The organism is Streptomyces sp. NPDC001292, assembly GCF_042896465.1.
GTDB lineage: Bacteria > Actinomycetota > Actinomycetes > Streptomycetales > Streptomycetaceae > Streptomyces.
This window is the reverse complement of the sequence record NZ_JBIAXG010000015.1, coordinates 1-115,343: the sequence shown is the minus strand read 5'-3', so window position 1 is coordinate 115,343 and position 115,343 is coordinate 1. Positions and strand designations below refer to the sequence as shown.

Genomic DNA, 115,343 nt, shown 5'->3' with positions numbered 1-115,343 from the left:
AGGTCCACGTCGTCCTGCGTGAGGGTCCGGCGGGTCGTCTCGGTGAGCCGGTCGGCCGCGATCGACGCGTAGTGCTCGGTCTTCTCCACGCCGATGAAGTCCCGGCCTTCCAGCAGAGCGGCCACGCCCGTGGAGCCGGAGCCGGCGCAGAAGTCGAGGACCGTGCCGCCCTCGGGGCTGATCTTGACCAGCTCGCGCATCACCTCGACCGGCTTCTGCGTGATGTGCCGGCGCTGCGCGCCCGAGGGCTGCGACGCCGAGTACATGCCGGGCAGATAGACCGGGTTCCGGGAGCCGTCGATCGCCCCCTTCGACGCCCAGACGATGAATTCGCAGTTCTGGGTGAACCGGCCCTTCTGCGGCCGGGCCTGCGGCTTGTGCCAGGCCAGCACACCGCGCCATAGCCACCCGGCGGCCTGGATCGCGTCCGTCGTCGTCGGGAGCTGACGCCAGTCGGTGAACAGCAGCGCGGTCCCGCCGGTCTTCGTCAGACGGTGCGCTTCGGTCATGATCTGCGTCAGCCAGAACGCGTAGGACCTCTGGTCCATGTTCTCGCCGGTGAAGTCGGCGAGGTCGTTCTTGGCATCGGCGGAGGTGTACTTCTGCTTCGCGGAGCGGCTGGTGCGCTCCTTCGCGGTCCGGCCACCGCTGTTGTACGGCGGGTCGGTGATGACGGAGTCGACGCAGCCGTCCGGAAGGCCGGAGAGAACGGCAAGGGCGTCGCCCTGGTGAAGGGAAAAAGGCAAAGAGGGGCCCCTATTCGGGTACGGATTCACGGGAGGAACTAGCCGCCTCGCACAGGAGTCCTCGCAGGCCGGAAGTGGGCGTGCAGAAGCCCAGAGCCGCAGACCGAGGAGGCGAGGGGAGTCCAAAAACTGTAGAGGCGAATCCGCCGACGACCAAGAAGTGCCGTGCGAGGGTGCCGGATTCCGGCACCTCGCGCCAGCTTTTTGGTCAACCGCCAATCCGCATCTACTGTTTTTGAACCGCCCGGCGCACACCGCCGCTGGCTACTCCCCCGCCACACCTCACGGAGGTACCCCCTTGCCCCGGCACACCTAGCTCACGGCCCGGCCAGCTGGGAGCGAGCGGCAACTCGCCCCACATCGGTCCGCCTTGATCGCCCACCCCGGCCGCCGCGCCCTTCCACCACGCCTCGCGCACGCGGCACGCCGGACACCGCACCCCCGAAGGACACGCTCATGACGTCTCGCTACCCACCCCTGCCCGACCTCGCTGACCCACGAGCGGTCCGCTCCGGTTGAAGGCGCTCGCCGCCGGCATCGGCGTCGTCTTCCTCTCCCCGCTTCTGCTCGCCGGCACCGGCATGATGATGGCGTCCTCCGCGGACGCCGTTCAAAGCAGCAGCAGCTCCCTCATCTGCCTGAACGACATCAACACCGGCAAGGTCGCCGAGCAGGTCACCAAGATCCTCGACGGGGCGTCCGGCAAGAACGTCCACGTCGAGGGCCTGGACCTGCCCGCCGAGCAGGTGCCCAATGCCCAGACGATCGTGGCCACCGGTATCAGCCTCGACGTCCCCAAGAAGGGCCAGGTCATCGCGCTCGCCACGGCGATGCAGGAGTCGAGGCTGCGCAACCTCAACTACGGCGACAGGGACAGCCTTGGGTTGTTCCAGCAGCGTCCCTCCCAGGGCTGGGGCACCGCCGAGCAGATCCGTGACCCGACGTACGCGAGCGAGCAGTTCTACAAGCACCTGCTCAAGGTGCACGGGTGGCAGCAGATGACCGTCACCCAGGCCGCCCAAGCCGTCCAGCAGTCCGGCTTGCCGGACGCCTACGCGCAGTGGGAGCACCTGGCCACCGCGCTGCAGGAAGCCATCGCCAAGACCTTCCCCGGCGCCGGCAACAACAAGGACGCCAAGGAGCCGAACCCAGGCAAGGACCTGGGAGCCGGCAGTCCCGGCTGCTCTCCGGGCCAGGACGGCTCCGGCTTCGGCCCGATCCCCGAGGGCAGCGTCCCGAAGGGATACAAGATCCCCAAGGACGCCGACCCGAAGGCACGCAACGCCATCGAGTGGGCGATGCACCAGCTCGGCACCCTCTACCAGTGGGGCGGTTCCTGCACCAACGCCCACGGCCCCGACCCGATGGGCCGCTGCGACTGCAGCTCGCTGATGCAGCAGGCGTACGCACACGCCGGCGTCACCCTCAGCCGCACCACGTACACGCAGGTCAACGAGGGCAAGGCAGTCTCGCCCGCCCAGCTCAAGCCCGGTGACCTCATCTTCAGCCGCGGTACCGCGAGCCGTCCCGAGCACGTCGGCATGTACATCGGCGAGGGCCTCGTGATCGAGGCACCGCGCACCACCAAGCCGGTCCGGATCACCCCGATCAAGGACTGGACGATTCTCGCCGCCCGCCGCGTCATCTGACGCCACCGCCCGGGCCACCGCTCCAGGCCGGCCGCCGCGGCGATCTCCCGCTCCCCGAGCGCATCTCCCCACCCCCTCTGCTTCCCCTCCCCCCGCCGGCCCCTCGTCTGGCCCGCGTATGCAAGGAGCCCGCCACACCTATGTCCCTCCCTCTCGCAGACCGCGTCATCCAGCTCGCCTACGACCCAGGGATCTCGCCCAAGGGCGGCGGCCTGCCCGGGCTCAGCGTGCTGAAGAACGTCGTCAACTCGATCAACATGTTCGGGATCATCGCCGTCGTCGGCGCCCTCGCCGTCTCGCTCGGCGTGTGGGCATGGGGCCACCACACCGGCGGCCACCAGGCCGAGGCCAACGGGAAGAAGGGCGCCGTCGTCGCCGCGGGCGCCGCCCTCGGCCTCGGCGCCGCGAACGGAATCGTCGCGTTCTTCTCCACCCTCGGCTCGCAGGTCCACTGATGCGGAACCGATTCCCCACCCTCTCGCTGTCCTCTTACGGCGTCGGCTGGTCGGCCAACCGACGCATCGCCATCGTCGCTCTGGTCGTCACCGTCCTGCTCACCATCGCCGCAGCCGTCGCCTGGCTGTCCGGCAGCGGCAACGCCCACCGGGATCCGACCGCTGCCGGGCCGGCCGCGACGCACAGCCCGTCCTCCTCCGAGGCCCCCGCCCCGAAACCCGAGGCCGACTCCGGTTCCGTGCCCAAGCCTCCGCAGATCTCCGAGCCGGTCGCGTACGCCAAGGCAGCAGCCCAGATGCTGTGGTCCTACGACACCCGCGACACCAGCCGCGACCAGCAGCTCGCCGGCATGCGCGAGTGGATGACCAAGGAGCCCACCTACGCCGACTGGGCGTCCGTGTCCGGCCAGGTCCCTGATCCGTTGCTGTGGTCGCGGATGGCCGACCAGGACCAGCACGCCACCGCCCGCGTCACCGAAGGCCACTACCCGGGCGCGTTCAAGCAGGCCCTCGCCGAGGACCCCTCGGCGATCACCGAGGCGTACATCTACGTCGTCACCGTCAACGGCAAGCAGCAGATCGCCTGGAAGAAGGGCGGCGGCGGAGCCGAGGACCGCGCCGTGACCCTCGCGGTGCAGTGCCGCCCCGGCCACGACTGTGCCCTGGCCGCCATCGCTCCGAGCGTCACGCAGTGACCCGCGCCTGACACGAGACAAGGAGGAGTAATTCCCCGTGGGTTTCTGTGATTACCCCCTGGCGGACAAGCTCTGTGCCGTCGGCGACGCGGTCGATTTCGCCTCGGACCCTGGCAAGGCCATCGGTGACTGGATGGCGAAGTCCGCAGGTGAGCTGGCTGCGGCAGCGGCGGACTTGGCCGCCAAGGCGGTTAACACCACCACGAGGGTCGACCTGAACGCCGGATGGTTCCGCGACAACTACGAGATGCTGCTGCCGCTGGGCCTGGTCCTGCTGGTCGCCACCTTCTGCGCGCAGCTCGTCCGGGCCGCTGTCAGACGCGACGGACAAGCCCTCACCCAGGCGTTCACCGGCACCATGTCAGGGGTCCTGTTCGCGTTCTGCGCCATCGCCCTGACCACGGTCGCCGTCGAAGTCGTCGACGCCGTCAGCGACGGCCTGTTCAAGACCGCGCACCTGAGCATCGAGTCGGCGGTGCGCCGCATCGTGAGGGTCAGCCAGATCGGGTCCCTGGCCGGACTCGGCTGGCTCGTCCCGGTCGTCGTCGGTCTGGGCGCCGCCATCGGCGCCTTCCTCTACTGGTGCGTGATGATGGTCCGCAAGGTCGGCATCCTCGTCATGGTCACCCTGGCCGTCTTCGCGTCGGCCGGCGGAGGCTGGGAGGTCGCACGCCGCTGGCGCAAGGGCTGGATCGAAGCCACCGCAACCCTGGTCGTCAGCAAGCTGCTGATGACTGTGATCTTCGTGCTCGGCATCGCCGCCATGGGCAAGACCGACGCCACCGAGGGCATCGCCGCCCTCGCCGACGTCATGTCCGGCATCGTGATCATGATCCTGGTGCTGCTGTGCCCGTATGCCGTGTTCAAGTTCGTGCACTGGGCGGCCGACGGCACCGACGGCGAGTCCATCCACCGCGCCGGCGGCGCAGGAGCGCAGATCGCCAAGGCCCACGCCGAGAACGCCGCCCGCAAGGCCGCGGCAGCAGCAGCCACCGCCGGAACCGGCGGCGCGGCAGCCGGAGCGGGTGTCGCCGCCGCGCAAGGCCCCGACGTCGCAGGCGGAGGCGGATTCCCCGGCGACATCGCCGCCAACCCCACCGGCGACAGCGGCGGCAGCAAGGACGCTTCGCAGGGGGGCGGAACGGGCGGCTCGCCCGGTGGCGGTGCCATGAAGTCCGGCCTGGAGAAGGCCGTCCAGCCCGCGCCGACGAGCGTCTCCGACGACACCAGCGGCCAGGTGGGCGGCAGCCCGGGGCCGGGCGGATCCGGCGCGAGCGCCGCGTCCGGCCAGCAAGGCGGCTGGCAGTCAGTGCCGCCGACCGCGACCCCGCCGCCGCAGGGCGCACCACCGTCCCCCGGGGCACAGAACGCCACGCCCAGCGGAACAGCCTCACCGCCGCCGCCTGCGACCGGCCTCTGATCCCCTGCCGTCTACCGGGGGCGGGACGTGCACGCCACCTCCCGCCCCCGGGTTCCACCCGCGCCTTTCAGGACCCGCCCCTTGACTGATCTCTCCGTCGCCCCGGTCACGGTGAAGTTTCCGCACCGGTCCCGCCGCGGCATCCTCCTCGGCCTCTCCCTGCCCCAACTCATCCTTGTTTCCTGCACGCTGGCGCTGCTGCTGATGACGGTGGTCTCCACCGGGCTGGTCGGCGCCGTCGCCCTGGCACCGCTGTGGGCGGCATTCGGTGCGCTCGTTGTGATCCGACGGCACGGACGCTCCCTGATCGACTGGGCGCCGATCGTCGCCCGCTACGCACAGCGCCGACGCACCGGCCAGACGCTCTGGCTCGCCCGGCCCGTCACCCGGCCCCGGCAGGACGGCGTCCTCCACCTGCCCGGCACGGCCGCCTCCCTCAAGGTGGTCACCCCCGGCGACTCCGCCAACGGCGCCGCGGCCGTGCACGACCCGCACCGGCAGACCCTGACCGCCATCGCCCGGGTCAGCAGCCGCGCCTTCGCCCTCCTCGACCCCGCCACCCAGAACCACAACGTGGGCAGCTGGGGACGCGCGCTCGCGGGCATCGCCCGTACCGGGCACATCGCCACCGTGCAGGTGCTGGAACGCACCGTCCCCGACAGCGGCGACACCCTCACCCGCCACTGGGCCCAGAACGGGCAGCCCCAGACACCGGTCGCCGGACAGATCTACTCCGAACTGGTCGCCTCGGCCGGTCCCGCCGCCGCACCCCACGAGACCTACCTCGCCATCTCCCTCGATCTGAAGGCCGCCCGGCGGCTGATCTCGCAGGCCGGCGGCGGGCTGCCCGGGGCGTTCACCGTCATGGAGCAGACCACCGCGTCCATCGCCCAGGCGGCCCGCAACGCCGGACTGATGGTCACCGGGTGGCTGACCGCGCGGGAGATCGCCGCCGTCATCCGCACCGCCTACGACCCGGGGGCCCTCGCCGCACTCCAGCAGTGGTCCGACACCGGCCGCGCCGAGGCCGATCCCGCAGCCGCAGGTCCCGTCGTCCAGGTCGAGGAGTACGACCGCCTCGCCACCGACAGCGCACGGCACGCCACATATTGGGTGGAGAACTGGCCCCGCACCGAGACGAACGCCGGCTTCATGCACGGCCTCATGTTCACGGCCGGCGTGCGACGCAGCCTGTCCCTCATCTACGTACCGCAGGGGCTCGAGTCCGCGCTGCGGGACGTCCAGCGCAAGAAGGCCGCGATCATTGCCGACGCCAACGAGCGCGCCCGCCGCGGGCAGGTCGACAGCGAGGAAGACTCCGTCGAGTACGCCGACGTCAAACAGCGTGAGCGCCAGCTCATCGCCGGACACGCGGACGTCGCCCTGACCGGCCTCGTCACCGTCACCGCCGAGACCGACGCCCTCCTGGACGCCGCCTGCGCCCAGATCGAGACCCACGCCGTCAGCTCGGGCGTCGACCTGCGACGGCTGAACTACCAGCAGCCCGACGCGTTCGCCGTTGCCGCACTCCCCCTGGCCCGCACCACCCTGTAGCTGCCAGTTCGCCCCCACACCCCGCTCCCGCCTCTTTGGCGGCAAGGACCTCCCATTGATCCATCCCCGTCCCAGCGCGCCCGACGCGCACCCCTACCTTCGGGCCGCCACCGCAGGCGTCCGCCACCACGCTCGTGCACTCAACCGTGCCGCGCCCCCGGATCGCGGGCACCTCGACACCCTCCACGCCCACCTCACCGAACTACACCGGTTCATCGACCAGTTGGTCGAGGTAGCAGGGCCCCCGCATCCTGCAGCAGGCCGCCACCTCGCCACCGCGCACACCCGCCTGTGGCAGGCCGCCACCGAGATCCATGCCGCCTTCCACCTGCTGCCCGGCAATACAGCGCAGGCAGACACCGAGACGAGCGCGTGCCATCCGGAACGGCTGCCCGAAGGGCCGCCCGTGCTGACCATCTGCCAACGCCACCTCGCCACCGGGCACAGCATCCGGCGCAAGACCACCCCCACCGACCTCCGCCCGCACACCGCGGCCTGCGTGCGATGAGCACCACCCGCAGAATCGAGGGCCTCCGATGAGCCACCGGCCCGCTCGCCGCGCCCGCCGCGCCTCCGCCAGCCCGCTGTTCACCCCCCACGGCACCGACCGGGCCAGCCGCAAGGCAGCCCGCCGCCAGCTCGCCGAAGCCACCGCCAAGGCCCGCGCCGAAGCCACCGCCCACCAGGCCGAGAGCACACCCGCCGAGCACGAGATGCCCGCTCCGCTCTACCCCCCGAGCGGACGGCCCGGGCCCGCCTCCGCGCGCAACAACCGGCTGAAGCTGCCCGCCCACCGCATGACCACCGCCGTGGCCGCCGGCGCCTACCCCTTCCTCGCCGAAGGCGGGCTCGGCGCCGAGGGCATCTACATCGGCCGCGACGTCCACGCGGAAGCGTCGTTCGTCTTCGACCCGTTCGCGCTGTACGGCAAGGTCGAGGGATTCACCAACCCCAACCTCCTGCTCGCCGGGGTGATCGGCCAGGGCAAGAGCGCGCTCGCCAAGTCCTTCGCGCTGCGCTCGGTGGCCTTCGGCTACCGCGTCTACGTCCCCTGTGATCCCAAAGGCGAGTGGACGCCGGTGGCGCAAGCCCTCGGCGGCCGGTCCGTCGCTCTCGGCCCCGGACTGCCCGGACGCCTGAACCCCCTGGACGCGGCCCCGCGACCGGACAGCGTCACGGAGGCCGACTGGGTCGGCGAGATCCGCAAACGGCGCCTGCTCCTGCTCGGCTCCCTCGCCCGGACCGTCCTGGGCCGGGACCTGATGCCCATGGAGCACACCGCCCTCGACGTCGCCCTCGACGCCGTCGTCACCCGCGCCACCGCCACCGGCCGCACCCCACTCCTCGGCGACGTCGCCGCCACCCTCAACAACCCCAGTGCGCTCGACGAAGCCGCCGGCATGATGTCCGGCCAGCTCGGCGACGCCGCACGCGACCTGGCCCACGCGATGCGCCGCCTCGTCCACGGTGACCTGGCCGGCATGTTCGACGCCCCCTCCACCGTCGCCTTCGACCCGCACGCGCCGATGCTCACCATCGACCTGTCCCGCCTCGGCGGATCCGGCGACGACACCGCCCTCGTCCTGGCCATGACCTGCGCAAGTGCCTGGATGGAGTCCGCCCTCTCCGATCCGAACGGCGGCAGGCGCTGGATCGTGTACGACGAGGCGTGGCGACTGATGCGGCACGTCGGCCTGCTGCAGCGGATGCAGGCCCAGTGGAAGCTCAGCCGCGGCCTCGGTATCGCCAACCTCATGGTGATCCACCGGCTGTCCGACCTGCTCACCGCCGGCGACGCCGGATCACAAGGCCGCGCCCTCGCCGAGGGCCTCCTCGCCGACTGCAGCACCCGGATCATCTACCGCCAGGAGACCGACCAACTCCACGCCGCCGCCGCCCTGCTCGGCCTGACCTCTGTGGAAATGGACGCCATCGCGCACCTCAACCGGGGCCGTGGTCTGTGGAAAGTCGCTGGCAGATCCTTCATCGTCCAGCACCTGCTGCATCCCAACGAGCTGGCGCTCTTCGACACCGACGCCCGAATGCATTGAAAAAGCGTCTAGTTCACGAATCCTGACAACACCCCATCGAAGGACTCTCGTATCTCCCCGCGTGACCCGGACTTCGACCTGTACGACAACGTCGGCCGCGACGCCGACCAGATCCACGCCGCCCGGTACAACCTCGCCACCCTCGGCGACCTGAAGCGGTGGGCGCGACGCGACGCGCAGCCCTTCCGCGACGCGCATCCGCTGCCGGACCAGCCCTGGCCCGCACCCGACCTCACCCCCTACCTGGACGCCCTCGCCGCGGCTCAGACTCCGGCAGAGATCGAAGCAGTCACCGACCACTTCCTGGACGCCGCCGAACCTGCACTGCGCGCCGTGAGCGACTACCTCGTCGCCGCCGCCCGGTGGCGGCGGGAAAACCGCGGTGCGGCCAAGGGATCTCCCTCAAACCTGCTGATGACGGCGGCCAGCCGGGCGCTGTCGGTCCTGGCCCTCGCCGACGAGGCCAGCCTGAGCAGGCTGCGCGCCGCCTACGACCCGGCCCCCACCCCCGCGACACCGACCGGCGGCCAGCCTGGGGCCAGCGCAGGTGTCCCACCCGCTCCTCCGTCCCCCGGCACCGCGCCCCGCCGATAGCTCTCTCTGCGATTCCAGTCCCGCCCGACTCTCGCAAACGCGATTGCGAGGGACCACCACTGTTGATCGACACGGCACCGCCACCGCCTGCACACGGAGTCAGCTTGAAACGTCCCCCTCACCTGAACCCCACCGAATGGGCCGAATACCAACAACGCCGAGCCGAACTCGACGACCTCATGGCACAGGTCGCCGACCAGGAAGCCCAGATGGAACACGACCTGATCGCCACCCACGACGAGTACGAACTCGGCTTCAGTCAGCAGTCGCAGCCGGGAGTCACCCCCGCTGGACGGACGCCTCCACCGCACCGATCGCCCGCCTCCTCCCGCGGGAGGAACCGTGGCCGCTGACGAAGCGAGCACCCCAGACTCCCGCCGCGTCGCCTCGCTCGCACCGCTTCCCGACCACCGCAACGTGGACACCCCGTGGTGGCAGGAGCTGTGGCGTCGCCACGCGCACATCACCACGCCGCTGCGGGCGCGCGGCCTGCAGTGCGACATCGAGTTCGGCCTCAGCGCCTACATCGTGCGCGTCTCGCTCCCCGACGACAGTTACCTGATCATCGGTCCGCCGCAGGAGCCGTCCTCCGAGCGCCCGCCCGGAGACCCCGAGGGCTGGATCGCGACGCGTGAGCACCCCGACGACCCGTCACTGTTCGAGGTCCTCTACGACTCGGCCCCCTCCGACGACCCCGGTGCCCCCCAGCGGCCCGAAGCCCGCCACGGCGGCAGCGCCCAGCCCCTGATCGAGACGATCAACCACCGCCTGACCCAGCTCGGACTGCTGCCGCACCCCGTCTTGCCCGGCGAAAGCCCACACGTGCACTCAGCCCAGCCGACGCCCCCGCCCCAGGCCCGTGACGTCCCCGGCACACCCGACGACGCTCCCATCTACATCTACGGCGACGCGCTGCGCGCTCTGACCGACCGGCTCAATGGAGCCGAGTCGCATGCGGATGCCGCTGCCCTGCTGCACCAGATCCTGGAGCCCACCGACGGCCTGCTGGCGCAACTCGGCGAGTTCTTCGAAGCAGTCGGGGAGAAGGCCAAGGAAGCGGAGGAGGACGACGGCTTCGACCTGTCCTACGACCTCGCCGACGCCGCCGCCGAGATCCGCAACCTCGCAGAGGTCCTGCACGTGGCCGAGGACCGGATGCGGACCCTCACCCCGCTCGCGTCGGCGCCGCGACTGCCCTCCAGCCCGGCCCGTACACCGTCCCTTCCCCCGCGAGTGCTCCCGCCGGCGCAGCCGCGGAACGCGCGCTGACCCGGACCATCGCTTCCCTCCAGGAACACATGACCTCACCCCGCACCGACCTGGCCGCCTTCGCCGCCGGCCTTGCCGCGCGCCTGCCCGGCACCTGGACCAGCGAGTACCAGTGCCACGCGCAGTACGCGGACCAGTTCCCCCGTACCGAGCAGCTCTGGGACACCGGTCACGTCGACTATGTCGTCAGCCAGTACGTCCTCACCCACGACGCCGTGCTCCACGGGCCGGCCGACCAGAGGCTGTACGTGGCCGACCGCCCCCGCTATCTGCACCAGTTCGTCGTCGCCCCGCTCACACCCGACAGCACGCACATCAAGCCCCACCACTTCGCCGGAGTCGAGGAACCCAACGGCATCGCCGTTCCCAAGGACCCCGCACGCGCGGCAGCACGAGTCGCCCGGCGGCTGCTGCCCCGCTACGGAGAAGCCCTGCAGGCCGTCCTCAACAACGCGGCGCACCAGCCCCGGCCACCGCACCGGCCCCAACCGCCACAGGTCGACCAGATCCTCACGCTGACCCTCTACAGCGACGGCGCCCTCGGCGCACCGTACGAGAGCGTGCCGGTGGATGCCCGCATGACCCTGTACACCCACGGCTTCCAGTACCACCCGCACCAAGCAGCGTTCCTCCTGCCCACCGCCTACGGGGACACCGGTCGCGCCCTTCGCGTCCACGCCGTGGTCCAGCAACTCACGGCCAAGGGCATCGGCGTGAACCTGCGCCACTCGGCGCCCACCACCAGCGCCGCCCTTCCGCCGGCCTCAGCGAAGGCCGCGTCCCCGATCCGCCGTACGCGCTGACCCGCCCGCCGCCCTCAAATCCTTGGAGTCTCCATCCGCATCACCCGCCGCACCCTGCCGCTGTTCGCCGGCGCCGCCTGCCTCGCCCTGGCGCTCACCGGTTGTGCCACCGACAACGATGCTGCCGTCGCCAAGCAGACGCCCAGCGCCAGCAGCGCGCCGCAGCCGGCGCCTGCCCTCAGCGCCGCCCAGGCCCGCGCCGTCATCACCCACTACTCGCAGATCAACAACGAGGCCAACGCTGATCGCAACCGCGCCCTGCTCGACACCATCGAGGACGGCCCGCTGTACGCCATGTCCGTCTCGGACTACACCGAGACCGAGGGACTTCCCGCGGCCGACCGCACGCCCTACAAGCCCTGGTCCTACGACACCGCCAGCACCAAGCTGTACATCCCGCGCCTGGCCGCCGGACAGGACCGCTGGTTCGCCGCCGCGCTCTCGGACGACAAGGGCAAGGCCCCCTCGCGTCTGGCGGTGTTCGCCGAACGACCCCAGCACAAGCGCTGGGAGATGGTCTCCGTCGTCGACCTCGACAGCCCGAAACTGCCGGACATCGCACTCGACCACGACGGGTACGCGACGGCCGTCGCCGCCGACGGCAACAAGCACCTCGCCGCCGACGCCGGCGTTCTGCGTGCCGCGGTGCTCGACAACTTCGCCACCGGCGGCACGCACACCGGGACGAAGGTCTTCACGCCGACCACGGCGAGCAAGCGGCAGATCGAAGTCCACGACAAGACCGGCACCCGCTACGGGGACCAGGGCACCACCGTCTTCGCCGGCGCCGACAACCGCTACAAGGACGCCTACGCCCTCAAGACCACCGACGGCGGCGCGCTGATCCTCTTCTCCCACATGCACACGCAGACCGACGCCGTCGCGCACTCCGGCCTGCAGATCAACCCCGGCAAGGAGGACCGGGCCTGGCTCCACGCCGTGCCCCGCACCTCCATCAGGTACACGTTCGTGTGCAACGACGCCACCACCGTCCCCGCGAAGGCCGCCCCGTCCCGCCTGATCGGCTACACCTGCGCCCGCACCGACGCCTCCGGCCCGCCGGTCCCGTCCTGGTCGGACCGCGCGTAGACGCACCCGCGCGCCACCTGATGGCCGCCGACCGTTTCCCGCCCCCTGCTTGCTGCGGAGAATTCCCTGTCCACTCGCTCCTTCATCGCCCGCCCCACCGTCGGCACGGGGTACACCGGCATCCACGTCCAGCTCGACGGCGTGCCCAGCCACCACCTCCCCCTGCTGCTGGCCGCCTACCAGTACAAGTTCGGACGCAACGTCGAGGCCATGTGGCGGCACCTCATCGACGACGTCGCCGTCGGCTGGGAGGAACTCGGCACCGATCTCCTCGTCGATGCCCCGCCCGCACTCGTGGCCGCGCTGACCGGCGGCGAGCACTGGCCCAGCCGAACCCTCGACCAGCTGGTCACCCCGGACGGCTCTCCGCCGGTACGCATGTCGGTCACCGACGAGACCGCCGATGCGCAGGACATTGAGTGGGGGTACGTCCTACACAAGGAGGGCGTCGAGGTGATCAGCCTCCTGCACGAGGACATCGGCCCCATCGTGAGCTGGTCCATCGACCCGCGCACCGCCTTCAACGACCACCCGACGGCCTGGTCCTCCCGCGACTCCCCGCCCGCTATCCGGGCATCGCGCAGCACGCCGACTCCGAGCGCTCCTGCCGCAGCCCCGGCGAAGGCCGGCCCCTCGCGCCCCACCGCCCGCCGCTAGCTTTCCCTCGTCTTCCCGGAGCCTTCCCTGCCCCCGCACACCACGCCCCTGATCACCGTCGTCATCGCCAGCCGCCTGCGCGAAGACCGGCTCGACTACCTGACCGCCATGCACGCGAGCCTGACCCGGCAGTCCGTGCCGTGGGAGGCCGTGATCGCACTCGACGGTGCCTCGCCCGACCGCCTGCCGGCCCCGCTCGCACAGGATGCCCGCGTTCGCACCCTGTCGCTGCCCCGGCCGGTCGGCGCCGCCTGCGCCCGCAACCTGGCCCTGAACCACGTACGCACCCTGTACACCAACTGGGCGGATGACGATGACGAGTTCACCGACGATGCGATGGCCGTACGGCTGAACACCCTGGAGTCGACCGGGGTCGGCTGGTGTGCGGGCTGGAGCGAGGACCACTACCCCGACGGCTCGACCACCCTGTGGCGCTGCCCCACGCCGCCCGGCCGGCACGAGGCCGGCGACGTGTGGAAGTACTGGAAGTCGCCGGCGGACACCATCCCCATCGGGCCGACCACGATCCTCGCCCGCACCGACCTCGTGCGCGCCGCGCCGATGGGCGGCCTCGTCCAGGGCGAGGACTACTGCGCAGCCCTCGGCGTCACCGCGCTCGCGCGCGGGATCCTGCTGCCAGTGCCCGTGTACAGGTACCGCAAGTGGAACGGGCAGATGACAGCCCAGGTCGGATACGACCAGCTGGAGGTGGCGGCCCGCGAGCACGCCTGGGCGTACGGCCGCAGCCTGCGCTCCGTCCTGCACGGCGAGGACCTTCTAGGATCCGCGAATTCGTGAGCATTTCCGCGTGATCATGAGCACTGTCCGAGCAAATCCAGGTGATCATGAGCATTGGAGTTGTTCAGTAGTTGTCACTTTCCTCAAGCCCGGGTGTTAGCGCGGGCGCGGCCGACCTCCTCCTGGATGCGGTCGCGCAACCAGGGCGGCATGTCCACCGGGGCACCCTCTGCGTCAGCGAGATAGATGCAGAGTTGCCCACGCATCTCGTCCTGGCGCGGATGACCGAAAGCCTCGACGACCCGACGACCCACCTCATTGAGATCTTGGTGTGGAGCATCCACGTCCGACTGGTCATAGAACATGTGTAGGCCGGGAACACCGGGCAGGGGTCGAGTCACCTTCGGCCCCGCGTCCCCGACAATCCGGCTCTCGGCGTCCCAGTACCGGATGAAGCGCAGGTTGTACGCGCTAACGACGGCCACCATCGCCAGGTCGCTCATAGCCAATCTCCTGCCTCGCAAGGGAGTTTGGACTCTAGCCGCCGCGCCGACCTGCTGGGCCGAGAGCGACCTGGTCCACCAGCGTCAAGGCCGACCCTGGTTACCGGAACCAACGTTCACCGCGGCCATTAGTACCTCACTCGCCGTTACCTATCCGAGCTAGGAGAACCACCGATTGCTCAATCTCCACCTACAGCGCCACGGCTCACTGCGTGCGGATTTCGATGTTTCCGCGGGAGCCCGTGCTCACGAAGTCGCGCTCCCTACAGACCTGGTCCATGGCTGAGGCGCAGATCATCCTGGCGCACAGCCGGGAGTCCGGGATCGTCGCCATCGCCTCGGGCGAGCAGTACCCCTGGGCGCACACCGCCCTCGCGGAGAACGGCTTCCAGCGGGACGACGACGGCGTCTGGCACCTGCCCGCGGACGGCACCAAGACCACCGTGGTCGACCTGATCAGGTGCGCGAAGCGGCACCGCACCAGCGTGCACACGAGCAGCCGCCGGTTCATCGGCGACGCCGCCCGCGACCTCACGCGCCTCCTGCCCGGCCAGTGGCGCGCCTCGGTCGAGATCTACTCGCACCCCGCCTGGCAGGAAGACCTCGTCCCCTGGATCTGGGACAGCGGCGAACTCGGCCGCGCCGTCCAGAGCGAGCGAATCCCCTACGCCGCGCTCCTCACCGACGCGGTGCAGGGCACCACGCTGCTGTTCATCGAACGTCCCGGCCGTCAACTCGACTACCTGGTCGGAGCCTTCTCGCCCGAGGGACTGGAAGGGGGCTACGGCGATCCCCACGCCCCGCGCAGCATCGTCCTGCCGCCGGTTGCCGGGCGGGCTGCCCAGGCCCTCACCGGCCGGTACCTCCCCGCCTACGAGCAGGCCGTCCACGCCCGCCAGACGGCGGCCATCGCCGCCGTGCTCGGGGACATCCGCTGCGAGCACGACACCTGGCAGGCCATGAACGCCTCCGGCCGCTACAGCGACGCCACCCCGCTGAGCGCCGCCGCTCTCGGCGCCGCGACGGAGTTGTTCCTCGACCACGCCTGGCGCCGTTTCCTGACCGTCGTCGACCACGCCCCGGCGCTGCTCGACCGGTGCCGACCCGCGAGCAGCCCGTGGCCCGACGACGCCGCGGCCCTCTCCCGTCTGGCCGACGCCGTGATCGATGCCGAGACCCTGGTCGACGAGATCGTCCACGGCGGTTTCGTGCCGGAGCAGGAGCGCCGAGCACGCGCGTGGCCGGCCATCGAGACCTGGCTCACTGACGGCGAAACGTTCTTGCGGCAGGCCCGCATCAGCGCACCCCACCGCCGCCCGGCCCTGCCCGTCGCCGCGCCGGCCCGCCCCTTCACCACGGCCCGGCCCGCGCACCGCGGCCCCTGACCCCTTCCGCCCCACGCCCCGAGGAGAACACTGCCCCCTTGCACCCCGGCACCCACTTCGCCTTCGGCGACCACGAGGAACACGGCTTCGTCGCCTCCTTCACCGCGTCTATGCCCGCGCACCTCGCCCACTGGTACCTGGAGCGCGAGCAGTTCGAGCCCGTTCCCGGAGAACCCGGCCTGTACCGGCTCAGCGAGCCCGAGCGCGACGGAGTCCGCCGCACCCGCCAAGCCGTCCACGACCTGCGCCGCCAGGGCTACACCGTGCAGGCCGACATCCGGCTTGACCCGTCCCTCTCGGCCGGACCGGCACACCCCGCCCGGCCCCACGGACTCGAGGAGCGCCGCAGCCGTCTCGCCCAGGCCGCCGCCGGCCGGACGACGCCGCGCTCTACACCGCCCACCACCTCCCCGCCAGCGGCCCGGCCGATCCCGCCGAAGCCCACCTACGCTCCGACCGTCCACCTGACAGCCGCGACCGGCGGGCGGTCCCGATGACTCCCGCGAGCAGTCCGGCCCCCGACGGCCCCTTGCCGACCGCTCCCGAACTGGCCAACGCGGCACGCGACTTCCGTTTGCGGCTGGCGGTCATCGACCGCGAGACCGAGGCCGCGCTCGATAGGACACGCGACCGCTACGGTCGTACCGTTAACGCGGGCGCCGCGGCTGCCGCACGAGCCCACCGCGACAAGGCCGCGGTGGAGGCGTACGCCGCCCACCTCGCCCCGCACGCCGAGGCTCTCCTCGATGCCGCCCGCCTGGTGCTCGATGAGCTGCCACCCGCTCGGCACCTGGCCGGGTGGCGGGCCGTCCTGGATGGCCTGGCCGTTTCGGCCGCCGAGATCCGCCGGGCGCTCGACCGGCCAGCCGCCCCCGGTTCCCCGGCCGCGCGCGCTCAGCACGCGGCCCTGTGGCCGCACCTGGCCGCCTGGGCGGACCACGGCTCCATCGCCAGCAACCTCGCCGACCAGCAGGGCGGCCAGCACCACAAAGCTCCGCTGACCGATGAGGAACAGCAAATGTGGACCAAGAAGGCCCAGGCCGCGCAAAGGCGCGGCGAGCTGGAGCTGACCGAGTCGTGGTACGCCGCCGACGGGCAGCCGATCACCCTCGCCTATTTGGTCGAGGATGACGACTCGACGGTGGTCGCGCTGCGCGGCGACCCGGACGCACCGGGCTGGCAGGTTGTCGGGCACTACGCCCACGAGTACGAGGCGGGCAAGGTGCTGCCCGCTCCGGTTCCGCCCGGCGTGCTGCGCGCGGACGTCTCCCGGTTCAACCGCCCGGCACCGGTTCCGGAGGTGTCCCTGCAGGACCTCATCCGCGATGTCGTCGAAGGCCACAGTGCCGGTGACACCTCCAATGCGCTTCTCAGCGCTGTCCAGCGCGGCTATGACGCCGGCCCGATGGTCCGCCTGCAGGAACTCCTGGAGACCAGCGGCCAGTTCGCCAGCGCCCTGGAGACCGTGCAGTGCCGCCAGATCGCCGCCCGCCTGGCAGCGCTGAGCCGGCAGATCGAGTTCCTCACCCGCGAAGTCGAAGAGGCGGCCGAGGACCTCGGCGCGACCGTCGCCGTCCTGCCCCCGCACCGCACCCCCGTGCTGCGCACCCGTCCGCGCCCCGCCGTGGACACCACACCGCCCACGCCGCCACCCCGCGCCAGCACCACCGCCCGACACCGCTAAGCCCATGTCCCACCTGGTCTTGACGAACACGAGCCCATGGAGCAGTACGCGATCAACCTTGCCCTCGCAAAATACGAGCACGATCGTGAGCTGTCTTGAGCGCCCACGGCCTAGGGGCGGCCATGCCAGCCGCCCCGGAGCAGCGGCTACTACTGACGCTTACTCACATGTGACACGGCGGTCATGCCGGCGCCGTAGGTGAAGGCAAGGACGGCCCCGCCAGAAGCGACGGCGGTGAGGGCAGGCTGCCCCAGAACAGCAGAGCCGATCCCCGCAACCAGCCCAGCGATGACGGATACCAGCGCAACGACGACAACGTGATACACGCGGTGGTCACAGGTAGAAGTGGTGGCAGACAAGTAGGGCCCTCCCATACTCCGTCGGAGCGCCGTCACCTGAATCAGGGCAGGGTGCATCCTGCGCTGGATTCACGTCACAGCGTCGCCGCCCAGCGGGCGTCGCGATAGGGAAGCGCCGGCCAGGCGCGCCTATCGCTCCTCGGATGGAGCGCCGTAGCGGTTGGCCATCATCACCGATGCACCATGCCTTTCAAGGATCTCGTCGACCACGTCCATAGTAGCCAACCCCACTGACACACAGACAAGTTGGTGACCTCGGGGGAGCCCAAGCGCCGATCTGCAGCGACTCCCACTTACCTGGTCTTCACGCGCGAAGCCTCGTTGCAGGCAAACCTCTCCTGGTGGCCGTGCTCCTGGCCAAGCGTCCCGCCCGCCGCACCGCCCTCGCCGGACACCTCGCCAAGCAGGCGCTCGCCGACCCGGCGCTCCCTGGCACCGGCGCGGCCTTCGCTCTCACCGTCCTTCTCGCCGCGCGCCGACGTCTGGGCCCCGCGGGCAGTCGCGGTGCGGCTGGCGCCGGTGCCTGCTTCGAGGCCGGCATAAGACGCCCTGATCTGGGCGCAACCCCCACCTTGCAACCCCTTTGAGGAGATCGAATTATGGCTGTTCGTACGCACTGGACCGTGGAGCACGCCTGCTCCCACCGCGTGGATCATGACCTGTCCAATCGCCCTGCCGACAAGCGGGCAGGCTTCGCCCGCTGGCTCGCGTCGAAGGACTGCACCGACTGCTGGAAGGCGGCGCGCGACGCCGACACCGGGTCCAAGGAGGAGTGGCTCGCGGCCAAGCGGGCCGAGGAGCAGGAGGCAGCCCTCGCGTGGGCGAAGCAGTTCGACATGCCGCAGTTGGAGGGCCCGGCCAAGGCCCTGGACTGGGGCGAACGCTCCCGCCACCAGCTGATGACATCCGCGCACACCGCGCTCGTCATCGAGGGCACGTGGGACGAGGCGGACTGGGCGGAGCTGGAGGAGAAGGCCCGCGCCATCACCCGTGCCGGATGGTGGATCGACCAGCGCGACGCCGAAGGCACCGACCTGCTCGAACTCCTCGACGCAGCCAGTGAGGCGGACCGCGGGACGGAGAACCCGTTCCACTGACGGCTGGGCAACATAGCCGGATAACGCCGGTTAGCCAAAACGGCGTTCCTCCGGACTATTGATGCTCCCACCCCGCCAGCATCTGCGTGGAAGGAACTCATGTCCCAGCTTCCGCCCACCTCGGCGTTCGCACCGACGCCCGACCCGCTCACCCCCGATCGAGACATCACCCACGCCCACTTCCAGGCCGGTGACACTGTCGTCGTCCTTAAGGGGATGGCCGGCGGAGAACTGTGGGGCGATGCGATGCGCGTCGTGGCCCCGTCCTGGCACACCCCGACCGACGAGGACGGCTGGCGGCTGCGTGATGCGACCGGCGACGCCCAGTCCTACGTCACCGCCCACCCCCGCTACCTCGTGCACCTCTCGCGCCGCTGCCCGGACTGCCTGATCTACCTGCGCGCCATGGAGGATGCCCTCTTTACGCGGTTCGCCGACCGCGACGAGCTGATCGACTGCGGCTGGTACACCACCACCGCCCTGGGCCAGCTCGTGCACGTCGCGGAAATCCGGAGTGGCCGATGACTTCCCCCACGCACCGTCCCGGCCGTTCCGCCGCGCTCGACAGAGCCAGGGCCCGAGCCACCGCATCTCCGGTCGATTCTTCCTGGCCGCTTCACCTGGCCGAAGACCTCCGCGACATCGAGGCCGACTGGAGAACTTCGGCCGAGGTGTGCGCGGATGCTGCCTGGGCGGCACGGTCGGCCGGCCACAGCGTCCTGGCCCTGCTGTCCCCGCAGGACGTCACCGCAATGGGCCTTGACCCGATCACCGCCCGCACCTTGGCTCATCTGTACCTGAGCGCCCTGCGGTTCGACTTCCGCTGCCCCACCCTCCAACGCCTCGTCGAACAACTCGCGGAAGCCGCGCGTCAGCCGCTGGACTGCTACACCCGGGCCTTGTACGCCTTCGCGCTGCTGGGCCAGTCCCGCCCGGAGGGCCTGGCGGTCATGGACGAGGTCCTCGCGGAGGCCGGGCAGCACACCAAGACCCTGCACGTCCTGCTGCACGGGCTCTGGCTCGGCCAGGACCTGGACCAGGGCGCGGAGCGTCTCCTGGCCCTCAGCTCCCGACCGGCCCTCGCCACCGGCAGCGACCCGATCGTCCTCTTCCGCGTGGCGGGTGCCCTGCGCCGGCTGGGCCGGTACGACGAAGGGCTGGGCGCCATCGACAGGGCGATCGACTGTCTCCCTCCGGGGGACACCTCGGTGCACGCCGACCTGGTCCGCGAGCGCTCCCTGCTCTGCACAGCCCGCGACCTTCATCAGCACCGGCCGCCCACCCGCACGTCGAGCGGGGTGCCGTCATGATCCCCCGCCTGCACGCGCGGACCCACTCGCCGCGCGACCCGCTCGCCGAGGCACTCGGGCGGCCCCTTTCCCCGAACGAGGGTCTGACGAAGTACACCATCGTCGCCCACTGGCCGGACCTGGACTACTACACCCCCAACTACGAGCAGAGAACCTGGACATCCGCTCAGTGGGCCGAGCACCTCGAAGGTCCCTACCTGGAGCATCCGTTCACTGCCAGTGCGGACGACGGCCGACGGGCGATCCTCCATCTCGACATCCGCCTCCACCCGGACGACCGGGAGCTGACCGGTCCCGAGTGGGTCGAAACCGCTCACCGGTTCGCGCGAGCAGCCGGTATCGAGATACCCGGCGCCGCGGAGCACGGCTGGCGGTGGATCGCCGTCCAGGCACAGCCCGGGCGCCTGGACCTGATCGCCAACCTGATCCACCTCGACGGCACCTGGCGCACCCCGCCCTCAGACATACTGCGGCGCCTTGCGGACGAGGCACGCCGCATCGAACAGGACCTCAACTTGATCCCCACCCGCACCGGACCCGCGACACGCCCCGCTGTCCGTACGGCGCCCACCGCATCCGCGCAGTTCGCGAGCGTCCTTACGCAGCTCGCCGACGAGCAGGCCGGCCCGCTGGCCACGGTCCGCGGACTGATCGAGCACACCGCTCACCGCATCGCCCGCCAGCCCGGAGCCGCCAGCACCGAAGCAGCACACGGTCTGGAGCTGATCGCCCGCCGGCTCCACGCGATCCAGCAGGACCTGGACACCACCGCGGCCCACCTGGTCCGCCGGTCCCGGATCGCCGCCGCACCGCCCGTAGCCCGGCACACCGCCCACAGATCTCCGTAGGAGCAACGCCTTCTTGCCCCATACCGGCCGCTTCATGGACATCCGCCGCGACTCGAGCTCCAGCGAACTCCTCGCGCGCGGCGGCGACTTGGAGGCACACAGCATTCTCCAGCGCGCGGGATTCATCGCGGTCGTCCGCCTCCACGAGACCTACCACCGCGCCCCCGCCGGCCTCACCGAGGACGACGAGTCCCGTCTCGCCACCGATGCCGTAGCGCGCCTGCGGGCTGCCGGGTACCACGTCGACTGCGACGAACCTTTCGACACCGACGCGCGCCCCGCGCGCTATCCCACGCTCGGTACCTCGGTCTCCCACCTCGCCGAACGCCTGCGCGAAGCCACCGACACCGCCGAGGCAGCCGACATCCTCACCGAACTCACCGCGCCCCACGACGGCATCCTCGTCGGGTTGGAGGAAACCCTCGGCGCTCTGGCGGAGTTCTTCGACGGACTCGGCAACGCGACCGATCCGCACACCGCCCGGCGCCTGCGCTACCTCGCCGACGAATACGTCCGCGTCATCCACTCCGACCTCGCGTACACCCGCGAACGGCTGGCCGACCGGCACGCCCCTCACCCCGGCCGCCGCCCCTGCGCCGAGCAGGTGCCCGACCACGAGCCCGAACGCTCCGCCGTGTGCGCCTGCCCACCCCCGCCGCGTGCACTGCCGGCCCCGGCACCGCCGCCCGTCGGTGCCACCCGCCTGCGCCGCTGAGCCCCTGCAACTGCCCAAGGACACCATGCACGACCACGACACCTCCGAGCACCTCGCCTCGTACGCCGACGTCCTCGCCGGTGAACTCCCCGATACCTGGACCAGCACGCACCTGACAGCCGACGCCAAAGACGACCTCGCCGAACTCGCCGACCGGATCTGGGACCTGGACCTGGTCGCCGCCTCCCTCGCCGAGCACCCGCTGACGCAGGCAGCCGTCCTCAGCCGCCCCGACGGCGCCCAGCTCGTCCTCCTGGACCGGCACGACGGACGCGACGGCTTTCTTCTCGCCGCCGTCGCCCCGCGCGCCCTGCCCGACGAGGCGTACCGGGCTGTCGCTGAGCCCAACGGCGTCGCCCTGGCAGACGACCCGTTCCTGAGTGCCGAGCAGGTCGCTGGCGATCTGCTCGCCCGCTACGACCGTGCGCTCGCACAGGTCCGGCACAACGCCCTGGGTGGCATCCAGCCCTCCCAGCCGGACCGGATCGTCCTGACCTGGCAGCCGGACGGCAGCGTCGCCACCGCCCCCGCCGACGACCGGGCCGGCACGATCCTCGTCGCCCACGGCTTTATCCAGGACCCGCAGAGCGGCATCTACCGCCTGGGTGGTGACGACACCCAGGTCCAGGCCCGCGCCCTGCGCGAGATCGGCCCGCGCCTCGACGCGCTCGGCATCGGTACCGCCCTCCAGCACCCCGCCGGACGGACCGCGCCTACCTCAGCCCCGGCATCCATGCCGCCGACCCCGTCCGGCACCCGTACGCCAACCGCCAGGACTCGATGAACCAGGCGGAGGCCGACCTGGGCATCCCCTCCCTGCTCCTGACCGGTCATGACGTCAAGTGCACGCCCGGCGTCTTCGACGAAGCCACCTACCGGCGGGCCATGCACGGCCTCCGCACCAGAGCGGCCCGTCCCGCAGCGCAGCAACCGGCACCGGACGGCTCCCCGTCGCACTCCGCACCGGCCCGCCGTACCCCGTAAGACGCCTGAGCGGCCCCCGCACCACGCCGGGGCCGCCCAGCACACCGCCCGACTCCCGGAGAAACCCGTAGCACCCCGCACACCCCCACCGATCAGCAACCGGCTCAAGCCCCGACTCGCGACCGCCCTGTTCCGCCGCTATCTGCGCGCCTGCATTCCGACCGGCCCCGACCACGCCAACCCGCTGGCCGGCGCCCGCCCGGAGGCTGCCCTCGCCGAGGCACAGCGCGTCGGGCAGCGCCACCACCACTGACCGTCCACCGACCCGGAGGAGCATGTCCCACCCCGCCCCCTATCCGGTGAGACTGGCCGACGAGATCACCCGCCAGCTCGGCCAGCTCGCCGACCACCTCTCGCAGCTTCCCCCGCCCCAGGCCGCGCAGGTCATCGCCCGCGTTCTCGACCCGGACGTCGGAGTCCTCGGCGGCGTCACCCACCTCGTCGCCACCGGAAGCGTGTTCGCCAAGGACCAGGCAGAGCGCGGCGCGCTCCCCGCGGAGGTGTGGCTCGCTCTGGGCCGTGCCTCGAACGAACTGCACGACATCACCCTCGACCTTGACGAACACAAGGACGCCCTGCAGCACGTCAGCACCCAGCCCGCCACCACCGCGGCGAAGCGCCCAGTGCCCGCACCGCTCGTGGTTCGGCGGCGCCGGTGAAGAAGAAGCAGTGGCAGGGCTGGGGGCCCGGCGAGCAGGCCGAGCAGCACTACCTCGTCCAGCCCCGTGCCCTGGCAGGCGGCGGCGACGTCCGGCACGTCTCGGAGTTCCTGCGTGCCTCGGGCTGGCGGGACAAGTCCAAGACTGGCGGCCCCTTGTGCATGGAGAGCCCGGACCGGACCGTCCGCGTCGCCTACGACCCTTACGTCCTTCCCGGCGGCTGGACCATCCACGGCCGGGCAGACGGTGCCAGTGGCGAGTGGTCGGCGCACCTGGGCCGGCAGGCCCCGGTGGAGATCGTCGCCGGCCTGACCGACGCCCTCACCCGACCCCGCTCCGCACACGCCCCCAACGTCTGGTCCCCCCTGCAGGAACAGAACTGGCACACGCGTTTCGAGGGCGAAAACTACGTGGCGACCAGCCCCGACAGCACCGCGTGGATGCAGTACCGCCAGAACCCCGACGGCACGGCGATGTGGTGGAGCGGAGCGCAGGACAAGCAGGGCAACGGCTGGACGGCCCACTTCACGCCGAACACCCCGATGCACCTCGTGCAAGCCTTCTCCACCGAACTCGCTAGCCCCGACCCCGTGATGCGCCCGCGCGGACGCGTCCCGCACAGCGCGCAGATCCGCACCTGGTCGGTATCCGTCAAGCCCTCCCAACTCAGCGCCTGGCAGCAGGCCCGCATCACGGCCGCCCGGGCCGCCACCTGGGCCCGCAACAGCGCCCGAAGCACCAGACCGCGCACCACCGCCCGCGCCCACGCCGCCGCCAGCGGCGCACGAACCCGCCGCTGACCACGACACCCACCACCCCGAGGAGCCCGATGCCCGCACTCACCCCGGACACCATCCGCGCCGCGACCGACACCCTGTGCCGCCTCACCGAATACCTGCGCGAGAACCCCGACCCCAAGGAGGCGCTCGCTCTCGTCGAGCCCCTCCTCGACGAATACACCGGCCTGCCCATCCAGCTCGGCGACACCCTGCGCGCCCTCGCCCGCGCCGTACAGAGCCGCCCGAACACACCGCGCAGCGAGAAGATCAGCGAACTGGTCACCGAGCTGCGTGCCGCCGCGTGGGCGCAGACCGACCAGTACATGCTCCACTACGTCCTGGACGAGCTTCACAAGCTGATCGTCAGCGCCGCCTCGAGTGAGCCGGGGTGCGGTCGGTGCCGCTGAGCGAACGGCAGCTCGCCGGGTTCGCCGACAAGCACGCCTGGCGGATCCCCTTCGACACCAGCCCCCGCCATCTCGCCGGCCCCGGGGATGCCCGCCACGTCACCCACGGCTTGGCCGCCGCCGGATGGAGCGCCGTCTCCGACCCTTTGAGTGCCGAGATCGTCCTGCGCAGTCCCGACCTTCGCCACAGCCTCCAGTTCGACCCGCAGTCCGCCACCTCTGCATGGTGGCGGCTGCGGGCCGAGCCCACCGACACCGAGCCCGGCTGGTACGCCGAGTTCGGTGAACTCGTGCCCGCCGAGGTCCTCGCCGGCTTCACCGATGCCCTCATCGCCCCGCCGCCACAACAGCCAGACCCGTGGCAGCCGGTGACCTCGGCGGGCTGGCACCGCGACTCGGACGGTACGGCGCGCTCGCCGGACTCCATGTGCCACATCGAACTGCGCCCGTTGAGCGAATTCAGTGGCCGGTCGTCCTGGCACGTTGAGACCTGCGAGCCCGGCGACGGGCAGTTCCCCGGCCCGCGCATCTGGCACGCCTACTTCGACAAGGACGTCCCCGCCCACCATGTCGGATCGTTCCTCACCGCGCTGGCCGACCGCAGCCCGCTCCAGCGCGGCATGTACGACCGCACCGGCCACTACAGCGCCGTGCAGGAGCCCAGCCCGCTGCGCCCGCATCAGGTGGTCGACGCCCACACCGCCCGTATCGAGTCGCTCCGTGCCCGGGCACGCTCCGCCCGCAGGCAGCAGACGAAACCCGCACCGACGCCGGCAAAGGCCCACACCGCCCAGCCGGCCGCCCGCCGCTGAACCGACAGGACCCCTTTCCCATTTCCGCCGATCACCGCGCCCACCGCGCCCTCCTCCGTCACCTCGACCATTACGTGAGCGACAGCAAGAAGATCCTCGACGCCTGGGACGCCTACTCCGACGAACACACCGACCTCGACGGCTGGCCCTACGACGACCACGCCTACGGAAGGCGCGCGAGCCAGCGCGACGCCGACACCGCCGAGGCATTCGAGCCGCTCCGGTACGGCGCCCGTCACCTGCTGGCCACGGCCGAAACGCAACTGGCCCACCTGCCGGAGACCAACGTGCAGAGCCGCTGGGTCTACCAGCTGGGCGTCCTGCGCGACGCACTCGACCGACTCGACGAACTGCACGAGCAATGGCTGGTCACCCGCGACGCCCTCCCCGCCACCGCCAAGCCCGGCACCCCGGACTTCGACGACGCACTCGCCGCACATCACGCCGAATCGTGGAGCTACCTCGACGACTGGGCCACCCACGGCAAGGCGCTCCGCGAGATCAACACGGCCGCCCGTAAAGCCCCTTCACCCCTGGCTCCCACACCGACACCGGCCCCGGCCACCGCGCCCGACCGGCGAGCTACGGCACGGAAGTGAGCACGCCCCCGACTCCCGAGACCGTCGAGGTCGACTTCATCACGCCGCGCCACCTGGTCGGCGGCGGTGCCCCCGCCTGGATCACCGTCTCCCTGCACCGCGCCTGCGGCTGGAGCCACGGCAACGACCCCCTGATACCCCGCGTCCTGCTCTCCAGCCCGGACCAGGAGACCCTCCTGCGCCTGGAACCCGATCCCGACGGACAGTGGTGGACCCTCAACCATGCAGCGGAGCCGGACCGGCCCGCCTGGTACGCGAGTTTCGGCGCCCGCACCCCGGTCGAACTCATCGCCGCCTTCAGCGACGTCCCGCCGGCAACTCCAGGCCCGCCGCGCCCGCCGCCGGCCAGGAACAGCCGCAGCCGCTGAATGCCCCGCCCCCGCCCGGAAGGCACGTAACTCTTTGCCCCCCACCTCCTCCAACAGTTCCACCGACGGGTACGACATCGTCCTGCGCCTCCTGATCGGAGTCGCAGCCGTCGTCGTCCCCCTGTCCCACCTCGCCTGGCTGTCCGGCAACATCACCGCCTACCTCACCGGAGGCGGCTGGGCGCCGTACCAGCCGACCACCGCCCTGCTCCACCCCCAGCGCCTCTGGCCCCACGCTGGAGAAACACCCCTGCTGATCGGGGCACGCATCGTTCCCGTTCTCTTCCTCCTGGCCCTCGGGACAACAGCGGCCATCCTGTTGGCCCGGCACAAGAACCGCAGCGGCGGCCGGAAGAAGAAGATCACCGGCATGGCCAAGGCCCGGGACATCGAACCGATGATGGCCAAGGCGATCACCGAGAAGGCCCGCTCCCTGCGCCCGAGCCTGAAGGACGCCAAGCACATCGAGGCCCGCGACACCGGCATCCTCCTCGGCAACCTGCAGGGCACCAAGCAGGAGATCCGCATGGGCTACGAGGACGTGGCCGTCGCCATCATGGCGCCCCGCTCGGGCAAGACCACCTCGCTCGCGATCCCCTCCATCCTCGCCGCGCCCGGCCCGGTCCTGCTGACCTCGAACAAGGCCGCCGGCGATGCGTTCACCGCCACCTACGACGCCCGCGCCGCCGTGGGACGGGTGTGGTCAATGGACCCGCAGCAGATCGCGCACGCCGCACGCGAGATGTGGTGGAATCCCTTGGCGGACGCCAAAACCCTCGACGGCGCCGGGCGGCTGGCCGGCCACTTCCTCGCCGCCTCCGTGGACGCCTCCCAACAGGGCGACTTCTGGTCCAAGGCCGGATCCAACATCCTCGCGCAGCTCTTCCTCGCCGCGGCCCTGGACGAGCGGCCGATCACCGACGTCATGCAGTGGCTGGCCTTCCCCGCCGACCGCACCCCGCTCGACATCCTCCGCGACCACGGATTCACCGCCATCGCCGCCCAACTCAAGGGCACCGTGGAAGGACCGCCGGAAACCAGGGACGGCATCTACGAGACCGCCCGCCAGTACGCCGCCGCGCTGCTCAACAGCGAGATCGCCGCCTGGGTCACCCCGCAGAAGAACGTCCCCGAGTTCAGGCCGTCCGAGTTCGTCACCTCCACCGACACCCTCTTCCTGCTCAGCAAGGACGGCGGAGGCGGAGCCTCGGCGCTGATCGCGGCGTGCGCCGACTCGGTGATGCGGGCCGCGACCGCCCAGGCCGAACGCGCCGGAGGACGCCTCGACCCGCCCATGCTCGCGATCCTCGACGAGGCCGCCAACGTGTGCAAGATCTCGGACCTTCCGGACCTGTACTCGCACCTCGGGTCGCGCGGCATCATCCCGATCACGATCCTGCAGTCCTACCGCCAGGGCCAGAAGGTCTGGGGGGACGCCGGCATGGACGCCATGTGGTCCGCCTCTACCGTCAAGGTCATCGGCTCCGGTATCGACGACCCCGACTTCGCGGACAAGCTGTCCCGCCTGATCGGCGACCACGACGTCGAGACCACCTCGACCTCGCACTCCGAGTCCGGCAAGTCGACCTCGGTGTCGATGCGACAGCAGCGGATCCTTCCCGCCGACGAGATCCGCGCCCTGCCCAAGGGCACGGCCCTCTGCTTCGCCACCGGTCTGCGCGCCGCCATGCTCGACCTGCGCCCGTGGTACCAAGAGCCCGGCGCGGCAGAACTGTCCGCGGCGTCCGACCGCGCATCCAAGGCGATCACCGCCCGGGCCATCGCCAAGCACGCACCGGTCCAGTCCGACTTCGGGCCCGCCGCGTGAGCGAATCGCGCCTGCACCTGGTGCCCGTCCGCTCCCGCGATGCCAAGGAACTCGTCCGCCTCTGGCACCGGCACCACCCGCCGCCCGCCGGACAGATCTTCTTCCTCAGTGCCGCCGACGAGGCCAACATCCTGCGCGCCGTGGCCGTGGTCGGCCGCCCTGTCGCCCGCCACTTGGACGACGGCACCACCCTCGATGTCACCCGCACCGCCAGTGACGGCACACGCAACGCCAACACTATGCATCCTACGAACGCGACGACATGACGTCCGTCAGCAGCGCTGGACGCGGTCATCGCCGGCGGCCGTCCCGCTCAGCAAGCGGGGTACCACTACGTGCAGGCTCGCCGGGCCCGCTGAAACAGCCGCCAGATCCCGTTTCCCCGATCCCCTGGACCACCGTGTCTCTTTTGGACTTCCCCGATGTGTTCATCGGGTCCACCGACGACGGGCACACCTTCATCGTCATCAACCGCCGCATCCGCGATGCCGACCGGCTGCTGACCGAGGCCGGGTTCCTCACCCGGGAGCACCTCGGCCGCACGCTCTACCTGCTGCCGCCGGGCACTGCCCAGGACGCGCACGAGCGTGCCGGGATCGCGATGTACGGGCTCCTGGCCCACACCCACGACCTGGTCGATCTCTGCTGGACGACCCGCTGGAGCCCCGACAGTCCCGTCGCCGATCCGGAGATGCGCTTCCACTTCAGTGCCGGCACCGTGGCGGTGACGGCCAGGACCGCCGCCGCCCGTTCCCTCCTGGAGCAGCACGGCTTCACCCCGGTGGCGAACGGCTCTTCCTATCGCCCGCCGGACGGGCTGGACGAGCGCGGCCTGCTCGGCGCCGTGACAGCTGCCGAAACCCACGCCTACACCCACGGTCTCGGTGTCCGCGTCGACCTCGGCATCCCCACGCCGGCCGACATCCCTCCCGCCCCCCGCCGCCCGTCAGCTGCCCGCCCCCGCACGCCGACCACGCCTTCGACCTGTCGTCGCACCCGCTGACCCCACGCGGGTGCGGTCGGGTGTGAACGATCGCCGAGCTGCGGCCAAGGGCACGCGGCGGTACACACCTTCGCACTCCAGCCGTTAACCGCTATCCCTCTTGGAGTCTTGCCACGTCATCCAACACCCCGAGCGCGCATGACCTCGCCTGCGCGCTTGCGGACCAGATCCGCCCCGGCGCTGCTCCCCGTGATGTGACCGTCAGCTTCAGCGTCCGCCGACAGGCAGCAGCCAAGTATGACCACGGCTCCTGCGGCGGCCCGGTGACGGTCTTCGCCCAAGCACTGCACGCCCGCCTCTACGGCCTTCCCACGGACGACGATCCGCTGCCCACCGCCCTGGACGCGCTGCTGCAGGCCACACACATCGCGACCGCCCCCGAGCAGCAGACCGCGATCCTGCAACAGCTCGCCGAGCAGCTGTGCAACGCCATCGAGATCATCCAGCGCTACCAGTACCAGGCCCAATGGGACCGGCTCCCCGACACCGTCGCCGAGCAGCTCCGGGATGCCCGCGACCAGGCCCAGCAGGTCGCCAAGACCCTCGACGCCGTCGCCCCCGCCTTCAGCAGCCAGCCCGCCGCGCCCCTGCCGCCTGCCGTGCAACCGGCCCGCACCGCCAGACCACCCGCGCTCACGACTCCACCGGCCGGGCGCCGCCGCTGACCTCCGGCGACAGCCCACCCGCCGGGAAAGGCACCAACCTGGCCACCGCCGATCCCCTCCACACCCGCCTCACCCAAGAACGGTGCGCGCTGGGCGTGTTCGTCCCTGCCGGCCTGCACCCGGCAACCGCACAGCGCCAGCACCTCGACCAGCTCGCGCAGGCAGGTGCCGACCTGTTTGAGGTCGGCCTGCCCACCGAGGACGCCGCCCTCGACGGCCCCGTCATTCAGGCCGCCTACCACCGCGCCCTGCGCAGCGGAAACGCCCTCGACCACGCCGTGCGCGCCGTCGAACATGCCGCCAGCCTCCGGCCGACCGTTGTCATGACCTACTGGGAGCCCGTGAGCCGCCACGGGACCGCGTACGTGGCCCGCCTGTTCGCCGACGCCGGTGCCGCCGGCGTGATGATCGTCGACCTGCCCGCCCACCAAGCGGCCCGCTGGCACGAAATCGCACGGGAGACGGGCCTTCGCACTCCGCGCCTCATCCCGCGCACCACCCCTGAGCCCCTGCTCCCGGCCGCGGTCGCCGGCGCGTCCGGATGGCTGTACGCACCCGCCAGCATGGCCCCCACCGGCTACCGAGGGCCGCTGGGCATCCCGGCGCTCGCCGGCTTCACCCAGCGCCTGCGTGCCGCGAGCCCGCTGCCCGTGGTGTCGGGAGTGGGGATCTCCACCCCGGCCCTCGCCGCGCGCGTCGCTCCGCTGGTGGACGCCGTCGTCATCGGCACCCCTGTCGTCCGCGCCCTGGCCACCGATCCTGCCCAAGCCCCGGACGTGACGGCCGCGTTCGCCCAGGCACTGCGCCCGCCCACTCTCACGGAGACCCGTGCCTGATCGCTCCGCCCCGACCGAGGCCCTCGACCGGATCGTGGCCGACGCCCTTGTCCTGCACCGAGCCCTGCGCACCAACACTATCGGCCACGCGAACGCGCTGGCCGCGCGGATCACCGACGCCCAAGACCTCGCCGGCGCCGCCCTGCGGCTGTTCCTCGACCTCGCCCAGCACACGCCGCACACCACGGCCGGGGAGCTGCTGCTCCTCGACCACATCGCGCAGATCGCCAAGGCCGCCCAGGACGCAAGCGCCGAACTGACCGCAGCCCTTGCCCGCGCCGTGGAGAACCAACGCCGCCGAGCCAACGCCACGACGGGGCCAGCCGTCCTCATCCGCCCCTCACCACAGCAGTTCATCGAGTCGACCACCGACCTCCTCGACCGCATCCCCGCCCTCCACCACGCCATACACCGCGACCGGCTGATCCCGCCCAGCCGGCTGACGCACCAGCCTCATTGAGGGCGCGCCCCCCATTTCCTCACCTCCAGGACAGAACATTTCAGATCAGCCTCAATTCCGTGCCCTTTCCCTGGGCGCGGGAGTTCAGTCCAGCACCCTGCTCGCCCTTTCAGCAGAAGGGATCCTCCCGAAGGTCGACTACGCAATATTCGCCGACACCGGATGGGAACCCAAAGCCGTTTACGCTCACCTGGACCGACTGGAACAGGAGATAGCCAAGCCCGCCGGTATACCGGTTCTCCGCGTCTCGTCCGGAAACATTCGCAGCGACGCCCTGAATCCGGACCACCGCTTCGCCTCCATGCCCCTGCACATCCTGAACAAGGACGGGCGGCCTGGCATGACCCGCAGGCAGTGCACCGGCGAATATAAGGTAAAGCCGATAAAGCAGAAGGTACGCGAACTCCTCGGACACCCCTACCCCTCGCGCGTTCCCAAGGGCGTGTTCGTTGAGCAGTGGGTGGGAATCTCCACCGACGAATTCCACCGCGCCAAAGACGCCGACGTGAAATACATGCGCAACCGGCATCCGCTTCTCGACCTGAGCTGGAGCAGAGCAGACTGCGTCCGTTACCTCTCCTCACTCGGGCTGGCCGATACACCGAAATCAAGCTGCCTGGGATGTCCATTCCACGGAAATGCGCAATGGAGGCATATCAGGGACACGTCCCCGTCCGAGTGGGCGGACGTCGTCGAATTCGACGCGGCCATCCGGCAGGGCAATGCCCGCGCCAACGCCTCGGGCAGCCGACTGCTCGGCGAGGCATTCCTGCACCGCTCCCGCGTCCCGCTGAGCCAGGCGCCGATCGACCACGTCACCGCCGCCGAGCGGGCAGCACTGCGCATAGACGCGGACGAAGCCGACGCGCTGGAGAACGGCGTCGTGGACGGCTGCTCCCCCTGGGCGTGCCGCGGGGACACGGACGCGCTGACCCGCGACGACTTCAGGCTGGCCACGTGATACTCGACCTCTTCGCGGGGCCGGGCGGCTGGAGCAGGGCACTGGGCGTCCTCGGCGTGCGCGACGTCGGCCTGGAATGGGACGAGTGGGCATGCAAGACGCGCGTGGCCGCTGGACAGTTGACGGTCCGGACCGACGTGGCCATGTATCCGACGTGGCCCTTCCTCGGCCGCACGCGCGGGCTGATCGCCTCCCCGCCGTGCCAGGCGTGGAGCATGGCCGGCAAACGCCTCGGCCTGGTGGACCAGCCGCTGGTGCACGCGGCGGTGGAGGATCTCGCTGCCGGACGTGACACCCGAGAGCGTCTCCTCGCCGCCTGCCGCGACGAGCGCTCCCTGCTCGCGGCCGAGCCGATGCGCTACCTGCACGCCCTCAACACGGTCGGCGAGCCCGAGTGGGTCGCGATGGAGGAGGTGCCGGACGTCCTGCCGCTGTGGAAGCAGTACGCGGCCGTTCTGCGCGGCTGGGGGTTCTCGGTCTGGTACGGGATCCTCAACGCCGCCGACTTCGGCGTTCCACAGACGCGCAGGCGAGCGATCCTGATCGCCTCCCGGGTCCGTACGGCACAGCCTCCCACGCCCACCCACGTCCAGGACGCCGAGCCGGAATCGCTGTTCGGTCCGGGCCGCGCCCGCTGGGTCAGCATGGCCGAGGCCCTGGGATGGGGCGCGACCGACCGGCCCGTGCCCACCGTCTGCGCCGGCGGCGGACCGGGCGGCGGGCCCGAACCGTTCCCGTCGGGCTCCCGCAAGTCGCTCTCCGACGCCCGGGAGCGCGGCACCTGGATGCCCAGGCCGGACGGCGTGCTCCTGCAGTCCCGCCGCGAAGGAACTGGCTGGAAGGCACGGCACGGCGCACGGCAGAACCGTGCCGCCGACGCTCCGGCGCCGACCTTCACCACCGAGGCGCACCGCTGGTCCTGGTCCCTGCGCAGCAACAACCAAGCGAACGCCACCGTCCGCCCGCTGTCCGAGCCGGCGGGCACGCTGTTCTTCGGGCACCGCGCGAACGAGTGCACCTGGGTCGCCGAACCCGCCTCGCCTCCAACCGAGGACACGGACACGCCAGCGGTGCCGGAGCCGATCCGGATCACCGCCCGCGAGGCCGGCCTCCTGCAGACCTTCCCCGCCGACTACCCCTGGGCCGGCAACAAGGGCCAGCAGTTCTCCCAGATCGGCAACGCCGTACCGCCGTTGCTCGCCGGCCACCTCCTCGCCCCGCACCTCGGCGTCACCGTCACCCCGACCGACTTCACCCTCGCAGCCTGATGCCCCACGTCCCCGAACCCGAAGAAGACGACCTCGACGCCATCGCACCGCCGCAGCCGGTATTCCACGTCGAACAGGCCCTCCTCGGCGCCCTCCTCCTGGATCCACACCGTCTCAGCGACGTGACCGGCATCGCCGCCGACTCCTTCTCCACCCCCGCGCACGCCGCCCTGTTCGCCGCCATCAGCACCCTGCCTCCGCCCGACCCCGCCGAGCACGCGAAGAACACCAAGTGGCTCGACCAAGTGCTCGCCACGGGGCGCGAACAGGCGCGCGGACTGACCGCCTCCTACCTGCACACCCTCGTCCAGGTCTGCCCCTGGCCCCGCCACGCACCGGCCTACGCCAGGATGGTCGAGGCCGAACACGCCCGCCGTCGCCTGCAGACGGCCGCCAAACGCCTCACCCAGATTGTCAACGACGCGTCCCTCCCGCACCCAGTCGAGACAGTGCTCGCCGAGACCGACGCGCTCGCCGCGGTCGTGGACGACATCACGAGCCGCTTCCCGCCGCGCGCCGGACTGCTCCCCCGCACCGCGGCACCGCCGCCAGCCATCACCACCGACCACACCGAGGCAGCCGAGGAGGAGCAGCTGCTCCTCGCGACCGCCACCGCCCACCCCGCCGACATCGAGTCCGTCCGGTGGCTGCTGCCCGACGACCTCACCCGGCCCCTGCACGCCGGCCTGTGGCAATGCCTGACCGCCCTGGCCCGCCGCCGCGAGCCCGTCGACCCCGTCACCGTCCTATGGGAAGCCCAACAGCGCGGCCTGCTCGACAACGCGAGTGAACCCAGCAAGGTGCTCCGCCTGCTGGCCGAACCGGCCGGATCCGTAGAGCACTGGGCCGAGCGAGCCCTGCAGCGCTCCCTCCTGGCCACCGCCGATCACGCTGGCCGGCGCATCTCGGCGTACGCAGGAGACCCGGCGAGCACCCCGTTCCACCTTGTGGTCGGCGCCCGCCGCGCCCTCGCCGACATCAGGGCCGTGCGCACCCGCTGGCAGCACGCCACCGGAACTGTCCCGCCACCACGGCCGCGGCCGGCACCTGCCACTCGCGCCGGTCCGCCGACCACGACGGCCGCTCACGCCGCCCGCGCCGCGCGAGCAACCCGATAGCACCCCGCACACGCCGGTGGCCGGACCCGAAGGCCGGCCACCGGCAGAAGAGACGACATCCCCACGTGACTCCCCCTATCGACGCCCACGTCCGCCTCGACACCCACCCCACCCATCCCAGCGCCGTGACCGCCGTCCTGACCGGCAGTCAGGCCCGCATTGCTCTCATGGCTCTGGAGGCAGCCGACTGGACCGTCGCAGCCGACAACGTCCTGGTCCTGGCCCGCATCGACCACGAGGAGCCCTACTGGGCCAGGGACGCAGCCAAGCACCTGTCCGCCGACGGCATCACCGTCGACATCACCCCTCGACTCCGGGAGGCCATGGACGAGGAATGGACCTGGGCGAACTATCCGATGCCGTGGTGCACCCGCAGCGAGATCCGCGAGGTCTCCAACCAGGCGCAGAAGATCCACGACGACATCCGCCACGGCCATCTCCTCATCCACGCACACGCCCACGACGGCCACACCACCGTCGCGGTAGGCACGTACCTCGGCCGTGACGGCAAGTCCGTCTACCTCCACGGCGAGAACCACCTTCGCCAGATCGCCGACACCTTCGACTCACCCGCTCAGGCCCTGCTCGCCTTCGAAAAGGTCCACGGCGCCGACATGCACTCCGGTCCCACACCCCTGACCGACACCGAACGCGCCGCCATCGAAGCCCGATCCGTCTTCGACGTCACGACGGCCAAGTCGGAATCCACCCGCCCGGAGCCGGAGACCGTCCCCGTCTACCTGGCCGATGCCGGCGACCACGACGCACTCCTCGACACCTTCCTCAACCGCACGGCGAGTTCGAGAAATGGCGGACCTGGTCGGATGACACGACCCACGCCATCCACGAGTCACAGACCCTGCGCATCGAACGCGTCCACGAAACCCCGCCCCACGAGACCGCCTGGACCGTAGCCGCCTACGAGACGCCCGTCTCCGACCGCATGTGGGTCCTCACCGCGAACGGCGCCACCCCCGCCCCAGTGCTGCAGGATCTGCTGGACCACCTCGCTGACGGCGACGGCTGGGACACAGTCATCGGTGCACCGGTGGACGAAAAGAGGGGCACCGCGGCCAGCCAGCCGCTCTCCGACGCCGGATGGAAGCACACCGTGGACGGGCGATGGATCCGCTGGACATCCCCCGACGGGAACGCGGGCGTCCAGTTCGACGCCTTCACAGCACAACACCCGAATCAGAACCTGGCCACCTGGACTATCTGGGCCGGCCCCGGACCGGACCGGCCCACCTGGGCCATCACCGCGTCCCCGGACACCCCGAGTTCACTGCTGGCCAATCTCTCCGAAACCCTCGCCCACGAGACCGGCACGCGCCAATCACAGCCGGGCCGCCAGCACAGGACCGGCCTCGCCGCCAGGGCGCCGGCAGCTCCAGCGGTCACGGCCGGCCGACCCGCCAGCCGTTCACGCTGATCAACGGGCCACCACGAGCCGTGCAACATAGCGCGGGATCGCCGGTTGGCCAAACCGGCGATCCCGCGCACCATAGATAGTCCACCGCCACCCACTGCCCGGACGTCGAAAGGCACCGCCCACGACCGCAGACACGACACAAAGCGCAGCCCGTCAGGTGACGTGCAGCGGTATCCGTTCACGCCGCCGCGTAGCTCGCCTGGAACAATTCCTGCGCCCGCTCCACGTCCCTCGGCGTACGGAGCTGCACCTCCAGATCGCCCGTCCCGTGGTGACCGAGCCCGGACACCCCGGTGCTCGCGGTGGCTACTCCCCGGACGACCTCACTTTGCCCCTGCACTGGGGTCTACGGCAGTGATCCCAGCGAGATGCTCTGCATACTGGGCCGAACCAGCTGGTTGGTGGCGTACTTGGGCGAGCGCGCCCTGCTGCATTTTCTCCTGGCCATCGCCGAGCACGTAGGTCGGCGCGTCGAGTCGTACGCCGGCGACCCGGCGAACACGCCGTTCAAGCTCGCCATCGGCGCCCGCCGCTCCCTCACCGATCTCGGCACCGTCCGCACCCGCTGGCTGCACGCCACCGCAACGACACCCCCGCCATGAACACACCCCGCGTCCACCACCTGGCCGGCGCGCCGACCGCTCCGGCCCCCGCAGCGCGCGAGCACCCTGGTAAGCACGCCGCACGAGCTGGTGGTCGGGCCCGAAGGCCACGGCCACCAGCAGCCACTGCTTGAGCCGGTTGCAGAGCCGATCGCCCAGCAATCTCAGGACAAGGTCCGTTTTCGGGGTGTGTTCACGGACGTGGAATGCGAGTGGTCGACGTGGCAGTCCACCGACCCGGACTCGCCGGGCCGGATCGACGCCTACTGCATCCTCGTGTACGGCCTGATCCCCGAGGCCAACCAAGGCGCCATCGTCCACGCCCCGCGGCCCCACAGCCCAGCGGCCGGCCGGGAGGCCCGGCGCCGGCGTACGGGCGCCGTATCGGCTAATAGCTCGTAACCCGATCATGATCGGGCCTTCTTCAGCCGTCTCCAGTGTGGCCAGGGCGGCAGCACCGGTTCGATCAGCGCCCACAAGTTATCGTCCACAATCCACGGCCGAGTGCCCACAGCATCCCGAACGGCAAAATCATCACATCGGTCACACCCGAGCAGAGCGCTTCAACAAGATCGTGTTGCGAGCTTCTAACGACAGACTGAGTCGTTAGCGCTTGAACCCGCCTGTCCATCCTGGCGGTCGGCTGGCACTTGAACCCCTCGTCCCTTGGACGGGGGGTTTTTCGTGTTGGTCGTCTGCTTCTCCGGCTCGTCACCGACCGGCATGCTCAGCTTGTGGTCACAGAGGCCAGCAACACGCGCCCGGGTTGCCTGGCCGGTGTCATAGGTCAGAACGGTCACTTCACGACCCGACAGCGGTTGAACGGCAAGCGCCCTGTCGACGATCTCGTCGTCGTTGATCGGCAACCGCGTGTGCCCAGGCGGGTCAAGCAAGAGTTGCACGGTCACTTCACCGCGTCGTACGCCCGTGTGGCGCTGCACCTCAGCGTCTGCCCTGCGGAGCATGGCGTCTTCGGTGCTCTCCTGAAACAGCCCGTCAAGGATGAACAGCGTGTGTCGCGCCCGCCAACGTACGTGCCTGTCCTTGCTCTCCTTGAGCTGGTCGAGCTCATCCACCACGACCATCGGCACCAGGAGGTGAACGGGATGTTCTGTGACGCTCAGCAGCTCGGCGAAGTCGGTCTCTTCCAACTTCTCGGGGTGGTGGACGTAAAAGCTGCTGTCAGCCACGACCGGCACTCCGCGCAGTTGCCACCGCTGCAACTCTTGACCGAGCGTATGGACGGCGTCCCCGAACGCTTCCGTCCGCTGCCGTAGTTCGGTGAACACCAGTTGGTTCACGAGCCGCTGGGTCGTGCCGATGGTGAAGTTATCCAGCCCGGCGAGCAACTGGTCGTGCCGTTTGGTTAGAACGAGCCGGTCAAGGTCGGCGCTGCTGATGAGCGTGTCCAGCCGGCCAACGGCGTCGACCGCCCAGTCAAGATAAGCCAAGAGCCTCTCGTAGTGCTCACGCGGGCCGCTGGTGAAGAGGTTCGAGACGTTCTGATGCACCTTGCCAAGCGTCTCGTGCAGGTGCTTCCGGTCGACACCGGGCAGTGGGCTTACGAGCATGTCCATACTGTGACACCTCGACGACGGCCGCCGCACGTAGATTCGGCCGACCACTAGGCAGGGACTGGCTGACGGCTGGAGGTGCACGACTTGTGAGCTGCTGTGGGAGTGGGAGGTGCCTGCTCAAGAATGCATTGAAATAGCAGACCGTAACTATCATGGGACATGGTACGAACGTAAAATAGAAATGAGGCGACGATGACGAACCCCGATAAGCGTTGGGAGTCGTACGAGGAGGTAGCCGTCTACCTTTCTCGATCAGATTGCCGAAAAGCTGGGTCTTGAGCGTGTCGAGGACAAGCAGAAGGTCATCGGCGAGCGCTCGGGTACTGAGTGGGAGATCGACGGCAAGGGCGTCAAGGTGGGTGACGAAGGCTTCGTAATCATCGAGTGCCGCCGCTATACCACGAAGAAGCAGACTCAAGGGCAGATGGCGCACTTGGCCTACAGCGTCATCGACACTGGCGCTGCGGGCGGCATCATCGTGAGCCCTCTCGGGCTCCAGGAGGGCGCTACCAAGGTTGCCAACGCCGAGAACATCCGCACCGTCCACATGGACGAGAACAGCACTCGCACCGAGTACATGTTCAGCTTCCTCAACGAGGTGTTCGTGGGTGCGTCCGACACGATGCACATCACGGAGTCGGCGAAGATCACCATCACCCACGCCGATGGCACGCAAGAAACGTTCACGCCCGACGACTGATCGCGACCAGCGTCATCGAACGACCTTGTGCTTCTGGTGGTCGGGCTCCAAACCCGCGCCGGGGGTTGTCGTAAGTCGAGGGCATCAAAGCGCCGCCGCGGTGCGAGGTGGACGAACCGATGTAATCGGTCGCTCCCACGATCAGCTGCGTGCGACCATGCGTCCATGAGCAACGAGGTAGATCAGCCTGGGGACGGTTCCCAGCTGTCTGCGTCTGATCCCTTCGGCTTGGCTCGCGCGTTCCAGCCGCTGACGGACTACTACCGCACCACGATGGCTGAGGCGTTGAGGCCGTTGACCGAGATGGTCATTGCGACGAGCGGCATCGGCGAGGCCATCGGCAAGCGACTGGCCGAAGCGGCGGGCGTGAACGCCATGCTCGGCGAAACCTTCGCACCCCTGCACGAGCACTTCCGAGAGTACTGGGCGGGCGTCTTCGAGGGGCTCGGCTCCTTGAAGGAGCGCATCTACCCGCCAAACCTGCACGACGCTACGCCGACAGTCGATGAGTTCGAGCTGCTGCTTCTTGAAGAGGGCATACCTCTGATGTGGGTTCCTGGCCCGAAGGTCGTTCGCGCTCTCCTGGACGCGCCCGATGCCGTTGTTCGCCGCCAGATCATCGGGCGGCGGTGGAAGGGCATCGTCAACGACTGCGAAGCCGTGATCGCGGATGTTGACCATCCCGACCTACAGGAGTCGCGAAACTTCGCCTTTGACTGTGTGGCTGCACTGCGCGACGGACACAACAACCCGGCCCAGGCGCTCGCTGCCAACTTGCTCGACAGCCTGATGCGCGCCCACTTCGACGAGCCGGACAGGAAGAAGCTCACGTTCAACAAGAAGGGCCGGGCGAAGTTCGACCTGGACGACTACGACATGCGCGTTGCCCTGACGTTCGCCCCGGTCTGGTACGCGCACGCCGAGTACTGGCCGAAGAACGGCGACCCCATTCCGCGCGTGTTCGGCAGGCACCCGAGTGCGCATGGTGTGTCGCGCTCGCAATACTCGCGGATCAATGCGGTCTACGGGCTCATGCTCGTCACGTCGGTGCTGAAGTTCTTCGACGTCGAGTTGGAGCGGTAGCGCCTGCTGCGCCAATCCACACTAGGAAACCCTAGAAGCTCGTAACACGACCTTGTTGAAGTGCTCTGGTCGGGCGTGACCGAAGTGATGATGTGGCCGTTCGGGATGCTGTGAGCACTCGGCCGTGGATCGTGGACGCTGACCTGTGGGCGCTGATCGAACCGCTGCTGCCGCCCTGGCCACAGAAGTCGCCAGGGCCGCGGCCCGTGGCGGACCAACTGTGCCTGCAGGGCGTCCTGTACATCCTCCACAACGACATGGCCTGGCAACTGCTGCCTTTGGAGCTGGGGTTCGGCTCGGGACAAACGTGCTGGCGGCGCCTGGAACGATGGCAGCAGGCCAGGTCTTCGACCAGCTGCACCGCATTCTGCTGGCGGAGCTGAAACGGCCGGCGAACTCGACTGGTCCAGCGCGTGTGTGGATGGCTCCCACATTCGCGCGAAAAATAGGGGGAGCCGACACCGGTCCGTCGCCGGTCGACCGCGGGAAGACGGGCAGCAAGCACCACCTGATCTGCGCCGGACACGGCATGCCGCTCAAGGCCATCACCACCGCGGCCAACGTCAACGACGTCACCCAGACCCTCGCTCTTGTCGACGGCATCCCGCCCGTCGCAGGTCGCCCCGGCCGGCCGCGCCGCCGCCCCGAATCGCTCTTGGGCGACAAGGGCTACGACTGCAACACCCACCGCGAAGAGCTGCTCAAGCGCCGGATCCTGCCGGTCATCTCCCGCAAGGGCACCCTCAACATCAAGGGCCTGGGCAAACTCCGCTACGTGATCGAGCAGACCTTCGCCTTGCTCCACCAGTTCAAACGCCTCGCCGGCCGCCGGGAACGCCGAACCGAACTCCACGACGCCTTCGTCTCGTTGGCCTGTGCCCTTGTCTGCTGGAGACGGCTGAAGAAGGCCCGATCATGATCGTGTTACGAGCTCTAAGCAAGAGGCGGGTCAGCGCTGGCGATGGCGTCGATCCCGGTCAGAGTCTCCCGCCATGCTTCGCGCCATGACTTCCGGCTGAGATCATCGGCCATAGTCACGTCGACGCCCGTATCTGAGTCCAAGGGCCACAACGGGGAGTCGCCGGCTGCGAGGCAGATTCGGGCGAGCAGGCTTCGGCGGACGAGGTCGCGCAACCGTTCTACGGCGTACGCGACCGCTTTCCCATCAGGCAGGCCATCGGGAACAGTCGAGATCTTCCGGACCTCCTGGAGGAGCTTCTTCTCCGTCATGGCGCCGCCATGGACGAGTGCGGATCGGAGCCCGTAGATCACGCCCACGTCTTTGAAGATCTGATCTACTGGGTCAAGGTCGGTGGACAGCAGTGTCGACGCGCGGATCTTCAACCGCAGCGTGACGTCGTCTTTCTCCTTTCCGGACAGCGCTGCTTCGAAAGCGGTCGCCAGGTCGACGATCTGCTCTGACCAGCCGTACGCGTGGAAGGACAGAAGAAATTTCTGGAGGGCCATCCCAAACGAGGTGAATGCCATGCCCGCTCGCGGCTTTTCCGCAGCCGAGAGAAGCCGCCCGAGTCCGTCGACACGGCCGACATCATCCGTGGCGAGGATGATCTCGCGGGCGGCAAGTTGCGTCGGGGATCCGAACCCCGGTCCCGCACCGCGGAAGCGAAGCACGGTGGGCTTGAAGTCTCGGACCGTGTGAGTTGCCCCTTGGAGCTCCGCCATCGACTCGCTGGTGCCAGGCTTCAACAGTCGGACGAGCAACATGAACCGCTCGATCCGCTGTGACAGTGGCTTGGCTAGGTCGAACGGCTTTGCGCCGCTGTCCCGCGCGATGATGACGCTCTCAGGCGGGGCGAAACCGTGCGGCCGGTCTCGACCGTAGGCGCTCGCCGCCCCAGGGATCACTGTCGAGAAGATCCGCTGCAACTCGCGATCATGATCCGCTGCTTCCGAGATCACCGGCTCCACGCGGACGTCGGTGAACTCCACTGGTCGGCCGTCTGCGGTGGTCATATGGGAAACCACTCGGCAGCACGCCACCTCGCACGTATCTGCGCGAACCGCCTGGATCAGGTCACGCAGCGATTGCTCGGCTTCTGGTCCGTCAGGAGAGAACTCCTTCTGCGCACGAGTCAGCCGGGCGATGAACGTCTCTAGGAAGCTGAAGATCAACCCACCAGGGAACTCGCGCTCAAGCAGTGGTCGGCCTGCGTCGAACCGAGGATGAGAAGCGGCAATCGCATCCTCAAGCGCTCGGTACTCAGCCAGCGACATGACGGAGTCCCCGAAGTAGTCGCGTCCGACCTCCAAGTAGGGGTGGAAGGCCGGCGGTGGCACCACCCGCTCCTCCTGAAGCCGAGCCCATGCCGCAGTCAGGAATGCTTGCCCCGTGTCTTGCAGGCGGCTGTCGATGTCCTTCACCCGCCCAGCATGGACGATCGCTCAAGCACGTGCATGGATTACCGCTGATCCACGTACGAGCGCCGGATCGGTCGGCATCAGCGGCTCGATCCGGTCCCACATCGCATCAGAGATCACTAAACCGTCGTCGTCACGATTATAGGGAACGGACTTGCCGACTGGCTCGCATCCCGCTGACAACCTGCACGAACCGCGCAGCGGGATGAGCCCGACAGCACTGCTGCCCCCGACCGAGCTGGTCGGGGGCAGCAGTGCTGTCGGGCGTCGGTCAGCGTTCCGCCGTGGCTTTGGCAAGGGCCTTGTCGAGGTGGCGGGAGACGAGGGCCGGTGCGCCGCAGACGATCAGCAACAGGCTGCCGTCGCGGACCGCGGTCTGCTTGACATGGTGCTCTGTCGTGCGGTGGAGAACGTCAGGAGCTGGCTCCACCGCTCGTCACCGAGGTCGCGAGGCGCGGGCAGCCTCTGCGAGGTCACGTCGACCGGGGTGCCGCGCGTGACCACCTCGTAGGTCGGGCAGTCGGTCATGGCGTCGAAGATCTGCCCGATGCCCTCGGACAACTTGTCCGCGCTGTCGCTCTACAGCTCCCCGGACACCTCGGAGCTGCCGTCGCCGTAAGCGAAGGCCGCCTTCGCCTTGTAGAGGAAGGTGAGCGGGCCGCCGATTGCCGCGTCGCCGCCCAGCTGGCTCCGTGCCGGGTTGCCGATGACGGCGACGTCGTCGTGCCGGGCGGAGCGCTCCAGCTTGCGCAGGTAGCCACTGCCGAGGTCGCGCGGGTCGAGCAGGCGCGGTCTCCAGAGCAGCCGAGGACAGTAGGGCGCCTGTCCGGTCCGGATTGGTCGGCTTCCCGTCGCGGGTGGTGGCGTCGGGCTTGGTGCTGGTGGTGTTGGTGGAGCAGGCGGGCACGGCGAGGAGGGCGGCGGTGATGCCGAGGGCGGTGGTGGCGATGCGAACGCGCATGACGGAACTGACCTCTTGGTGCTGGGCGACGGGTGGTCAGTGCGGGCCGACGGGCCCGGTGGGGTCATAGAGGTGGTGGTCAGTGCCCGAGGTGGCGCAGGCAGTCCTCGAACGTGGCGTGCGTCGCGTCCGCCGGTCCGGAGTTCCGGTTGTACCAGGCGGTGTCGAGGCGGGTCTCCTGCTGCTGGTGACCGGCCCGGCAACGCAGCCAGACCTGGTCGTGAGTGGAGAGGATCAGCCACTCCCGGTACGTTCCGCACTCGGCGCAGAGGACCATCTTGCCGTCCAGGACGAGGGGTTGCTTCCACGGCATCGTCCTGCCGTCGAGCTGGTCGTGGCTGGGCACCCGCAGCTCCGGCGGAAGGAAGTCGTCCACCACTGCGGCCGGCTCGGTACGCTCCTGCCCGGCTGACGGCACCCCGAATCCGGGCGGGACCTGGTCCTGCATGTGTGGGTACAGCTCGGCGAACCGGCGCTGTGCCTCGCTGGGCTGCTTGGTCCGGCGGCGTATTCGATGAAACACCTGGCGTCCTCCCTTGTCTCGTCCTGCTCGCTTCATGATCGTGCCCGAGGCTCCCAGGGGCTTCACAGGTGAGGCGCCCGTCAGCTGGGCCCTCCGGGCGACGGAACGGCGATCTCTTTACTCCCTCGAGCCTTGGGGAGATTTTCACCGCCAAGGCCCCGCTTCCCACGCACAAAGGAACAAACCTGATAGAAGCGCAGTAAAGGGCGCCCAGCCCTCTAGGCAGGGATCCATGACACAGCCGTCGCGCACGATATCGAGGACCGTTCACAGATGCTTGCCCTCGAAGCAACGCCAGCCGAGATCGATGAGCTGGATCAATGTCAGCGCGACGCTCTTGATGCGTGCGTCATCGCAGCAATGGCATTGTGCACCCCCGAGGGGGATGCGCGGGATCGTGCACGCCTCCTGATGGAGTGTCACGGCCGCTACACGCGGTCGTGGGGCGTATTCGGTAAAGCGGCTTCGTTCCCTACCTTCCTGAACCAGTTGCGCTCAGCTCCTGTTGGCGCGCTGCTTCCGGGGCCTGGGTCGTGGTCAGAGATCTGGGACGTGCGTCTGCTGGAGGATGACGGCACCGCCACGACTGCTCTGACACGTCTGATCATGGAAGCCTCCGATCAGGCCCACGAGGTGCCTGGTCTCTCGGCTGATCTGCGGCACCTTCACAGTGTGCTGCGAGCCCTGGGGAAGCTTCCGCCAGGAGCGCGGCTGACTCGCATCGCGGCCGAGGCGGTGCAGCACGCCGTATTTCGTACTTTGCAGCAGGCCGGGTTCGCCGCTTACACCGAAGGCCGCGGGACCTTGGTGAACGAGCCCGTCCTTGGACGGCGTGCCCTGTCTCGCTATGCCCTTCTCGCGGACCTGGGCGTGTATACGGGCATTTCCCCCGTCCGGCAGTTCGCCGGCCAGTGGGCGCCCTGTCCGCTGTGCAAGTGGACCATGAGGGCAACGCCACAAGGCCGCCACGGCGCGGAGTTGGCCTGTGAGGACGAGCGTCATCGCCAACGGGGGGCGCGCTTCAAGATGGAGTCGCACGACGGACAGTGGCGGCTCAAGCCACTGGGTGAGATCCGGGAGATCCCTGAACTCCGCCCTGTCGAAGGGTGGGTCGCTCTGTCGTACGGGCTGTGGCAGTGGATCACGATTCCCGGGTTGCTAGAGATCGACCTGGAGGCGCTCGCTGACGGGGCAGGCGCAGATGTTCGCCTTTGGCCGTTCGGCGACAGCTACGACCTCCACATCACGAAGAGCGGCCTCACCTGGCGCGTCGATGTCAAGACCTGGGCTGACCCACAGGGCATCGCGGAGCAGATGCGCGCGGATCCGGAGGGCTGCTCGGGTCTGATCGTCGTCATCCCCGAGCACCTGCGCGGATACACCGCTGTGCTGAACCGGGTGCTGGGCCCGTTCGGCGCGAGGGTGATCACGGATCTGGATCTCATCGCGGAGGTTCGCGCGGCATGAGCCGGACTCTCGCGGCGGCTCTCGCGCTGGCCGAGCACTACTTTCCGGCAAAGGATGACGAAGGCCGTGCAGTCGTCCGGCTGGAGGATGCCCACGTCCTGATGTCAGGGCAGTTGGCGCATGTGTGGCCCGAGTGGGGCTCACTGACGTACCCCGAGCAGCAGCGCATCGGGCGGCTAGTCGCTCAGAGGTCTCGCGGCGAGGCCGATCTGACGTCGGTGCAACGCCGTGTGCGCAAGTGCTTCGACCAACAGTGGGAAGATCCCGTCTTCCACCGCTACGCCCCAGGGGCCCGAGATGGCTGGCGCATGGTGGAGGTCTACCCGCGCCACGGCCAGGACCCACTGGAGTCGGCGGACCGGCTGCTCGTGCCCACGGACCGGGAGGTCCGGATCCGCGTGGCCAGTGGGGGCGGCTGGGTCGCCACCAGCTCCCGCGGTCCGGTGCAGCTGGCCTTCGAGACCAGTGCCGTGCCCTACAGCCCACCCATCATCACCACGGTCGACGCGACCGGCCCGATCCCCATCAACCCGAACGTACTGAGCTGGCTCACGCGCAAGACCGATGCCGAAATGGGAGGCGATCCGTTCCGGGAGCGTCAGGTGGGGCTCCTGCTGAGCGGCACGATGGGGGGAGGGAAGCTTCCGCAGTCCGCCGTGCTGATGGACCCCGGGCTGATGCGTCATCTGAGCGCACCGACAGGTGTGGGAAAGAATGTGTTCGCTCGCGCCCAGGCCAAGCAGCTGGCCCGGGACGGTTACACAGTCACGCTGCTGGTCAGCGACAACGCTGACGTCTTCGGCGAGGTGGCCACGCTGCGGCAGGAGCTGGCCGCCTTGAGGCTCGATGTGGCGGTGACGCCCTTGATCGCGCCGGGAAGTCGCCACGAATTCACGCTCCAGACCGCGTACAAGGCAGTCGACGAGCGCACTGCCCTCTCCCAGATGCCAGCCGACCTTATGGAACGCCTGGCTGAGTCGGGCTATGGCTGTGCGGTCAGGGCGCAGTTGGAGGGGCGCGACGCCTTCGGTGACGGGCGGGAGCCGTGCAGCAGCCTGCGTCATACGGACCCCGACGGTCCCCGAGGCGCCGCCCTGTGCCCGTTCGTGAACCGGTGTGACAAGTTCTCCCATATCCGGGCCGCCTGCTCGGCCCAGATCATCGTCACGACGCATGCCTGTTTCCAGCGCGGCATGGTGAAGATCCCCGTCATCGTGGACGGCGAACTGCGTCGTCAGGTGAGCGTGCGCGAGACGCTACTGCGTCTCTCCCACCTAGTGATCATTGACGAGGTCGACGCCTACCAGTCCCGTGGCTTCGAATCATCGCAGAGCTTGGTGCTGGCGTCGGTCAGCGAACCGAACACCATGATGCGAAAGATCCGTGACAACCTGCACCGTGCCCCTGAACGGCTGCGACTGGAGGCACGGGGACAGCTGACCCGGGCCGTCTTCCTCTCCGAGCAGCTCTTGGACCTCGCCAGCAGTGGTGAGGTGTGCACGGAGACATATCAGGCGCACGCGTTGGCCTCCGGGCAAGACCCGCGACGGATGCGGCAGGTGCTCCGCGACCGCCGGCGCTGGTATCAGCCGCATCATTGGGACCGCGAACTGCTCGAAAATCTCATCGGCGTGGAGGTCGATGACAGCGCCTCCATCACGCAGATGGACCAGCTGCAGGCCCTGCTGCCACCTGTCGCTGCCCGTCCGGAAGACCGCGTTTCCGCTGCTGTACTGCCGGACCATCTGCGGCAGATCCCCAACGTGCTGGAGCGGATGCTCAGTATCGACGAAGGCGGTCAGTGGGAGCTCGACGAAACCAAGGAGTTGCTGCGCGAGGTCGTGGAGAAGGCCGTCACCAAGCTCGCCAAGCGCCGCGAAGGCAAGAAGAGGGACACGGGTCAGCAGACCCACGAAGCATCACCGCCTCCCGACCAGAAGAGCCGCAGCGAAAAGCGCCAGGAGCTGCCCGCCCCGGTCCTCGCCGCTGGGGTCTTCCACGCGGTGATGATGAAGGCATGGCTGAGCGCGTTGAACCACACTGTGTTCGATCTCGCCGACCGGGCCGGTGAACTGGCTGGTCACGGCATCGACGCCGCCTCCACCCTGGCCGATGCGGTCGGGCACCGCGACACCGGCAACATCGTTCCCTTCGGACCGCTGGGACAGCAGATCAGCGGCTTCCGGTTCGAGGGCCTGGACGACCCCACTGCAAAGCCCCGCCTGCTCATGGAGGTGTTGCGCGGCGACCCGCACACCGAGACCGCCTATCTTGGCGACATCGTGTCGCTGGCCCTCGCCGGCCACCGCAGGGTCATCCTGGGCATGTCAGCAACCGGATATCTGCCCCGGGCAGCCCGGACACACCTGCTGGCCGAGCCGCTGTGGACGATGCCCGACGCGCAGCAGGGCGGCCTCACCATCTTCCGCAGCACCCCCCTCGTCGACCAGCGCACCCTGGCGGTGGGCAGCACTCCCTACCGCGAACGCGCCCAACGCGTCGCCGCTCTGGCCAGCGGATACGCGCCTGCCCTCATCGCAGACCTGGCACGCTTGGCCGCCGACCCGGCCACCACACATCGCGCCCGGGCTCTGATCGCCGTCAACTCCTATGCACAGGCGCGGTTGTTCGCCGCCGCCTTGTATGAAGCCGCGCTGGCCTTGGGCCGCAAGCTGAAGATCTGCGTCGCCACACCCGACAAGGAGAACCCCGACTTGCCGCCGGTGCCCGACGCGGTCAGCCTGGTCACCCGCGACCAGTTCTCGCAGCTCGCCGACCGCGGCGGGGAGGTCCTCATCTCACCGCTGCCGCGCACCGAGCGGGGCCTGAACATCCTGACCACGGCGCCGTCGGGCAAGCGGGAGTCGGCGATCACCCTGATCGGACTCGCCATTCGCCCGGTCATGCCCGTGGACGAACCACCCGTCCTGGCCGCCAGCATCGCGTCCTGCGCTTGGCGTTCCACACCCCGTACAGGCTCTCCTGCAGCCCGCCTCGCCGCGGTCCGCAAGACGGCCCGGCAGCGTCTGTGGGCCATCCTCGCGGCCCCCAAGCGGTTCACCGCCCTGCCCGACGATCTCCGCAGTGAGCTGATCGCCACCCTGCTCGGGCAGTGCATCCAACTGGCCGGGCGGGGCAGACGGGGCCAGACCCACGTCGAACTGCACTTCATCGACGGTGCCTTCCACGACACCACCTGGGGCAGCGACCTGCCCACCCTGGTGCGCGACCTGTACACGAGCTACACCGCCACGGAACTGGCCGGCACCGGCCGCACCTACGGGTACACCGCCGAGGAGTTCCTCGACTACGCCCAGGCCCCCCATCTGCGCGCCGGCCTGCGGAGCGGATACCCCGACCACTTCGGAGTTGCCGCATGAACCCATGTCCCCCCGGCGGCGAGACCCGCAAGCGCGCCGGCCTCCTGCAATACCGCACCGACGCCGATGTCCTGGGCGCCGTATATGCCTACCGTCCCGACTACACGGCCTTTGGTCTCTGGTGCGACCTGTGCAGCGCCTACAAGGAACGCTTCGGCGACAAAAAGAAGGACGTGCAGCCTCCGTACCGCTCGCTGGAGACCATCCTGCGGGCTGTTCTCGGTGACTGGGCGCGCTGGGACGTCAGCGACAGGCATGCGCAGCTGATCACCGGCGCAGAGATGACAGCCGAGGACCGCCGTGACGTCTTCCTGTACTGGGGCGAGGCGATCTTCCCTGACGGGCGCGGCAGGCAGCTCGCCCTGCAGTTGGCCGAGCTGATCGCCCAAGCACTGCCGCTGCCCTACCCCGACCTCCCACGCCCGGTGGCCGGACGACGCACCCTGAGCTGGTGGCCTGGCGAACTCGCCCGCTGGCGCCTGGCCCAGGACCTGGCCCGCATCGACTGGAAGCTCGGCGCCAAGGATCCGATCCGCTTCATGCTGTGCACCGACGGCACACTCGCTGCCATCGGCCACGAGCTGCCCAGTGCCCCCGATTCCCAGGGAAGAATCCGCCGCCTCCTGCCCCGCATCAAGATCGGCACGGCAGCCACAGGACACTCTTCACGCCACGCAGTCACCATCAATGCAGTCGCCACGCTGCTGGCCAACCGGTGGTACGGCGTCGCTACGGTCCTGCTCTCCAACCCCGAGCAGCCGCTCGCGGTTGCCGCTCACACCGACGGCCCTGCGTGGAAGCGCCGCTTGAACGTGCCCGCTGTCGCCGCCAGCCGACGGCTTGCCGGCCTATCCCGGCTGAGCCGACGTGTCCCGCCCTTCCCCGAGACGCTGGACGAACAGGCCATCGCGCCCGATGCCGAGCTGGGCGCGGTGCGGGCCGTCGCCCCCAAGAGCGTCGTCACGCCCGGCCTCGGGCGCGGCCACGGGATGGAGATGTTCCGCCGGATCGAGGAGCACATCGACGAACACTGCGAGCGCTACCGATCCCGCAGCCCACTGTATGTGGAGGTGCCGGACCTCCCCGTTCCCCCGGGCAAGACCGGCATCCGTATCAGCGGCCCGATCCTTCCCCAAGACCTGCCCGCCGCCATGGACGCTGCCCAGCTCGACACGGTCCTGGTCGCGGTGCTGTGGCACACGGATGAGGTTCGCGCCCGCCTCCAACGCGAGATCGCCCGGCAGTGGAACCTCGGGGTTGACTTCGTCGCGCCGGAACACACCGTCGTGACCGATGTGATCCCGGGCCGGGTGCACCTGCTGTTTCTGGAGGACAAGGCCGGCGCGCTCACGCACGGCCCTGCATCCTCAGCACACCGCCAGCAGCAGCTCGAGGCCCTCCTGGCTCCGCATCGCACGCCAGGGCTGACTATCGCGGCCCTGTGCGAGACCCAATGGGACCCCGACCGCAAGTTCGCCACTCCGGAGGAGAAGAAACAGGCTGAGGCCGAAGACGGCAAGTGGCCTTCGAAAGCCGCGCTGGCCCGCATGGGCATCACATCGCAGTACATCAAGCAGGCCCCTGCCCCCGTCCCCACGCACAAGAAGAACGGCGAGCCCTGCTCCCCCAAGTACATCGAGAAGGCCACCGCAGCACGGGAGTCGGGCCTCGCCAATTCAACCGAGAACTCGCTGCGCGACATGCTCCGCGGCCTCGGCCTCGCCGACCACCGCCTCGGCGCCGCCTTCGGCTCGCTGCCGCTGCACCCTTGGTGGCACATCGGTATCCACGTACGACGCCACAACCAGACACGCCGGTACGGCCAGCGCAACACCAAGCCCGCCCCCATCACCATCACGCTCACCGCCATCCGCCCCATCGGCGGCACCAGCGAACCATGGACCATGTGGGCCTACTCACCCGTCACCTCCCAATGGGCCCCCTACCTCCAAACCCGCCTCGCCGTGCACGCCACTGAACTCGGAGTCGACGTCGCTGACTTCGAAACCGTCGGCGCCGAGAGCCACCAAGCATCCGCCGCGGCACAGATCACCGAGGCCGCTCTGCTGGCAGCCCGAACCCAACTGCCCCTGCCTGGCCCCATGGTGATCTACGTCAACGGCGACACCTCCGAGTACATCTGGGCCGGCCTTCGCGACGAGAACATCGGTCAGCAGCCCCCCAGCGACCTCCCACGACCAGCCTCGTGGCTGCCCGGGCACGGCCTTCCGCGGGCGCAGCGCCCCATGGCAGTAGTGCGCGCGATCACAGACCTGGAACGCATCGGCCGCCCCACCGGCGCCTACGTCTACGGCAAGGACGGTCAATGGCGTCGCACCAGCACCACCAACAGTCCGTTCCAGCTTGCCTCGGACGACGGTGCCACTTACCTGCCCGACTTCCTCCTCATCAACGTCCCACGCACATATGCCGCTGGGCCCAGCGGCCGTTTCGGAGGTGAATACACCCGGCTAGACCCCCAGGCGAAGGCACGCCAAGGAAAGAACGGATACGCCCACACCGCAGTACGCCTCACCGTCATCGACGCGGCAGAGACAGCTGATGCAGATCTCATCGGCAAAGTCGGGGTCGTGTTCACCAACCAAGGCGTCAGTTGGGATGGTCGACAGACCGAGCCCACACCTCTTCGTCTGGCAAGGCAGATCGACAAAGACCACCCCTACTGGCGACGCAGCTGCGAGGAGACGGAGCTGCAGCCTCCAGAAAGCATTGCGTCCGGCGACCACCCGTGAACAGCGAGTTTCACGTGCGGACGAGATTCCCCTGCCAGCAGCAAGCACACAATCAGCACGCCTAGCTCAGTGAACACGCCTCAAACTAGACGCATTCACCAGCTCAGTTCTGGGCCTGGGTGGTGTACGGGATTGTCAACTCGTGCTCCTCCAGGCTGCGCAGAACTGCCGAGCCATTTGAAATCTTATTGAGCAGGAACAGTTCCCGCGTGCGGCAGTCAGGGCACAGACTGACCACGGCCAATGGCCATAGATCGATCGGGACGCCTGGCGGGGTGCCGTCGACATATATCCTGTCCGGCCGCAGGGGGTGGTCGATCGGCCGGCTAAACGGCTCCCAGCTCGGGTGGCTCCCTCGTAGCCTCAAGCCCACAGCCTGGAAGGAGGAATCATCGAGGTATTCACAGCGCTCCACCCAAAACCAGTCAGTGCTCGACAGCCAGTTGACTGAGTTGAGCGCCGAGACCACATACGGTTCGAGCTTTTCGACGTCCTCGTCGAGTTCGTGACTCCTGCGTACCCCGTGAGCATGGTGGGAATTATTACGGAGATCCTTGATGTCCTTCAGCAGCGATAGCGTGACGCTGTGTTCGCGGAGCGCGACGAGTTCCGGCAGCTGAGGCGTTGGGACCTCATCCATGAATCTCGCAATGAGCGTGGTCCAGGTGCCAAAGGTCGCCCCTTGACCAAAAGTTTTGCGTAGAGAGCTGGTGAAGCTCCCGTGGTGCGCAATGAGTTCATGCAAGGCAAGGACGCCCAGAGTGCGTGCCGTTCCTTCACCAAGCTTGAGCAGTCCGTCCTTCTTCTCGGCCGGGTGGGTGCTTACGCGGTAACGCCGCGCGAGAGCGGCTACGTGAAATGGATAGCTCGCCTCCGCACGCCACACGGGGTCATCGAAAGGGCGCACCAATTGTCCCGCGAGGCGCGCCTCGCGGGCGATGAACCGGATGGACTGACGGATCTCCGCAACGCGCGTCTCGGGGCCGGCGAAGACGTTCGGCAAGATGCCGTCCGTCGCCATTCGCAGCGCATGACGGCCCTCCTGCACCTCTGCCAGTAGATCCTCGACCTCCGGGGCTGCGACCAACTCCACTGGTACCGGCATGTCGAGCAGCTCTCGGGCTTGCGGGTAAGCCGCGTTGCTCTTGCGGGAGTTGAGCCATTCGCATAGTCCACGGCCGCTCCCCGAGGTGGGGTGCAGCACGAACAGCCGAGTGACTGCGTCACCGAACCCTGCAGGCAGAAGGCGCCAGTTACCCGAGCGCCCGACCAAGTCGCCGCCCGTGCATGGTGTTAGTTCGGAGTCATCTAGTTCCGCATCTGGCAGTTCCAAGGCCGAGTCGACACTATGCAGGTAGGACGCCGTGAGGTGCTTGGGCGGGATGGGCTCTGCCTCACCGCGTCGCGGACGGCGCAGCTTGACACGCTCTGTCTCCAGCTGTGCGAAGGCACGCAGCGGCCCGAACTCCCCGTCAAGCTCCGCGACATAGAAGAGCGAAGACCGGATGGCGCACCCGAGCCGGGTCTTCGCGTGGTCGAGCCAGGCATCTGGAGCGTGGGGCAGCACCTCTTTGCGGAAGTATTCCTCAGGATCGTCCCGCAACGGCACGACGACCAGGTCACGCAACTCCGGATCAGGTTCCGTCACACCCCGGCGCTGCTGCACTTCTCCTTGGTCATCGCGCACCCCGATCGCGTTTCGGACGCTCCTTTCGAAGGCGGCACCTCGCGGCCAGGTCTGGCCGACGGTCGCGACCGCGTGCCGCAGTGCCGAGAAGGCGTCTGAGCTGGTGGTCCAGGACGTTCCGACGAGCCCACGCAGCGCGCCAACCAGCTTCTCGGGGTGGTCCCCTCGTTGGATCGGCCGCAGGGAGGAGAGCTGCTGCAAGCCGTCGGTGGTGAGTTCGAAGCGCAAGCGCAGCGGGCGCTCGATGACAATCTGCCGGTACAGCAGGTCCTCGTTCCGCACGACACTCACCTGGTCGCGGGGAGACCCGCCGACCGGAGCCGACAGCGCATCTTCGTAGAGCCGGACGATCTTGTTGAGTTGATCGGGGCCGAGGTACTTCCGCTTACTGCCAGATGACTGCCGCGTCTTCTGCCAGTGGTCCTGCGCCTTGACCAGGGCCACCCTGCCCCTATGCGCCGACTTCTTGCGATTACTCAGGACCCATAGGTACGTACTGACGCCGGTGTTGTAGAAGAGTTGGTCAGGCAAGGCGACGATGCCCTCGAGCCAGTCATTCTCGACAATCCATCGCCGGACGTCGGACTCACCCAGGCCAGTGGCTCCCCCCTGCATGGGAGAGCCACTGAAGAGGACCACGACACGACTGCCACCATCACCGGAAGCGTCCACCGGCTTCATCTTCGCCAGCATGTGCTGAAGGAAGAGCAGCGATCCGTCGCTGACACGCGGCAGTCCCGCACCGAACCGTCCTGCATTGCCCAGCTCATGCTCGGCGCGGACCTGTTGCTCAGCGTGCTTCCAGCTGAGGCCGAACGGCGGGTGCGCCAACAGGTAGTCGAAGCTCTGGTCCTTGAAGAGGTCCTCCCGCAGGACGTTCCCGAACAGGATCTGTCCCGGATCACGTCCGCTCATCAGCATGTTGGAGCCAGCGACAGCCCAGGTCTCGGCGTTGATCTCCTGGCCGTACAGGGACACATGCGCCAAGGGGTTGGCGGTCTCGATGCGCTCGGCCACCTCCTCGAGCAGTCCGCCCGTCCCGCAGGCCGGGTCGTGGACCGTGCGGAGCACGCCGGAAAGCGTGAGCTCATGCTGATCGGGCTGCAGCAGCAGTGCAGACATCAGCCGGCCGACGTCACGTGGGGTGACATGCTCGTCGGCGCCAGTCCCTCCTGCCTGGTCGACCGAGCGCCGTACGAGGTCCTCGAACACAAACCCCATGTCGCCGGCAGAGAGGGGTGCCCCCAGGTCCATGGAGAGGAATCGGCTGACGACGGCATACAGCAGCCCAGCGTGGTGCAGCCGTTCGACGGTGCGGTCGAACTCGAAGCGCTGGAACACGTCCCTGACGTTCTCGGAGTAACCGCGCACGTACTCACGCAGCAACGCCACCAAATTGCTCGGGTCGGCGACGACAGCATCCAGGGCGTAGCGACTGGTGTTGAAGAAGGGATGGCCAGAGGCGCGGCGCAGCGCAACATCCCGGAATGAGTCCGAATGTGCACCCTTATCCGCCAATTTAGCCGAGGTGTTCAGCACCTCCTGGCGAGTGGGTTCGAGTAGGCAATCCAAGCGCCGCAGCACGGTGAACGGCAATACAACGCTGCCATACTCAGATGTCTTGAAGTCCCCACGCAGAAGATCCGTGAGTGACCAGATATGCCTGGAAAGCTGCGTCCCTGAATCGCTCATGGCATCCCCCTCCGACCACCCGGCCCCTCCTGCACTGAGGTCCGATCTTCACACAGTCATTGGATCTTACGCAGGGGGCATCACCGTGACGGCCCGTTCCCGCCAATCAGCCACGCCGCTTCCTCAGCAGCAGCCGGCAGCACATAGACCCGACCTGGCATGGTCGCGTCAGCAATGGCTGCGACGTAAAGGTATGACATCACCGGGCACGCCCACCCGACACCCACCGCTTCATCCGTACACGCATCGACTCGGCGCTGCTGCGACTTGAATCGCTATGGTCCGCCTGGCCGAATCCGCTCACGGTGCACTCTGCCCCGTTCCATCGCCGCCAGGTCTGGGCTGCAGGGCCTCTGTCGTAGCACGCTCAGGCCGCTCTTGATGTCAGTGACACCCTTTAGGATTCGGTCCGAGGGTTGAGCTGTGCTTCCTGAACGCAGCGGCAGGAACTACGGCAGGCTTACAGACACGGACGGGGAGCCGCATGCTGGAAGACCGGTGGACGACGGTCACCGAGTCCGAGTATGAGCACGAGCGCCGTGGTCTTGAGGCGATCCGCCGGCGTCTGCCAGATGAGGAGCCGTGGCGTGCCTGGACGAACTTCATGTTCACCGCGAACAGCGGGCACGTCCGTGAGGTCGATCTTCTGGTGGTAGCGCCGGCCGGGGTCTTCCTGGTCGAGTTGAAGGACTGGCACGGCTCGGTCCACGGCGGCGGCAACGACTGGGTGCAGACCACGCCCAGCGGGACCAGCCGTCGGCACGGCAACCCGCTGCACCTGGCGAACCGGAAGGCCAAGGAGCTGTCGGGCCTGATCAACGGCGTCTCCGGTCGGCCCGCGCACCGAACGAAGATCTGGGTTGGTGAGGCTGTCTGCTTCACGGACGACAAGCTTCAGGTGAACCTTCCGGCTGCCGACATGAACGGCGTGTTCACGGTCAAGCAGCTGGTGGAGATGCTGGCCGTGCCGCCGGGAGACGCCCGCTACCAGATCACAGCCGAGGCATCCCGCTTTGTCGATGCAGCCCTGAAAAAGCTCCGTATCGCACCGATCCGCCGCCAGCACGAGGTGGGCTCCTACCTCCTGGAGGCGAAGGCGTTCGACTCCGGGCCGTCCTGGGCCGACTATCTGGGACGCCATTCCCAGCTGCACGATCTGGCACGGGTACGGGTCTTCCTCAGTGAACGTGGTGCCTCCGACGACGAGCGGCGCTCGGTGGAGCGTGCCGCCGCCCGCGAGGCATCGGTACTCAGCCGTTTTCGTCATCCCGGTGCGGTACAGCTGAAGAATTATCTGCCGTCGGGGCATCCCGCCGGGCCCGCGATCCTCTTCGACTACCACCCGGAGACGCTGCGCCTGGACGATTACCTGGTCCAGCACGGTGAGGGTCTCGACCTGCAGGGGCGCCTCGCGCTGGTGCGGCAGCTTGCCGAGACGGTGCGCTCCGCGCACTCCCGGCGGGTCCACCACCGCACGCTGTCGGCGCACGCGGTGCATGTGATTCCGCGCGACCGCGGTCCACGCGGGCGGGAGCTCGGCGAGGAGCAGCGCTGGCTGCGTCCGTGGACGCAGATCGCGGATTGGCAGATCGCCACTGGGCAAAGCTCCAGCCGCGGCCGGCCGCTGACCCTGGCTCCGACTAACGTGACGGGGTTCCATGTCGCCGAGCAGGCAGATCCTTATCTGGCTCCGGAGCTGAGGATTCCGAAGGCCGATCCAGTACGCCTCGATGTGTACGGGCTCGGCGTGCTCACGTATCTGCTGGTGACCGGGCAAGCGCCTGGCGCGAGCCAGAGCGAGGTCATGGCACGTCTAGAGGCCGGCGAGAGTCTGCGTCCCAGCGCGCTCGTCGACGGTCTCAATCCGGACATCGACGATCTGGTGGAGGCTTCCACCGCGTACGAACCGGGTCGGCGTCTGTCCACGGTCGACGACTTCCTGGAGATGCTGGAGTACGTCGAGCAGGCATTCGTCGAGGAGGTCCCGGGCGGCGGGGATGCGGGCGCAGTCGCGGGCGGGGACGGCGGTTCAGCCGCAGGCGTGGGCGAGGAAAGATCCGAGCCGGAGAAGGACCCGCTGGAGGCCGTGGCCGGGGACGTACTGGCCGGACGCTGGGAGGTCGTGCGCCGCCTCGGTACAGGCTCGACCGCGCGGGCCTTCCTGGTGCGGGATCTGGAGGGCGAGCCTCGGCGCAGCGGCGGCCTGCCGGTGGCAGTGCTGAAGGTCGCGCTGAGCGAGGCCAAGCATGCTGTCCTGGATCGTGAGGCGGAGGTCCTGGGCCGGATCCACCGGGACTCCAGCATCATCTCGCTGTACGAACCGCAGCCGCTGACACTGGCCGGGCGCCGGGTCCTGGTCCTGGAGTACGTGGGTGACAGCCGGGAGCTGAAGGACCAGGACGGCAGTGCGAGTAAGGGGCCGCGCCGCCGGGAGGACACCGTTGCGCGGCAGCTGCGGGACAACGGCCGCTTGGGCATGGACCAGCTGGAGGCGTACGGGAAGTACCTCTTCGGTGCTGTGGAGCACCTGGAGGCGGAGGGGATCTGGCACCGGGATCTGAAGCCGGACAACATCGCGATCCGGGTCCGCCCCAACGGCACCCGGCAGCTGGTGCTAATCGACTTCTCGCTCGCCGGGTACCCGGCGAAGGAGATCGAGGCGGGCACCGAAGGCTATCTCGACCCGTTCGTGGGCATCATCACGCGCGGCTCGTACGACGGGCACGCCGAGCGGTACGCGCTGGCCGTGACGCTGCACGAGATGGCCTCGAACGAACTGCCCCGCTGGGGCGACGGCTCGGTCACGGCCCGGCAGACGGATGCGAAGGAGTATCCGTACCCGCAGCTTGCGGCAGACGCCTTCGAGCCGGCCGTCCGGGACGGCCTGGTGGCGTTCTTCCGTAAGGCGCTGGCCCGGGATGTGAAGGACCGCTTCCCGGATCTCAAGCCGATGGAACGTGCCTGGCAGCGGATCTTCCTGGACGCACAGCAGACGACGGCGCCGAGCACCGGTCACGGTGAGAAGTCGGGGCGCGGAGCGAAGGGCGGCACCGACGCGGTTTCCGAGTCGGCTACGCAGCCGCGGATCGGGCGGGAGGATGACGACGTCTCCGCCGAGCAGGTCCGCGACCAGCAGGCCGAACGCGCCGACCGGAACACGCCGCTGTCGGTGGCGGGTCTGACGGTCGCAGCGCAGTCGCAGCTGTTCGCGATGGGGCTGAACACCGTCGGTGACGTCTTGGACTACTCGGCGAAGAAGTTCCTCACCGCGCCGGGCATGGGCTCGCGCACCCGGGAGGAGATCCAGCGCCGGCAGAAAGAGTGGAACGCACGCCTGGGCAAGGCGGCTCCCGCGCCGCTCAGCGCGGAGGCCCGCAAGGCGGCGGGCCAGGAGCTCTCCGACCTGGAGCGGGCGGTCGCAGAGTCGGTCGCCGCCGACGGGGACGGCGCCGACCCGCAAGTGCTGGGCGGCCTGAGCCTGGACGCGCTCGCCGCCCGTCTCGTACCGAAGCCATCCAGCGGTAGTGCCCGCTCCAACGCCAAGGAGCGCGAAGCAATCCGGCTGCTGCTGCGGCTGCCCGATGAGACAGGCACTCTGCCCGGGGGCCTGGCCTGGGTCCGGCAGCGGGACGTCGCCGATGCGGTCGGCCTGACGGCGGGCCGGATCCCGCAGATCGTGAAGAAGGCGCGCGAGCGCTGGTACAAGGACGCAGCCCTGGGGCTGCTGCGTGAGCAGGTGGTGGAGCTCCTGGCTGAGCGCGGCCGGGTGGCCCCGGTGATCGAACTCGCCGACGCCCTCATCGCCCGGCGCGGCACCCAGCACGTGGAGCGGCGCAACCGGCGTGCACTCGCCCTGTCGCTGCTGCGTGCGGTGGTCGAACGAGAGAGTTACGACAACGAGTCCCCGCCGCTCTTCCGCTACTTCCACGCCCGCATGCCCAAGGGCGCCGATCCGGTCCTCGGCCTGCTCGCCCTGGATGTCCGGGAGGACGTGGACGGTCCTGACACCCCGGCCCTGCCCGCCCTGCAGGAGTACGCGCTGAACCTAGGCGCGCGGGCCGACCGGCTCGCGGCGCTTGAGTCCCTGCCGACGGCGAGCACGGTCCTCACCGAGCTGGACGCGGTGCGACGGCCACCGGGCAGCCTGGGCTGGGACGAGCGGCGCACGGCCGAGATCGCGGTCGCCGCCTCCACCCGGGCCGCGCTCACCCCGCGGTTGGAGATCTACCCGCGCGACCTGGACCTGGTGCGTGCGCTGCGGATCACCCAGGCCGGCGTGGTCGCCGTGCAGCCGGGCGTCGAGGAGGAGCGGCAGCCGGGCCTGACGGTGGACGCGCTGCACAAGCGGGTCGCCACCCGCTTCCCCGACCTGGGCACCGATCCGCTGGCGCCGCGCGAGCTGCCCACGGGCAGCGCCCTGGTCCGCGCCCTGAAGCAGGCCGGCTTCGACCTGAAACTGGCCACCCGCTACGACAAGGTGCTCCGGCTCATCCCGGATCGCCCCTCCGGGGACGCCACTGCCGGGCTGACCTCAGCGAGTTGGGGCGCCTCGGCGGCGCGCCGCTCCGCCCCCACCCAGTACGACGCGGACGCGGCCGTCGCCGCTGCCGTCAAGGCTGAGCAGCGACTTATGCACTCGGCGCAGCAGGACGGCTTCCGGGTCCTGACCGTGCCCCAGCGGCGTGCCGAGGACGCGGTGCGGCGGCTGGCCGGCGAGCCATACGGGGCTCGGCCGGTGTCGGTGACCGGACTGTTCGTGGCCGAACTGCGCGGCGTGGTCGGCGAGGCTGCCCGTCCGACCTGGGAGACCGTCCTCAAGGCGGACGCCGCCGAGCCGGGTAGTCGGGCTCACCAGCAGCTGCGCATACGCACCGACAAGGCGTGGGGGCGGATCGAGCCGCGGTTGCGGGAGCGGCTGGCGGAGGCCGATGGTCCGCTGTTGCTCACCGACACTGCGGTGCTGGCCCGCTATGACGCGCTCGACCTGCTCGGGCGGCTCGCGGAGGAGGCTCGGCAGGGCGGCAGCCCGCTGTGGCTGCTCGTCGCCCAGTCCGATCCGGCACGGGCGCCGCGGTTGGCCGGGCAGAGTGTTCCGTACCAGGCGGGGTTCGACGAGTGGATCGTTGTGCCTGACGCCTGGGTCGCGCGCAAACACCTCGAGCCGGACGCCTGACCCGCCCCTCCTCCTAACCTGATCTTCTTCCGTCCTCTCGTTTTTCTCCTCAGGAGCCGTTCGTGATCGACCGCAAGATCCTCCTCGCCGACCTGCAGAAGCAGGTCAAGGCGGCAGAGACCGATCTGGAACAGCAGGTCAAAGCCGTCCCCGAGGTCGGGACGCGGCTGCGCGGCGAGTATGAGCAGGCCCGGAAGCTGGGCCGTACGTCGGCGACGTGGAACGCCTGGCTCGGCGAGCGGATCACCCAAGTCGCGGTGGCCTGGGTGCTCGGCACAGTCTTCGTGCGGTTCAGCGAGGACAACCGGCTGATCGCCGAGCCCTACATCACCTCCCCCGACGTGGCAGGGCGGGAGACAGCCCAGGCGCGGTACGAGGAATACCTGGAGAAAGACGCCGACCCGACGTATCGAGGGTGGCTGGAGACGGCGTTCGCCGAACTGGGCGCCGGGCAGGCCGGGCGGCTGCTCTTCGACCGCGACCACAACCCGCTCTACCAGATCCCACTCTCGCACGACGGCGCGGGCGCGCTGCTCGCGTTCTGGCGGGAGCAGCGCACCGGCGGGGACGAAGGGGCTGGCGGTCCGGTCCTCGTGCACGACTTCAGCGACCCGTTGAGCGCGGACGGCACCGAGGGGTGGGACACTCGGTTCCTGGGCGACCTGTACCAGGACCTGAGCGAGTCGGCCCGCAAGACGTACGCGCTGCTGCAAACGCCAGAGTTCGTGGAAGAGTTCATCCTCGACCGGACGATGACCCCAGCAGTGCGGGAGTTCGGCTTCGAAGAGCTGAAGATGATCGACCCAACCTGCGGGTCCGGCCACTTCGTACTCGGCGCATTCCGGCGTCTGGTGCGGATGTGGGCCGAGCAGCGGCCCGAGGTCGGCGCTTACGAGCGGGTGCGAGCGGCCCTGAACTCGGTGCACGGGGTGGACCTCAACCCGTTCGCGGTCGCAGTGGCCCGTTTCCGGCTCCTGGTCGCGGCGATGGCCGCGAGCGGCATGCGGACGTTCGCAGAGGCGCGGAAGTACGAGTGGCCGATCCAGCTCGCGGTGGGCGACTCGCTGCTGCCTACGGAGCACCGGCAGGAGGGTCTCTTCGGCGACGAGCAGCTGAGCCTTGGCGACAGGGGGGAAACGGGCGACGCCGAAGACCCGTACTACGCGCTGAGCACGGAGGACGTGTTCGAGTACCCGCAGATCCTGAACCGGGGCCGCTACCACGTCGTGGTGGGGAATCCTCCGTACATCACAGTCAAGGACAAAACACTCAACGAGCTGTATCGCAAGCTGTACAACGCGTGCGCGGGTACGTACGCACTGTCAGTCCCATTCGCGCAGCGCTTTTTCGAGCTTGCGGTTCGGGACGAGGCGAAGTCCGGGCTCGGCTACGGCATGGTCGGCCAGATCACAGCGAACTCGTTCATGAAGAGGGAGTTCGGAAAGAAGCTGATCGAGAGCTTCTTCCGGGATCAGGTCGAACTGACAGAGGTCATTGACACGTCGGGCGCGTACATCCCAGGGCATGGGACGCCGACGGTCATCCTCATCGGCCGCCCGCTGGATTACACGGGCCCTCGCCGGGCCACCATCCGCACGGTCCGGAGCGTTCAGGGGGAGCCAGCGGCTCCGGAGAAGGCGGAAGATGGACTCGTCTGGCGGGCTATCACTCAACAGACCGACTCCCCGGACTCCGAGAGCGACTGGATCAGCGTTCGCGACACGCAACGTGACGACCTGTCAAAGCATCCATGGAGTCTCACGGGAGGTGCCGCACCAGACATCCTGAAGATCGTCGATAGCGCGGGAAAGCCGCTGCGAACTGCGTCACAAGAACTCGGCCTGTCTATCGTTACTGGCGAGGACAACGCCTTTGGTTCGGTGAACACTGCTGCCGCCCGCCAACGAGGTGCCAGGCCCACCGCTGTCGCCAATGGCGATGAAGTCCGAGATTGGGGACTCACCGCCGCCACCTGGCTCACCAGCCCGTACGACCAGGATATGAAGCTCGTCGAGGGTGCAGAGATCGAGGACTTGCTGCGCTTCATGTGGCCACTGCGTCACGTACTGGAACTTCGTAAGCGCTTCAGTATCACTATGCTGGACCGGGGAATTCCTTGGATTTCATGGCGTGAGGTTTACAGCTCCCGCGTCAAAGCTCAAAAGCTGATCGTTTACGCAAAAGTCGCAACGCATAATCACTTCTACCTCCAGACCGGCCGACTCCCTGTGAAGGACTCGGCACAGGTAATCAAGCTCCGTGATGACGCCACAACGGAAGAGCATCTGGCGCTGCTTGGGTTGCTCAACAGCTCCACGGCCGGGTTCTGGCTCAAGATGGTGAGTCATGACAAGGGCGGCCAGGGCGTAAACGAGGGCTACAAATCACAGGCATGGGAGCGTTTCTACGAGTTCACCGGGACCAAGCTCCAGGAATTCCCTCTACCCGCCAGATATCCCACTGCCCTCGCCACCGAGCTTGACGCCCTCGCCCAGCAGCTCTCCGCGACGTCCCCCGCCGCCCTCGCCACCGAGGCCGTCCCCACCGCCACCGCCCTGCGCGAAGCTCAAACCCACTACAACTCCACCCGCGCCCGCATGATCGCCCTCCAGGAGGAGCTGGACTGGCAGGTGTACTCCCTCTACGACCTGCACTCCGAGGATCTACGCCTGCCCGACGCCTCCGCCGTGCCCGAACTTGCCCTCGGCGAGCGGGCTTTCGAGATCGTGCTCGCACGACGCGTAGCAGCCGGTGAGGCCAGTGGCGAGTGGTTCAAGCGACACGGCTCGACGCCGATCACGGAGATCCCCGCCCACTGGCCCGCCGACTATCAGGCGCTCGTGCAGAGACGGATCGAGGTCATCGAGTCGAACCGTGCGATCGGCATGGTGGAGCGCCCCGAGTACAAGCGGCGCTGGGCCACCGAGGGCTGGGATGCGATGCGGCAGAAGGCGCTGAAGTCCTGGCTGCTCGACCGGGTCGAGGACCGCGCGTACTGGTTCGACGCCAGCGGCAATCCCACCGTCACCACACTCGCCCGCCTCGCCGAAAGCCTGTCCGCCGACGAGGACTTCACGTCCGTTGCCGAGCTGTACGCACCCCGGCAGGACCTCGTGAAGACCGTGCGGGAGTTGCTGTCCGAGGAGCATGTGCCGTTCGTGTCCGCGCTGCGGTACAAGCCGACCGGGCTGAAGAAGCGTGCTGACTGGGAGCAGGTCTGGGAGTTGCAGCGGGAGGAGGACGCGGCGCCCGACGAGCCCGCCAAGCGGAAGGTCCGCGAGCGGACGCCCGTGCCGCCGAAGTACACCTCGGCGGACTTCCTGAAGCCGAGCTACTGGCGTGCGCGCGGCAAGCTGGATGTGCCCAAGGAGCGGTTCGTGTCCTACGGCACGGTCAACGCGCAGTCGCCGGAGCTGTACGGGTGGGCCGGCTGGGATCACCTGGAGCAGGCCCTCGCCCTCGCCTCGTACATCCAGCAGGCCGGGCTCAGCGACGACGAGCTCGTGCCGTACCTGGCCGGGCTACTTGAGCTGCAGCCGTGGCTGGAGCAGTGGTATGGCGAATACGACCCGGAGTTCGGGGCGTCGCCGGCCGCCGAGATCCTGGCGTTCAGGCAGCAGAAGCAGGGCGAGCTCGGGTTGACCGACGATGCACTGCGGGCCTGGCGTCCATCCGCCGTCAGCCGTGGACGCGGCGCGTCGAAGGCCGCCACATCGAAGACGCGCACGGGCACGAAGGCCGCCCTCCAGACGTCCATCATCGACGCCGACAATGACACCGTCACCGAGGCCGTAAGCGACGCAGAGTCCGCCTGACTAGGGCGAGGAGCAGACACACCATGGCGTTCATGAACAGGAACAATCCTCGTCCCGAGGACCGGCCGCTGCTTCGGGAGTTGATCGACATCCCGGAGTCGGTGTCCACCTCCGACTTCGTGTTGAAGCTGAACGAAGCGGTCACGCCTGAGGGGGCCGAGGCCGCGCTGAAGGACTACGTCGTCACCGACCGGCTGCTCGGCAACTTCGACGAGGCCCTTGACCTGATCAAGTCGGCGCTGGACAGCCGCTCTTCGAAGGCTGCCTATCTACACGGCTCGTTCGGCTCCGGTAAGTCGCACTTCATGGCGGTGCTGTACGCGCTGCTGTCACGTAACCAGGCCGCCCGGGCGCGCCGCGACCTCGACCCGGTGCGGGCCCGGCACGCCTGGCTGGATGCGGACGACCGCAAGTTCCTGCTGGTGCCGTATCACATGCTGGGCTCTAAGTCCCTGGAGCAGCGCGTGCTCGGCAAGTACGTGGAGCACGTACGGAAACTCCACCCAGACTGCCCGCTGCCGCAGGTCTACCGGACCGACGGGCTCTTCGAGGACTTCGCCGAGCAGCGCCGCCGGAACGGCGACGAGCGAGTGATCGAACAGCTCGCCGATGCCGGCGACGGCCAGGAGGACGAGTGGGGTGACTCCTTCGCCTGGACCACTGAGCTGCTGGACCAGGCGATGAACGCGCCAGAGGAACACGAGAACACCAAGGACCTCGACCTGGAGAACCCTTCCACGCCGCGGGAACTGCGGGCCCGGCTCGTGCAGGACCTCACCCAGACCCTGTTCCCGTCGTTCTCGCGCAACGCCTCCGAAGATGCCGACGGGTTCGTCTCGCTGGACAAGGGGCTCGGCATCATCGCCGCGCACGCCAAGTCCCTTGGCTATGACGGGCTCGTCCTCTTCATGGACGAGCTGATCCTGTGGCTGGCCTCCCGCATCCACGACCAGAAGTTCGTCTCCCGTGAAGCCGACAAGATCACGAACTTTGTGGAGGGCGGCGACGAACGGCGCGCCATCCCAGTGGTGTCATTCATCGCCCGCCAGCGCGACCTGCGTGAGCTGGTCGGCGAGGAGATGTCGGGGGCCGCCGAGGCCGCCGTCCAGGACAGTCTGAAGCTCAGCGGCGGGCGGTTCGACAAGATCGTCTTGGAGGACCGCAACCTCCCACAGATCGCGCAGGCCCGCCTGCTCAAGCCCACCAGCCCGGAGGCCGAGGCGAAGGTGGAGGCTGCGTTCGCCGAGGCCAAGAGGCTCGGTCCGGACGTATGGGACACCCTGCTCGGCCATGACAAGTCCACCACCGGCGCGGACGAGGGCGCGTTCAGGCGGACGTACCCGTTCCCGCCGGCGTTCATGGACACCCTGGTACACATCTCCGCGGCGCTGCAGCGCTCCCGCACTGGCCTGAAGCTGATGAGTCAGCTGCTCGTCGACCACCGCGACGATTGGCGGCTCGGGCAGCTTGTGCCGTTGGGTGATCTCTACCCGGCGATCGCGGGCGGCGGCGACAAGGCATTCAGCGGGGAGACCAGTGTTCATTTCGAGGCCGCCGACAAGCTGTACCGGGACAAGCTCCGCCCGTACCTGCTGAAGACCAACCAGGTCACCGAGGACCAGGTCGAGGCGTACCGGCGCCGCCCCGAGACCCTCGGCGACCCGCAACTTGCAGCCCGCTGCCGCGACTTCACTGGTGACAGCCGACTGCTGCAGACCCTGCTGCTCTCTGCGCTCGCGCCCAGTGTGCCCGCACTGGCCGACCTCACCCTGGCGCGGCTGCACGCCCTCAACCACGGCTCCATCACCACCCGCATCGCCGGGACGGAGGTCGGTCGGCTCGAGCAGAAGGCGAAGGAGTGGGCGGCGACCTTCCCCGAGATAAAGGTGACCGGTACCGGGCCGGGTGCGGTGGTGCGCCTGGAGCTCACCGGTGTTGACCTGGACGCCGTCCTCGCCAACGCCCAGGTCCACAACAACCAGAACAACCGGCGTGCCAAGATGCGCGGCCTGCTCAAGGAGGCGCTCGGCGTCAGCGACGGGCCTGGCGGCTTCGACGCGTACGACGTGCTCAACCTTGTGTGGAAAGGCACCGAACGGCAGGTCGAGGTGGTCTTCGGTAACGTCGCCGATGTCGACTCGCTGCCCGAGGCGACCCTTCGGCCAAGCCAGGAGGACGCCTGGCGGCTCATCGTCGACTTCCCCTACGACGAGGGTGAGTTCGGGCCGATGGACGACCTGCAGCGGCTGCGCGCCCTGCGGGAGAAGCCGGGCGGTGACGCACGCACCCTGGCCTGGCTGCCCACCCACCTGACCGATGCTTCCCGCGGCGACTTCGAGCGCCTCGTCGTCATCGACAAGGCCCTCGCTGACGAGACCCGCTTCGACTCCGACTTCGCGCGCAGCCTCAACGCCGACGACAAAGAGCGCGCCAAGGGCATGCTCCAGTCGCAGCTCCTCATCCTCACCGAGCGCGTCACCCAGGCGCTGCGGCAGGCGTACGGGCTCACGCAGAAGCAGGAAGGGGTCGTCGACCTCAGCTTCGACACCCACCTGGTCGCCCAGCAGGACGTGCCCGAGCTGCGGCTTCCGCTCGGCGCGACACTGGATACCGCCGTCCGCGACCTGGCCGGCAAGCTGCTCGCCCACCAGTACCCCGCCCACCCCGACCTGGACCCGGACGGCAATGGCAGGCCCGTGAAGCCTGCCGAGATCAAGACCGTCTTCGAGTACGTCCGCAAGGCCGCCGAGAACCGTGACGGCCAGACCGAGGTCGACTCCAAGGACCGCAAGACCATGGCGCGGATCGCGGGCGGCCTCGGGCTCGGCGCGATGCGGGAGGCGTACTACCGGCAGTCCACCGCCTGGTCCGACCACTTCAACGACCAAGCCCGCCGGAACGGCACCGCCGAGCCGACCCTGGTCAAGCTCTCCGACTGGTGCGACCTTCCCGAGCCGCGCGGACTGCCCGAGCCGCTGCGCCGGCTGCTCGCCGCCGCGTACGCGGAGATGACCGACCGGGTATGGGTGCGCGGCGGCGTCCCCATCGAACCCGCGCCTGCACCGCACGAGCTGAAGCCGGACTACGCCCTGCGCGAGCAGCAACTGCCCACGGAGAGCGACTGGACAGAGGCGCGCAAGCGGTTCGAGACCATGCTCGGCGACCAGGCGCCGCAACTGCGCCGCGGCCGGATCGTCAACCAGTTCGCCGCACAGATCAAGCAGGCCGCCGCCTCACTCGGCCAGGACGCCGGACGGCTCGTCGGGGAACTGGAGAAGCACCGCGGCTTCCTCCATCTGAACGACGACTCCCCCCGCCTCGTCCTTGCCCGGCGGGCGCAGGAACTGGTCAAGGAGGTGACGGAAGCGGGCATCGAGGCGAAGACCGTCGTGGACCGGCTCGCCCGCTTCCCTCTCGGCGACTTTTCCGCACACCGGTACGGCATGTCGTTGAAGAGCGCCGGGAAGGTCGCCAGCGCGCTGCAGGACACCAGCTGGGACCAGCTGAGCCTGGCCGACACCCTCGGCGTGGACGGCGCGGCCGTCCTGGAGCGGGTGCGGGATGCTGCTGCTGGCGACCCGGGTGATTACCCCGACCTGCCGGGCGTGCTGCACGCCAGCAGCCGGGAAGTGCTGTCCCTGCTGAGGTCTCGCCAGAGCACGACCGAGCGCCCCCAGCCGTCGCCCACTCCGCCGCCGAGCTCCGACAGCGTGGACCTGAACAGCGGCTCCGCCCACCCGCAGGTGCTGCCGGAGCCGCCGCAGCAGCCGGGGCCGCGCACACCGTCCCGGTCCGTGGCCCGCTCCGGCGGCGGGCGGACTACCGCCGCCCGGGCCGCCGCCGAACTGCAGGCGGAGATCGCGGCGCTCGCGGCCGAGCACCCGAACGCCACCGTCGAGGTCACCTGGAAGGTCGTCGACTGATGTCCGACACGGTCACCACAGCCCCCGCGACCGCCGGCCCCGCCCGGCTGTCGGCAGGAACCGTCCGTCAGTACCTCGCCGCCCGCAGTCGGCTCGGTGACGGCACGGTCCGCGTACTGCTGCTGCGGGCCGCTCCCGTCTGGGACGGGCCCGCCGTGCAGCGTACGGCGAGCGGGCTGCAGGCGCGGGTGGTCGTCGCGCCCTCGGTGCTGGCCGTGCACGAGCAGATCCTGGGCCACCTCGACGCGTCGACTCCTCCCGACCCCAAAGTCCTGGTCGTCCTCACCGACCGCGAGGACACCGACCTGGACCCCGGGCTGCTCGCCCGCGTGTACGGCGGAAGGATCCGGTCCGTCGACAATTGGGAGGTCGTGCAGGAGGCGTTCGACGCGCGCGGTCTCGACGGGCGGCTGCGGAGGGAGACCTGGGCGGCCGAAGCGCTCCTTGACGCGGCGGCCAGCCGCGGTTGGCCCTCGCTCGGCAAGGGACTGCTCTCCCGAGACGAGGCCCTCACCCGGCTGGCCCGGCGTCGGCTCCGGCTCGGCCGCCGTGACACGGACGCGTTGGGCGGGCCGGCCGCACACGACGACGGGGACCGCATCGACCCCATCACCCTATTCCGGTGGACCCACATCCCCGGCGGCCCCAACCTCCTGCGCGACCTGCGCGGACCGGAACGGGCCGGCCTGGCCCGCTTCCTCGCCGAACCCGAACAGGCCGGCTCCACCGGAAAGATCATTACCGCCCTGGTAGACGCCGACCACGGGGCGGACGCAGCCGCCTACGCGGTCGTCTGCGCGGCTCTGTGGGGGCACGCGGAGGCCGACCACGACCTGTACCGGGCGCGCGGGCGCGCTGAGCGATGGCTCGGCGACCAGCCCCCCGCCCAGGGCGACGACCTTGACCGGCTGCTTGCCTCCTTCGGGCAAAGCGGTGAGGCGTACGTCCGCGGCCTCGTCGACCGAGGCGAACACCGGCTCGCCGACCCGGTCCTGAGCAGGGCCGCACAGCTCGTCACACAGTTCGGGGCGCAGACCGCTGCCGCTGCCAGTCCGCTGCTCGCCGCAGGACTCGATGCCCGCTTCACCACAGCGGGCCGCGCCCTCGCCGACGGCGGTCCCGAGACGGTCACGGCTGCCATCACCGCGCTGGCCGAACACGCCCTGGCCGTCGACGGCGCTACCCAGGCCCGTATCGAACGGGTACGGATGGCAGCGCGGCTGCGGCGATGGCTGGCGTGCCAGCCTGAAGTCGACATCGCCTCGGTGGCCGACGGCGCCGCCCGCCAGATACGCGAACTCGGCTGGGTAGACCGAGCCTTGGAACACCTGGACGCGGGCGGCGACGCAGATGACGCACTCGCCAACGCCTACAGCCGGATCGGCGAGCAGGTGCGCAGCAAACGTCGTGAGCTGGACCGCGCGTTCTCCGAGCGGCTCGCGGTGTGGACCGCAGATGGCACCGCCCCCGGCGCCATGCTCACCGTCGAAAGCTTCCTGGACCGGGTTGTCGCGCCCGTCGTGGACTGTCCCGGCCGACGGGTCCTGCTCCTCCTCATCGACGGAATGAGTGCGGCGATCGCAGCCGAACTGGGTGAGGAACTGCACGGACACTGGTCCGAGTTCGACCCGCTGCAGGGCGCGACCGGAGCACCGGTGAGGCGTGCCGTGGCCGCTGCGCTGCCCACTCTCACCACCGTTTCCCGCACCTCGCTGTTCGCCGGCACCCTGATGAAGGGCGACCAGAACGACGAGAAGCGGCTCTTCCCCCAGCACCCGTGCTGGAAGGGGGCCCCTGCGGCTGTCTTCCACAAGGACGATCTGCGCAGCCCCGACACCGGCTCGCCCTTCTCCACCGCTCTGACTGAAGCGCTCGCCGACGAGCGCACCCATGTAGCGGTCGTCCTCAACACCGTCGACGACCGGCTCGCCAAGGAGCAGAAGCTCGGCGACGGCGCTTGGGAGATCAAGGAGATCGGCGGCCTGGAACCGCTGCTACGGGCCGCCCGCGCCAACGGCATGACCGTGCTCCTCACCTCCGACCACGGCCATGTGATCGAGCGACGCAGCAGCAAGATCGACGCGGCGGCCGGCGCCATAGGGTCGGCCCGTCACCGAGCCCCCGGCGGACCCGTCGCACCGGCCGAAATTGAGCTGTCCGGGCCACGGGTGGTCTGGCCGGAGCCCGGATCGCGGATCGTCGCGCTGCGGGACCACGACGCCCGGTACACCGCGCTCAAGGCGGGCTACCACGGCGGGGCAACCCTCGCCGAGTTCACCATCCCCCTCCTCGCCCTACTGCCGTTCGGCGCGGAGCCACCTACGGGGTGGCGGGAGCTGGGCGACCTTACGCCCGGATGGTGGGAGCAGGACAACGACGCCACCACCGGACTCGAGGCCGAGACGAAGGCCGGAGCCGATGCCATCGCGGCACCCGAGGCCACCGTTGCACGCCCAAGCCGCAAGCAGGCCAAGAAGTCAGCCCCGCCCGTGACAGAGGGCGCTATCAGTCTCTTCGGCGAGGACGAGGTCGCACCCTCCGCACCACAGGAACCTGTCGCCCCTGTAGTGAAGCCTGCAGCCGTACCCGTCTCCGATCAAACAGAGGACCCTGCCACCGCACTGGTGAATCGCCTCATGGCCACCGAGCTGTACCAGGAACAGCTGGCACTGCTCGCCCGTGTGCCACGCGACAAGGCGGTCCTGCCGAAGGCTCTGGCCGCGCTGGTCGAAGCGGGCACCTTGCCCATGACCGCCCTGGCCGAACGCGCCGGCCAGCCCGCCACCCGAGCCCCTGGCCTCGCCGCGACCCTGGCCCAGCTTCTCAACTATGACGGCGCCCAGATCCTGGAAATTCTCCCCGACAACCGCACCCTGCGCCTGCACCGGGGCCAGCTGATCGAGCAGTTCGGACTGTGAACCGGGGGTCTGCGGCCATGCCGGGCGGTGCAGTCGGCCCGCCCGGCCGCTCCGGGCACCGGCGGCGCGGTGCACGCACGGGTGTCCGGCCAGGTGGGCAGCCGGATGGGAGACTATTCGGGTGAACGCGTTTGGATCTTCAGCATCCGGGGCTGCCACCCCGGTCAGCGCGGTGCGGCGGCGTGCTGTGGTGGACGCGCTGCGGCGCGGCGCTGTCCCCGAGAGCGGCCTCGACCTGCTCGCCACTGGACTCGACCGCTTCGAGCGGGCCGTCGATGAGGAACTGGACACTGCCGCCGCAGGCGGTTCGGTGTTCAAGGCCGTGCGTGGCGAGTACGGATCCGGCAAGACCTTCTTCACCCGCTGGCTCGGCGAGCGCGCCAAACGGCGCACATTTGCCGTGGCCGAGGTGCAGGTGTCGGAGACCGAGACCCCGCTGCACAAGCTGGAGACGGTCTACCGGCGACTGACCGAGCGCCTGGCCACCGCGAGCTTCCCGCCCAGCGCCCTGCGGCCGGTCGTAGACGCCTGGTTCTACGCACTCGAGGAGGATGCACTCGCCGACGGCGCGAGCGAGAGCGAGCTGCCACAGGCCGTGGACCGGCTGCTCACTGCCCGCCTGGCTGAGGTGTCCCGACACGCCCCCGCGTTCGCCACCGCCCTGCGCGGATACAAGCAGTCCCTGGATGCCGGCGACGAGGCCACCGCCGCTGCGGTGATGGCCTGGCTCGGCGGCCAGCCGCACGTCGCCGCAGCCGCCCGGCGCAGTGCAGGCGTCCGCGGTGACCTCGACCACTTCGGTGCCTTCGGCTTCCTCCAGGGCCTGCTCACCGTGCTGAGGGATGCCGGGCACGCCGGCCTTGTCCTCGTCCTGGATGAAGTAGAAACCCTGCAACGGGTCCGCTCCGACGCCCGCGACAAGGCACTCAACGCGCTGCGGCAGCTCATCGACGAGGTCCACTCCGGCCGCTTCCCCGGCCTGTATCTCATCATCACCGGCACGCCCGCCTTCTACGACGGGCAGCAGGGCGTACAGCGACTCGCACCGCTCGCCCAGCGCCTCGCCACCGACTTCACCACCGACCCCCGCTTCGACAACCCGCGGGCCGTCCAGATCCGGCTGCCCGGATTCACCGAGGCATCACTGACCGGCCTGGGCGCCACCATCCGCGACCTGTATACCGAAGGCTCCCAGTCCCCCGACAGGATCAAGCAGCTTGCCGACGACGCCTACCTCACCGACCTGGCCCGGGCTGTGGGCGGGGCACTGGGCGGGAAGGTCGGAGTCGCACCACGGCTGTATCTGAAGAAGCTGGTCGGCGACGTACTCGACCGGATCGACCAGTTCCCCGACTTCGACCCGCGCAGGCACTACAAGCTGACCGTGGGCAGCAGTGAGCTCACCGTCACCGAACGGAACTTCGCCGCGCCCGCACCGGCCGCCTCGGCTGACGACCTCGACATCGACCTCTGACGCCCCAGTTCCCGAAGTCCCGAACTCTGACGAACAGCCCTGGAGTTGCAGACGTGCAGGAGCAGCCGCGCGGCACTGACCCGCTGGAGCGCCTTGACCCGGTAGTCCTGCACCACATCGTCAACACGCTCGGGTGGCCCGATCTGCGCCCGCTGCAGAAGGCGTCCGTACACCCGCTGATGAACGGTGAGGACGCGGTCCTGCTCGCGCCGACGGCGGGCGGGAAGACGGAGGCCGCCACCTTCCCCCTGCTGTCCGCCATGCGAGAGCAGCGCTGGACCGGCACCTCCGTCCTCTACCTGGCCCCGCTCAAGGCGCTCCTGAACAACCTGGTGCACCGGGTCGACAGCTACGCCCAGTGGCTGGGGCGCCGAGCCGCCCTCTGGCACGGCGACACCCCCGAGTCCGTACGCCGTCGCATCCGCACCGAATCCCCCGACTTCCTGCTCACCACACCCGAGTCGCTCGAAGCGATGCTCATCAGCGTCAAGACCGACCACGCACACATGCTGGGCCGGGTGCGTGCCGTCGTCGTCGATGAGGTGCACGCCTTCGCTGGGGACGACCGCGGCTGGCACCTGCTTGCCGTGCTCGAACGCCTGGAACGGCTCGCCGGCCACCGCATCCAGCGCATCGGGCTGTCCGCCACAGTCGGCAACCCCGACACCCTGCTCACCTGGCTCCAGGGCGCACGCCCCGCCGATCGCCCCGGCCGGGTCGTCGCCCCCGGCGTGACTCTGCCCGCCACAACTGGCACCACCGAGCACCCGCGCCCCGCAGGGGAGGTGGAGCTCGACTACGTCGGATCGCTCGCCAACGCCGCCAAGGTGATCTCCGCCCTGCACCGGGGCGAGAAACGGCTCGTCTTCTGCGACTCCCGCAAGCAGGTGGAAGAACTCGGTGCGGCACTGCGCGCCCGCGATGTCACCGTGTTCCTCTCACACGCCTCGCTGTCCACCGACGAACGCGCACGCTCCGAGCAGGCATTCGCCGAAGCCCGCGACTGCGTCATCGTCTCCACCTCCACCCTGGAACTCGGCATCGACGTCGGCGACCTCGACCGTGTCATCCAGATCGACTCCCCCGGCACAGTGGCCTCGTTCCTGCAGCGCATCGGCCGCACCGGGCGTCGCGCCGGCACATCCCGCAACTGCCTGTTCCTCGCCACCCGGCCCGACACCCTGCTCCAAGCCGCCGGCCTGCTCACTCTGTGGGCCCGTGGCTGGGTGGAACCCGTCACCCCGCCCCCCTCACCCCGCCATCTCGTCGCCCAGCAGATCCTCGCCGTCACCCTGCAGGAACACCGCGTCGGCGACCGGTTGTGGCCCGAGCAGTGGAACGGCCTGGCTCCCTTCGACCAGTCTGCCGCGCCCCTCCTGTCGCACCTGGTCGCGGAAGGCTTCCTCGACAGCGACGGCGGCATGCTGTTCATCGGCTCCGAAGCCGAGAAGCACTTCGGCCGCCGGCACTTCATGGAGCTGACCGCCTCCTTCACCGCACCCCCTGAGTTCACGGTGCTCGCTGGACGCACCGAGATCGGCACCACCGACCCCACCGTCCTCACCGAAGAACGACCGGGCCCGCGCCGCCTGCTGCTGGCCGGCCGCAGCTGGCAGGTCACGTTCATCGACTGGGCCCGACGCCGTGCCTTCGTGGAACCCGTCGAGGACGGCGGCATCGCCAAATGGCAGGGCAGTGAAGCCCGCGGGCTGTCGTACGTCCTCACCCGCGCCATGCGCGACGTCCTGCTCGGCACGGATCCCGACGTCCGCCTCACCCGCCGCGCCGTCGCGGCCCTTGCTGAACTCCGCATGGACCGCGCACCCCACGAAGTACACCCGGCGGGCACCCTGCTGGTCCGCGACGCGGACGCCACCCGCTGGTGGACCTGGGCCGGGTACCGCGCCAACGCCACCCTCACCGCCTCCCTCGGCAACCTCGCCGACCCCGTACAGCGCCCCACTGACACCCATGTCCGCCTCCGTCAGGACCTCTCCCCCACCGACTGGAAAACCGCCCGCGCCGAGCTCCCCGACTCCCTCACCCTGCCCACCGTTGACCCGCGGGCAGTCCGCGGCCTGAAGTTCTCGGCGGCCCTACCGCCCCGCATCGCCACCACCACTCTCGCCGAACGCCTCGCCGACTTCGACGGCGCCCTCGCCGCAGCCCGCGAGCCCGTACGGATGGAATGGGGCACCTGAACAACCCGGAACACAGGCGAATTTTCGGGTGGCTGAGGTCCTTCTCGGCCTGGAGGACACTCGCGCTTGTCTCGATGTCGATGCGGTGTCCGGTGCCGTCTACCCACCTAGGCTTCCACCGCGAGGGGCAGGCAGGTCCTGCTCACCAAGGTTGAGGTCCGCCTCCAGCAGCCACGCCCCAGTTCCAGCCTTGGTGCCAACGCACTTACTCGAGCTCGAGAGATCGCACTTGAGATGGAACCACTCAGGTTGCCATGACTGCGTCGAGATACTCTTGCACCGGCTCGAAAAGCCCATATGGCACGTACTGCGGGATATCGCCATGGGCGACCCACGCAAGCTCAGCCAACTCCTCGGCGTCCGCGACATGAGCAGTACCGCCCACCACCTCACAGGCCGTGTACGACATCAACCGACCCGTCTTCGGGTGAATCCGCTCGCCGAGCAGCTTCATGGCGACCACCTCCACCCCGGTCTCCTCGTGGGTCTCTCGTACGGCGGCGTCTTCGCGGCTCTCACCCGGCTCAATTTCGCCGGCCGGGAACTGCCACGAGAGCTGTCCCTCGCTGACCCGGCGCCGCACCATGAGCACGCGCCCCTCGCTGACGACGATGGCCGCGGCGATGCCCGGCTGCTCCTCCGCGTTCTGCTGCGTTATGTCTGCTCCTCCAGGACAGCCAGGATGGGTGGGAAGATCGTATCGACGGGGATGAAGCGGGGGACCGAGTTTCTTGGGACCCACACGTCGTCGATGTTCTCGACTGCGTTCGTTGCCGAGGCGTAAGGCGGACTGCAGCAGGCAGGCGTAGCGGCCGGTCCAGCGCTCGACCACGTCCATGATGCTGCCCCCTCATCGTCGCTCTGGTGCAGGAACCTGCGCGCGGAAGGTGCACTCCTACCGCACTCGCACTGCATGGTCACGCAGCTGGAGCGTCGGAAGAATCGGAATCGCCAGGAGCCAGGCAAACACCCGCCACAGACTCAGCCCTTGGGCAGGCCACAGAAGGGGCGAGTCACGCTGCCGCGTAGCTCGCCAGGAACAGATTTTGCGCCCGCTCCACATCCCTCGGCGTACGCAACTGCACCTCCAGATCACCCGTCCCATGGTGACCGAGACCGGAGACATCCCGGGTGAATCCCGGGACAAGGTCGACGTCCTTCGGGTCAACCTTCAGGTAGACCAGCAGCTTGCTCCGCTGCGGCGGACAGAGGCAGGCGAAGTTCCGCAGCCGCTGGTACGCCCGGTACGTTTTGCGCTCGACGCGGTTCACACCGTCCCCGAGCGCGAGCAATGCCTCATCGACCGCGCTCTCCAGCTCAACCATCGACGCGTCCTGGATGCCGGCTGTCGCCCGGTCAACCGCCTGGCGGCGGGCTCGGCGTGCCGCCTGCATGCCGCCGCTCCCGGACGCCACGGTCTCAAGCCCGAGCAGGTCGCTCCCGAACAGTCGGTAGCGAACCAGGTCGATCGACCGCCGGTGCTCGTGCACGGCATGCACGTCGTAACGCGTGAAGTCGCCGGCGATACAGATCAGGCGAGGGCTGCTCCACAAGACCTGGGACGCGGCCATCATCCCGAGCCGGTCGAGGACCAGGTGCTCGAACTCGGCACGGTGGTCCATTAGCCACGCCAGGTAGAACAGGCCCTGGTTGATGACGCCGGCGTCGATGCCGCGCTTGTACTCGACGATGACCGGCGATCCGTTCTCGTCCAGCCCGAGCGAATCGACCCGGCCCTTGTGGACCGGCCCGGTGCCGTACTCACTCGCCAGGAAACGGACGCCTAGCAGCGTCTCCATGTGCGCCTCGACGAGACCCTGCACATCTGCCTCGACCTCAGCAAGACGCGGCATGACCTCGCTCACGCCACATTTCGATGCGTCCGTCCGGAACAACTTCAAGCCGACCACCCCCGTTATCGCATAGGAGATCGACAACGTCGGACGGGCAGAGATTTGTTTCCGCAACCGGCGCGAGTCACGTGAAGAAGGTGTGCCGGATGCCCGATCGACTGGGTCAGCTGCCCCGGCGCGCAGCACGCAGGCCGGTGGTACCCGTGATTCGTCGGCGTCCAGCACGAATCCAGCACACGACAGGAGATGCGGAGTTGACGGCAAATGACGAGGGGTCAGGAAATCCAGCACCTATCCAGCACGGTGAAAATTGAGGGGCCTGACTCCGAAGAGCCAGACCCCAATTGACCTGCAGTCGCGCAACGGAGCGAACTGTGACCTAGGCAACACTCAACTCATCCGTGGTAACCGTTCGTCACAGTGCTGGGCAATACAGTCAAGTGCTGGACTCTGCCGACTACTCTCCGGCATCGTGCCTCACGCTGTCAGAGTGAGCCCCTCCACGGCGAGCGAGGCAACATAGCCCCAAATCGCCGGTTAGCCAAACCGGCGATAACGCGGAGTATTGACGGTCACCGCGATGACCGGCGCATGCGGTGTCCGTAGGCCCGGCACGGGCTGCCCGCCAAGACGAAAGTAATCGGAATGCACACGCAGATCGAAGAGACTCTGGGCCCTCGCTATAGCCCCGCTCACATCCGCGCCACCTGGGACGGAACGGGGAGCGTGGAGGACGCCTCAAAGGCGCTGGGATTCTCACGGGCCAAGGGATACGACCTGATCCGCAACGGGCAGTTTCCGTGCCGTGTGCTACGCATCGGCCGTAAGACGCGTGTTGTCACGGCGTCTCTACTCCGCGTCCTCGAAAGCGGAGATCCGGAGTATAACGATGCGCGCGCCGGATGCCGCCCCACGCCCTAAGCCAGCTTCGATGAGGCTCCGCTTCCGGCGGAGCTTCGTCGTTCCAAACGCGCCCTTTCACTACCCCGCTCTGAAGGCAGGCTGGCCAGCCGTGTCACCGTCGCTGTCGTACCCCCACGCTACGGTGTCATCATCTTCGGTGAAGACGATTTACGGGATGGCGCCAGTGCAGCTCACCACCTGTTTCAACACGCTCCTCACGGACACGGTCAACCTGAGCCGGCTCCAGCTCGACATGCTCGACAACCGAGTGGACAGTGTCTACCGAGCCCTCAAGGCAGACGAGGAGATCGGACACCTCGTCCTCGACAAGATCCCTCAGGGTTCGTGGGCGCAGAGAACCATCATCAACCCGGTCGGCGACAAGGAGTTCGATGCCGACTTTCTCCTTCTGATGGAGGAGAACCCGGACTGGCACGGCAGCCCCAAGACCTACATCGACAAGGTCTACGCGGCACTGGACCGCCACAGCCGTTACCGCGAGATGCCGCACTCGCGCAAGTGCCGTTGCGTGCGTCTGGAATACAAGAACCTGATGCACGTGGACATCGTCCCGTACGTCCAGCTCAGCGACGGCCGCGAGGTCATCGTCAACCGGGACGACAACTGCTGGGAGGCGACGGACCCCGAGGGCTTCACGGCCTGGATGCGCAATCAGGACGACATCACCGGCGGGAACCTGCGCAGGGTCATCCGGCTGCTGAAGTACCTGCGCGACCACAAGAACTCCTTCACCGGAACCCGGTCGATCATCCTCACGACTCTGCTCGGAAACCAGGTCAGCGACACCAAGACGCTGATCGATCCGGGCTACTACGCCAACGTCCCCACGACCCTGCTCCACCTGGTCCAGGACCTCAACACCTACCTGCAGGCCAACCCCAACAAGCCGTCCATCGCCGACCCCTCCGGGTCGGGCGTCACGTTTGACCACCGCTGGACCCAGGACACCTACGCCTACTTCCGCGAGCGGATCCGTGTGCACACGGAGGAGATCGAGGCTGCCTACCACCATGCGGACAAGGAGACCAGCATCGAGCTGTGGCAGGGTCTGTTCGGCACCGGCTTCAAGGAGCCCGACGCCCAGCAGAGCAGCGCGAAGTTCCCCGCCGCGGCCGCGTCCGTGGCCGCCGTGACGACGACGGGGCGGTCGGGGCGCGCTGGATGAGCAAGCGAAAGCCCGGGCGGTTCGGCGCTCCCACACCGTGGCAGAGACAGGCGCTCGCGGATCTCCGCGCGATCGGCGCCGAGCAGCCGGACACCCTGCGCGTGGTGGGAGTGCCTGACCGTACGGACGACGGCGCCCTGGCAATCACGATCGAGATCGACACGAGGGGGACCGTCTCGGTGGAGGGAGGGATTCAGCTTCAGCCGCGCGAGCGGTTCGTTCTCAGCGTCTCGTCCTCCCCGCTACTCCCCCCACAAGTCGACGTCACGCACAACCGGTTCATCGGATACCGTCCTGCAGGGCCACCGGCTGTGCTTGTACCTGGACCCGCCGCGAGAATGGAACCCGGCAGGCGGCATCCGCTCCAGCCTAAACCGCCTGTGGGCCTGGCTCGGCGATGCCGCCGGCAACCGGTTCAACGCCTCAACCGCCCTCTATCACGCGGTCGGCGGAGTCCTGCATCAGTCCGCAGGAACACCCACCATCGTTGTGCGTGAACCCGTGCTCGGAAAGTGCGTCCAGGCCGGATACCTGATCCCAAGGACCGCTCAGCGCCTGGACCTCACCTTCACTCCACAAGAACCTCCCACGGCACGCCTGCCGGTCATCATCCTCCCCGCGCCCCTGCCAATGGGAGCCGGCACCACACTCGTCGAACTCCTCCAGCAGATCGATGCGCCACTCGCCAGCCGTGCCCCCACCGCCAGGCCGTTCGCGCCGGCCGTGCTGACCTCCCTCGCGACCAGCGTGGTGAGAAACGCTGAGGACACACCCCAATACCTCCTCCTGGCCGTACCCCACCCCGCCAGCGGCCCACCCCACCTGCTCGCGGGCCGAATCCCCGCAAGCGCCGCCAACGAACTCCGCAGCCTCGCAAGGCGCCAGCCCGGTTGCCTGAGCACTCTCACCCCCAGCGCGGTCAACCCGGCCCTCCCGATCGAGTGGTGCCGAGTGTCCGACGAACGGCATGCCGTCACAACCCGCCGCGACGACAACCGCCCCGTCAACAGCTACCAGAACAAGCACATCCACATCTGGGGCTGCGGAGGCATCGGATCCTGGACCGCCGAGTTCATCGCACGCGCAGGAGCAGCACGCATCACGCTGTGCGACCCCAGCGTCGTCACCGGCGGGCTGCTCGTCCGGCAGAACTTCCTCGAGACCGACCTCGGCGCGGCCAAGGCCGCCGCACTGGCTGACCGACTGCGTAACATCGACGACCGCCTGACCGTCGACATCGCTGAGGGCCTCGTCCCCGAGGGCGCCGAACAGATCATGAACCACGCCGACCTCGTGATCGACGCCACGGTCAGCCTGGCCATCGGGCAATGCCTCGATGTCCTCGCCCGCACACCCAACCGCAAGGCAACCCTCGCCCAGATCGCCACAGACACCCGCACCGGGACACTTGGCATCCTCACCGTCTGCGCACCGGGAACCCTCCAAGGCCCCCACAGCTTGGACTCCCTGGCTGGCTTTTCGGTACTTGACGACCACCAACTCGAGCTGTACCACGCCCTGTGGCAAGAAGCAGAGCCCGACGACGAACTCATACCGACCCGCGGCTGCTCCGTTCCCACCTTCCACGGATCCTCAGCCGACCTCGCCGCCGTCGCCGCCACGCTCACCACGTTTCTCGGCATGCAGCTGGCCGCGTCGAAGTCGGGAACCCACCTGGTCGCTCTTCCACACGCCCGCAGCGGACCGCATCATCACTACGTTCCCCATGTCCCCTAGCCGGGCCGGTGCGGCCAGACCGAGCGCCCATACCCCATACTTCCGCTGCACGGCACCACAGCAACAGACCGGTGTCCCCGAACCAAGGCCCACGACACACTCAACCCCCGCCTGCGCCAGTAGGAGTCGACCTGTGGCACGCAAGTCCATCCCCGACGTCGAGCGGCTCAAGGTCTGGGTCCGCGCCGGCGGACGATGTGAACTTTGCGGAACCTACCTTCTCGAGGGAAAACTCACCTATCAGGACTTCACCCTCGGAGAGCTCGCCCACATCGTGGGGCAGGACGCAACGCCGAAGTCACCGCGCGGCATGGACCCCCTCCCGAAGGACCAGCGCGACCTGGCTGACAACCTCATGCTGCTGTGCCGCGGCGAGCATAACGAAATCGACCGCAAGGGCTCTCTCGACGTCATGACGGTCGAACGGCTCCGGCGCATCAAGCGCGATCGGGAGGAGTGGATCCGGCGGCTGACCGCTCTTAACCCGGAAACCGGCACCGTGGTAATCCGGCTGATCGGACAAGTTCGCGGTCAGGAAGTCGAACTCACCAAGCCCACTGCCGCCGAGGCCGTCATCCGCTCCGAAGAGCGATTCCCCGACTTCCCCCTCAGCCTGCACGGCGACGGCTTCGAGATCGATCTACGACGCATACCCGGTGAGAAGGCCGGCGGGCCAGCGTACTGGGAACAGTGCCAGCAGCAAATCGATCGGGTCCTGGAACACAAGCTGGCGGAAGCGCTGCGTGAGGACTCAGTGCACCACGTGAGTGCCTTCGCCTTCGCGCGCTTGCCACTGCTTGCTTATTTCGGCTCCCGCTTGGACGACACATTCACCGTCTCCATCTACCAACGGCACCGCAGCACAGAATCCTGGTCCTGGCCCGACACGACGGACCGGATGGTGCGCTTCGTCACCGAGCCGCCTCTCTCTCCTGCCCCTGACGCCTCTGACGGAGTGCTGATATTGAACATCTCCGGATCGATCCAGGCAGAAGAGCTACCCCAACAGCTTGCCCTGCTTCCGTGCTGGACGATTCACCCGTACGACGTCACCCCGTCCGTCGACGTAATCAATTCCGTTCCCACGCTCAACGAGTTCACTACGGTGCTCCGGAAACTGCTCTCCGAACTGGAGGCCAACCACAAGAACCTACGACGACTGCACATACTGGCAGCTATCCCCGTGTCAGCTGCGGTGACGCTCGGCCGTGTCCACGATGCCAACGTTCACCCCGACCTGGTCATCTATGACCGCACCGCCGGCCAGTACACGGCAGCGTTGCGCATCTCTTGACGATCACGCACAAGGCGGCAAAAGCCTGCAGCAATGATTGCGTGCCCCAACTGCCCGTGCGATCAGGACCTGCAGCACCGTGACCGCCGAGTTCCGCCAACTGTTACGTAAGCGACTACGACTCCACAAGGGGCAGCACTTGCCTTACTCCGTGCTGCTCCTGGGGCGTCGCCGCGAGAGCGCACCGGTCGCGGCAAACCGTCGCGTTCCCTCGCAGGATTGACGCCTCGTACAGCCCGCGAAGCCCGGTCGCCTCTCAAGCCCCTATAGCGGGGGCCTACAATAAGTCGCCTGAACTGCATTGTGGCACGACGCCCTGGCCCCCGGTCAGGTTCCGGGTTGCGGACAGCGTCCGGCAACGAGCGGCGTGTAGCGATGCCACAATTCGGTTCTGGCCGCGATTTGGTGAATGATCTTGGATTTCTGGCTTGGCCTGCCGAGCTCTTGCTCCCGATCGGAAGACGGCAGTGTTCTGAGGTGGCGGAGTCGCCCGCCGCCCCCGTGTCCAGCCGGGGCTCCCCGCCAAGGGCGCCTTCGGCGTCACTCACGCGATGGTGGCTTCGCCCCCGTGTTGTCAGTGCCGCCTCCTACAGTGCTTCCATGTCTGACAACGAACGGCCGCCGAACCGCAGGCTGGTGGTGGCCGTGTATCCCGCCGGCACCCACCTCGACTGCTCCCGCGCCTCCTCCAACGGGATGCGCGGCAACGTACGCGACGACCGGGACAACTCGCTCATCGGCCAGGCCGAACTCTTTGACGCCCCCGACCGGTACGCCGCTGGCTACCAGGACGGCTACGACCACCGGTCCCACGACGACGAGTTCCTCCGTTACCTCGCGGACTTGCTCGCCCGCGAGGTGGTCCAGTGGTTGGGGGACCTCGCTTTTGACGCGGCAGCCCGCGGCTACGCCACCGCCCGCCCTCGTGTCAACGCCTGGATGCGCCAACGCGTGGACAAGCTGCGCAGCCGCTCACCGAGGGTCGCTGCAGCCACCCACCCCAAGCTCGCCCAGGAATCCGGTCCCGAGCACGTACCGCCGCGACCGGCCGCCGCGACCGCGGGCCACCACCGGGTGGACCCCGTGCTGCGCGCCGACCAAGGCGATGCCTGCGTGAACGCCGCCCTGGAGCGGATCAGCGCTCGGGCGGTCGAGGTCCACGGGATGGCCGCGCGCTACGCCGCGGACCTGCCTGCGGCCGATGCCGCCGACGAGGCCATGCGCCAGGCCGTGGCGGCGGCTGCGGCTGCGCCAGGACTAGCCGCCGCCGCTCTCCAACTCATCGCCTCTGACGAGGCGCTGGGCCTGACCCCTGAGCAGCAGATGTACATGTGGGAGCGTGCCGCCGAACTCGACCTCGCCGTGGTCGACGACCTCACTGGCACTCACACCATGCCGGCAGAGGACGTCGCGCTGCAGAGCCTTGGTGCGCGAGGGGCTAGAGGCTCGGCCAGCGAACCAACTCAGCCCTGATCGCTGTCAAGGCTCGCGGATCTCGGTGGCCGTCTGCCGGGATCGGCTGCCACGATGTGGCTGGCGAAGTCGCCCGCAAGGGTGCGGCAGCCCGAGAAGCAAGGGAGTCGTCCATGTTGCTGCGGCCCGGGGTCACCTGCGAGAAGGCGATCAGGTTCCTGGACGACCTGGTCCGGGGCGCCCTCAACGACGTCCGCAACTCCGTCCCGAACTTCGCCCAGCCGATGCTGGCGGGTGTGGAACCCTCGAAGCTGGCCGGGCCCGACCTGGTCGTGACGCTACGGCAGTACACCGAGTGGACCGCGACGACCGCCCGGCAACTGGCGGATGTCTTCGCCGACCCGGCGGTGCCAGCGCGGCTGCGCGGCGAGCACTACAGCCACATCGTGCACAGCCCCCTGACGCCCTACCGAACCGCGCTGCTGCTGCACTGGGAGTTGGACGAGCTGGCGACGTACTTCATGGAACTGCAGAACCAGATGCGGCAGACCGTGGAGGAGTACCGCAGCTACCGGCAGCGTGTGCTGGTCGTGGACGCGAACACCCTGCTGCACTGTCAGCGCTTCGACAAAATCCCGTGGTCTCGGGTGTGCGGGAAGGGCCCGGCGACGCTGGTGATCCCGCACGTGGTGGTGGAAGAGATCGACACCAAGTCCTACTCCGAGGGCAGCGAGAAGATCAGGAAACGGGCGCGCGGGGTCTACGAGCTGCTGGGCGACGTCCTCAAGGGGCTGTCCACCGAAGGTCGCTTCGAATTGCACGACGGCACCGAGGTCCAGGTCCTACGCGACGAGCTTGGGCACCGACGCCTGCCGAACAACGACGACGAAGCCGTGGCCCGCGCGGCCCACCTGCAGCAGGCCATAGCACCGCGTCAGATCACCGTCATCACGCGCGACAACGGGATGCGCGGCAAGGCCATGACCTGGTGCCTGCCCTGGGGCTTCCCACCGGACAAGTACCTGATCCCCGAGGACGGCTTCGGTGCGAAGCACCGAGAGGCGAATCTCGCGAGTATCAGCGTCGACGTCCCCGAGGACGGTGACGACACGTAGTCCCGCCTTGGGACCGCGGCCTTCCGTGACGGCTACGACCGGTGCTTCATCGGCCCGTGCCTCCGAGTAGATCGTTCACGGCGCCGCGGTCAGAACCGTTTTTCAAGGCTCTGGCCGCGGTTCCGCGAAGCCACGGAAGACGTGTGTGGACAGGCGGTGCATGAAGTTCAGAGACTCCCGGGTGCCCTGTGGCGGCGAACTGACCTATGACATCGCGAAGTTGCTCAAGGAAGTGGCGCAGACTGGCGGCCACGGCATAGCACTCGTCGTTCCAGGATGCAGTCCTGGACATGTGGACCGTCCGTTAGCCGCGAGAGAGTCCTGGTGTCGCGCGTCGCCCTGCGGCGTCGTCTCGCTCAGGCGCAGCGCGAAATCCGTGCAGCCGGTTCGCGGATGGATGATCCATAAGAAGGGCCCTAGTCGATCCGGCCGTTCCTGCTCCCGCACTCACATGACCCGATCGCGCTGGGGAGGGTACGCACCCCTCGTGCAGACGGATGAGCGGGTGCGATCGCAAATCAGGCACCCGAAAGAGTCACAGGCACACGGACCGCACGAGTCACCGACCGCATCGTGCGCGCCAGCGCGTTCGAACTCACAGAGAAGCCGCACCGAAGTACGCCGGTGCGGCTTCACCCTCTCACGGATCCGCGCAGAGATCTCGTCAGGACCGACCCCGGTGGGGCCTCGCCGTATCACCCGCGTATCACACGGCAATCACCAACTGGGCGGCCCTTCCCGGACCAGGAGGCTCTGACCTGCGCTTTCATGCCCCCGCTGGACTGGCGTAGACGTCCCTGGACGGTCTTTACAACCTGTGCCATGTGGTACCCAGTGAGGGCCCCAGGATCAGGACCGGAGCGTCTTCTGGCCCGTCAAAGCGGTATTGCAGGGTGTTCGGTGGTGTCTCGCTCACCCGTCCGAGCCTCTCATCTGTCACGAGATGTCACATCGCCGGGGTGAATCTAGCGGGTCTGGTCCCACTCTCACCAAGTCGGCTCTTCGAACTTGATGGGCGTCAGCAACTACCTGGTCGCGCAGCGCAGCCGCACGGCTGTCCGCTGCTGCCGACTCCACCACGGCGACCTGCGCCGTCGCTCACTTCGGCAGGGCGTCCTCTGGTGCGAGGGGCACACCCCGGCAGCTGATGCCCCACCAAGTTCGAAGAGCCACCAAGTCGCTCGGTTGGTAGACCTCATGGGTCACGCCTTCTCCTTCGCCGCAGCCCCGTGCAGGCCATCCCATGTGGTGGCGGCTCCGCGAAGATCAGGCGAGGTCGTCTGCGGATTCGATGTACGACGAGCTCTCGGAGGGGACGTGCCGGAGATCTGGGCCGGACTGGACATCGGCACGACGCATCACCACTGCGTCGTGATCAATGCGGAAGGCACACGTCTGCTGTCCCGCCGGGTTCAGAACGACGAGACCGAGCTGCTCGAAGTCATCGGCGACGTCCTGGAGATATCCCAGGATGTACTGTGGGCCGTCGACCTCAATCACGGCGGCGCCGCGCTGCTGATCGGCCTGCTGGTCAACCACGATCAGCCTGTCACCTACCTCACCGGCCTGGCCGTGCACCGGGCCTCGGGCACCTGTCGAGGCGAGGGAAGGACCGACGCCAAGGACGCATTCGTCATCGCCGACCAGGCCCGCGTCCGCCGCGATCTCGGCTTGCTGCGGCCGGGCGACGAAAGCGCATCAGGGCGTGCTCGTCGCCCTGCTTGATCTTCCCCGTCACATTGATCACCTCGAGCTTCCAATCGCCGCCGACCCGCATCGCCTTGGCCACGGCGCAGCCGTTGTCCTGGGTCAGCAGGCTCGGCCAGATGCCGGCGACCTGCTGCGAGCTGCCGCCGGTCGCGTCGTAGACCTTGAAGCTGATGTTGCGCGCCTTCTGGAAGGAGCTGCCGTTCATGACCCGCTGCGCGGCAGGGACGGATCGGACCGGCTGGGCCGCCACGCAACGGCCCAGCCGGTCCTTCACCGGCGGGTTACGGAAGGAAACGAGTCTCCCGCGGCCCGCGCGACCGGTCCGGCGGGGGTTGGACGGACCGGTTGCCTCACCGGTTGACGCGCGGCGCCGTGAACCTCGTCAGCGCACGTCCTTTGTACGAGGGACTCGGTTTCGGCAGGGTTTCGCCGCGGAAAGGGTCACCCTTCCGGGTCGCCGGCGAAGAAGTCGACGATCGCGGAATTCACCGCTTCGGGTTTCTCGAGGTAGCCGTAGTGGCCGCAGCCGGGGATCTCGGTGTACCTGGCGGCGGGAATGGCCGCGGCGACCTCGCGGGCCAGTGCGGGGCGGACGATGAGGTCGTCGCCGAATCCGATGACGAGGCAGGGAACGTCGATGTTCCGGTATTCCGGGAGCCGGTCCGGAATCAGCTCCAGGCCCAGTTGTCCGCGCGCCGCGGAGAGGTCGACTCCGGACATCTCGAAGACCCCGAGCCAGTCCTGGAGTTGTTCGTCGTCGCTGAGCGTCTCGGGCGAGAGGTTCTGCAGGGCCTGCACATAGGCGGCGTAGCGGGGCGGGAGCCGGATGCCGCTGTCGGCGAGTTCGACGTCGGCGGCCGTCATGGCCCTGAGCAGGGTGTCGGTACGGCCGGTGGTGGCCATGAGGACGGCTTGGCCGACCAGTTCGGGCCGGGCCACCAGCAGTTCCTGGACGATGATCGCGCCGAGGGAGAAGCCGACGACGCGGCACGGCGCCGCGCCGAGGTGCTCGATGAGGCCTGCGACGTCGGCTGCCATGTCGGCGAGGGTGAATCCGTCCGGGCAGAGGTCGGAGGGCGCGATCCCGCGGTTGTCCACGGTGATCGCGCGGTAGCCGGCGCGTTTCAGGGCGGGTACCTGGTGGGTGCGCCAGATCCGGCCGGGGGCGCCGGTTCCGGTGACCATGACGACCGGTTCGCCGGCGCCGTGGTCGTCGTAGCTGAGCTTGATCCCGTTGATCCGGATGACCGGCATCGGCGTGCCCCTCCTCGAGTGCGGGCTGTCGGATGGAAGGCCCGGGTCCGCCGGTGAGCCGTGGGGACGCTCACCGGCGGACCCGGAGTCGGTGGTTCAGCGGCCCGACCAGACGGGGTCGCGTTTCTCGGCGAACGCCCGCGGGCCCTCGACCGCGTCGCCGCTGCGCCTGCGGCGTTCCTCCCAGGGGTACCGGGCGGTGAACGCCTCCTCCAGCGGCAGGTCGAAGGACTTCAGCGCGGCCTCGCGGATGGCGCGGACCGACAGCGGGGCGCCGCGGACCAGGTCCTCGGTCCACTGCGCGACGCAGGCGTCGAGCCGGCCGGCCGGGACGACCTCGTTGACGAGCCCGTACCGCAGGGCGGTCGCGGCGTCGAGCCGGCGGGCGGTGAGCAGATAGCCCATGGCGACCTTCTGCGGCAGCTGCCGGAACAGCCGGAACACGCCGCCGGCACCGGGGATCAGCCCGAGCCGCACCTCGGGGAGCGCGAACTCCGCGTTCTCCGAGGCCACGACGAGGTCGCAGGCCAGGGCCAGTTCGAAGCCGCCGCCGAGGGCGAGGCCGTTGACCCGCGCCACGACCGGCTTGGAGAGCGTGAACCGGTCGGTGAGCCGGGGCCAGCCGGGCTGGCCGCGGCTGCCGAAGGTCGTGGGCGCGCTGCCGCCGGCGTCGAGCCGGGCCCGTTCCTTCAGGTCCTGCCCGACGGTGAAGGCACGCTCCCCCGCGCCGGTCAGCACCGCGACCCGCACCTCGTCGTCCGCCTCGACGTCGTCCCAGACGTCCGCGAGTTCCGCGTGCATCCGGGTGTCCATGGCGTTGAGGACCCGGGGGCGGTCGAGGGTCACGTACGCGACGTGGTCCTTCTTCTCGTACCGCACCCGGGGGCGGTCGGCGTCCTGCGTCACGACGAGCCCCCGCCGAACCGGCCAGCCTTGTCGATGACGTCCTCGCCGTACAGGCGCAGGGCCTGCTGGAGGGCGAACTCGGCCATGTACCGGCGGAACTCCTCCGGCGGTTCCTCGGCGAGGTTGAGCATGCGCCGGTTGGCATTCACCGCGGGGGCCCCCAGCCGCTCCACCGCCCGCTCGACGGCCGCGTCGACGCCGTCCGGCTCGGTGACCTCGTCGACGAGCAGCCGCGCGTCGGGTTCGCTCGCCATGAGCCGGCGGCCGTGCAGGATGACCTGGCGCGAGATCCGCGGGCCGGCGTGCCGGCCGAGCCGGAAGTTGGCGGCCCCCGGCACGATCCCCTCCTTGGCGGCGGGCAGGCTGAGGAACGCGTCGGAGGCGGCGACCACGTGGTCGAACACGTACAGCAGCTGGGCGCCGCCGCCGATGGCGAACGAGTCCACCGCCGCGACCCAGGGCTGCTCGACGGTGGGCGTGTGCCAGGATCCGTCGTGGTCCACGAGCACGCCGCGGAGGAGCTTGTGGATGTAGCCGAGCTCGCGGCGGAGCAGGAAGTCGACCAGCGAGATGTCGCCGGCGTGCAGGCTCTTGAGGTTGATGCCCGCGCTGAACACCCGCCGGCCCCGGTAGCGCGGATGGGTCATCTCCCCGCCGCGCAGCACGCCCACGCGGACGTCCGGGTCGAGCAGGGCCAGGTCGACGACGGTCTCCATGTCGTCGACCTGCCGGTCGTCCTCGGCGTTGAGGCAGTCGACCCGGCACATCGTCAGGTGCGCGGCGCCGTCGCGGCGTTCCAGCCGTACCGAGTCGGTCTGCATGACGCCGGTGCGGCGGAACTCCGGCAGCAGGCCCAGCGCGCGCGGCGTCGGCCGGAGCATCGCGTCCATCAGGTGGGGGCCGGCGACCGGGGAGCGCAGGACGGCCCGCAGGAGGATGCCCTGGTCGATCTCGTGGCCCTCCTTGTCCGCCTGGGGCCGGCTCCGCTCGGACGCGAGCCGGTCCGCGGACGGCACGAGCCCGGGAAAGGCGTCCGCGGCGGCCGCGACGAGTTCGGGGAGCCGCGGGCTCGCGGTGCGCCCGTCGGTGAGCCGGTCGTACACGGCCTCGGCGTGGGCGTCGAGGAACCGGGCGCGCAGGGCGCGGGCGGCGTTCTTCGCGGCGTCGGCCTCGGCGCGCTGCTCCGGGTCGCGGGCGCCGGGAGCGGGCAGCGCCGCCGTGACCTTGTCGGCGTGTTCGGCGGCCTCGGTCAGGGCCGCCCAGAGGGCGCCGCCGACAACGGCGCCCTCCTGCGCCGGGGCCGCCGTCATGCGGCGACCTCCGGGGCGCTCTGGCGCAGGGTCCGGTCGCAGGCCGCGAGGTGCGGGCCGAGCGCGTCCTCGAAGCTGGTCGACGCCGCGTCGAAGAGGAGCTGACGGCGGATGGCGAGCTCCTTCCCGGACAGGCCGCCGAGCAGCTTCGCGGTGGCCGCGACCGCGTCCGACGGGTCGTCGGCCAGCTCGTCGACGAGCCCCAGGTCCAGGGCCTCGGAGGCGCGGACGGGCAGCCCGAGCAGGACGGCGCGCCGCACCCGGGCGGCGCCGGCCTGCTGGACGAGCCGGTGGGCGCTCATCCCCGGCCAGGTGGCGTCCCCGTGCAGCGGGACCAGGAACCGGGCGTCCGGAGTGGCGAAGCGGACGTCGGTGGTCAGGAAGGCGTCGAGGGCGGCGCCCCCGCAGTCGCCGGAGGCCACGGCGACGGTGGCCACCGGCAGCCGTTCGAACCGGCGCAGCACGCGCTCCCACTTGGTGACCAGGGAGACGTCCAGGGCGTCCGCCCAGCCGTCCACCGGGGCGCCGGCGACCCGTACGGTCACGATGCCGGCGGCGCCGTCCTCGGCACGGTCGCAGAGGTCCGCGATCTCCTTGATCGAGGCGAGCGTCAGCGGCTCGGTCCCGTCGATCGTCAGCGTCAGCGTCTCGCTCACCTTGTCTCCTGCCCTCACCACTGGACCAGTGCCGTCTCGAGCGTGGAACCCGGCCCCATGGTCATGAGCACGCCGTATTCGCCGGGCTTCGTGACCTGCTCGTCGAGGAGCCTTTCGTACGAGAAGAGGAACGACCCGCTGGACACGTTGCCGTAGTCGCGCAGCACCCCGACCGTGTGCCGCAGGTCGTGGCGGGTCAGCCCGAGGTTGACGATCACGGCGTCGATGACCTTCTTGCCGCCGGAGTGCACCAGCCAGTGGGCGATGTCGCTGCGGCGCAGCCCGGTGCCCTGGAGCAGCCGGTCGACGACGATCTCGGCGTGGGCGCCCACGACGTACGGGACATGCGGGTCGAGGTAGAAGCTGAACCGGTCCTGCTCCCGGTCCCAGTCGTAGCGCATGGCGCCGATCGCCTCGGGGATGATGCAGCTGGCGAACTTGCGGACGCTCGGGCCCTGCGGCTCGTCCAGCGTCTCGTCCGCCTGGCCCGCGACGAGCGCGATGGCCCCGGCGCCGTCGCCGAAGAGGCTGTTGACGACCGCGGTGCGCATCGTGGAGTCCATGGCGTAGGCGGCGGAGCAGGCCTCGGCGCACAGGACGACGGCGAGTTCGCCGGGGTGCGCGGTGGCCCAGCCGGACACGACGCCCAGGGCGTTCAGACCGGCGTTGCAGCCCATGCCGACGATGTCGCTGCGGCTGCAGTGCCGGTCGATGCCCAGCTCACGGATGAGGTGGGCGCTCAGGCCCGGGGTGAGGAAGCCGGTGGTCGTCACACAGCACAGGTGGCGCAGGTCGGACAGCTCGGCGCCGGCCCGCTTCAGGCAGGCGTGCAGCGCTTCGGCGCCCATCTCGATGGCGACCGCCTTGTGCTTGTCCAAGAGATCGCCCTGCGGCTCCGGGACGCGGATCCCCTCGTCGTTCGGCTCGGGCAGGGTGAGGAAGCGCCGGTCGATCGCGCTGTTGGCGAAGACGGAGACGATCTTGGGATCCGTGATCTCGAAGGCGTCGAGCACCTCCTGCTGGGAGTAGGACGTGGCCGAGGCGGCGGTGCCCACTCCGATGATGCGCGGACGCAAGGAGGTCAACGGGTCCGGGACGACGGGTCGTTCGATGCTGATGGTCACCGGAAGGTCCACCCCCACATGCGCGGCTTGCTGCGCGGTTTCTGGCCGGTCGTACGGTTCGTCACGTGCTTCGCCCTTCTGGGAGACGCGGGACTGACGGCCGGGCTGGCGCCGGGCCGGTACGGGACTGGTGCGAGGTTCGGTTACCGGGCGCTCTGGGCCGCGATGAAGCGCGCGAGCCGTGCGACGCCCTCTTCGATCTCCGCATGCGTCAGATAGCTGGTGGACAGCCGGATTCCGTGGTGGCCGCCGCCCTGCGGATAGAAGTACGACATCGGCGTCCAGATGACGCCGAACTCCTGCGCGGACCGGGTCAGCGCCTCGTTGTCCGCGCGGAACGGGACGTGCAGCGTGAGGAAGAAGCCGCCGGTCGGCTCGTTCCAGCGCACGCCGAGCTCGGCCCGGCGCTCGGCGGGCAGGCGCCGGTCGAGGCTGCGCAGCGTGGCCTGCATCGCGTCGCCGTAGTACGCGGCGGCCTCGGCGTTCAGCTCCGAGACGCGTCCGCCGGCGGCAAGCAGGGCGCCAGCCACGGCGGCCTGGCTCAGCGACGAGGTGTTCACCGTGACCATGCTCTTGATCTTGGCGAGTTCGTCCGCGAGCAGGGTGGTCCGGCCGGTGTCGTCCACCACCCGCTGGTCGGCGACGACGAAGCCGACCCGGGCGCCGGGGAAGACGGTCTTGGCGAAGGAGCCGAGGTGCACGACGCTGCGGGCGCGGTCCAGGGACTTCAGGCTCGGCAGCGGCGTCCCGGGGCTGACCAGCCGGTACGGGCTGTCCTCCAGGAGGAGGATCCCGTGCCGCTCGGCGAGTTCCAGCAGTTCGGCTCGGGTCTGGCGGCTCAGCGTCGTGCCGGACGGGTTGGAGTGGTCGGGGATCACGTAGAAGGCGCGGGGGCGTCGCCCGCGGGCCCGCTCCCGCCGGATCGCCGCTTCGAGGTCCGCGCAGGAGAAGCCGTCCTCCCGCTCCTCCACGGCCGTGACGGCGAGGTCCAGCAGTCGCGCCGCGCCGGTGATGCCCACGTAGCAGGGGCTGGCGACGAGCAGGACGTCGTCGGGGCGGGAGAGGAGCGCGCGCAGCACGAGCAGCATCGCCTCCTGCGCGCCGACGGTCACCACGATCGACTCGGCGGGCACGTCGACGTTCTCGTCGGCGCGCAGCGAGTCGGCGACGATCTCGCGGATCTGGCCGGCCGTGGGGCCGTACTGGTACATGGCGGTGCGGATCTGCCGGGCCGAAGCGCCCTGCTCGGCCAGGTGGTCCAGGTAGCGGCGGATGTGGGTGAAGACGTCCTCGGTGTCGAAGAACCCGTCGTACGGGCGGCCGGGCGCGAAGGACACGGCGTCCGGGTAGCGGTGGGTGACCTCGTTGAGGAAGTTCATCGTGTCCAGGACCGGGTCCGACACGCTGGCGTGCAGCTCGGCCCTGCTCAGCTCGGCGTCCCCGCCGGCCCGCGGGGCGGCGGCCGCGGGGCCGTGCGCGGGGCTGTGCGGGGCGCCGTGCGCGGTGCGGAGCAGGTCCGGGCCGGCCTCGGCGGCCGAACCGGTTCCGGTGAAGGCGAGCGCCTCCCGCAGCTCTCCGGCGAGACCCTCCAGCACCTCCGCGACGCCTTCGCGTCCGCCGACGACCAGGCCCTCCAGGACCGGCCGGTCGACGAGCACCGCGTCGGCGCCGAGGGCGAGGGCCACCAGGACGTCGGCGCCGCGCCGGACGCCGCAGTGCAGCAGGACCGGGACCCGGCCCGCGACGGCCTTGGCGACCTGCGGCAGCGTGGCCAGCTCCTCGGCCACGAGGCCGTCGGCGCCCGCTTCGAGGGCGGCCACCGCGTCGGCGGCCGCACGCACCCCCGCGACCAGCAGCGGCAGGGAGCAGACCGAGCGGAGCCGGGCGAGGTCCGGCCGGGCGCCGTCCCCGGCGGACGGACCGGGATCCGGCGTGAGCACCAGGGCCTCGAAGCCGGCCGCCGCCGCGCTCCGCGCCAGGCGCCGCATCGCGTCGACGTCCCGGGCGGCGGGGACGCGCAGCCACACAGGGCCCCCGGCCGCCGCCGCGAGTTCCGCGAGGCTCCGGCCGGTGAACGCGCTCACCACCACCGGGAGTCCGGCCGGGCCGGCGGCCAGCACCACGTCGGGCTCGTCCTCAGGCCGGACCAGTCCGGCCAGCGGGCCGACGGCGAGGGGCGCCGGCCAGGTGCGGCCGAGGATCTTCGTCGCGGTGTCGGGCGGGCCCGGCTGTCCGGACCTGCCCTGCCGCAGCCCCGTCCGCCCGAAGGCCTCCCGGTTGCCGGCGCTCGCACGTTCCCGGGCCGTCAGGAATTCCGAAGGAATGGAATCCAGGATTTCCCGCGCCAGGCGCGCATAGTCGTCGAGACTCCGTGCGGCCATGGATTCCCCCCGTGCGGCTTCAGTCAATTACCGAGCTCGGATTTCCGCCGTCAGGATCACACGAATCCGGCGGCTCCGACAACGTCGTCCAACCGCTCGGACTCCGCACTTGGACGCGGAGTCTTTTCTTTTCACCGTCCCTGAGGGAAACATGGGGTGTCCGAGAATTCCATGAGGGTCACCGGGAGGTCGGAACGGCTCCTGACCTTCAACTTACGGTAAATCTTGGTCAGATGCTGTTCGACGGTGCTGACCGTGATGAACAGCCGGCCGGCGATCTCGCGATTCGTGCAGCCCGATGCGGCGAGCGCGCCCACCCGGCGTTCGGCGTCGGTGAGTTCGGTCAGTTCGGGGCCCGACCCGCTCGCCCCGACCGGCTTCGCCTCGATGTGCAGGTTCCGGTACGAGGTCTCCCGGCCCGGGGTCCCCAAGCGTTCGAGCACCGCAGACGCGGCGGAGAGGTCCGCCTCGGCCCGCCTCAGTTCCAGCTGATCGCCGCAGGCCTCCAGGATGCGCACCGCCTCGTGGAGCAGCGGCGGACGATCACGCACCGGACCGGCGGCCGCCAGGCGGCGCAGCGCGATCCCCCGGGCCCGGGAGCGGCCCTCGCCGAGAAGGTCGAGCTGCTCCTCGGCCAGCGCCCGCGCCTGCCCGACGTCGCCCATGGCGAGCAGCGCCGCGGCGGCGTCGTTGCGCCAGTCCGCGAGCTCCGTCCGGTCCAGCCCCCACCTCACCATCAGTTCGCCGCACGACCGGAAGTTCGTCAGCGCCGTGTCCGGGCGGCCCATGGCCAGGTGGTGGCGGCCGAACGCCCGGAGGTAAAGCAGCGCGAAGGGAGTGTCGAACATGATCGGCGGGACCGGCAGGTTGAGGTACGGCACGACCGCGTCGTGATCGCCGAGTTCGGTCGCCGCGACCACGGCCAGGGCCAGCGGGAGGCCGACGACGACGCCCCAGGACGCGGGCGTGACGGCCTCCAGCGCGGTGCGCGCGGACCGCCCGGCCGTCGCGGCGTCGCCCTGGCGCAGGGCCGCCGCCGCCCTGATCGTCTCCAGGAGCGCGTGCCGTACGGGGACGCGCCGGATCCGCGGCTCCTCGAGCATCCGTGCGGACCGGGTCAGCGCCTCGTCCAGCCGGTAGGAGTGGATCAGGGACACCAGCGCGAAGAGCCGCGCGGACAGCGGACTGCCGGTGAGGGTTCCGCGCAGCACCCGGTCGGCCCCGCGGCCCTCGTCGCCGTCCCCGTCGCTGGACAGGCTCACCGCGAGACGGACGAAGGCCAGGGAGGACAGCGGGCCGGAGCCGATCGAGGAGGCGAACGGGTGGCCCGCCGCGCCGCCCGCGGCCCAGGCGTCGGGCGTGCCGGGCCGGGCCGTCCCGTGGTCCGTCGGGCGGTCCTCGGCCGCCCCGCCGGCGTGGACCGGGGAGGCGAACCGTGCCCGCCCCGGGTAGCAGAACGACAGCCAGCTCCGCGCGGTGGCGGCGTCGGACGCCGCGGCGCCCCTCGGCGGGCCGGCGACCTCGCCGCCGTCGCCGGCCTCGACGATCCGCAGCAGGGCGTCGGCCTCGGCGAAGTCGCCCCGCCAGAGCAGCTGTTTGACCGGGACCATGGCCTCGTCGCCGGTCAGCCGACCGGCGACGATCAGCCTGCCGAGCTGGTGGAGGTGACGGGTCGCCATGCCCGGGTCGACGAGCCACTGGGTCTCGGCCAGTGCCGCGGTGACCTGCGCCTCCTGCGTCTCGTCCACACAGATCGCGGCCGCGTGGCGCAGGTACTCGACCGCCCGGGCGAGGTCGCCGGAGTGCTTGGCGTCCCGGGCCGCCTCGCGCAGGATGTCGACCCGCCAGACGGCCCGGACCGCGTCGTGCGTGGCCATGAGCTGGTCGGCCACCACCGAGGCGGGGGCGCCGCACTCGTGGAGCAGTACGGCGACGCGGCCGCGCATGGCGACGAGGTCCGCGGCCGCCATGTCGGACAGCACGGCCTGCTGCGCCCGTTCGTGCCGGAAGCGCATGCTCGCCAGCAGGCCGGCGGCGTTCAGATCGGCGAGGCTGCGGCGTACGGCCATGGTGTCGCCGCCGAGGAAGTCGCCGAGCAGCGACAGCGAGGCCGACTCGCCGAGCACGGCGACGGCGCGCGCGGCTTCGAGCATCGTCGGTTCGCACCGGTGCAGGCAGCGCAGGAGCGCGTTCCGGAAGGACTCGCCCGGCGCCGGCGCGCCGGGGCCGCCGCACCCGCCGCAGCGCGCCGGGTCGTCCTCCATCAGGCGGTCCTCGATCAGGGCGTGCAGCAGCAGGGGGTTTCCGCCGCTCACCGCCGCCCATGGTTCGACGACCTCCTGGGGCGGAATTGGGCCGCCGAGGTGTTCGACGAGCTGCTCGGCCACGCCGGCCGTGCCGAGCGGTGCGAGCCGGATCCCGTGGCAGTGGGGCAGGTTCAGGGTCTCGGCGTGCAGCGTCGCCAGCTCCCGCTGGTGGCAGGAGCTCTCGCTCATCACGATCATCACGGCGGACGAGTCGATCCGGCGGATCAGGTAGCGCAGGCACTGCAGCGAGTACTCGTCCGCGAAGTGCACGTCGTCGACGCCGAGGACGAGTGGCTGCCGCTCGGCGAGCTCGCACACGGTGCGTCTGATCCGCTGCAGCAGCCCGAGGGGGACGAGCGGGTTCTCCTCGGCCTCGCCCGCGGCCACCGTGACGCCGACCTCGTCGGCGGCGAGGGGGTCGGCGACCACGCCGCTGACCCGCATGGCGGTCGCCAACTGGTCGACGAGGCCGAACATATGAAGCCGTTCGCTGGCCGAGGCCGTCACCGACAGGAACAGGCCCCCGTACTCCTCCGTCCGTTGGGCGAACGCCTGGAGCAGCGCCGTCTTGCCGCTGCCGACGGGCCCGTTCACGAGGACCAGCGCACCCCTGCCGCGAGCGCAGTCCCCGTACAGCCGGTCGAGCAGATGGTGTTCTTCGTCTCTTTCACTGAGCCTCACAGATACCCCCGTATGTACTGTGCGCGCTCGGGCGCGAAAAAATTCAACTCCGAACTCTGCAAGCCGCCCAAGAGGCGGGAAGAAAGCCGAACAACGCTTCTGACCTGCAAGGACCGAGCCAATGGGGGGTGGCGCCCAGTCCGTTGCGTGGAGCAAGGCACTCCACCCTTCAGGGTAGCGAGTCGCCACCGGGAAACGTGGTCCGCTTTCGGCCACCGAAGGACGGCGGGCACGGAGGTTTTTGGACATCCCGGGAATTCGGATGAACCCGGCCGCGCCGAATTCGGGCCACGTGTTATGGAGAATCGGCCATTCCCGATCAGGTACAGACCACAGGGAAGATCAGGTACGGACAACAGGGAGCGCCCGGGCCTCCCCGTACCGCCTGGCGCTTCGGCGCTCTTCCCCTCCAGCGGCCCAGCCCCCCGCAACGAGTTCGGCGACCACGCGGTCGGCGACGGGCGGGGCGACGGCGAACCGCACCGTCAGTCCGCCGCGCGTGAGCCGTCGCACGGCCGCGGGCCCGACGACCGCGCCCTGCGAGGTGTCCTCGACGGTCACGTCGTCCGCGGCGACGCCGAAGCCGGCGAGGGCGTCCAGCAGCCGGGAGAGCTCACCGGGGCGGTCCGCGACGGCCACCCGGACCCGGGAGTCCTCGGCCGTGCCGCCGGCGCCCGGGGCGGGGAGCCGGTCGAGGCCGGCGATGCCCCGGTCGAGCAGATCCACCATCGTCCGCATGCCGACGGCCCGTTCGTCGCCGTCCGCCGGTCCGTCGCCGTCCTCCGGCTCGGCCAGCGCGTCGAGGGCCGCGAGCAGCCGGCCCAGATCGGCGTGCAGGTCCCTGACGACGCCGATGATGGAGGCGGCGTTGGACTGGAGGATGTCGCCCCACAGCCGCGAGTCGCCGCGGGCGATCCGGGTGACGTCCCGCAGGCCCTGGCCCGCGAACCGGGACAGCCGGTCCGGCCCCTCCCGCAGCCGCGCCGCCATCAGGCTGGCCACCAGATGCGGTACGTGCGAGGTCAGCGCCACGGCGTCGTCGTGGGCCCGGCTCCGGGCCATGACCGGCACGGCGCCGCAGAGGAGTACCAGTTCGCGAGCGCGGCGCAGCGCGGCGGCCGAGGTCTGCGAGGAGGGGGTGAGCACCCAGGGACGCGCCTGGAACAGGTCGGCGCGGGCGGCCAGCGGACCGGAGCGTTCCCGTCCGGCCAGCGGGTGCCCGCCGATGTAGCGGGCCGGCTCGGGCGCCTGCCTGAGCGCCGCGCGCTCCGGCCCGGCCTTCACGCTCGCCACGTCGGTGTAGCAGTCGGCGAACCCGCGTGCCTGGAGTTCGGCCAGCACGCCGCCGACCTGGCTCGGCGGCACCGCGAGCACGGCCAGGTCCACCGGCCTGTCCGGGTCCTCGGCACGGCCGGCGCCCAGGGCGGCGGCCGTGCGGGCGGCCACCGGGTCGCGGTCGGAGAGGAAGACCGTCGTCCCCTGCCGGCTCGCGGCGAGCCCGATCGACGTGCCTATCAGCCCCGTTCCGATGACCGCCATGGCGCGCATACCCCACATCACCCCGTTCGAAAGGCCACCGGCCGTCAACAGAAAGGCGCGCCAAGCCTATGCGGCCGCCCGGGTTGTCCACCAGAGAGCGACCGGAAGTCCGGAGCGCCGGCGAAATCCTTTCCCGCGCACTGTCCATCCCGGCTGACGCCACCCTCGATAGCCGGATCCGCAATCGGGCTCCTAAGGTTCGGGAACTCCGTTCCTTTCCCGGCTGGAGGACACTCATGAGGGATTTATCGAAGGTGGCGGATCCGCTCGGGGATCTCTCCATCGACTACGTCGAGATCTACGTCGGAAACCTCGAGTCGGCGGCGCTCGACTGGGTCGACCGGTACGCGTTCACGGTGGTCGGCCCAGGCGGCTCCGCGGACCACCGCAGCCTCGCCCTGCGCCACGGGCTCACCACGCTGGTGCTCACCGAGGCGACCTCGGACCAGCATCCCGCCTCGGAGTACGTCGCCGCCCACGGCGACGGCGTCGCCGACATCGCCCTGCGCACCGCCGACGTGACGGCCGCGTTCGCCGCCGCGGCCGCCAAGGGCGCGCGCGTCCGGCGCCGGCCGACCCGGCACGCCGGCGCCGGCCCCGAGGTCACGGCGGTCGTCGAGGGCTTCGGGGACGTGGTCCACACCCTCGTGCAGCGCGCCCCGGGCGAGGGGCCGGGGCTGCCCGCCGGTTTCGTGCCGGCGCTGCGCCCGGACGACGAACGGCCGGACGACGTGGGCCTGCTGGACATCGACCACATCGCCGTCTGCCTCACCACGGGCGACCTGGCGCCCACGGTCGCGTACTACCGGGACGTCCTCGGGTTCGAGTCGATCTTCGAGGAGCACATCGTCGTCGGGCGGCAGGCGATGGAGTCGGAGGTCGTGCAGAGCCCGTCGGGCAGTGTGACCCTGACGCTCATCCAGCCCGACCCGCAGGCGGATCCGGGCCAGATCGACGAGTTCCTCAAGGGCCACCAGGGCTCCGGCGTCCAGCACCTCGCCTTCTCCTCGCCGGACGCGGTCCGCTCGGTGCGCGCCCTGAGCCGCCGCGGCGTCACGTTCCTCACCACCCCGTCCGCGTACTACGACCTCCTGGGCGAGCGGATCGCGCTGGACGAGCAACGTCTTGAGGACCTCCGGTCGACGAACGTGCTCGCGGACGAGGACCACGGCGGGCAGCTGTTCCAGATCTTCACGGCCTCGGCCCACCCGCGGCACACACTGTTCTTCGAGGTGATCGAGCGGCAGGGCGCGGAGACCTTCGGCAGCTCGAACATCAAGGCGCTGTACGAGGCGGTGGAGCTGGAGAGGACGGGCCAGCGTGGCCTCGAACGCTGACCCGGCGCACAGGACGGCGGCGCGGGAGGCCGAGGCGCGCGGGCTGGAGGCACGCGAGGCCGAGGCGCGCGGGCTAGAGGCACGCGAGGCCGAGGCGCGCGGGCTAGAGGCACGCGAGGCCGAGGCGCGCGGGCTGGAGGCGCGCGAGGCCGAGGCGCGCGGGCTGGAGGCGCGCGAGGCCGAGGCGCGCGGGCTGGAGGCGCGCGAGGCCGAGGCGCGCGGGCTGGAGGCGCGGGAGGCCGAGGCGCGCGAGGCGGCCGCGGCCGCGCTGTGCCTGGCGGACTTCGAGCGCGCCGCCGCCTGCGTCCTGCCGCCCGGCGTACGGGACTTCATCGCCGGCGGCAGCGGCGACGAGACGACGCTCGACGCCAACCGCGCCGCCCTGGACCGCGTGTTCCTCGTCCCCCGGATCCTCAGGGACGTCTCGCGGGTCGCTGCCGACACCACGCTGCTCGGCCGTCCGGCCGCCCTCCCGGTGGCCGTGGCGCCGGTCGCGTACCACCGGCTGGTGCACCCGGACGGCGAACTCGCCGCCGCCCGGGCCGCGAAGGCCGCCGGCGTGCCGTTCACCGCGGGCACGCTGAGCAGCGTCCCGATCGAGGAGATCACGGCGGTCGGCGGGAGCGTCTGGTTCCAGCTGTACTGGCTGCGGGACGCCGAGCAGCGCCTCGATCTGGTCCGCCGGGCCGAGCGGGCGGGCTGCGAGGCGCTCGTGCTCACGGTCGACGTCCCGTGGATGGGACGTCGACTCCGGGACGTGCGCAACCGGTTCGCGCTCCCCGCGCAGGTGCGCGCGGCGAACCTCACGGCCTCGGACACCACCGCGCACCGGCGGGCGGCGGACGCCTCGGCGGTGGCCGTCCACACCGCCCAGTCCTTCTCCCCCGCGCTGACCTGGTCGTCCGTGGCGGAGCTGCGGGCGCTGACGGAGCTTCCTCTGGTGCTCAAGGGCGTCCTGGCGCCCGAGGACGCGGTCCGCGCGGCGGACTGCGGGGTCGACGCGGTCGTGGTCTCGAACCACGGCGGCCGCCAGCTCGACGGCGCGGTGCCCAGCGTCACCGCGCTGCCCGAGGTGGTGCGGGCCGTCGGCGGGCGCTGCGAGGTGCTGTTCGACAGCGGCGTCCGCAGCGGGACCGACGTGCTCCGAGCCCTCTCCCTCGGCGCGTCCGGCGTCATGGTCGGCCGTCCGCTGATGTGGGGTCTGGCCGCCGCCGGGGAGACCGGCGCGGCGCGGGTGCTCGGCCTGCTGGCCGAGGAGCTCCGCGACGCGCTGGGCCTCTCGGGCTGCGACGGCGTCGCCGCGGCGGCGCGGCTGCGCACCGTCCGCTGAACCGACGCCTCGCTGAACCGACGACGAAGGGGGCCTCCCGCCATGCCGGCGGGAGGCCCCCTTCGTCAGGTCGTCCAACCGTCCGCTTTCCACGCTCGGACGGCCCGGCCGCCTCAGCCGATCTGCGCCATGTCCCCCTTCACCCGCACGGCGAACTCCGACCACAGGTCGGCGAACTGCCGCGCGAGATCGGCGACGATGTCGCTGCAGTGCGGCGGCACGTTGCTGATGATCGCGTCCCACTCCTCCCGGCGCAGGCTGTGCAGGGCCAGCAGGCGCAGCAGGTTGCGTCCGGTCTCGGTGAAGCGCAGCGCCGGATCGGCCTTCAGCCGGGTGACGAGCGCAGCCCGGTCGAGCACCGGCACTCCCCGCGGCCGGCCGGGCCGCTGGGCGAGGCCGAGACCGCCGAACTCCTTGCGCCGCACGACGTCGTCGCCGTCGGCGGCCGTCGTCTCCTGCGCGACCGCGGGGCTCCCCGCCACGGCGTCGCCCGCCGCGGCGGACTGCTTCCGCCTGCGCTGTCTCGGCAGCAGGTCCTCGCCGTTGCGCAGGCGGTTGCGCACGTCCCGCGCCGTCTCCGGCGAGATGCCGGCCGCCCGCGCCACCTGACGCAGCGACAGTTCCGGGTTCTCGGCGAGCAGTTCGCCGGCCAGCATGCGCCCGGCGCTGCCGTCGACGGGACGGAGCCGGCCGTCCCGGCCGATCCGCCGGACGTCGGACTCCACCCCCTGCACGATCCGTCTGCGGATGTCGCCCACGGTCCCGGGGGAGATCCCGGTGACCGAGGCCACCTTCCGGTCGGACCACTGCGGATGCGAGACGATGATGCGCTCCGCGGCGCGCTTGCGGTCCGCCAGGGCCAACGGCAGCCCGTGCGTGACGTTGAGCTGGACCGCGAGCACGAACGCCTCGGCCTCGTCGCCGTCGAAGAACCTGACGGCGATCCGGTCCTCACCGCGCAGCCTGGCCGCCTTGAGACGGTGGAAACCGTCGATGACCCGCATGGTGGGCCGGTGCACGGTGATGGGCGGCAGCGGGCTCTGCGCCGCCGCGAGTACGTGCACATGCTCGGGTCGCTCGCCGGAGAGCCGCGGCGAGCCGGCGAGTCTGAGCGAACTCAGCTCGACCTCCACCACGGGCTGCTGATTGATTCCCTCTTCCACGGATGCCACCCCAGCTCCTCACGAACTCGCGGACAGCGCGTCGGCATCCCTGGACTCCGGGAAGATCTCCCGAAAGCCGTGGCCTCCCACGGCGCCTCTGCTCATCCCTGGCTCTAATTTCAGAAACCAGCCCGTTACCAATGCCCTCTACTCCCCCCAGGACGAATGGCGCTGCACATTCCTGCGGAACATGCATTCGAAGGACGGGGGGAAATTAACATTCGTCCGTTGAACGGTGTAACCCCTGACCGCGCGGCGGGGCCCACCCCTACACCCCCTACCCCTACTAGGGGGTGTGACTACGGACCCGGTCGGCGGCGGGCCCGACGCGGGTGCGTCCCATCAGCGGCGACAGGATCGTGACCGCGTCGGCGAGTTCCCGGATGTCGGGCCCCATGAGCGCCTGGTCGCCGTCGCAGCGCGCACTCCGGGGCTCGGGGTGCACGTCGACGATGACCCCGTCCGCGCCCGCCGCGATCGCCGCCCGGGTCAGCGGCAGCACGAGATCCCGGCGGCCCCCCGAGTGCGACGGATCGACGATCACCGGCAGATGCGAGAGCCGCTGCACCACGGGAACGGCGCTGATGTCCAGGGTGTTGCGGGTGGCGGTCTCGAACGTCCGGATCCCGCGCTCGCACAGCACGATGTCGAGGTTGCCGCGCTGCGCGATGTACTCCGCCGAGCTCAGCCACTCCTCGACGGTGGCGCTGAACCCCCGCTTGAGCAGCACCGGCCGGCCCGCGCGCCCGACGGCCTGCAGCAGCGCGAAGTTCTGCATGTCGCGGGCGCCGATCTGGAGCATGTCGGCGTATGCGGCGACCGTGTCGACGTGGCCCGGGTCGATCACCTCGGTGACCACCGGCAGCCCGGTCTCCTCCCGCACCTCGGCGAGGATCCGCAGGCCCTCCTCGCCCAGCCCCTGGTACGAGTACGGCGACGTCCGCGGCTTGAACGCGCCGCCCCGCAGCAGCGACGCCCCGGCCTCCAGGGCCATCCGCGCGGCCCGCAGCGTCTGCTCCGGCGTCTCCACCGCGCAAGGTCCCGCGATCACGCTCAGCGTGTCCGGCCCGATCGGCACGCCGCCCACCCGGATCACGGACCGCGCGGGATGGTGCTCACGGCTGACCAGCTTGTACGGTGCGGAAACCCGCATCACCTGGAGCACGCCGTTCCGGCTGCCCAGGTTCAGCGCGTCGAAGTCGTCCACATCCCCGACGATTCCGACGATCGTCCGTGAGACTCCGCGGCTGACAAAAGCATTTCCGCCGACCGCCTCCACCAATTCGACGACATTGTCGATATCTTCCTGCGTGGCCTCAGGAGCCATGACGACGACCATGAATTCCCCCTCCGCTGGGCACCGATTGTTCGCCATCGTAGGAGCGCGCCGCTGCATTCCACAACGCAATGCGAATAGCGCCTGAAAGGGCCGTTCGGGCCGCCGCGCGGCGGCCCGAACGGCCCTTCCCCGACCCCTTTTCCTACGTGGTGCGCAGCGCCTCGGTGGGCTGCATCCGCGCCGCGCGAAGGGCGGGGAGCAGTCCGGCGACCGCGCCGATCGCGACGGCCGCGCCGAGCCCGCCTCCCCAGGCGAGCACCGGGACGACGGTCGCCCAGCCCTTGACGTTGGCGTAGACGGCGGTGGCTATGGCGCCCAGCGCTACCCCGACCGCGCCGCCGAGCGCGGCGAGCAGGATCGCCTCGGCCAGGAACTGCAGACGGATGTTTCCCTTGGTCGCGCCAAGCGCCCGGCGCAGACCGATCTCGGAGCGGCGTTCGAGTACGGAGATGACCATGGTGTTGGCCACGCCGATGCCGCCGACGAGCAGCGCCACCGCCCCGAGCCCGAGGAAGAGACCGTTGAGCGCGGACTGCGTCGCGGCCCGGGCCTCCAGAGCGGCCGAGGGCTGGCTGACGCCGACCTCGTCGGCGCTCGCAGGGTTGGCCGTGGCGGCCAGCAGGCTCTGGACCTCGGCGACATGGTCGGTGTTCGCCCGCACATAGACCATGGACGGGTGGCCGTCGAAGTTCAGGTATTTCTTCGCCGCCGGGAAGCCGACGAGCACCGAGGAGTTGATCTCGGGCGTCAGGGTCGCGGGGTTGAGGATCCCGGTGACGTAGAACCACTGCCCGCCGACCCAGATGCGCGTGCCCGGGTGGATGCGGTCGATGCCGAGCCGGCTGGCGGCCGCCGAGCCGAGCACGGCGACCGGCTGCTGAGCCGTGGCCGCGTTGAGGTACTTGCCCTTGGCGACGGACGTGCGCACCGCCTCGGGAAGTTCCAGGCTCGTGGCGTTCACGGAGATGCCGTTGGTGTTGATGCTCGGGATGTGCGGGTTCCGGAACGCGTTGGCGCTGGTCTTGCCGGTGCTCTGGACCGTTTCGACGTGCTTGATCCGGCCTATCATCGCCGGCGCCTCGACGGGCAGCTTGGCGGCCCCGCCGCCTAGGACGCGGCCCGGGGCGACCGTGAGCAGGTTGGTGCCCAGCTTGTCGATCTCGGCCAGCAGTCCGGCCTGCGAGGAGGCCGAGAGCCCCATCACCGCCACCATCGCGGCGACGCCGATGGCGATGCCCAGGGCCGACAGGGCGGCCCGCATCCGCCTCGTGCGCAGCCCGACGCTGGCGGTCCGGGCCAGATCGCCCGGACGCATCCGGCCGGGAGGGGCGGCCGTCGTGGTGGTCATGGCAGGTGCCTTTCCGTGGACGAAGCCTCGTCGGCCGAGCGGACATCGGTGACGATATGACCGTCGAGGACCTCGATTCGGCGCGGCATCTGCGCGGCCAGCTCACGGTCGTGGGTGATCACCACGATGGTGGTGCCTTCGGCGTTGAGCTCCTTCAGCAGCTTGAAGATGGCGGCGCCGTTGACGCTGTCGAGGTTGCCGGTCGGCTCGTCGGCGAGCACGATCGCCGGGTTGCCGGCCAGCGCCCGGGCGATCGCGACCCGCTGGCGCTCGCCGCCGGACAGCTCCGGCGGACGGTGGTCGGCCCGGTGGGCGAGCCCGACCCGGCCCAGCGCCGCTGCCGCCGCCTTCATCCGCTCACTGTGCCGGGCGCCCGAGTACAGCATTCCGTCGGCGACGTTCTCCAGGGCGGTGGCGTGCTGGGCCAGGAAGAACTGCTGGAACACGAACCCGATGCGGCTGGCCCGCAGCCCCGCGAGGGCCCGGTCCGACATCGCGGCGACGTCCTCCCCGACGATCCGGACCGTTCCCGAGGTGGGGCGGTCCAGGCTGCCCATGACCTGCAGCAGCGTCGACTTGCCCGAGCCCGACGGGCCGACGATGGCGACCAGTTCGCCGCGGTGGATGGTGAAGCTGGCCTTGTCCAGCGCCACCACCGGCGAGGCGCCGGGGTACACCTTGGACACCTCGTGCAGTTGCAGGACCGGCTCACCGGCCTCCCGGGCGCCTCCGTCCACGCGTGCTTCCGTCTCCACACTGGTCATGAGCCCGGCACCACCACGTTCTGACCGGCGCGCAGACCCGCGCCCGTGACCTGCACGGTGCCGGCGCTGTCGTCGAACAGTCCCGTCTGCACCGGGATCAGACGGTGCTTCTCGTCCGCGTCGACGACCTCGACCGCGTACCCGCCGCCGGCCCGCGCGAGCAGTGCGTCCACCGGCACCGACAGCACGTCCTTCACGGTCTCGGACACGATCGCGACCTGCACCGGCGCCTGGTCGAGTTCGCCGGTCGCCTTCGCGTCCAGCGGCCTGATCACGACCTCGACGGTCATGCTCTGGTCCGTCTTCGTGGCCACCTTGCCGACCGCCGAGACCAGGCCTTCGGTGCTCTTGCCGTTCGGCAGCGTGATCAGCACCTTGTCGCGGACCTTCACGGAGGACTGCTGGCTCGCGTTCAGCGCGACGGTGACCTGCCTGTTCGTCGAGGACGCCTTCAGCACCACCCCGCCGGGCGCCGCGGCGCCGCCGATCATCGCCTCGACCTTGGTGACCCTGAGCGCGTCGACCGGCAGGAACACCGCCTCGGCGGGCTTCAGTTTCCCGGTCTCCTTGAGGCCGACGTCGTCCTGGAGTTTCTTCAGCGCCCAGCGGGTCGCCCGGCTGAAATAGTCCGACCCGGGGTCGAGCTCGTCCTTGTCGGCGTAGCCGAGAGAGACGAGCGCGGCGTTCAACTGCCGTACGTCCGTGCCCTCCATGCCGCGGGACAGTTCCCGGTAGGCCGGCATGGCGCCCTTGAGCAGAATCACCGGCTTGCCGTTCACCCGGTACAGCACCTTGCCCCGGCGGATCACCTCGCCCACGGCGGGCAGCTTCGTCACGGTGCCATTGGCCTTGTTGATCACCGGATAGTCGCCCGCGTACCCCAGGGTCCCGTTCTGCTGTGTCCGCGCGGACAGCGTTCCCTGCGTCACCTTCGCCAGGGAGGTCGTGGAAGCGGCGCTCGCGACGGCCGCCTCCTCGTTCTTCTTGGCGTCGAGCACGTCGCCGGCGGCGATCCCCGCGGCGCCGCCCGCCGCGACCAGGGCCACCACGACCGCGGCCGCCCGGCCGCGGCGGCGCGGCCTGCGCGGGCGCACCTCCTGGTCGCCCGGCGAACCGAGGACGTCCGCACCCTCCGAAGGGATCTGTGTGGCAGTCACGAAACGCTCCCAGGACGCTCGACGGGGCTGTTGCGCTCGAATTCCGCGGAGACGGGGCCGATTTCCGCCGGCAGGGCGACCCTGGCGCCGCTCCGGCGCAGCCGCCGTTTCCTGGCCGCATTCCGATCGGCCGCACTGTTGGCGATGACAGCCATTCGACTCTCCATTAATCGCTGGATTCCCGGCACGGTCCTTTCTACGGCGGCGGCGGTTTCGGCAGCGTTTCGTATCACGAGCCCATCCGGAAGCGCGGCTTCCGGGCGAAACCGTACGGAAACTGCTGGTAGAACATCCTGGTAGCTCGCTCCTGGATGAGCGTGTCTGAAGTGCCGGCGGAGAGAGGGCGACAAGTGCGGGTGCTCGTGGTGGAGGACGACGAGGAGACGGCCCAGACGGTGGCGGTCGGTCTGCGCCGGGCGCAGATGGCCGTCGACGTGGCGCTGGACGGGCCAGGCGGGCTCGAACGCGCGATGTGCAACGACTACGACGTGATCGTGCTCGACCGGGATCTGCCCGGCATGCACGGCGACGCCGTGTGCTCCGAGCTGATCGCGGCCGGGAACCGGAGCCGGGTGCTGATGCTGACCGCCGCGGCGACCGCGGAGGATCTCGTCGACGGACTCAGTCTCGGCGCCGACGACTATCTCCCGAAGCCCTTCGACTTCCCGGTGCTGATCGCCCGGATCGGCGCTCTGGCACGCCGGGCGCATCCGGCCGTGCCGCCCGTCCTCCAGCACGGCGACCTCGTGGTGGACACCGCGCGGCGCACCGCCCGCCGGGGAGAGCGTGCACTGGAGCTGGCGCCCAAGGAGTTCGGCGTCCTGGAGGTGCTGCTGGCCTCCAAGGGACGCGCCGTGCCGGCCGAGGAACTGCTCGAACGGGTCTGGGACGACGCCGCGGACCCCTTCACCAGCGCCGTGAAGATCACGATCAGCCGGCTGCGGGCCAAGCTCGGGAATCCCCCGGTCATCGAGACCGTCGCCAAGCGCGGATACCGGATCTGAGGCGCCCATGGCCGCCATCGCCCGGCTCGCGGGCCGCCTGGCCCGCCGCCGCCTGCCGCGCCGCACCGTGCGGCTGCGGATGACCCTTCTGTACGGGGGGCTCTTCCTGCTCTCCGGCGCCGCCCTGCTGGGCGTCACCTACGTCCTGGTGCACCGGGCCATCGCCGCGCAGCCGCCCAAGCTGTCCGTCAGCGAACCGGGCCAGGAACCCGGCGTCATGCCGGCGCAGCCGCCGCGGAGCAGGCAGAGCGCCCTGGAGACGCTCGCGGACCAGGCCCAGGACGCCATGGCCGGTCAGATCGCCGACATCATGCACCAGCTCCTCGTCCAGTCCGGGATAGCGCTGGCCCTCATGCTGGTGGTCTCGATCGCCCTGGGCTGGATCGTCGCCGGCCGCATGCTGCGCCCGCTGCGGACGATCACGGCCACGGCGCAGGACATCTCGGCGACCAGCCTGCACCAGCGCCTGGCCCTCGAAGGCCCCTCCGACGAACTCAAGGAACTCGGCGACACCTTCGACGGCCTGTTGAGCAGGCTGGAGACCTCGTTCGAGGCCCATCGTCAGTTCGTCGCCAACGCCTCCCACGAACTGCGCACCCCCCTGGCCCGCCAGCGGGCCCTCGGCCAGGTCGCCCTGTCCGACCCCGAGGCCACCGTCGAATCCCTGCGCGAGGCGCACGAACGCATCCTCGCCGCGGGCGCCCAGCAGGAACGGCTCATCGGCGCGCTGCTCACCCTCGCCCGCAGCCAGGGCGGCATCGACGTCCGGGAGCCGTTCGACCTGGCCCGGCTGACCGCCGAGGTCGTCGAGTCGCGAAAAGCCGAGGCGCACATCCGGGCGGTGACGTTCCGTACGTCCATCGCCCCGGCGGTGGCCGCGGGCCACCGCAATCTCGCCGAGGGCCTCGTCGCGAATCTGGTGGACAACGCGATGCGGCACAACGTGCTCTACGGCCAGGTGGAGGTGACCACCCGCACCGTGGAGGGCCGTGCGGCGCTCACCGTCAGCAACACCGGTCCCCTGGTCCCGCCGAACGCGATCGAGCAGCTCTTCCAGCCGTTCCAACGCCTGGGCGTCACCCGCGCCGCGCGCACCGAGGGCCTCGGGCTCGGCCTGTCCATCGTGCAGGCCATCGCCGACGCCCACGACGCCGGCCTCACCACCCGGGCGAGGTCCGGAGGCGGTCTGACGATCACGGTGACGTTCCCCGCGCTCCCCCGCCGGTCCCGGCCAGCCTCGCCCCCGGGCGAGCGGGTCGCCCACCGACACCGGTAAGAGAGTCCGAAAATGGTCCTCCCGCCGACGGCGGGAGGACCTTTTTCACGCGTCCAACCGTTCACCTTCCACGATTGGACACCTTTCCGCTGCGGCGTCAAGGTGTTCCCTCGGAGCAGTGATCACCGCGGACACTGGGGGCGGGTGCTGGTGGCGGAGGACGACAAGGAGCCGGTCGCGACGGCGCATCCGGCCCGCCGCACCGTCCGGGCGAGGCTGACCCTCCTGTACGGAGGCCTGTTCCTCGTCTCCGGCGCCGCCCTGCTGGCGATCACCTACGCGCTGGTACGGCACAACCTCGGCGCGGATCCCCCGATGGGCTTCCGCTCCGACTTCCTCTCCTCGCCGCCCGGCGGCGACGGTCCCGTGCCGCCCGGCGCCCCTCAAGTGCCCGCCGACGGGCGGCATGAACGGGTGGTCGCCATCGACCTGCTCTCCGCCCAGGCGCAGAAAGCCCTCGCTCGTCAGCGGGCCGACGTCATGCACCAGCTGCTCGTCAACTCCGGGATCGCGCTCGGGCTCATGGCGGTGGCCTCCATCGTGCTCGGCTGGATCGTCGCCGGCCGCATCCTGCGCCCGCTGCGGACCATCACGGCCATGGCGCGGGACATCTCGGCGACCAGCCTGCACCGGCGCCTGGCCCTCGACGGTCCCAGCGACGAACTCAAGGAACTCGGCGACACCTTCGACCGGCTGCTGGGCAGACTCGAGGACTCGTTCCAGGCCCAGCGCCGGTTCGTCGCCAACGCCTCCCACGAACTGCGCACCCCCCTGACCCGCCAGCGGACGCTCGGCCAGGTCGCCCTGTCCGACCCCGAGGCCACCGTCGAATCCCTGCGCGAGGCGCACGAACGCATCCTCGCCGCGGGCGCCCAGCAGGAACGGCTGATAGAGGCGCTGCTCACCCTCGCCCGCAGCCACGCGGGCATCGAGGTCCGCCGCCCCTTCGATCTCACAGAGCTCGCCCGGGAGGTCGTCGACGCGCGGGCCGCCGAAGCGGACCTGCGGACCGTGACGATCCGCACGTCGACCGCGGCGGCCGTGGCGGTGGGCCACCGGCCCCTCGCCGAACGCCTCGTCGTCAACCTCGTGGACAACGCACTCCGGCACAACACACCGCACGGCGAGGTACGGGTCACCACCGGCATCGTGGACGGCCGCGCCGTCCTCACCGTCGCCAACACCGGCCCCTCGGTGCCTCCGGACGCGATCGAGCAGCTCTTCCAGCCCTTCCAGCGCCTGGGCGCCACCCGGGCCGCGCGCACCGAGGGCCTCGGGCTCGGCCTGTCCATCGTGCAGGCCGTCGCCGACGCCCACGACGCCGGCCTCACCGCCTCCGCGAGACCCGGGGGCGGCCTGACCGTCACCGTCGCCTTCCCCGCCACGAGCGACCCCGCGCCGCTCCCCCGGCGCCGGCCGCCGCTGCCGGTGCGCTGACCGCCATACGGACACGACGAAGCGCCGTACCGCTCCGGTCGGCGTCGGCAGCGGTACGGCGCCAGGGCCCTGGACGGGTTACTGCGGCGCGCTGCCGGGCGCCCCGGACTGGAACTCCTTGGGGCCGCCGGCGACCTTCTCCAGGATCGGCTGGCACTTCTTGTCGGCCGCCTTGAAGGCCGGGCCCTGCGGGTCGACGCCCAGAGTGTCGCCGTTGATGTCGAGACCGCCCTCGGCGTTGGGGTCGGGGAACTTCGGGACGCCGTTCTCCCGCATGCACTTGGAGTACGCCAGCGACGCCTCGTGCACCCCCGCGGGCGGAGTGGCGTTGACCGCGGGCAGGAGCTCCTTGCACTTCTTGTCCGCGGCCTGGGCCTGCGACGACTTCATGTCGACGGAGCCGTCGATGTTGAGCAGGCCCTGCGCGTTGGGATCGGGGAAGTTGGAGACTCCGTTCTCGCGCATGCACTTGGCGTACGCGAGCGTGCTCTTCTTGTTGGCGGCGTTCGGCTTCGAGCCGCTGGGGGCGGTCGAGTCGGAGTCGTCGCCGCCGGATCCGCCGCACGCGCCCGCGAACAGCATGATGGCCGTCACCCCGGCCAGGGAGGCGACCAGCGACCGAGCCCGCCGGGACCGACCGGTGCTCGTGCTGTTCGGGCGACCGTGGCCAGAGGGACTTTGCATGTCATTCTCCGTCTCTTGTGGAGGGTTCCTGACGGCTTCGACGGCGACCGGACGCCGCCGAAGCCGGGACGCTTGATCCAACGCTACGGATCAGAGGGTTTCGGGGAGGTATCACTAACGCGGGTCTGCGAACTTCGACACCAACACGCGCGCGATCTCGGCGAGCGGTTCGCCCTTTACCATCCGGCGGTGGTCGGACTCGACCGAGCAGATCTCGACGGCGCCCCGGACATAGGGCCGCCAGGCTTCCGGAGCGGCTTCGGCCGGCAGGAGTTCCGGGCGTCCGAGCGCCGCCACGAAAAGGAGGACGTCTCCCTCGAATACGCCGGGCGTGTAGCTCCGAAGAAGCCGCAGATTGTTCTCCTCGACTTTATGGACGGCCGGCGCCATCTCGTCCAGCCGTGTCTCGTTGACCTGGTCCGTCGGGGCCGCGGCAGGCGCGTCGCCCACGACATCGCCGTCGAGGAGCAGCACGGGCCGGTCGCCCGGCTGGAGTTCGCCGAATCCCGCGAATTCCGCGGCACCGTTCTCGTCCTCCTTCGTCATCTGGCGATTCGGATATCCGTCCAGAATGGCCAGCATCGCGACCGTGTCGCCCTCCCTCTGAAGGTGCGTGGCGACGGCGTGCGCGACAACTCCGCCGAAAGACCAGCCGAGCAGGTGGTACGGCCCGCTCGGCTGTACGGAGCGGATCTGCTCGGCATAGTCGGCGGCCATTTCCTCGACGCTTTCCGGGATCGCGCCGGCTCCGGTGAGACCGCGCGCCTGCACCCCGTAGATCGGGTAATCGTCCGGGAGATGGTTCGCCAGGGCCGCGTAGTGCCAGCTGAGCCCGCCGCCGGAATGCAGGCAGAACAGCGGCGGCCGGTCCCCGCCGGTCCGCAGCGGCAGCATCGGCTCGTAGTCGCCCGTGACCTCGCGGTCCTTGTCGAGGACCGCGGCGACCGCGGCGACCGTCGGCCCGGCGAACAGGTCCCGGACGTTGATCTCGGTGTCGAGCACGGTCCGGATCCGCTCGATCAGCCGCATCGCCAGCAGCGAGTCACCGCCGAGCTCGAAGAACGACTCCTCGGCGCCGACCTGTTCCACCCCCAGGACCTCGGCGAACAGCTCGCACAGGACCCCTTCGACCAGCGTCCTCGGCTCCCGGCCGGACCCAGGTCCGGCCAGGTCCGGGGTGGGCAGCGCCGCCCGGTCCAGCTTGCCGTTCACCGTCACCGGCAGGTTCTCCAGCGTCACCCAAGCGGCCGGGACCATGTAGTCCGGCAGCGCGCTCGCCGCGTACTCCCGCAGCGCTTCGCCGTCGGCGCCCGGACCGGCGGGTACGACATACGCGACCAGGCGCTTCGTCCCCGCCCGGTCCTCGCGCACCGTCACCGCGACCTGGCCGACGCCTTCGTGCCGGGCCAGTACCGCCTCCACCTCGCCCGGCTCGATCCGGAACCCGCGGATCTTCACCTGGTCGTCGGCCCGCCCCGCGAACACCAGCTCTCCCTCGGGCGACCAGCGCGCCAGGTCGCCCGTCCGGTACATCCGCTCGGGACGTTCGGTGAACGGACAGGCGACGAACCGCTCCGCCGTCAGGCCCGCCCGTCCCGCGTAGCTGCGGGCGAGCCCCGCGCCGGCGACGTACAGCTCGCCGGTCACGCCGGGCGGCAGCGGGTGCAGGAACTCGTCCAGCACGAAGGTCCGGCTGTTGTCCATCGGCCGGCCGATCGGCACGTTCGCCGGGACGGTGTCGGCGGCGGTGTACGGGATCTGGGTGGTGAACGCCGTCATCTCGGTCGGCCCGTACGTCGTGCGCACCACCAGCCCGGGATGGGCCTCCAGCAGGGTGCGGATCGCCGAGGCCGACACCACGTCGCCGCCGGTCGACACCTCGCGGACCCCCGCGAAGATCTGCGGCGCCTCTTCGGCCAGCAGGCTGAACAGCCCCGCCGTGGCATGCACGTTCGTGACCCCGTGCTCGGCGATCAGCCGGCCGCGCTCGGTCGCGCCGACGTCGCCCGGGGGCATGACGACGAGCCGGCCGCCGTGCGCCAGGGTCACCCAGATCTCGTACGTCGAGGCGTCGAAGGCATGGTTGGCCTGCACCAGGACCCGTTCGACGACATCTTCGCGCCAGCTCCGGTCCTCGGCGAAGCTCACGACGTTCCGGTGCGTCACCTCGACGCCCTTGGGCGTGCCGGTCGACCCGGAGGTGTACATGACGTACGCCAGGTGATCGGGGCGCAGCGCCGCCGACCGGTCCGCGTCGCCGGGCGCGGTCGCCGCGCACCGCGCCATGCTGACGACGGCCTCCTCCCACACCGCGAGCCCGAACCCGTCGCGCGGAAGGCCCTGGCTCGCCCGGGTGCACAGCACCAGGGCGGGCCGCACGTCGGACAGCATGAACGCGATGCGCTCGGCCGGATAGCCAGGATCGACCGGCACATAGGCCGCGCCCGCCTTCACCACGCCCAGCAGCACCACCAGCAGGTCCGCGGAACGCTCCATCACCACACCGACCCGGTCCTCCGGACCGATGCCCCGGCCGATCAGCCAGTGCGCGACCCGGTTGGCCAGCGCGTCCACCTCCGCGTACGTCAGGGTGACGTCCGCGGCGGCGACGGCGATCGCGTCAGGGGTCCGTTCGACCTGCCGCTCGAACAGCTCGGGCAGCGTGCTCGCCGCCAGAGGACGGGCGGTGTCGTTCCACTCCTCCACGACCGTGCGCTGCTCGTCGGGTTCGATGACGTCGATCTGCCCGACGCGCGCCCGCGGATCGGCGGCGACCTGCTCCAGCACCTTCACCAGCCGGTCGGCCAGGGCCTGGGCGGTGCTCGCGTCGAAGAGGTCGGCGGCGAACTGCAGGGTGCCGGCGATGCCGTCCGGCGTCCCGCTCTCGTCGCGGAACTCCCCCAGCGTGACCGACAGATCGAACCGCGCCGCCTCGCCGACGTCCGGGTTCAGCTGCTCCACTTCGAGCCCGGGCAGCTCCCACCCGTTCTCGGCCGGGCCGCCGGAGTGCAGCGCCAGCATGATCTGGAACAGCGGCTGCCGGGCCAGCGAGCGTACGTGGTCGAGATCGTCCACGAGCCGCTCGAACGGCAGATCCTGGTGCGCGTACGCCGCCAGGTCCGTGTCGCGGACCCGGGCGAGCAGCTCCTCGAACGTGGGATCGCCGCTGACGTCGATGCGCAGCACCAGCGTGTTGATGAAGAACCCGGCCAGGTCCTCCAGGGCGCTGTCGGGACGGCCGGCGACGGCGGTGCCGATGGGAATGTCCGTACCGGCGCCGAGCCGCGCCAGCAGCATGCCCAGCGCCGCCTGCACCACCATGAACATCGTCGCCGAACGCCGGCGCGCCAGGCCGTCCAGCGCGGCGTGCGCCTGCGCGCCGAGCCGGATGGGCACGGACCCGCCCTCGAACGACGAGACCGCGGGCCGGGGCCGGTCCACCGGGAGCATCAGCTCCTCGGGCAGAGCGGCCAGGGCCTCCCGCCAGTAGCCCAGCTGGGCACTGATCAGGCTGTCCGGGTCGTCGAGCTCGCCGAGGACCTCGCGCTGCCAGAGCGCGTAGTCGGCGTACTGGACCGGCAGCGGCGCCCAGCCGGGCTCGGCGCCGCTGTGCCGGGCCCGGTACGCCGTCTGAACGTCCCGGGCGAGGACGCCCATCGACCAGCCGTCCACCGCGATGTGATGCGCCACCAGCACCAGCACGTGCTCCGTCGGGGTAACGGTCAGCAGCTCCGTCCGCCACGGCAGGTCGCGGGCCAGGTCGAAGCCCTTCCCCGCCGCCTCGGCCATGACCTCGTGCAGCTCCGCCCGGGAGACCTCGCGGACCACCAGGGCCGGGCGGTCGTCGAGGACCTCCTGCCGGGGGCTGCCGTCCGTCGACGGGAACACCGTCCGCAGCGTCTCGTGCCGGTCGGCCACATCGTGCAGGGCCGCCTCCAGGGCCGCGACGTCCAGCTCGCCGGTCAGCCCGAGCGCCAGCGGCACGTTGTACGCCGCGCCCGCACCCTCCTGCTCCATCCGGCTGAGGAACCACATCCGCTGCTGCCCGAACGACAGCGGCAGCACCTCGGGACGCTCGCGGACGGCCACGCCGGCCCAGGCGTCGCCCTTGTCGCCTTCCACCAGTCGGGCCATCGCCGCGACGGTCGGCGCGGCGAACACCTCGCGGATGTTGATCTCCGCGCCGAGGGCAGAGCGGATCTTGGCGATCAGCCGCATCGCCAGCAGCGAGTCACCGCCGAGCTCGAAGAACGAGCCGTCGGCACCGACCTGCTCCCGCTCCAGGCCCAGCACCTCGGCGAACAGCTCGCACAGCGCCACCTCCGCCGGGGTGGCCGGAGCCCGGCCCTCGCCGCCGACGAAGTCGGGGGCGGGCAGGGCGGCCCGGTCGAGCTTGCCGTTGACGGTGACGGGGAGGGAGTCCAGCACGACGACGGCGGAGGGGATCATGTAGTCCGGCAGAGCCCGCGCGGCGAACACGCGGAGAACGTCGCCGTCGGCCGCGTCGCTCTCGTCACCGGAGGGCACCACGTAGGCGACGAGGCGTTTGGTCCCCGGCTGGTCCTCGCGGACGATCACCGCGACCTGCCCGACGCTGTCGTGGCCCGCGAGCACCGCCTCGATCTCGGCGGGCTCGATGCGGAAGCCGCGTATCTTGACCTGGTCGTCGGCACGGCCGGAGAAGAGGAGCTGGCCGTCCGCTGTCCATCGGGCCAGGTCGCCCGTCCGGTACATCCGCTCGCCGAAGCCACCGAACGGGCAGGCCACGAAGCGTTCCGCCGTGAGCGCCGCCCGACCGTCGTACCCACGGGCCAGACCCGACCCCGACAGATACAACTCGCCCCGCACGCCCGGAGCGACCGGACGCAGGAACGCGTCGAGCACGTACGCCCGGCTGTTGTCCATCGGCGCACCGATCGGCAGCACCGCAGGGGCCTCAGCGCCCGGCTCCACGACGAACGTCGTCGCGCACAGCGTCGTCTCCGTCGGCCCGTACAGATGCCGAACCCGCAGCCCCGGCGACGCCTC

Annotated in this window: 91 protein-coding genes and 6 pseudogenes (1 of these 97 running past the window's edge); 69 read left to right on the top strand and 28 right to left on the bottom strand. The window is 69.8% G+C overall.

Annotation, left to right across the window (positions count from 1 at the left end):
* A protein-coding gene (locus ACFY4A_RS18170; protein ID WP_390830411.1) for a DNA-methyltransferase crosses the window boundary here: on the bottom strand, window positions 1-746 show its 5' portion. 10 nt of this gene lie to the left of the window's left edge; 746 of the gene's 756 nt are visible here — the first part of the coding sequence; the start codon lies at window positions 744-746; its stop codon lies off the left edge, out of view.
* A gap of 515 nt (window positions 747-1,261) precedes the next feature.
* On the opposite strand from ACFY4A_RS18170, the gene ACFY4A_RS18165 reads away from it, so the two are divergent.
* The 14 genes from ACFY4A_RS18165 (at window position 1,262) to ACFY4A_RS18100 (ending at window position 13,780) form a co-directional block, all read left to right on the top strand.
* Window positions 1,262-2,395, top strand: coding sequence for a C40 family peptidase (locus tag ACFY4A_RS18165; RefSeq protein WP_390830410.1), 1,134 nt, complete (start codon window positions 1,262-1,264; stop codon window positions 2,393-2,395).
* Between the two features lie 140 nt (window positions 2,396-2,535).
* On the top strand, window positions 2,536-2,850 hold the full coding sequence (locus ACFY4A_RS18160; RefSeq protein WP_006143162.1) for a DUF6112 family protein: 315 nt from the start codon (window positions 2,536-2,538) through the stop codon (window positions 2,848-2,850).
* Window positions 2,850-3,545: a hypothetical protein gene (locus ACFY4A_RS18155; RefSeq protein ID WP_383318753.1), complete on the top strand. Its 696-nt coding sequence runs from the start codon at window positions 2,850-2,852 to the stop codon at window positions 3,543-3,545. The genes ACFY4A_RS18160 and ACFY4A_RS18155 overlap by 1 nt, the downstream gene beginning before the upstream one ends.
* A gap of 37 nt (window positions 3,546-3,582) precedes the next feature.
* A complete protein-coding gene (locus tag ACFY4A_RS18150) occupies window positions 3,583-4,965 on the top strand; it encodes an ATP-binding protein (protein WP_390830409.1) in 1,383 nt (460 codons plus the stop codon).
* 81 nt (window positions 4,966-5,046) lie between these two features.
* The gene (locus ACFY4A_RS18145) at window positions 5,047-6,519 is read left to right on the top strand and encodes an SCO6880 family protein (RefSeq protein ID WP_390830408.1); all 1,473 of its coding nucleotides are present in this window, start codon (window positions 5,047-5,049) and stop codon (window positions 6,517-6,519) included.
* Window positions 6,520-6,574: 55 nt separating this feature from the next.
* Window positions 6,575-7,027 (top strand): DUF6238 family protein, encoded by a 453-nt coding sequence (locus tag ACFY4A_RS18140; protein ID WP_390830407.1) that lies wholly within the window; start codon window positions 6,575-6,577, stop codon window positions 7,025-7,027.
* 28 nt (window positions 7,028-7,055) lie between these two features.
* Entirely contained in the window at window positions 7,056-8,570 is a 1,515-nt protein-coding gene (locus ACFY4A_RS18135; RefSeq protein WP_006143169.1) for a hypothetical protein, read from the top strand.
* A gap of 333 nt (window positions 8,571-8,903) precedes the next feature.
* Window positions 8,904-9,164 (top strand): hypothetical protein, encoded by a 261-nt coding sequence (locus tag ACFY4A_RS18130; protein ID WP_079088144.1) that lies wholly within the window; start codon window positions 8,904-8,906, stop codon window positions 9,162-9,164.
* Between the two features lie 104 nt (window positions 9,165-9,268).
* Entirely contained in the window at window positions 9,269-9,517 is a 249-nt protein-coding gene (locus ACFY4A_RS18125; protein WP_390830406.1) for a hypothetical protein, read from the top strand.
* Window positions 9,507-10,433 (top strand): hypothetical protein, encoded by a 927-nt coding sequence (locus tag ACFY4A_RS18120; protein WP_390830405.1) that lies wholly within the window; start codon window positions 9,507-9,509, stop codon window positions 10,431-10,433. The genes ACFY4A_RS18125 and ACFY4A_RS18120 overlap by 11 nt, the downstream gene beginning before the upstream one ends.
* Before the next feature lie 29 nt (window positions 10,434-10,462).
* Entirely contained in the window at window positions 10,463-11,236 is a 774-nt protein-coding gene (locus tag ACFY4A_RS18115) for a hypothetical protein (RefSeq protein WP_390830404.1), read from the top strand.
* Between the two features lie 294 nt (window positions 11,237-11,530).
* The gene (locus tag ACFY4A_RS18110) at window positions 11,531-12,325 is read left to right on the top strand and encodes a hypothetical protein (RefSeq protein ID WP_390830403.1); all 795 of its coding nucleotides are present in this window, start codon (window positions 11,531-11,533) and stop codon (window positions 12,323-12,325) included.
* A 141-nt stretch (window positions 12,326-12,466) separates the two neighbouring features.
* Window positions 12,467-12,982 (top strand): hypothetical protein, encoded by a 516-nt coding sequence (locus ACFY4A_RS18105; protein ID WP_390830402.1) that lies wholly within the window; start codon window positions 12,467-12,469, stop codon window positions 12,980-12,982.
* A gap of 48 nt (window positions 12,983-13,030) precedes the next feature.
* Complete coding sequence (locus ACFY4A_RS18100; RefSeq protein WP_390830450.1) at window positions 13,031-13,780, top strand: glycosyltransferase family 2 protein; 750 nt, start codon at window positions 13,031-13,033, stop codon at window positions 13,778-13,780.
* 83 nt (window positions 13,781-13,863) lie between these two features.
* Here ACFY4A_RS18100 and ACFY4A_RS18095 read toward each other — a convergent pair whose 3' ends face one another.
* Entirely contained in the window at window positions 13,864-14,223 is a 360-nt protein-coding gene (locus ACFY4A_RS18095; RefSeq protein WP_390830401.1) for a hypothetical protein, read from the bottom strand.
* A gap of 278 nt (window positions 14,224-14,501) precedes the next feature.
* On the opposite strand from ACFY4A_RS18095, the gene ACFY4A_RS18090 reads away from it, so the two are divergent.
* From ACFY4A_RS18090 to ACFY4A_RS17955, 28 genes and pseudogenes are all read left to right on the top strand, one after another.
* Window positions 14,502-15,608, top strand: a complete 1,107-nt coding sequence (locus ACFY4A_RS18090) for a hypothetical protein (RefSeq protein ID WP_390830400.1) — start codon at window positions 14,502-14,504, stop codon at window positions 15,606-15,608.
* 38 nt (window positions 15,609-15,646) lie between these two features.
* Window positions 15,647-16,105 carry a hypothetical protein gene (locus tag ACFY4A_RS18085; RefSeq protein WP_390830399.1) on the top strand — a complete coding sequence of 153 codons (459 nt, stop codon included), beginning with the start codon at window positions 15,647-15,649 and terminating at the stop codon, window positions 16,103-16,105.
* The gene (locus ACFY4A_RS18080) at window positions 16,102-17,292 is read left to right on the top strand and encodes a hypothetical protein (RefSeq protein ID WP_390830398.1); all 1,191 of its coding nucleotides are present in this window, start codon (window positions 16,102-16,104) and stop codon (window positions 17,290-17,292) included. The genes ACFY4A_RS18085 and ACFY4A_RS18080 overlap by 4 nt, the downstream gene beginning before the upstream one ends.
* Window positions 17,293-17,992: 700 nt before the next feature.
* Window positions 17,993-18,238, top strand: a complete 246-nt coding sequence (locus ACFY4A_RS18075; RefSeq protein ID WP_390830397.1) for a hypothetical protein — start codon at window positions 17,993-17,995, stop codon at window positions 18,236-18,238.
* Window positions 18,239-18,250: 12 nt separating this feature from the next.
* Window positions 18,251-18,748 (top strand): hypothetical protein, encoded by a 498-nt coding sequence (locus ACFY4A_RS18070; RefSeq protein ID WP_208611265.1) that lies wholly within the window; start codon window positions 18,251-18,253, stop codon window positions 18,746-18,748.
* A 99-nt stretch (window positions 18,749-18,847) separates the two neighbouring features.
* Window positions 18,848-19,273, top strand: a complete 426-nt coding sequence (locus ACFY4A_RS18065; protein ID WP_390830396.1) for a hypothetical protein — start codon at window positions 18,848-18,850, stop codon at window positions 19,271-19,273.
* On the top strand, window positions 19,270-20,058 hold the full coding sequence (locus ACFY4A_RS18060; RefSeq protein WP_390830395.1) for a hypothetical protein: 789 nt from the start codon (window positions 19,270-19,272) through the stop codon (window positions 20,056-20,058). Before ACFY4A_RS18065 ends, ACFY4A_RS18060 begins: the two co-directional genes overlap by 4 nt.
* On the top strand, window positions 20,055-20,906 hold the full coding sequence (locus ACFY4A_RS18055) for a relaxase/mobilization nuclease (RefSeq protein ID WP_390830394.1): 852 nt from the start codon (window positions 20,055-20,057) through the stop codon (window positions 20,904-20,906). Before ACFY4A_RS18060 ends, ACFY4A_RS18055 begins: the two co-directional genes overlap by 4 nt.
* Before the next feature lie 13 nt (window positions 20,907-20,919).
* Window positions 20,920-21,621 carry a hypothetical protein gene (locus tag ACFY4A_RS18050; RefSeq protein ID WP_390830393.1) on the top strand — a complete coding sequence of 234 codons (702 nt, stop codon included), beginning with the start codon at window positions 20,920-20,922 and terminating at the stop codon, window positions 21,619-21,621.
* A 25-nt stretch (window positions 21,622-21,646) separates the two neighbouring features.
* Window positions 21,647-22,405: a hypothetical protein gene (locus ACFY4A_RS18045; RefSeq protein WP_390830392.1), complete on the top strand. Its 759-nt coding sequence runs from the start codon at window positions 21,647-21,649 to the stop codon at window positions 22,403-22,405.
* Window positions 22,402-22,605, top strand: a complete 204-nt coding sequence (locus tag ACFY4A_RS18040; RefSeq protein ID WP_360965078.1) for a hypothetical protein — start codon at window positions 22,402-22,404, stop codon at window positions 22,603-22,605. The genes ACFY4A_RS18045 and ACFY4A_RS18040 overlap by 4 nt, the downstream gene beginning before the upstream one ends.
* 275 nt (window positions 22,606-22,880) lie before the next feature.
* Window positions 22,881-23,264 (top strand): hypothetical protein, encoded by a 384-nt coding sequence (locus ACFY4A_RS18035; RefSeq protein ID WP_383318692.1) that lies wholly within the window; start codon window positions 22,881-22,883, stop codon window positions 23,262-23,264.
* Complete coding sequence (locus ACFY4A_RS18030) at window positions 23,261-24,064, top strand: DUF317 domain-containing protein (RefSeq protein ID WP_390830391.1); 804 nt, start codon at window positions 23,261-23,263, stop codon at window positions 24,062-24,064. The genes ACFY4A_RS18035 and ACFY4A_RS18030 overlap by 4 nt, the downstream gene beginning before the upstream one ends.
* A gap of 29 nt (window positions 24,065-24,093) precedes the next feature.
* Window positions 24,094-24,450, top strand: a complete 357-nt coding sequence (locus tag ACFY4A_RS18025; protein ID WP_390830390.1) for a hypothetical protein — start codon at window positions 24,094-24,096, stop codon at window positions 24,448-24,450.
* Window positions 24,441-25,262 (top strand): DUF317 domain-containing protein, encoded by an 822-nt coding sequence (locus ACFY4A_RS18020; protein WP_390830389.1) that lies wholly within the window; start codon window positions 24,441-24,443, stop codon window positions 25,260-25,262. The genes ACFY4A_RS18025 and ACFY4A_RS18020 overlap by 10 nt, the downstream gene beginning before the upstream one ends.
* Window positions 25,263-25,336: 74 nt before the next feature.
* Entirely contained in the window at window positions 25,337-25,861 is a 525-nt protein-coding gene (locus tag ACFY4A_RS18015) for a hypothetical protein (protein WP_351728199.1), read from the top strand.
* Window positions 25,858-26,193, top strand: a pseudogene (locus ACFY4A_RS18010) (DUF317 domain-containing protein); the annotation flags it as partial. The gene ACFY4A_RS18015 and the pseudogene ACFY4A_RS18010, both read left to right, overlap by 4 nt.
* A gap of 70 nt (window positions 26,194-26,263) precedes the next feature.
* Entirely contained in the window at window positions 26,264-28,057 is a 1,794-nt protein-coding gene (locus ACFY4A_RS18005) for a type IV secretory system conjugative DNA transfer family protein (protein ID WP_390830388.1), read from the top strand.
* Entirely contained in the window at window positions 28,054-28,323 is a 270-nt protein-coding gene (locus tag ACFY4A_RS18000) for an XF1762 family protein (RefSeq protein ID WP_390830387.1), read from the top strand. The genes ACFY4A_RS18005 and ACFY4A_RS18000 overlap by 4 nt, the downstream gene beginning before the upstream one ends.
* 134 nt (window positions 28,324-28,457) lie before the next feature.
* Entirely contained in the window at window positions 28,458-29,060 is a 603-nt protein-coding gene (locus ACFY4A_RS17995) for a hypothetical protein (RefSeq protein WP_390830386.1), read from the top strand.
* A gap of 194 nt (window positions 29,061-29,254) precedes the next feature.
* Window positions 29,255-29,725 (top strand): hypothetical protein, encoded by a 471-nt coding sequence (locus ACFY4A_RS17990; RefSeq protein WP_390830385.1) that lies wholly within the window; start codon window positions 29,255-29,257, stop codon window positions 29,723-29,725.
* Window positions 29,722-30,561 (top strand): tryptophan synthase subunit alpha, encoded by an 840-nt coding sequence (trpA, locus tag ACFY4A_RS17985; RefSeq protein WP_390830449.1) that lies wholly within the window; start codon window positions 29,722-29,724, stop codon window positions 30,559-30,561. Before ACFY4A_RS17990 ends, trpA begins: the two co-directional genes overlap by 4 nt.
* A complete protein-coding gene (locus ACFY4A_RS17980) occupies window positions 30,554-31,021 on the top strand; it encodes a hypothetical protein (RefSeq protein ID WP_390830384.1) in 468 nt (155 codons plus the stop codon). Before trpA ends, ACFY4A_RS17980 begins: the two co-directional genes overlap by 8 nt.
* A 97-nt stretch (window positions 31,022-31,118) precedes the next feature.
* Window positions 31,119-31,982, top strand: coding sequence for a hypothetical protein (locus ACFY4A_RS17975; RefSeq protein WP_390830448.1), 864 nt, complete (start codon window positions 31,119-31,121; stop codon window positions 31,980-31,982).
* A complete protein-coding gene (locus ACFY4A_RS17970; RefSeq protein WP_390830383.1) occupies window positions 31,979-33,250 on the top strand; it encodes a DNA cytosine methyltransferase in 1,272 nt (423 codons plus the stop codon). The genes ACFY4A_RS17975 and ACFY4A_RS17970 overlap by 4 nt, the downstream gene beginning before the upstream one ends.
* Entirely contained in the window at window positions 33,250-34,368 is a 1,119-nt protein-coding gene (locus tag ACFY4A_RS17965; protein ID WP_390830382.1) for a DnaB-like helicase N-terminal domain-containing protein, read from the top strand. Before ACFY4A_RS17970 ends, ACFY4A_RS17965 begins: the two co-directional genes overlap by 1 nt.
* Before the next feature lie 65 nt (window positions 34,369-34,433).
* Window positions 34,434-35,282, top strand: a complete 849-nt coding sequence (locus ACFY4A_RS17960; RefSeq protein ID WP_390830381.1) for a hypothetical protein — start codon at window positions 34,434-34,436, stop codon at window positions 35,280-35,282.
* Window positions 35,210-35,800, top strand: coding sequence for a DUF317 domain-containing protein (locus tag ACFY4A_RS17955; protein ID WP_390830447.1), 591 nt, complete (start codon window positions 35,210-35,212; stop codon window positions 35,798-35,800). The genes ACFY4A_RS17960 and ACFY4A_RS17955 overlap by 73 nt, the downstream gene beginning before the upstream one ends.
* A 178-nt stretch (window positions 35,801-35,978) precedes the next feature.
* Here the strand turns inward: ACFY4A_RS17955 and ACFY4A_RS17950 are convergent.
* Window positions 35,979-36,089, bottom strand: a pseudogene (locus tag ACFY4A_RS17950) (transporter); the annotation flags it as partial.
* A gap of 79 nt (window positions 36,090-36,168) precedes the next feature.
* Between ACFY4A_RS17950 and ACFY4A_RS17945 the strand changes: the two are divergent.
* Together ACFY4A_RS17945 and ACFY4A_RS17940 are read left to right on the top strand one after the other, a co-directional pair.
* Window positions 36,169-36,402 carry a hypothetical protein gene (locus ACFY4A_RS17945; RefSeq protein WP_390830380.1) on the top strand — a complete coding sequence of 78 codons (234 nt, stop codon included), beginning with the start codon at window positions 36,169-36,171 and terminating at the stop codon, window positions 36,400-36,402.
* A 189-nt stretch (window positions 36,403-36,591) separates the two neighbouring features.
* The gene (locus tag ACFY4A_RS17940; RefSeq protein WP_390830379.1) at window positions 36,592-36,804 is read left to right on the top strand and encodes a hypothetical protein; all 213 of its coding nucleotides are present in this window, start codon (window positions 36,592-36,594) and stop codon (window positions 36,802-36,804) included.
* A gap of 185 nt (window positions 36,805-36,989) precedes the next feature.
* Here the strand turns inward: ACFY4A_RS17940 and ACFY4A_RS17935 are convergent, their stop codons facing one another.
* Window positions 36,990-37,979 (bottom strand): PIN domain-containing protein, encoded by a 990-nt coding sequence (locus ACFY4A_RS17935; RefSeq protein ID WP_390830378.1) that lies wholly within the window; start codon window positions 37,977-37,979, stop codon window positions 36,990-36,992.
* 256 nt (window positions 37,980-38,235) lie between these two features.
* Between ACFY4A_RS17935 and ACFY4A_RS17930 the strand changes: the two genes are divergently transcribed.
* The 4 genes from ACFY4A_RS17930 to ACFY4A_RS17915 all read left to right on the top strand — a co-directional run bounded on the left by ACFY4A_RS17930 (window position 38,236) and on the right by ACFY4A_RS17915 (window position 40,681).
* Entirely contained in the window at window positions 38,236-38,679 is a 444-nt protein-coding gene (locus ACFY4A_RS17930; RefSeq protein ID WP_390830446.1) for a hypothetical protein, read from the top strand.
* A 165-nt stretch (window positions 38,680-38,844) separates the two neighbouring features.
* Window positions 38,845-39,762: a hypothetical protein gene (locus tag ACFY4A_RS17925; RefSeq protein WP_390830377.1), complete on the top strand. Its 918-nt coding sequence runs from the start codon at window positions 38,845-38,847 to the stop codon at window positions 39,760-39,762.
* A gap of 92 nt (window positions 39,763-39,854) precedes the next feature.
* Entirely contained in the window at window positions 39,855-40,145 is a 291-nt protein-coding gene (locus tag ACFY4A_RS17920) for a transposase (RefSeq protein ID WP_390830376.1), read from the top strand.
* Window positions 40,091-40,681, top strand: coding sequence for an IS5 family transposase (locus tag ACFY4A_RS17915; protein ID WP_390830375.1), 591 nt, complete (start codon window positions 40,091-40,093; stop codon window positions 40,679-40,681). Before ACFY4A_RS17920 ends, ACFY4A_RS17915 begins: the two co-directional genes overlap by 55 nt.
* Window positions 40,682-40,695: 14 nt before the next feature.
* On the opposite strand, the gene ACFY4A_RS17910 is transcribed toward ACFY4A_RS17915, so the two are convergent.
* The 3 genes and pseudogenes from ACFY4A_RS17910 to ACFY4A_RS17900 form a co-directional block, all read right to left on the bottom strand.
* The gene (locus tag ACFY4A_RS17910; protein WP_390830374.1) at window positions 40,696-42,144 is read right to left on the bottom strand and encodes a hypothetical protein; all 1,449 of its coding nucleotides are present in this window, start codon (window positions 42,142-42,144) and stop codon (window positions 40,696-40,698) included.
* 268 nt (window positions 42,145-42,412) lie between these two features.
* A pseudogene (locus tag ACFY4A_RS17905) lies at window positions 42,413-43,102 on the bottom strand (hypothetical protein).
* A 79-nt stretch (window positions 43,103-43,181) separates the two neighbouring features.
* Window positions 43,182-43,625, bottom strand: coding sequence for a hypothetical protein (locus ACFY4A_RS17900; protein ID WP_390830373.1), 444 nt, complete (start codon window positions 43,623-43,625; stop codon window positions 43,182-43,184).
* 273 nt (window positions 43,626-43,898) lie between these two features.
* Between ACFY4A_RS17900 and ACFY4A_RS17895 the strand changes: the two genes are divergently transcribed.
* From ACFY4A_RS17895 to ACFY4A_RS17885, 3 genes are read left to right on the top strand one after another with little or no spacing between them, the layout of a single operon-like run.
* Window positions 43,899-45,092 (top strand): hypothetical protein, encoded by a 1,194-nt coding sequence (locus ACFY4A_RS17895; RefSeq protein ID WP_390830372.1) that lies wholly within the window; start codon window positions 43,899-43,901, stop codon window positions 45,090-45,092.
* Window positions 45,089-48,472, top strand: a complete 3,384-nt coding sequence (locus tag ACFY4A_RS17890) for a hypothetical protein (protein ID WP_390830371.1) — start codon at window positions 45,089-45,091, stop codon at window positions 48,470-48,472. Before ACFY4A_RS17895 ends, ACFY4A_RS17890 begins: the two co-directional genes overlap by 4 nt.
* A complete protein-coding gene (locus ACFY4A_RS17885) occupies window positions 48,469-51,225 on the top strand; it encodes an RNaseH domain-containing protein (protein WP_390830370.1) in 2,757 nt (918 codons plus the stop codon). The genes ACFY4A_RS17890 and ACFY4A_RS17885 overlap by 4 nt, the downstream gene beginning before the upstream one ends.
* Window positions 51,226-51,328: 103 nt before the next feature.
* On the opposite strand, the gene ACFY4A_RS17880 is transcribed toward ACFY4A_RS17885, so the two are convergent.
* Window positions 51,329-54,604, bottom strand: a complete 3,276-nt coding sequence (locus ACFY4A_RS17880; RefSeq protein WP_390830369.1) for an N-6 DNA methylase — start codon at window positions 54,602-54,604, stop codon at window positions 51,329-51,331.
* Between the two features lie 484 nt (window positions 54,605-55,088).
* Between ACFY4A_RS17880 and pglW the strand changes: the two genes are divergently transcribed.
* From pglW to ACFY4A_RS17850, 6 genes are all read left to right on the top strand, one after another.
* Entirely contained in the window at window positions 55,089-59,777 is a 4,689-nt protein-coding gene (gene pglW / locus ACFY4A_RS17875; protein WP_390830368.1) for a BREX system serine/threonine kinase PglW, read from the top strand.
* A 62-nt stretch (window positions 59,778-59,839) separates the two neighbouring features.
* On the top strand, window positions 59,840-63,592 hold the full coding sequence (pglX, locus tag ACFY4A_RS17870; protein ID WP_390830367.1) for a BREX-2 system adenine-specific DNA-methyltransferase PglX: 3,753 nt from the start codon (window positions 59,840-59,842) through the stop codon (window positions 63,590-63,592).
* Window positions 63,593-63,615: 23 nt separating this feature from the next.
* Window positions 63,616-67,515, top strand: coding sequence for a phage resistance protein (locus ACFY4A_RS17865; RefSeq protein WP_390830366.1), 3,900 nt, complete (start codon window positions 63,616-63,618; stop codon window positions 67,513-67,515).
* Complete coding sequence (pglZ, locus tag ACFY4A_RS17860; protein WP_390830365.1) at window positions 67,515-70,433, top strand: BREX-2 system phosphatase PglZ; 2,919 nt, start codon at window positions 67,515-67,517, stop codon at window positions 70,431-70,433. Before ACFY4A_RS17865 ends, pglZ begins: the two co-directional genes overlap by 1 nt.
* A gap of 121 nt (window positions 70,434-70,554) precedes the next feature.
* On the top strand, window positions 70,555-71,907 hold the full coding sequence (brxD, locus tag ACFY4A_RS17855) for a BREX system ATP-binding protein BrxD (RefSeq protein ID WP_390830364.1): 1,353 nt from the start codon (window positions 70,555-70,557) through the stop codon (window positions 71,905-71,907).
* A gap of 53 nt (window positions 71,908-71,960) precedes the next feature.
* Window positions 71,961-74,108, top strand: a complete 2,148-nt coding sequence (locus tag ACFY4A_RS17850) for a DEAD/DEAH box helicase (RefSeq protein WP_390830363.1) — start codon at window positions 71,961-71,963, stop codon at window positions 74,106-74,108.
* A 244-nt stretch (window positions 74,109-74,352) separates the two neighbouring features.
* Here the strand turns inward: ACFY4A_RS17850 and ACFY4A_RS17845 are convergent, their stop codons facing one another.
* From ACFY4A_RS17845 to ACFY4A_RS17835, 3 genes and pseudogenes are all read right to left on the bottom strand, one after another.
* Window positions 74,353-74,766: an NUDIX hydrolase gene (locus ACFY4A_RS17845; protein ID WP_356307362.1), complete on the bottom strand. Its 414-nt coding sequence runs from the start codon at window positions 74,764-74,766 to the stop codon at window positions 74,353-74,355.
* Window positions 74,763-74,873, bottom strand: a pseudogene (locus tag ACFY4A_RS17840) (NUDIX hydrolase); the annotation flags it as partial. The pseudogene ACFY4A_RS17840 and the gene ACFY4A_RS17845, both read right to left, overlap by 4 nt.
* Window positions 74,874-75,121: 248 nt before the next feature.
* Window positions 75,122-76,018, bottom strand: coding sequence for a transporter (locus ACFY4A_RS17835; RefSeq protein ID WP_390830445.1), 897 nt, complete (start codon window positions 76,016-76,018; stop codon window positions 75,122-75,124).
* Window positions 76,019-76,606: 588 nt separating this feature from the next.
* Between ACFY4A_RS17835 and ACFY4A_RS17830 the strand changes: the two genes are divergently transcribed.
* The 7 genes and pseudogenes from ACFY4A_RS17830 to ACFY4A_RS17800 all read left to right on the top strand — a co-directional run.
* Window positions 76,607-76,882 (top strand): helix-turn-helix transcriptional regulator, encoded by a 276-nt coding sequence (locus ACFY4A_RS17830; RefSeq protein ID WP_390830362.1) that lies wholly within the window; start codon window positions 76,607-76,609, stop codon window positions 76,880-76,882.
* 157 nt (window positions 76,883-77,039) lie between these two features.
* On the top strand, window positions 77,040-78,050 hold the full coding sequence (locus ACFY4A_RS17825; RefSeq protein ID WP_390830361.1) for a cyclic GMP-AMP synthase DncV-like nucleotidyltransferase: 1,011 nt from the start codon (window positions 77,040-77,042) through the stop codon (window positions 78,048-78,050).
* Window positions 78,051-78,539: 489 nt separating this feature from the next.
* Entirely contained in the window at window positions 78,540-79,787 is a 1,248-nt protein-coding gene (locus ACFY4A_RS17820) for a ThiF family adenylyltransferase (RefSeq protein WP_390830360.1), read from the top strand.
* Between the two features lie 133 nt (window positions 79,788-79,920).
* Window positions 79,921-81,081, top strand: coding sequence for an HNH endonuclease (locus tag ACFY4A_RS17815; RefSeq protein WP_356307368.1), 1,161 nt, complete (start codon window positions 79,921-79,923; stop codon window positions 81,079-81,081).
* Between the two features lie 600 nt (window positions 81,082-81,681).
* A complete protein-coding gene (locus ACFY4A_RS17810) occupies window positions 81,682-82,554 on the top strand; it encodes a hypothetical protein (RefSeq protein ID WP_390830359.1) in 873 nt (290 codons plus the stop codon).
* Between the two features lie 113 nt (window positions 82,555-82,667).
* Window positions 82,668-83,609, top strand: a complete 942-nt coding sequence (locus ACFY4A_RS17805; protein ID WP_390830358.1) for a PIN domain-containing protein — start codon at window positions 82,668-82,670, stop codon at window positions 83,607-83,609.
* A gap of 1,317 nt (window positions 83,610-84,926) precedes the next feature.
* Window positions 84,927-85,307: pseudogene (locus ACFY4A_RS17800) on the top strand (IS110 family transposase); the annotation flags it as partial.
* On the opposite strand, the pseudogene ACFY4A_RS17795 reads toward ACFY4A_RS17800, so the two are convergent.
* The 9 genes and pseudogenes from ACFY4A_RS17795 to ACFY4A_RS17755 form a co-directional block, all read right to left on the bottom strand.
* Window positions 85,243-85,518 (bottom strand): annotated as a pseudogene (locus tag ACFY4A_RS17795) (hypothetical protein); the annotation flags it as partial. The pseudogenes ACFY4A_RS17800 and ACFY4A_RS17795 sit on opposite strands and share 65 nt — an antisense overlap.
* A gap of 242 nt (window positions 85,519-85,760) precedes the next feature.
* On the bottom strand, window positions 85,761-86,573 hold the full coding sequence (locus ACFY4A_RS17790) for an alpha/beta fold hydrolase (RefSeq protein ID WP_390830357.1): 813 nt from the start codon (window positions 86,571-86,573) through the stop codon (window positions 85,761-85,763).
* Between the two features lie 96 nt (window positions 86,574-86,669).
* Window positions 86,670-87,479: an enoyl-CoA-hydratase DpgD gene (gene dpgD / locus ACFY4A_RS17785; RefSeq protein ID WP_390830356.1), complete on the bottom strand. Its 810-nt coding sequence runs from the start codon at window positions 87,477-87,479 to the stop codon at window positions 86,670-86,672.
* Complete coding sequence (dpgC, locus tag ACFY4A_RS17780) at window positions 87,476-88,789, bottom strand: (3,5-dihydroxyphenyl)acetyl-CoA 1,2-dioxygenase DpgC (RefSeq protein ID WP_390830355.1); 1,314 nt, start codon at window positions 88,787-88,789, stop codon at window positions 87,476-87,478. The genes dpgD and dpgC overlap by 4 nt, the downstream gene beginning before the upstream one ends.
* Window positions 88,786-89,445 carry an enoyl-CoA-hydratase DpgB gene (gene dpgB / locus ACFY4A_RS17775; RefSeq protein WP_390830354.1) on the bottom strand — a complete coding sequence of 220 codons (660 nt, stop codon included), beginning with the start codon at window positions 89,443-89,445 and terminating at the stop codon, window positions 88,786-88,788. Before dpgB ends, dpgC begins: the two co-directional genes overlap by 4 nt.
* A gap of 14 nt (window positions 89,446-89,459) precedes the next feature.
* Complete coding sequence (dpgA, locus tag ACFY4A_RS17770) at window positions 89,460-90,569, bottom strand: 3,5-dihydroxyphenylacetyl-CoA synthase DpgA (protein ID WP_390830353.1); 1,110 nt, start codon at window positions 90,567-90,569, stop codon at window positions 89,460-89,462.
* Window positions 90,570-90,712: 143 nt separating this feature from the next.
* Complete coding sequence (locus tag ACFY4A_RS17765) at window positions 90,713-92,950, bottom strand: aminotransferase class I/II-fold pyridoxal phosphate-dependent enzyme (RefSeq protein ID WP_390830352.1); 2,238 nt, start codon at window positions 92,948-92,950, stop codon at window positions 90,713-90,715.
* A 131-nt stretch (window positions 92,951-93,081) separates the two neighbouring features.
* On the bottom strand, window positions 93,082-96,186 hold the full coding sequence (locus ACFY4A_RS17760; protein WP_390830351.1) for an AAA family ATPase: 3,105 nt from the start codon (window positions 96,184-96,186) through the stop codon (window positions 93,082-93,084).
* A 93-nt stretch (window positions 96,187-96,279) separates the two neighbouring features.
* The gene (locus tag ACFY4A_RS17755; protein WP_390830350.1) at window positions 96,280-97,476 is read right to left on the bottom strand and encodes a prephenate dehydrogenase; all 1,197 of its coding nucleotides are present in this window, start codon (window positions 97,474-97,476) and stop codon (window positions 96,280-96,282) included.
* A 236-nt stretch (window positions 97,477-97,712) separates the two neighbouring features.
* Here ACFY4A_RS17755 and hppD point away from each other — a divergent pair, with 236 nt between their 5' ends.
* Together hppD and ACFY4A_RS17745 are read left to right on the top strand one after the other, a co-directional pair.
* Window positions 97,713-98,813 carry a 4-hydroxyphenylpyruvate dioxygenase gene (gene hppD, locus ACFY4A_RS17750; protein ID WP_390830349.1) on the top strand — a complete coding sequence of 367 codons (1,101 nt, stop codon included), beginning with the start codon at window positions 97,713-97,715 and terminating at the stop codon, window positions 98,811-98,813.
* A 223-nt stretch (window positions 98,814-99,036) separates the two neighbouring features.
* The gene (locus tag ACFY4A_RS17745; RefSeq protein WP_390830444.1) at window positions 99,037-100,143 is read left to right on the top strand and encodes an alpha-hydroxy acid oxidase; all 1,107 of its coding nucleotides are present in this window, start codon (window positions 99,037-99,039) and stop codon (window positions 100,141-100,143) included.
* A gap of 113 nt (window positions 100,144-100,256) precedes the next feature.
* Here ACFY4A_RS17745 and ACFY4A_RS17740 read toward each other — a convergent pair whose 3' ends face one another.
* The 6 genes from ACFY4A_RS17740 to ACFY4A_RS17715 form a co-directional block, all read right to left on the bottom strand.
* Complete coding sequence (locus tag ACFY4A_RS17740) at window positions 100,257-101,315, bottom strand: streptomycin biosynthesis protein (RefSeq protein WP_390830348.1); 1,059 nt, start codon at window positions 101,313-101,315, stop codon at window positions 100,257-100,259.
* Between the two features lie 277 nt (window positions 101,316-101,592).
* Complete coding sequence (gene aroF / locus ACFY4A_RS17735; protein WP_390830347.1) at window positions 101,593-102,633, bottom strand: 3-deoxy-7-phosphoheptulonate synthase; 1,041 nt, start codon at window positions 102,631-102,633, stop codon at window positions 101,593-101,595.
* 154 nt (window positions 102,634-102,787) lie between these two features.
* Window positions 102,788-103,993: an ABC transporter permease gene (locus ACFY4A_RS17730; RefSeq protein WP_390830346.1), complete on the bottom strand. Its 1,206-nt coding sequence runs from the start codon at window positions 103,991-103,993 to the stop codon at window positions 102,788-102,790.
* A complete protein-coding gene (locus ACFY4A_RS17725) occupies window positions 103,990-104,757 on the bottom strand; it encodes an ABC transporter ATP-binding protein (RefSeq protein WP_390830345.1) in 768 nt (255 codons plus the stop codon). Before ACFY4A_RS17725 ends, ACFY4A_RS17730 begins: the two co-directional genes overlap by 4 nt.
* Window positions 104,754-105,914, bottom strand: a complete 1,161-nt coding sequence (locus ACFY4A_RS17720; protein ID WP_390830344.1) for a peptidoglycan-binding protein — start codon at window positions 105,912-105,914, stop codon at window positions 104,754-104,756. Before ACFY4A_RS17720 ends, ACFY4A_RS17725 begins: the two co-directional genes overlap by 4 nt.
* Window positions 105,911-106,069 carry a hypothetical protein gene (locus ACFY4A_RS17715; protein WP_390830343.1) on the bottom strand — a complete coding sequence of 53 codons (159 nt, stop codon included), beginning with the start codon at window positions 106,067-106,069 and terminating at the stop codon, window positions 105,911-105,913. The genes ACFY4A_RS17720 and ACFY4A_RS17715 overlap by 4 nt, the downstream gene beginning before the upstream one ends.
* A gap of 195 nt (window positions 106,070-106,264) precedes the next feature.
* Between ACFY4A_RS17715 and ACFY4A_RS17710 the strand changes: the two genes are divergently transcribed.
* The 3 genes from ACFY4A_RS17710 (at window position 106,265) to ACFY4A_RS17700 (ending at window position 109,631) form a co-directional block, all read left to right on the top strand.
* Window positions 106,265-106,918 (top strand): response regulator transcription factor, encoded by a 654-nt coding sequence (locus tag ACFY4A_RS17710; RefSeq protein WP_390830342.1) that lies wholly within the window; start codon window positions 106,265-106,267, stop codon window positions 106,916-106,918.
* Window positions 106,919-106,925: 7 nt separating this feature from the next.
* Window positions 106,926-108,194, top strand: coding sequence for a sensor histidine kinase (locus ACFY4A_RS17705; protein ID WP_390830341.1), 1,269 nt, complete (start codon window positions 106,926-106,928; stop codon window positions 108,192-108,194).
* A gap of 144 nt (window positions 108,195-108,338) precedes the next feature.
* Window positions 108,339-109,631: a sensor histidine kinase gene (locus ACFY4A_RS17700; protein ID WP_390830340.1), complete on the top strand. Its 1,293-nt coding sequence runs from the start codon at window positions 108,339-108,341 to the stop codon at window positions 109,629-109,631.
* Between the two features lie 78 nt (window positions 109,632-109,709).
* Here the strand turns inward: ACFY4A_RS17700 and ACFY4A_RS17695 are convergent, their stop codons facing one another.
* Together ACFY4A_RS17695 and ACFY4A_RS17690 are read right to left on the bottom strand one after the other, a co-directional pair.
* Window positions 109,710-110,315, bottom strand: coding sequence for a hypothetical protein (locus ACFY4A_RS17695; RefSeq protein WP_390830339.1), 606 nt, complete (start codon window positions 110,313-110,315; stop codon window positions 109,710-109,712).
* A 114-nt stretch (window positions 110,316-110,429) separates the two neighbouring features.
* A complete protein-coding gene (locus ACFY4A_RS17690; RefSeq protein ID WP_390830443.1) occupies window positions 110,430-115,313 on the bottom strand; it encodes an amino acid adenylation domain-containing protein in 4,884 nt (1,627 codons plus the stop codon).
* Between the last annotated feature and the right edge of the window lie 30 nt (window positions 115,314-115,343).

Excerpts from the sequence above, each read along its gene's own strand:
- ACFY4A_RS17765 (WP_390830352.1), bottom strand. The coding sequence starts at position 92,950 with ATGGCCGCACGGAGTCTCGACGACTATGCGCGCCTGGCGCGGGAAATC.
- ACFY4A_RS18155 (WP_383318753.1), top strand. The coding sequence starts at position 2,850 with ATGCGGAACCGATTCCCCACCCTCTCGCTGTCCTCTTACGGCGTCGGC.
- ACFY4A_RS17885 (WP_390830370.1), top strand. The coding sequence starts at position 48,469 with ATGAACCCATGTCCCCCCGGCGGCGAGACCCGCAAGCGCGCCGGCCTC.
- ACFY4A_RS18080 (WP_390830398.1), top strand. The coding sequence starts at position 16,102 with ATGACTCCCGCGAGCAGTCCGGCCCCCGACGGCCCCTTGCCGACCGCT.
- ACFY4A_RS17790 (WP_390830357.1), bottom strand. The coding sequence starts at position 86,573 with ATGCCGGTCATCCGGATCAACGGGATCAAGCTCAGCTACGACGACCAC.
- ACFY4A_RS17925 (WP_390830377.1), top strand. The coding sequence starts at position 38,845 with ATGAGCAACGAGGTAGATCAGCCTGGGGACGGTTCCCAGCTGTCTGCG.
- ACFY4A_RS18070 (WP_208611265.1), top strand. The coding sequence starts at position 18,251 with ATGGCTGTTCGTACGCACTGGACCGTGGAGCACGCCTGCTCCCACCGC.
- ACFY4A_RS18135 (WP_006143169.1), top strand. The coding sequence starts at position 7,056 with ATGAGCCACCGGCCCGCTCGCCGCGCCCGCCGCGCCTCCGCCAGCCCG.
- pglW (WP_390830368.1), top strand. The coding sequence starts at position 55,089 with ATGCTGGAAGACCGGTGGACGACGGTCACCGAGTCCGAGTATGAGCAC.
- dpgC (WP_390830355.1), bottom strand. The coding sequence starts at position 88,789 with ATGACGGCGGCCCCGGCGCAGGAGGGCGCCGTTGTCGGCGGCGCCCTC.
- ACFY4A_RS17725 (WP_390830345.1), bottom strand. The coding sequence starts at position 104,757 with ATGACCAGTGTGGAGACGGAAGCACGCGTGGACGGAGGCGCCCGGGAG.
- ACFY4A_RS17695 (WP_390830339.1), bottom strand. The coding sequence starts at position 110,315 with ATGCAAAGTCCCTCTGGCCACGGTCGCCCGAACAGCACGAGCACCGGT.
- ACFY4A_RS17890 (WP_390830371.1), top strand. The coding sequence starts at position 45,089 with ATGAGCCGGACTCTCGCGGCGGCTCTCGCGCTGGCCGAGCACTACTTT.
- ACFY4A_RS17895 (WP_390830372.1), top strand. The coding sequence starts at position 43,899 with ATGCTTGCCCTCGAAGCAACGCCAGCCGAGATCGATGAGCTGGATCAA.
- ACFY4A_RS18060 (WP_390830395.1), top strand. The coding sequence starts at position 19,270 with ATGACTTCCCCCACGCACCGTCCCGGCCGTTCCGCCGCGCTCGACAGA.
- ACFY4A_RS17705 (WP_390830341.1), top strand. The coding sequence starts at position 106,926 with ATGGCCGCCATCGCCCGGCTCGCGGGCCGCCTGGCCCGCCGCCGCCTG.
- ACFY4A_RS18065 (WP_390830396.1), top strand. The coding sequence starts at position 18,848 with ATGTCCCAGCTTCCGCCCACCTCGGCGTTCGCACCGACGCCCGACCCG.
- ACFY4A_RS18095 (WP_390830401.1), bottom strand. The coding sequence starts at position 14,223 with ATGAGCGACCTGGCGATGGTGGCCGTCGTTAGCGCGTACAACCTGCGC.
- ACFY4A_RS17965 (WP_390830382.1), top strand. The coding sequence starts at position 33,250 with ATGCCCCACGTCCCCGAACCCGAAGAAGACGACCTCGACGCCATCGCA.
- ACFY4A_RS18045 (WP_390830392.1), top strand. The coding sequence starts at position 21,647 with ATGCACGACCACGACACCTCCGAGCACCTCGCCTCGTACGCCGACGTC.
- ACFY4A_RS18110 (WP_390830403.1), top strand. The coding sequence starts at position 11,531 with ATGTCCGTCTCGGACTACACCGAGACCGAGGGACTTCCCGCGGCCGAC.
- ACFY4A_RS17935 (WP_390830378.1), bottom strand. The coding sequence starts at position 37,979 with ATGGACATGCTCGTAAGCCCACTGCCCGGTGTCGACCGGAAGCACCTG.
- ACFY4A_RS17810 (WP_390830359.1), top strand. The coding sequence starts at position 81,682 with ATGTCTGACAACGAACGGCCGCCGAACCGCAGGCTGGTGGTGGCCGTG.
- hppD (WP_390830349.1), top strand. The coding sequence starts at position 97,713 with ATGAGGGATTTATCGAAGGTGGCGGATCCGCTCGGGGATCTCTCCATC.
- ACFY4A_RS18090 (WP_390830400.1), top strand. The coding sequence starts at position 14,502 with ATGGCTGAGGCGCAGATCATCCTGGCGCACAGCCGGGAGTCCGGGATC.
- ACFY4A_RS17945 (WP_390830380.1), top strand. The coding sequence starts at position 36,169 with ATGCTCTGCATACTGGGCCGAACCAGCTGGTTGGTGGCGTACTTGGGC.
- ACFY4A_RS18160 (WP_006143162.1), top strand. The coding sequence starts at position 2,536 with ATGTCCCTCCCTCTCGCAGACCGCGTCATCCAGCTCGCCTACGACCCA.
- ACFY4A_RS17880 (WP_390830369.1), bottom strand. The coding sequence starts at position 54,604 with ATGAGCGATTCAGGGACGCAGCTTTCCAGGCATATCTGGTCACTCACG.
- pglZ (WP_390830365.1), top strand. The coding sequence starts at position 67,515 with ATGTCCGACACGGTCACCACAGCCCCCGCGACCGCCGGCCCCGCCCGG.
- ACFY4A_RS17760 (WP_390830351.1), bottom strand. The coding sequence starts at position 96,186 with ATGTCCAAAAACCTCCGTGCCCGCCGTCCTTCGGTGGCCGAAAGCGGA.
- ACFY4A_RS17865 (WP_390830366.1), top strand. The coding sequence starts at position 63,616 with ATGGCGTTCATGAACAGGAACAATCCTCGTCCCGAGGACCGGCCGCTG.
- ACFY4A_RS18035 (WP_383318692.1), top strand. The coding sequence starts at position 22,881 with ATGTCCCACCCCGCCCCCTATCCGGTGAGACTGGCCGACGAGATCACC.
- ACFY4A_RS17915 (WP_390830375.1), top strand. The coding sequence starts at position 40,091 with ATGGCAGCAGGCCAGGTCTTCGACCAGCTGCACCGCATTCTGCTGGCG.
- ACFY4A_RS18025 (WP_390830390.1), top strand. The coding sequence starts at position 24,094 with ATGCCCGCACTCACCCCGGACACCATCCGCGCCGCGACCGACACCCTG.
- ACFY4A_RS18115 (WP_390830404.1), top strand. The coding sequence starts at position 10,463 with ATGACCTCACCCCGCACCGACCTGGCCGCCTTCGCCGCCGGCCTTGCC.
- ACFY4A_RS18055 (WP_390830394.1), top strand. The coding sequence starts at position 20,055 with ATGATCCCCCGCCTGCACGCGCGGACCCACTCGCCGCGCGACCCGCTC.
- ACFY4A_RS17805 (WP_390830358.1), top strand. The coding sequence starts at position 82,668 with ATGTTGCTGCGGCCCGGGGTCACCTGCGAGAAGGCGATCAGGTTCCTG.
- ACFY4A_RS17755 (WP_390830350.1), bottom strand. The coding sequence starts at position 97,476 with ATGGCGGTCATCGGAACGGGGCTGATAGGCACGTCGATCGGGCTCGCC.
- aroF (WP_390830347.1), bottom strand. The coding sequence starts at position 102,633 with ATGGCTCCTGAGGCCACGCAGGAAGATATCGACAATGTCGTCGAATTG.
- ACFY4A_RS17730 (WP_390830346.1), bottom strand. The coding sequence starts at position 103,993 with ATGACCACCACGACGGCCGCCCCTCCCGGCCGGATGCGTCCGGGCGAT.
- ACFY4A_RS18040 (WP_360965078.1), top strand. The coding sequence starts at position 22,402 with ATGAACCAGGCGGAGGCCGACCTGGGCATCCCCTCCCTGCTCCTGACC.
- ACFY4A_RS17825 (WP_390830361.1), top strand. The coding sequence starts at position 77,040 with ATGGCGCCAGTGCAGCTCACCACCTGTTTCAACACGCTCCTCACGGAC.
- ACFY4A_RS17715 (WP_390830343.1), bottom strand. The coding sequence starts at position 106,069 with ATGGCTGTCATCGCCAACAGTGCGGCCGATCGGAATGCGGCCAGGAAA.
- ACFY4A_RS17830 (WP_390830362.1), top strand. The coding sequence starts at position 76,607 with ATGCACACGCAGATCGAAGAGACTCTGGGCCCTCGCTATAGCCCCGCT.